This is a genomic window from Janthinobacterium sp. 75 (genome assembly GCF_004365495.1).
Taxonomy (GTDB): Bacteria; Pseudomonadota; Gammaproteobacteria; order Burkholderiales; family Burkholderiaceae_D; genus Janthinobacterium.
This window is the reverse complement of record NZ_SORD01000001.1, coordinates 3,248,716-3,364,058: the sequence shown is the minus strand read 5'-3', so window position 1 is coordinate 3,364,058 and position 115,343 is coordinate 3,248,716. Positions and strand designations below refer to the sequence as shown.

The window sequence follows — 115,343 nt, the reverse complement described above, 5'->3', positions numbered from 1 at the left end:
CGCGGCCGGCGTCTTCCTGGCCGACGCGATTGCCGCCAAGAAGCGCATGGTCATCGTCGCCGACTACGATTGCGACGGCGCCACCGCCTGCGCCGTGGCCATCCGCGGCTTGCGCGCCATGGGCGCCGACGTCGATTTCATCGTGCCCAACCGTTTTGAGTACGGCTACGGCCTGACGCCGGAAATCGTCGAACTGACGGCCCGCGAAAAGTCGCCCGACATCATCATCACCGTCGATAACGGCATCGCCAGCATCGACGGCGTGGCCGAGGCCAACCGGCGCGGCATCCAGGTCGTCGTTACCGACCACCATTTACCGGCCGACACCCTGCCCGACGCGGCCGTCATCGTCAACCCGAACCAGCCCGCCTGCGGCTTCCCCAGTAAACATCTGGCCGGCGTGGGCGTCGTGTTCTACGTCTTGCTGGCCCTGCGCGCAGAACTGCGCCGGCGCGGCATCTTTGATGCGCAGACGCAACCCAAGCTCGATAATCTGCTCGACCTGGTCGCGCTGGGCACAGTGGCCGACGTGGTGCGCCTCGATACGAACAACCGCATCCTCGTCGCGCAAGGCTTGAAACGCATGCGCAAGGGCAATATGCATGCGGGCGTGGCCGCCCTGTTCCGCGTGGCGGGCCGCGAAGCGCGCAGCGCCTCGCCATTCGACCTGGGCTTTGCCCTGGGACCGCGCCTGAATGCGGCCGGGCGCCTGCAAGACATGTCACTGGGCATCGAATGCCTGATCACGGATGACGAAGGCCGCGCCTGGGCGCTGGCGCAGCAACTCAACGATATCAACCTGAAGCGCCGCGAAATCGAGGCGGAAATGCAGGACACGGCCCTGCTGCACCTGGACGACTTCGAACCGGCCAACAGCAGCACCATCAGTGTGTTCGACGAGTCCTGGCACCAGGGCGTGATCGGCATTGTCGCCTCGCGCCTGAAGGAAAAGTTTTATCGCCCAACGATCACATTTGCGCCCGGCGCGGACGGCTGGATCAAGGGTTCGGGCCGCTCGATTCCCGGCTTCCACTTGCGCGATGCGCTCGACCTGGTGTCGAAACGGGCGCCCAGCCTGATCGACAAGTTCGGCGGCCACGCCATGGCCGCAGGCTTGACCATCCGCGCCGACGCCTTCGAGGCGTTTTCCAAGGCCTTCGAAGCCGTGGGCCAGGCCTGGCTCAGCCAGCAACAGCTGGAAAGAGTGGTGGAAACGGACGGCCCCCTGGAAGACGCGTATTACACGACGGCTTTCATCGAACTGATGGATGGGCAAGTGTGGGGCCAGGGTTTCGCCCCGCCCGTCTTCTGCGACGAATTCCGCGTCGTCAGCCAGCGCATATTAAAAGAGCGCCATTTGAAACTGCTGCTGGAAAAGAACGGCGTGCGCTTCGACGCCATCTGGTTCGGCCACACGGACGCCCTGGGCGAACGCACAAGGGTCGCCTTCCGCCTCGATGCGAATGAATACAATGGCACGACCAAGGTGCAACTGATGGTAGAGCACGCCGAACCTATCTGATGGCACCGGCCCAAACCTACTGCGCGTCGCGCTTTGCGGCCGGCGATGCTCACCGTGCCCTGGCACGGTTGCGCTTCTCGGCCACAAATCACTGCCGCTCGCTACGGTTTGGTCAGGTGCCGTGATGTTTGTGGTCTTGTTGCTGTATCTCAAACTTGTGTGGAACAAAGTCATATCAAATCATGGCGATGGCCGACACAGGCCTACCCCACCTAAAAGGTGCCAAGCACCATGTTGACCGGCCTGAACCACCTCACGCTGTCCGTGCGCGGCCTGCCGCGCAGCGCCGTATCCAGGCATGGTGTTCGAAGCTGATGATTAAAACAGTATATTTGATAAATTCATTAAAATAATTACTCTACCAATAAGATCAAGCGTCGTTGCTGTAAAAAAACACTGTCACACATCGATACCGCTCTGATAACCTTGTCTTTAAGGCTTAATCAGGCTGGCAAGATTGCCTCCTGTAATAGGCAAATCTGCCACGTTCCATTGCAAAAATAAAAATATTGATTGAAAATAGTTAACACTTATTTGGCAAATTCGCTAGAATCGATAGCGCATCAGGGTAAGTAGCGATGCATGATCAATTCTGAGGGCAAACCCGTCGAAAGACGGGGACGCAAAGCCACCGGCCTACCGCGCGCAAGCGCCACGGCAGCGGGGCTGCCAATGCAGGGCCGGGACCGCCAGCGCGGCACCATGCCAGGATGCATTGTCGAGATGTGGCCCTCGCCAACTCGGAGAGTTTCGCCATGAAAAAATTCAGCCCCCTGCATCCCCGTCACGGGCACCTGCTTCTGGGCGCCACTGCCGCCATCCTGCTGGGCGCTTGCGGCCCCGGCCAGGAGACATCGGCGCCGCCCGCCGTGATTGCCACGGCGGCAACCCAATTCACTGTCGAGGTACCCGTCATCCCCGCCGCCGTCGGCGCGCTGGTGGCGCAGCCGATGTTCCATGCGGCCCCCGCCCTGCTCGATGCGCCTGACGGGCGCGACAGCGCCAACAGCAGCGGCTCGGCCCACTGGCGCCCGCACATGCAGCGGGTGCCCGGCGCCATGGCGAACATCAGCACGCGCCGCCTGACGGCGCAAAAGATCGCCGCCGCGGAACAGACGGCACAGGACATCGCGCCGCTGCAAGCCGGCGGCGCGGCGGACACCGCCGCCCCCATGGCTGGCAGCAGCGCGGTGGCAACGTACTCTCCCGCGCAAATCCGCGCCGCCTACGACTTGCCCGCATTACCGGCAGCGGGCACGGCGCTGACGCCAAGCCAGGCAGCCCAGCTGGGCGCGGGGCAAACGATCTATATCGTCGACGCCATGCACAACCCGAACGCGGCCGCAGAACTGGCCATCTTCAACCAGAAGTTCGGTTTGCCCGGCTGCACCACCAAGGCCATCGCCACCAATGCCACCCTGCCCTTGCCACCAGCGCCGGCCAGCGGCTGCGAGTTTTCCGTCGTCTACAACACGCCATCGAGCACCATGACGGCCACGGCGCCCGCCTATAACTCGGGCTGGGCCATGGAAATCGCGCTCGATGTGCAGTGGGCGCATGCCACGGCGCCGCTGGCACGCATCGTGCTGATCGAGGCGCCAGACGCTTCCATCAACAGCCTGCTGGGCGCCGTGCGCCTGGCCAACCTGATGGGGCCTGGCGTCGTGTCAATGAGCTTTGGCGCCGCCGAAGGCAGCTGGACGGCTTCCGTCGACAGCGCCTTCACGGGCAAGAACATGAGCTATCTGGCCGCCACGGGCGACTCGGGCAGCGGCGTGTCCTGGCCGTCCGTGTCGCCCAACGTGCTGGCCGTGGGCGGCACCACGCTCAGCTACAGCGGCAGCGGCGTGCGCAGCGAAGCGGCCTGGTCCGGCACGGGCGGCGGCATCAGCGCCTATACGGCACTGCCCACTTACCAGACGGCCAACGTACCCGGCCTGACCAATCTGCTACGGCGCAACGTGGCCGACGTGGCCTTTAATGCCGACCCCGCCACTGGCCAGTACACGGCCGTGATGGCGCAGGGCAGCAGCACCGCCAGCTGGCTCAGCATCGGTGGCACCAGCCTGTCCACCCCACAGTGGGCCGGCCTGGTCGCCATCGCCAACGCCAGCCGCACGCTGCAGGCCAAAACGGCGCTCGGCTTGCCGCACAGCATGCTGTACAGCCAGATCGCCACCGTGCCCGGCACCTTTGCCAGCAGCTTTGCCGACATCACGCGGGGCAGCAACGGTAGCTGCAGCGTTTGCACGGCCAGGATCGGCTATGACCCGCTGGGCGGCCTGGGCACGCCGAACGTGAAAAACCTGCTGGCCAGCCTGTCGGGCACGCAGATCGCCCCCGCCGCCCCCGTGGTGGCGCCTGCCAGCATCAGCGGCGCAGCCGGCAAGCCTCTATCGTTTACCGTCTCGGCCAGCGCATCGAACCCCCTCAGCTACACCATGCTGGGCGCGCCGGCCGGCATGAGCATCGCCGCCACGGGCGTGGTCAGCTGGGCCGCCCCCATTGCGGGCAAGTATGCCGTGACCATGGTGGCGCGCGATACCGTCAGCGGCCTCAGTGGCCAGGGCGCCTACAGCATCGTCATCACCCCTGTCGCGCCGCCCGTCGTCGCCGCCGGAGCCATCACGGGCAAAGTTGGCACGGCCCTGGCATTCAATGTCAGCGTCACGGCCGCCAATCCCGTCAGCTACGCGCTGAGCGGCGCGCCGGCCGGCATGAGCATCAGCGGCACCGGACTGGTGAGCTGGGCCACCCCCGTTGCCGGCACCTATGCCGTCACCGTGACAGCCACCGACAGCAAGACTGGCCTGAGCGGCAAGGGCATCTATACGGTAGCCATCGCCGCCCCGCTGCCACCCGTGGTGTCAGTAGCCAGCGTCAGCGGCAAGCCCGGTGTTGCCCTGTCGTTCGCCACCACGGTAGTGGCGCCCAACCCCGTCACCTACAGCCTGTCGGGCGCGCCGTCCGGCATGAGCATCAATGCCGCCGGCGTCGTCAGCTGGGCCAAGCCCGTGCTGGGCAGCTACAACGTGACCATCATCGCTAAAGATAGCAAGACGGGCTTGAGCGGCCAGGCCGTGGCCACAGTGAAAATCGCCGCTGCCGGTCCCACGATCAGCGCCGCCGCCATGACGGGCGTGGCGGGCAAGGCCATGAGCGGCAGCATCGTGCTGACGGCACCTGGCGCGAACGCGCTGCAGGTCTCGATCAACGGCGCGCCGCTGGGCATGCAGTTTTCCATGAGCGGCCTGACCATCACGGCCTACTGGCCGCAGCCGGTGGCCGGCAGCTATACGCTGAAGCTGGTGGCGCTGGACAATAACGGCTTGACGGCGCAACTGACCGTGCCGGTCACCGTCACGGCAAAATAAGCCTGCACGGCCCGCCAACGGGGCGCACCGGGACACACGTCCTGGCGCGCCCCGTTTTTCATGCATGCGACCGTTGCAAAGAATCCGGAAAAGGAGTATATATAGTCCATAAACAGAGTTCCATTGGAGGAGTGCCATGAATCTCGCCTACGCCTATCCGAAAAGCCGCTTCGAGCCGGCCGTGCTTGTCGACTTGAACGCCAAAGCCGAACGCGAGCGCTTGTCGCAGGCGGCACTGAAGGGTTTTTTCAAGCTGGCCGCCGCCTGGAAGCTACGCGACGATGATGCGCGCGAATTGCTGGGCGGCCTGTCCAGCAGCGCCTATTACGAGTGGAAGAAGCACCCGGATCGCGTGCTGGAAGTGGACCGCATCACGCGCATTTCCTATTTGCTGGGCATCTACAAGGCCTTGCACATCCTGTACGGCGACAAGCTGGCCGACGAATGGGTGAGTTTGCCCAACAAGAACCCCATCTTCGGCGGCCGCACGCCCCTGTCGCAGATGCTGGCCGGCGGTTTGCTGGCCATGCAGACCGTGCGCAAGCTGCTCGACGCGCGCCGCGGAGGGCTGTAATCGTGCCTGCCGCCGCGAATGCACACCTGCCGCCGCTGGCCGCCCTGCGCCAGATCGACACTTGCCGTTTGATACCCTCGCGCTTCGCCGACATGGAAGACTCCGTGCTGGCGCCCCTGGCCGAGGACGACGAGCACCTGCGCGAGCTGTTCGAACTCGATAACGCGACCAACGCGCGCCTGGTGGCCGAGTATGGCGGCGCGCCAGGAATTGGCGTGGACGAGCTGGTTTTTGGCGTACCGAACTTTCGCATCATCAACGCCGCCTATACCTACGCCCGCCCGGAAGGGGCGCGTTTCAACGATGGCGAGCGGGGCGCCTGGTATTGCGCCTTCGACATGCAAACGGCGCTGGCCGAGATCATTTTTCATAAAACCGTGGAATACCAGGAAATCGACTATTTCGACGACAGCGTCAGTTACCAGTCGCTGCTGGCCGATTTTTCCGCCAGTTTCCACGACCTGCGCGGCCAGGAGCGCTACCAGGCTTGCCTGGACCCGGCCAGCTATATCGCCTCGCAAGACCTGGCCGCCATCCTGCTCGAAGCGGGCTCCATGGGCGTGATCTTCCCCAGTGTCCGGCACGCCAGCGGCACCAACCTGGCCTGCTTCCGCCCTGCCCTGGTGGGCAATGTTCGCAAAGGCGCCGCCTATCGGTTAACATGGCAGGGTACGCCGACGCCGCGCGTGGAAGCCCTGTAAGGCAAGCCTAGCGCGCGCAACGGCACCCGACTCACCGCAACTTGATATATCGCATGCAAACCAATCCTGAAAAAGACACCGAACTGCGCCTCAAAGTCAACAGCGAAACGGCCCGCCTGGCCTGGAGCGAACTGGAAAAGCACTTCGCCCAGGGCAATGTCGTCTGGGTCGCCAATGAACTCGATCTGGTCGAAGTGGCCGTGCGCATCTCGCACGACGACAAGACCAGCATCACGCAATGGATGGTCGATGGCAAAGTAGCCAAGGTGTCGGACCAGCAGGCGCTGGACTGGCAAGCGGCCGATGCGGCCCTGTGGGCTGTCGTCGTCAGCCCGTTTATTCTGGTGCAGCAGGACAAGCCGACGAAACACTAAAGACTGCGTTCGAGCATCAGGCGCAGCGATGTATGCCTGGAATGCGGTGTCGTTGTACGCATAACGCCCTGCCTACACTACGGAAAGTCGTATCGCGCAGCGTGGCAGGTTTGACAATGCGCAGCAAGCGCATTGTCTGCTCGTCAGTGCCCGCCGCCCAGGTAGGCCGCAATCACCTTCGGATCGTTTTTCAGGCTGTCGGCCGGGCCATGCACGGAGATGCTGCCGTTTTCCAGCACGTAGCCGTAATCGGCCACGTTCAGGGCGGCGGCGGCGAATTGCTCCACCAGCAGCATGGTCACGCCTTCCGCCTTTAATCTCGTGATGATGCGGAAAACCTCCTCGACCAGGATCGGTGCCAGGCCCATCGACGGCTCGTCCAGCAAGATCACTTCCGGATTCAGCATCACGGCGCGGGCCATGGCCAGCATCTGCTGCTCGCCGCCCGAGAGCGTGCCAGCCAGCTGGTCGCGCCGCTCCTTCAGGCGGGGGAACAGCTCCAGCGCCTTGTCCAGGTCGCCCTTGATGTCGCCTTTCGGGCGTGAGCGCGTAAAGCGGGGAAAGGCGCCCAGCAGCAGGTTGTCCGTCACCGACATGGAGGCGAACACGCGCCGGCCTTCCGGCGAATGGGCCAGGCCGGCGCGTGCGATGCGGTGCGAGTCGAGCCCTGTGACATCCTTGCCGCCCAGGGTGACAGTGCCCGATTTGGGTTTCAGCATGCCGGAAATGGCGCGCATGGTGGTGGTCTTGCCGGCCCCGTTCGAGCCGATCAGGGTCACCAGTTTGCCCTTCGGGACGTCGAGCGAAATGCCGTGCAAGACTTCGACTTTGCCGTAGGCGGCGTGCAGATTTTGAATGGTCAGCATGGTCTTCCTCTCAGTGCGCCGCAGGGCTTAGGGTGTCGGCGCTGCCGCCCAGGTAGGCTTCAATCACTTTTGGATCGCTCTGGACAAGCGCGGGTGCGCCTTCGGCGATCTTCTGGCCGAAGTCCAGCACCGTCACCACGTCCGACAAGGCCATTACCACGTCCATGTGGTGCTCAATCAGGATGATGGTGATGCCATGCTCGCGGATCTTGCGGATAATGGCCATCAGTTCCTTGATGTCGGGCGCCGTCAGGCCCGCCGCCGGTTCATCGAGCAGCAGCAGGCGCGGGTTGAGACCCAGCGCACGGCCGATTTCCAGCAGCCGCTGCTTGCCATATGGCAGATTGCGCGCTTCTTCGTTGGCCAGGTCGGCCAGGCCGACAAATTCCAGGATGCTGGCGGCCCGCTCGCGCGCCGCCTTCTCTTCGCGCTTGTAGCGGGGCGTGTGCAGCATCACGTCCAGCACGTTCGACTTGAAGGTGTTGTGCAAGCCCACCAGCACGTTCTCGGTCGCCGTCATCTCGCCGAACAGCTGCACGTTCTGGAAGGTGCGCGCCACGCCGCCCAGCGCGATCTCGGACGGCGTGCGGCCGGAAATCACGGCGCCGGCAAATTCCACCTTGCCCGCCGTCGGCTTGTAGATGCCCGTCAGCACATTCATCATCGTGCTCTTGCCCGAGCCGTTCGGTCCGATCAAGCCGTGCACGGAGCCCTGCGTGACGTTCAAGTCCACCTGGTTCAGCGCTTTCAGGCCGCCGAACTGCATCAGGGCCTGGTCCACGCGCAGCAGCGTTTCGCCGCGCTGGCCGCCCAGAGCGTGGTCAAAAGGCGCCACGCCGTGCGAAGCGACGGCCTGCACATGGCGCCGGCCCTTGCCGATAAAGCTCATCAGGAACCCGACGATGCCGTCCTGCAGGTAGTAGACGACAAATAAAGTCATCAGACCGAAGATGGTCAGGCGCCAGTCGATCATATTGTCCAGTTTATAGGAATATGCGGCCAGGCCGATGGTGGCGACCAGCGGCACGAGCACGCCGCGCACCGTGGAGCGCTTCTTGGCCAGCATGTAGATGGAACCGATCACCCCCAGCACGGCGGCAGCGACAGCGATCTTGCGGAACAGTTCGATGTCCGCCAGCAGGCTGGGCAGCATGACGACGATCAGGGCGCCGATCAGGGCGCCCGAGCGCGTCTTGCGCCCGCCCATGATGACGGCCAGCAGGAACAAGATCGTCAGCTCGAAGTTGTAGGTATTGGGCGAAATGTATTCTTCCGAATACGCGTACAGGCTGCCGGCCAGGCCGGCGAAACCGGCGCTGATGACGAAGGCATAGACTTTATAGCGATAGACGGAGACGCCCATGCAGTCCGAGGCGATGGGACTGTCGCGCAATGCTTCAAACGCCCGCCCCAGGTTCGACTTCAAGATACGGTGCACGACCACCAGCGAAATCACCATCAGCGCGGCGACCATGTAGTAGTACTCCACTTCCGACAGTTTGTGCCCGAACATGACGGGCTTGTGGATCTTGATGCCCATCGGGCCTTCCGTCAGGAAGCTCATTTCATTGATCAGGATTTGCACGATAGTGCCGAAGGCCAGGGTCACCATGGCCAGATAGGGACCCGTCACGCGCAGGGCCGGCAAGGCCAGGATGGCGCCAAACAGGGCCGCCCCCACGATGCTGGCGGGGATGGCCAGCCAGAACGGCAGGCCCAGCTTGAACACCAGCACGCCCGTGGCATACGATCCGATGCCGAACAGGCCCGCATGGCCCAGCGATACCTGCCCCGTGTAACCGACGACGATATCGAGGCCGAACAGCAGGATGGCGTAGATCAGGATGGTCTCGGCCAGGTGGATGTAATAGGGATTCGGGATGACGATGGGGAACAGCACGAGTGCGGCCAGGCCCGCCGCGCTCAACGCCAGCATGGTGATTTTCTTGTTCATGTGATCCTCAGACTTTCTTGATCGCGGCTTTGCCGAACAGGCCGGACGGCTTGATGGCCAGCACCAGCAGCAGCAATAGCAGGCCAGGCACTTCCTTGTAGCCGGTGGAAATGTAATAGCCGGTGGTCGTCTCGGCGATGCCCAGTATCAGGCCGCCGACGATGGCGCCCACGCCCGAGGTCAGGCCGCCGATGATGGCCACGGCAAAGGCCTTCAGGCCCAGCGAGGCGCCCATGGTGGCGCCCGTCAGCGTCAGGGGCGCCACCAGCACGCCTGCGAAGGCAGCCGTGGCCGATGACAGCGCGTAGGAAAAGGTGATGACCATGCCCGTGTTGATGCCCATCAAACCTGCCGCGTCGCGGTCGTTGGCTGTCGCTACCACGGCCTTGCCGTAGATCGATTTGCGGTTGAACACTTCGACAGCCAGCATGATGGCCAGCGCGCCAACGATGACGGCCACCTGCATCGGCTGTACGTTCGCGCCCAGCACCTTGAATGGCGCGGCTGATAGGGGCGACGGGAATGTCAGGTCATCCTTGCCCCAGATATTTTCCGCCACGTTCTTGAAGATGATGGCCAGCGCGATGGTCGACATGATCCAGCCGAATTCGGACTTGATCTTGATCGCGGGCCGCACGCCTATCCATTCGACGAACACGCCCTGCAAGGCGCCGAAGGCGATGACGACGGGGATCATCAGCAGATAGCTCATGTAGGGGCCGCCGTGGATGGTGCCCACCAGAGAGAGGCCCACGAGCGCGCCCAGCATCAGGGATTCGCCCTGGCCGAAGTTGAGGGTGCCGGACGTGGCAAAGGTCAGCTGGTAGCCGAAGGCGATGACGGCATAAATCATGCCCAGCGCGATGCCGCTGAAGACTAGCTGCAGGAAGATTTCCATGGTATTCCCCGAAGGACGGAAGATAAAAAAATGGCCAGTCCTGATTCCTCAAGGCTGGCCATGGCGTGGCAGGTGTCCGCCAGGCTTATTTCGCGAGGACGACCTTGCCGTCCTTGACTTCACCGAAAACGGTCAGGTCGGCCGTGATCGCCTCGTGGTTGGTCTTGCTGAACGGCTTGTTGTAGGTGGTGACGGCGCCTTCCACTTTTTCCGTCAGGTTTTCCAGCGCGGCGCGCACTTTCGGGCCATCGGTGCCGCCCGCCTGCTTGAAGGCCGCGGCCAGCAGGTAGATGGAATCGTAGCCTTGCGCAGCCGACACGGCCGACGGCATGCGGCCGCCCGATGGCTTGTAAGCGGCCACATAGGCGTCGATGAAGGCCTTGCGCTTCGGCGTGCTGGCATCCTGGATGAAGGTTTGCGGCATGCGCGTGCCGTCGCCGTTCTTGCCCGCGTTATCGATGAAATTGCCCATGGCTAGGGTCCAGCTGCCGATCAGCGGCACTTTCCAGCCCAGTTTTTCCATGCCGTTGGCAATCTGCGCCAGTTCCGGGCCGATGCCGTAGGTCAGCACGACTTCCGCCCCCGCCTGCTTGGCTTTCAGCAGCTGGGCCGTCATGTCGACGTCCTTGATGTTGTATTTTTCAACGACAACGGGCTTGATACCTTTCTTGTCCAGCGCCTTTTCCAGGTCTTCGCGGCCCAGCTGGCCATAGTTGGTGGAGTCAGCCAGGATCGCCACTTTCTTGAACTTGCGGTTTTCGATCGCCTCGTGCACGATCATGCCGGATTGGATGGTGTCATTGGCCGCATTGCGGAAGATGTAGTTTTCCGGCTGGTCGGCGAATTGCTTGGTGACGATGGAGCCCGTCGCCACATTGTTCATCACGGGAATTTTCGCTTCCTGGTAGAAGCGCTGCGAAGCCAGGGCCACGCCTGTGTTGATGTAGCCGACGGTGGCGGCGACCTTTTCCTTGTTGATGAGCTCCTGGGCGATCTGCACGCCCCGTTCGTTCTTGGCTTCGTCATCGCGTTCGATCAGCAGCAGGGAACGTCCCAGTACGCCGCCCTTGGCATTGATTTCAGCGACAGCCAGCTTGACGCCGTCGCGCATCGACACGCCCATCGGCGCGGAACCGCCCGTGAACGGACCGGACACGCCGATCTTGATGGGGTCGGCTGCGACTGCCGCCTGCGAGAATCCCAAAACCAAACTTGCCACGAGCAATTTCTGTTTCAAATTCATTGTCATCTCCTCTGATACAACGTTTTTAATGCCACTTATTTTTATAGTCGTACGCTGGATAACCGCCCCATCGATAAATCATTGTAGGTGAGTAAACATGCACCAGCAACAACTACATATGACGCATCGCAACATGCAGAAAAGACCGGTTTTCTGGCCCGATGTCAGTCTTTTGTAAGGAAAATATGACGCAAATTTTCGCAGCTGCGCCATTCGCCAACCTGACTGTGGCAAAACGCGACAGGCAAGCAGACGAGCTCTGCTATTCCCCCGGCCCCTGATCTGGCGCAATACGGGCACTGTCCAGCATGCTAACGTCGGCCATGCCAGCGCGTGCGCGCCGGTCCAGTCAACCGCACCTACCGCATGGAGGCCATATGCAGCGCCCGTCGAACACCTGCCTTTTTTTCCTGCTGCCTGGCGCCATCGCCAGCCTGCTGCTGGGCGGTTGCGCCACCGACCTGGCGCCCGTGCGCACCTTCGCCGAACAGACGCAGAAAATGTCGGTCCACTTCGAACCCATGCTGGCGGGCGGCGTCCATAGCTGCATGGACAAGGCCATGCGCAAGCGTCTGATCCTGGCAGAGCGTTTCGATGCGCAAGCCAGCGAGCAGGCGGCGCGCGCCGATTGCGCCACCATCGCGCAGGCCAGCGCGTCGGTCGCCAGCCTGAACGACGTCCTGCTGCGCTTTGCCCACACCCTGGCAGCGCTGGCCGGTGACAAGCTGCCTGTCTACAAGGAAGAGCTTGGCGAACTCGGCGATGCGCTGAGCGGCCTGGCACAGCCGGATGGCGGTGCGCCCCTACTCGATGCGGGCAGGCTGGACAAGGTGATGAAACTGAGCGAACACCTGAGCCGGCTGGCCACGCAGCGCCTGCAGAAATCGGCCTTGCGCGAACTGCTCGACGAGCAGGAAGCCATCGACATTGTCAGCAATGCGCTCAAGGAGTATGCCCAGCGCAGCTACCGTGCCGGCTTGCAGGATGAATTGCGCGACCTGGACCTGCTGCGCGGCGCCGTCGACAAGTCCGCGCCGCGCGAACCGCTGGCCGCCAACTACATCCGCACGCGTCTGTACCTGGAAGGACGGCAATTGAAAGAAAGGGAAAAGATCGTCGCCGCGTATGTCGCCGCCGTCGACGCGCTGCAAGCCAGCGTGGCCGCGCTGCGGAGCAATCTCGAACACCTGCAGGCGCCCGAACTGGAACGGCAACTGGCGCAGTTTTCACGCCACGTCGACACGCTGCAAAAACAGGCTGTTTTCTATGGCGCCGCCCGCTGGTAAGCGGCGCGCACACAGGAGTATCCCATGGCCCAACTGACCGAACTGACGAAGGACCAAAGCTACGCCATCGCCGACAGCCTGGCGCAAGCGTCAAACCTGGTGCTGGAATTGCGCATCCGCGAACGGGAGGCGCTGACGCCGGACGAGCGCGCGCTGCTGGAGCAATATGAAGACCACCTGGACCAGATGGTGGCCCTGTTTCGGGCCTATGGCATTTACCTGACCGCCGCAGGCGCCGAGCAGGCACGCGGCGATATCGAGGGTGCCATTGCCAAGGGCAAGCTGCAGCTCAAGCGCATCGCCGACATCAAGGCGGCCATAGTCGCCGCTGCCAGGCTGGTCGACCTGGGCGCAGCCATTCTGTCGCGCGACCCGTTCGCCATCGGCGAGGCTGCGGCCAGCCTGCGGGCCAAGCCAAAAAAAGATGTACCAGGCTAGCTCAGGGTTCCGGCGGGCGGTGTCCCATCGCGTGCGTGGCCATTTTCAGGTACAGGAAGGACTGCTCCTCGTTGTGCGCATAGCCCATGCGTCCCTCCGCCAGCGCCACGGATTTCTGCTGCAGCGCTTCCGGGTAGTTCAGGTCGCAGGCAGCGTCGAGCCAGAAACGCGCCCTGCCCTCGTCGCTATCCTGCAGCATGTTCGCCACGATAAACATGGCCGGCGCCACCTGGCGCTGCGCGGCCAGCTCCAGCCAGCGCAGCGCGGCGGCGCTGTCCTGCGCTCCGCCCATGCCGTTTTTCAGCATCAGGCCCAGGTAATACGCAGCGGGGCCGCTGCCCTGCCCCGCCGCCTGTTCGAACAGGGCGCGCGCCTGCGGCTGGGACGCTACTCCCGCGCGCATCAACACCTTGGCCCGGGCCGTGACATCGGGCGCCGCCAATGCCAGGGGTGACGCCAAGGCGGCTGCCAGCAGCCATGCCGCCCGCTTCATTTGGACAGGTCGAGCTGGTACAGCGCAAAGCCCTTGCCCGCGCCATCGTCGGCCTTCAGCTGCGTGACGTTATCGATACCGGCCGCTTTCGCCAGGTCGATCACGTTCGGCGCCGAATGGAAGACCACCGGGCCTTTCGTGGCGACTTTGGCAAAGCGCCAGCTGCGCGCCGAGCCGTTTTTCGCGCGCGTCAGGTTTTTCTGCTGCGTGACGTAGGCGATCAGCAGTTCGCGGTTGTTGTCGGGCGAGGCCACCACCGTCTTGCTGCCGTCGAGGCCGGGGAAATTGCCACCGCCGCTGGCGCGGTAGTTATTTGTCGCGATGAGGAATTCCTGGCCCGCGTCCATCGGCTTGCCCTTATAGGTAAGCGCCTTGATGCGCTGGCCCGGCGGTTGCGTGACATCGATTTGATAGCGCACGTCAGCACTGGTGATGGTATCGAAGTTGTAGCTCGGGTGGGCCGTGTTGACCAGTTCCTGCGGCTCCGTCTTGTGCGGGGCGATGGTATTGAAACGCTGCGCCGACTGTTCCAGCCAGGCTTTCAGCTCCGCGCCATTCATCTTCACACCATACAGCGCATTCGGATACAAATACAGGTCGGCCGCGTTGTTCAGCGCCACATTGCCTGCCTTGACGTCCGTGTAATCGGACACGCCGGCAGAGCCGCTCTTGAACGGCGATGACATCGACAGCACGGGCAGGTGCGCATACTGCGGCAAGTTCGCCTTGACATAGGCGGCCAGGTAGCCCGATTGCGCCTGGTTCACCACTTCAATGGCGCTGACGTCGCCCACGTCGGCGAAATACGTCGACATGCGGAAGTCCGTGGCACCAACCGGTGTCTGCACGTAGGCGATGGTGGCCGCGTGTTCCTCGGCCACCAGTTTGGCGATGGCCGCATCGGGCTGGACATAGCTTTTGTCCGCATTCTGGATGCCGCGCGCTTCCACCGTGGTGGCACTCTTGTCGATGAGCCACTGCTTGCCGTCATGGCGCAGGCGCAAACCGATCACGCCCAGGTGCTTGCCCCACAAATTGGCCATCACGGTAGGCACGCCATTGACCAGGCCACGGGCCTTGTCGACGCCGGGCAAATTAAACTGCGGCACCGTGCTGCTGGCGTTCGGAAACAGCTGGTGCGAGTGGCCGATCAGCATGGCGTCCACGCCCGGCACTTGCGACAGGTAGTAATTGCCGTTTTCCATGGTGGGCGAGTACGGGCTGTTATCCAGGCCGCCGTGCGAGATCGCCACCACCAGCTCGGCGCCCTTGGCGCGCATCTCGGGAATGAATTTTTCCGCCGTCTCGCGCACGCCCTGCGTGTAGACGCGGCCTTCGAGCCAGCGCTTGTCCCAGGCCATGATGGTGGGCGGCGCAAAACTGATGATGCCGACCTTCACGGTGCTCGTGATGGCCTTGCCATCGGGGCCGGTCGCCGTGATCTGCTTGTCTATGATGTGATACGGCGCAAACAGGGGCTTGCCCGTCTTGGCGCTGTAGACGTTGGCCAGCACTTGCGGGAACGCGGGGCCGGCGCAGCGCGGTTTGGCCGCGTCGACGCTGTCGACGTCAAAACGGTTGCCCGTCACCTGGCTCAAAAACGCCAGGCCGTAGTTGAATTCGTGGTTGCCGATGCCGCCGCCATCGACCTTCAGCAGATTCATGGCCTTGTAGATGGCCAGGGTCTGGTCGCAGGCCAGCGGTTTCACGAGGGCCTGGTAGTCGGCCAGCGCCGTGCCCTGGATGGTGTCGCCGTTGTCGAGCAGGAGATTGTTCGGGAACTCGGCACGTGCCTGCGCGATCAGTGCCGCCGTGCGTTCCAGGCCGATCGAGGGCTCCGCCTGCAGCTTGTAGTAATCATAACTGAGTACATTCGCGTGCAAGTCCGTCGTCTCCAGCAGGGCCAGGGTGGCGCTGCTGCCCGCCGGCGCCGCTGCCAGAGGCCGGGCCGGTTCGTGGGCGGCGGGCGGCAAGGCGCCGCAGCCAGCCAGCAGCAGCGGTAACAGGGCGAGACGGGGGAGTTGGCGCAAGGGTTGGCACATGAGTTATTCCTGTGGAAAGACAATATGGCCAGCATCATACGCAGCACGGCAGCCATCTTCAAGGCAAAAATATTGTCGCAAATATAGCAAAATCGTCATTTTATTGCCCGGTGCAGCAGCAATTGCGCCGCAGCGGCAGCGGAAACGCGCCGCGCTCGCGTATAATTCAAGGTTTGATTTCACCATAGAAGACCAGAACATTATGGAAGCCGAACGCATCAATATCATCTCCGCCCTGCTCAACGACCTGACGGTCCGCGAAGCCGAACTTCGGAGGTATCTTTGACTTCACTGTCAAGTCGGAGAAACTAGAGCAAGTCAACGAAGAACTGGAAGATCCGACCGTCTGGAACGATCCCAAGCGCGCCCAGGACCTCGGTAAAGAGAAGAAGGCGCTGGAAGCCATCGTCTTCACGCTGACTAAGGCGGATGCCGACCTGCGCGACACCCGCGACCTGTTCGACATGGCCCGCGAAGAAGGCGACGACGATACCCTGGAAGCGATCGAGCAGGACGTGCAGGAAATCCGCAAGGTCATCGAAAGCATGGAGTTCCGCCGGATGTTCAACAATCCGATGGACCCGAACAACTGCTTCATCGACATCCAGGCCGGCGCCGGCGGCACGGAGGCCCAGGACTGGGCTTCGATGCTGCTGCGCCAGTACCTGCGCTATTGCGAACGCAAGGGCTTCAAGGTCGAGATCCTGGAGCAGTCCGACGGCGAGGTTGCCGGCATCAAGACGGCCACCCTGAAGGTCGAGGGCGATCACGCCTACGGCTTCCTGCGCACGGAAACGGGCGTGCACCGCCTGGTACGCAAGTCGCCATTCGACTCGGCCAATGGCCGCCACACCTCGTTTACGTCGCTGTTCGTGTATCCGGAAGTCGACGATTCGATCGAGATCGACGTCAACCCGGCCGATATCCGCGTCGATACCTATCGCGCGTCGGGCGCCGGTGGTCAGCACATCAACAAGACCGACTCCGCCGTCCGCATGACCCATGCGCCGACCGGCATCGTGGTGCAGTGCCAGAACGACCGTTCGCAGCACCGCAACCGCGCCGAAGCGATGGAAATGCTGAAAGCCAAGCTGTACGAACATGAACTGCGCAAACGCATGAGCGAGCAGCAAAAGCTGGAAGACTCGAAAACGGACGTGGGCTGGGGCCACCAGATCCGTTCCTACGTGCTGGATCAGTCCCGCATCAAGGACTTGCGCACCGGTTTCGAGACGGGCAATACCAAGGGCGTGCTCGATGGCGACATCGACGAATTCATCTCCGCCTCGCTGAAACAAGGCGTGTAAGGATGAATGCATCCGTTCCAGTCCGGCGTGCCTTCCTGTTCGACATGGATGGCACGATCGTCGACAACATGGCCTTCCACACGACCTCGTGGCTGGCGTTCTTTGAACGACAGGGCCATGCGCTGGATGCGGACGCCTTTTTCCGCGACACGGCAGGACGGCAAGGACACGAAATTATCGCCAAGTACCTGGGCGAGGATGTCGACCATGTCACCCTGCTGGCTGAAAAGGAAGTCGTCTACCGCGAACTGTATGGCCCGCACCTGGCCACGGTGGCCGGTTTCGGCCAGCTGATCGCCAGCGCGCGCCAGCACGGCGTAGCGCTGGTGGTGGGCACCGCCGCACCAGACGAGAACATCGCGTTCACGCTCGACGGCCTGGACCTGCGGCACCGCTTCGACGCCATCGTCGGCGCCGCCGACGTGGAACGGGGCAAGCCGCACCCGGACGTGTTCCTGAAGGGCGCGCTACTGGCCGGCGCACTGCCGCAAGACTGCATCGTCTTTGAAGACGCGCCCTTGGGCGTGGAAGCGGCGCGCCGTGCCAGCATGCGCGTCGTGGTACTCACCACCACTCTGCCGGCCGAGGCGTTTGCTGCCTTCGACAACGTCATTGCCATCGTGCCGGATTTCTCCGCACTCGAGGTCGACGCACTGTTTGCCAGCGTGGCGCCAGCGCTGGCGCCACATCATCAATAATCACCAACGAAGAACACCATGACTACGGATATCCAAGAACAAGCCGCCGCCCCCGATGAAAACAAGATCATCGCCGAGCGCCGCGTCAAGCTGGCAGCACTGCGCGAACAAGGCGTCGCCTTCCCGAACGACTTCCGCCCCGAGCACAAGGCAGCCGACCTGCATGCGCAATACGGCGCCAAGACGCGCGAAGAGCTGGAAGAAAACCCCGTACACGTAGTGCTGGCCGGGCGCATGATGCTCAAGCGCGAAGCGGGCAAGAAAGCCGCCTTCGCCACCCTGCAAGACGCTTCCGGCCCGAAAGCCGACGGCCGCATCCAGATCTACGCCACGCTCGACCTGACGGGCGAAGCGGCCATGGCCGCCCTGCACCACTATGACCTGGGCGATATCCTGGGCGTGCAAGGCACACTGTTCAAGACCAAGACGGACGAACTGACCATCAAGGTCACCGAACTGCGTTTGATCACCAAGTCGCTGCGCCCGCTGCCGGACAAATTCCACGGCCTGGCCGACCAGGAAACGAAGTACCGCCAGCGCTACGTCGACCTGATCATGAACGAAGAGACGCGTCGCACCTTCAAGGCGCGTACCGCCGCCATCTCGTCGATCCGCCGCTTCATGGAAAAGAACGAGTTCATGGAAGTGGAAACGCCGATGCTGCACACGATCCCGGGCGGGGCCGCGGCCAAACCATTCATCACGCACCACAATGCGCTGGACATGCAAATGTTCCTGCGTATCGCGCCCGAGCTGTACCTGAAGCGCCTGGTCGTGGGCGGCTTCGACCGCGTGTTCGAAATCAACCGCAACTTCCGCAATGAAGGCGTGTCGATCCGTCACAACCCTGAATTCACGATGATGGAATTCTACGCGGCCTACACCGACTACAAATGGCTGATGGACTTCACGGAAGCCGTCATCCGCCAGGCCGCCATTGATGCGCACGGCACCGCCACCCTGACCTACGGCGGCCGCGAGCTGGACCTGGCCAAGCCGTTCCACCGCCTGACCATCGTCGAAGCGATCAACAAGTACGCTCCGGGCTACACTGCCGAGCAGTTGAACGATGCGGAATTCATCAAGGAAGAACTGAAGAAATTCGGCGTCAAGCCGTTCGCCACGGCCGGCCTGGGCGCGCTGCAACTGGCGCTGTTCGAAGAGACGGCTGAAGCGCAGCTGTGGGAACCGACCTACATCATCGACTACCCTGTCGAAGTGTCGCCACTGGCGCGCGCTTCCGACACGGTGGCCGGCATCACCGAGCGTTTTGAACTGTTCATGGTGGGCCGCGAAATCGCCAACGGCTTCTCCGAGTTGAACGACGCGGAAGACCAGTCAGCCCGCTTCCTGGCGCAAGTGGCCGCCAAGGACGCAGGCGATGAAGAGGCGATGTTCTACGACGCCGACTACATCCGTGCGCTGGAATACGGCATGCCGCCAGCCGGCGGCTGCGGCATCGGCATCGACCGCCTGATGATGATCATCACGGATTCGCCGAACATCCGCGACGTCTTGCTGTTCCCTCACCTGCGCCGCGAAGACTAATCACGGACGCAAGCCAGTAAAAAGCCGCCTGATCGCAAGATCAGGCGGCTTTTTTACTGATGCGGCCTGCTATCAGCCGGCCAGGGTCACGCGCTGGTGGCTGCGGCTGGCCTGCTGCGCCGCCAGCGCCGTGGCCAGCGCGCGCATGCCATCGTCGCCAGTGGCGGCCGGCTGCCCTTCGCCGCGCATGGCGCGCTGGAAGGCGCGCACCGAGCGCACATACAGGTTTTCATGTTCGACGGGGATGTCGACGCTGCCGCCATCACGGGTCAGGCAAATGGTGCCGACGGGGCGCTGCGTCATCACGCCGGTGGCGAAGATGGTGCCCTTGCTGCCGATGATTTCCACTCCCGACAGCGAATACGGCGCATTGAACGCGTCGTGCACCTGCACCAGGGCGCCGTTATCGAACTCGATGACGGCCATCAAACCCTCTTCCAGCCCGGCCACCGTCATGCCGCCGCTGGTGGCACAGGCGGTGACATGGCGCGGCTCCGAGTCCAGCAAAAAGCGCAAGGTGTCGACGTCGTGCACGAACATGTCGAGCGTGACGCCACCCGATTCCGGCGCGTCCAGGCGCCAGCCGCGCAGGTGCTGCGGGAGGTTGTTCGCGTGCAGCACGCGGCAATACAGGGGCTGGCCGATCTCGCCCGCGCGTATCAGCTCGCGCACCTTGCCGTGGCTGGCGGCGTTGCGCAGGTGGTGGTTAATCCCCAGCACCACGCCCGCTTCGGCGCAGCCGTCGACCATGCGGCGGGCGTCGTCCATGTTCAGCGCCAGCGGCTTTTCGCACAGCACGTGCTTGCCCGCGCGCGCCGCCTGCAAGGTCTGCGCCATGTGCCACTCATTGGTGGTGCTGATGTACACGGCCTCCGCGCCCGGATGGGCCAGCGCCGCATCCAGGTCGGTATAACTGGCGCCGATGCCGAACTGCTCGGCGAAGGCGGCGCCGCGCGCGGCATCCGTGCTGACCACGGCCAGCACTTCCGCGTCGCCCTGCTGGCGGATCGCGTCGACCATCCATTCGCGCGCCACGGTGCTGGCGCCGACCAAAATCCATCCGATCTTCTTCATTCGATTCTCCAGTTAAAAAGTGTGGCGCAGGCCGAGGTTCCAGGCCTGGTTGCCGCTGCCGTTGTCAGTGGCGTTGCCCACCACGTAGGCGGCGCCGTTGCGGTTGTCGATATGCGCATAGGCCGCGTACAACGTGCTGCGCTTCGACAGCGCATAGGTGTAGCCGATGCCGATCTGGGAAGCGTCGCCGTTGGCGGCGCGCCGGTCGTCGCGCCGCACGTACGAGAACAATACGCGGTGCGGGCCCACCGGCAAGGTGGCGCCCAGCATCAGGTCCGCGCTATCGACCGTGGTGGCGGCGCCCGCCGAGCTCTTGCTGACGGCAACGGCGCCGTGCGCCTTGACCACGCCGAAGTCCCAGGTGGCGCCAAGCACCGTGTTGCGCGCCCTTCCCCTCACCAGCGCGGCCGACAGGGTGTTGGCGTCCTGGTGTGCCATGCGCACATACAGTGGCCCGCTGGCATAGGTGGCCGCGGCGCCGGTGTAGCGCTTTGCCGCCGCGTCGCCAGGTACTTCGCCGTAGCCGTACGCCAGTTCGCCGGAAAGGCCGCAGCGCACGGGCGAGCTGTAGGTAATGCTGTTATCGACCCGGCTGATGTAGCCAGCCGTGAAGACATTGCTCATCCTGCCCGCAAAACCAAGGTAAAACGGATCCAGCGCGCCCAGGCTGCTATCGATAAAAGTGTACTGGCGGCCCAGCCGTAGTGTGCCCGCCTCGCCGGCGAGGCCGACGAAAGCCTGGCGCCCGAACAGCAGGCCGCCCTGAGCCGAAGCGCCCGTGTCAGCCAGGATGCCCGCATCCATCGTAAAGATCGCCGTCATGCCGCCGCCCAGGTCTTCGCTGCCCTTGAAACCCAGCCGCGAGCCGTTGGCGATGCCGCTGGTCAGCTTGAGCACCCTGCCGCCGGCACCGCCGCTTTCGGACACCACGCCCATGTCCGCTATGCCAAACACCGACACGTTCGACTGCGCGCAACACAGGCCGCCGCAAGCGCCGGCGCCGATGATCATTGCTCCTACAACCTTGTTCTTCATGTCTTGCCCTGTCTGTCTTTTTATCGATACTGTTCTTAGCTCACCAGGTAGCGCGGACGCTCGCCGCGCAAGCCGGCCAGCAGGTTGTCCACGGCCTGCTGCGCCATGGCGTAGCGCGTTTCATGCGTGGCCGAGCCGATGTGCGGCAGCGCCACCACATTGGCCATGGCCAGCAGCGGATTGTCCGGCGCCACCGGCTCGCGCTCGAACACGTCGAGGCCGGCACCATGGATCTGGCCCTGTTGCAGTGCCTCGATCAGCGCCGCCTCGTCGACGATGCGCCCGCGCGAACCATTGATAAAGATGGCGCCGCGGCGCATCAGGGCGAACTCGCGCCGGCCCATCATGCGTTCCGTCTGCGCCGTCAGCGGCAGGACCACGCAGACGAAGTCCGACCCGGCCAGCAGCTCGTCGAGCGCCACCTGGCGCGCGCCCAGCGCAGCCTCCACCTCCGGCACCGCTTCGCCGTTCACGTACAGCACCTGCATGCCGAAACCCAGCGCGGCGCGGCGGGCGACGGCGCGGCCGATGCGGCCCATGCCCAGCATGCCGATGGTTTTTCCATGCACGTTGACGCCGTACTGGCTTTCGCCCACGCTGCGCGTCCAGCCTCCAGCCTTGACGAATTCGGCCAGTTCGACGACGCGCCGCGCGCTGGCCAGGATCAGCGCAAAGATCGTGTCGGCCGTCGTTTCCGTCAGCACGTCCGGCGTATTGGCCAGCAAGATGCCCCGTTCGCGCAGGTAATCGACGTCGAACTGGTCGACGCCCACCGAAATGGTGGAAATGATGCGCAGCCCGGCAGCCGGGTCCAGCAGTTCTCGGTCCAGGCGCACGCTGGCACCCAGCAAGCCGTGCGCGCCACGGATGGCGGCAGCGAACGCGGCGCGGTTGCCCGCATCGATGGCCTCGAAATACGTCACATCGCATTCCGCGCGCAGGCGCGCCAGCAGCGGTTCGGCCAGCTTTTTATAGACAACGACATTTTTTTTCATGTATTTCCCCTGTTCGGTTCAAGATGGGACCAGCGCATCGAGCTGGGGGCGGGTCGGCAAACCTTCCATGTCGCCGGCCACCTGGATGGCGAAGGCGCCGACCCGGTTGCCGCGCCGTACCGCCTGCGCCAGCGGCAAGCCTTCCAGCAAGGCGCTGACCAGGCCGGCCGCGAAGCCGTCGCCGGCACCCACCGTGTCGACCACGTTGACCACGCGCTCGCCCGGCACCATGCCGCTGTCGCCATCGGCCGTGCGGTAATAGGCACCCTCGGCACCCAGCTTGATGACCACCAGCCGCGCGCCCTGTTGCAAATAAAAGCCGGCGACGTCGTGCGGCAGGTCGTGACCGGTGAGGATTTTCCCTTCCCCCAGGCCGGGCAGTACCCAGTCCGCCTTGGCGGCGAGGCGGTTGATCTGTTCGACCATGACGGCTTGCGAAGGCCACAGCGAGGGCCGCAGGTTCGGATCGAACGACACGCTCCGACCATGGTCGCGCATGAAGTCGAGCGCCTGGCCGGCGAACGCCAGGCTGGTCTCGGATAGAGCCGCCGCCACGCCCGTGGCGTGCAAATGGCGCGCGGAAAGGAAATAGGCGGGGTCGAAGTGCTCGGGCGCCAGCCGGCTGGCGGCGGAACCCTTGCGGAAGTATTCGACCAGCGGATCGGCGCCGTTCTCGGCCTTTTCCTTGAGCAGGAAGCCGCTGGACTGGCCGGCGACGGCGACGACCCGGCTGCAATCGACGCCTTCGGCCTGCACGCTGGCGCGGATGAAGCGGCCGAACGAGTCGTCGCCCACCCGGCTCAGCCAGCCGACTTTCAGCCCCAGGCGTGCCAGGCCGATGGCGACATTCGTCTCGGCGCCAGCCAGGCGGCGCGTAAAATGCGCCACGGCCGCCAGGTCCCCCGTTTCCTCGGCAACGAACATCGCCATCGCCTCGCCGTAGGTGACGACGTCGAGCGCATACGCAGCCTGCCCCTCTTCTGCCCGGCCCTCCTCATGCGGCATCATGCGGCCTCCAGCATCTGGATGTAGCGGCCCGTTTCGGCCACCAGGTCTGCCCCCTCCAGCGGGAATTCGATGGCCCGCTGCACGCCCGGTGCAAAGTACGCGAAGACGGTGCGCCAGGCCGGATCAGCCTCGGAGACAGCACAGGCGGACAGCCGGCCAGCGTCCTCCAGGACAGCCTTGCAATGCACGTAGCGCACATACGGCGCCAGCAGGCGTGCCGCCTGCTGCGCATCCTCGCCCACCCAGCGCCAGTTGCCGATGTCGAACGTCAGTCCCACCGGCAGCCCGCCTTCGCGCGCCGCCGCCAGGAAGCGCGCCATAGTTGACAGCTTGCCGCCATGGGCCGTCTGGTCGTTTTCAACCAGCAGCGCCACGGGCGCCGCCGCCAGCTGGGCGTTCAAGGCCTGCAGGTCCGGCGCGGCCGGGTAATGGCCCAGCGACACCTTCAGGTAGCGCGCCCCCAAGCGCGCCGCCTCGTCCAGCATCTGCTGCAGCAGCTCCTGCTGCAGCAGTCCGTCCGCGCCCCACAATTCGATGGGCGTGGAATACACGCAGTACAGGCCGCGCGCGGCCACTGCCGCGCCCATGCGCGCCAGGTCCGGCAAGTCGGAGGTGAACAGTTCGCGACGGATTTCGATGCCTGCGCCGCCCGCATCGGCCACCACGTCGATGAAATGGCTTTGACCCAGCTGCCTTACCCTGCTTGCGCCGTAGGCCGACGCTGCCACCAGAACGGGGCTCATTTGATCGCTCCCGCGCCGACGAACTGGCGCGCTTCGGGCGTTTGCGGATTGCTGAAGAAGGCTTCGGACGGCCCGCTCTCCCACACCGTCCCCTGGTGCATGAAGACGGTGACGTGGGCCATGCGCCGCGCGAACTCCATCTCGTGCGTCACCAGCAGCATCGTCATGCCCGCCTGCGCCAGCTCTTCCATCACCTTCAGCACTTCCTGCGTCAGTTCCGGGTCGAGCGCCGACGTCACTTCGTCGAACAGCATCACCTGCGGTTCCATCGCCAGCGAACGGGCGATTGCCACGCGCTGCTGCTGGCCGCCCGACAGCTGCTCGGGATAGGCGTCGCGCTTGTGGTCCAGGCCCACCTGCTTGAGCACGCGCAGCGCCGTGGCGCGGCCTTGCACGTCGGGCACCTTCTTGACGATGCGCGGCGCCAGCATGACGTTTTCTTCCACCGTCAGGTGGGGGAACAGGTTGTAGCTCTGGAAGACCATGCCGACATCCTTGCGCAAGTCGAGCAAATGCTCCTGGCGCGCCGTCAGCGTATGGCCTGCCACGACGATGCTGCCGCTGTCAATGGTTTCAAGGCCGTTGATACAGCGCAGCATGGTGCTCTTGCCGGAACCGCTGCGCCCGATCACGGCGATGACCTGACCACGCTCGACGGCGAACGAAACGCCCTTGAGCACGTGATTGGCGCCGAAGCTCTTGCTGATATTGTCAATTTCAACGATGGGCATGGAATTTCCTTTCCAGTGAATGGCTGTAGCGCGACAGTGGGTAGCACATCGCGAAGTAGATCAGGGCGACGACGGGGAAGACGATGAAAGGCAGGAAGGTCGCGTTGCTGACCAGTTGCCCTGCCCGCGTCAGTTCCACCACGCCGATGATCGAGGTGATCGAAGTGTTTTTGATGATCTGCACCATGAAGCCCACCGTCGGCGGCAACGAATGGCGCAGCGCCTGCGGCAGGATGACGTAGCGCAGCTGCTGGTAGCGGTTCAGCGCCAGCGCGGCCGATGCTTCCCACTGCTGCCGCTGTACGCCTTCGATGCAGCCGCGCCAGATCTCGCCCAGGTAGGCGCTGGCAAAGATCGTCATCGCCGCGCCGGCCGCGATGATCGGCGACAGCTTGTAGCCGAACAAGGCCAGGCCGTAATAGGTGAGGAACAGCACGATCAGCACGGGCGTGCCCTGGACCAGCTGGATGTACAGGGCGCTGATGAAGCGCAGGAACGGGCTGCGCGCCGTGCGCAGCAGCGCCACCGCGAAGCCGGCGATGCCACCCGTGATGAAAACGATCAGCGACAGGCCGATGGTCCAGCGCGTGGCCTCAAGCAGAAATTGCAGGTTATCCCAGGAAAAATCACTGATCATGTCATGCTCCCATGCGCACCGCGCCCAGACGGCGGCGGCGTTTGAAGACGATCTGGCCCAGTACCCAGAAGCTGAAGCGGAACAGCAGGGCCAGCAGGATGTACAGCACCATCACGACGATGTAGATCTCGAAACTGCGGAAGGTTTCCGCATCGAGCAGGTGGGCGGCGGCAGTCAGCTCTTCGGCGGAAATGGCCGACACCACGCTCGAGGCGAGCATCATCAGCGTGAACTGGCTGGCCAGCGCCGGATACACTTTTTCCAGCGCCGGCAGCAGCACTACATGGCGCATCACTTGCCAGCGCGTCATGCCCAGCGCCTGAGCCGCCTCCAGCTGGGACGGATGCACGGCGCCTATGCCGGCGCGCACGATTTCCGCCGCATAGGCGCCCAGATTGACCGTCATGGCGACGAGCGCGGCGCCATTCGCGTCCAGCTGCAGACCCAGCGACGGCAAGCCGAAGTAAATGATGAACAGCTGCACCAGGAACGGCGTGCTGCGGATCACCTCGACATACGCGCGCACCAAAGCGCGGGCATAGGCGGGACCGTTCTTCAGGATGACGGCGGCGCACACGCCCACCGCCAGTCCCAGCACCATCGCCAGGGCGCTCAGGCGTATCGTCAGCGCCGCGCCCCACAACAGACGGTCCAGCGATTGCATGACGAGCTCGAAATGAAATTCATACGGCATACTCAACTCCTTATCTACGTGCACATCCCCGGCGGCGCCACCATGGTGGCGCGCCGTACGGACCAACACTTTCCCTATGCGGCTTGCGGTATCAGAAGGTCGGCAATGGCGGCAGCGGCGCGCCGCTCCACTTGCGCGCGATGGCGTCGAGTTCGCCGTTCAGCTTGACGTAGTAGATGAAGTTGTTGAGCCACTGATGCAGCTCGAAGTCGCCGCGGCGCACCGCCATCGAATTCGGTTGCACGGAATACGTGAACCTGACCTCGATCTTGCCCGCGCCGCGGGTCTTGATGATGTCGAGCGCCATCGTGCTGGGGATCGACACGGCGTCGACCTGCTTGCTGAGCAAGGCCTGGGTGACGGTGGCATCATCCTCGAAACGCACGATGGCCGTGCCGGCCGGCGCCATGCGGCTCAGCGCCGTGTCATTCGTGGTGCCGCGCGTCACGCCCACCTTCTTGCCCTTCAGGTCGGCCAGGGCCTTGAATTTGCCGCCGACCGGCGCGACGATCGCCAGTTCGAACGCGCTGTAAGGCATGGTGAACATCAAGGTCTTGGCCCGTTCCGGCGTGGGCGCCAGGGTCGCCACAAGGAAATCGACCTTGCCCGACTCCAGCGACGGCACGCGTGAGGGCGCCGTCAGGGGCACCACTTCCACGGGCAGGTTCATGTATTTGCCGATCAGGTTGGCGACATCGACGTCATAGCCGACGGGCGCGCCCTTGGCGTCGATGCTGCCAAACGGCGGCGTGCCGCTGACCACGCCGATGGTCAGCTTGCCTTTCTTGATGAGGTCGCCAAGCGTCTGGGCGCCCGCGTCGGCGGCCGCGCCCAGGGTGCAGGTGGCGGCGAGCGCACAAGCCACGATCTTCGAGTAAAACAGTGTAGTCATCTTCATGCTTCAGTCTCCTGTGATCCCGGTACCGGCCTCGTCGAGGCACTTCCGGGAATATTGTCAAATGGACGATTTAGTTCGTCTCTTGCCATGTCGTTTCAACCTCATGCCAACCTCGTGCAACCATTGCCCTGCCTGCCTATCCATGCTCCTTTCCAGTGAGAACATCTTCTATGAAACCGGTTCCATACCTTCCCCAAAAAAAAGGGCAACGCCCTCTTCCCCGTCAATCGGCACTCTTGCCCGCAATTCCTCCCTGGGTGGAGTTGCGCACAATCAACTTACCCGGCAACAGCACCTCGCGCGGCGGGCACTGCTCGCCCTGCAGGCGCGACAGCATGCACGTCATCGCCGAAAAGCCGATCTCGTAAGTCTGCTGCTCGATCGTGCTCAGGCCAGCCAATGGTGACCACGGCAATTCGTCAAAGCCCAGCAGGCCCACGTCTTGCGGCATGCGCAGCGCGAGGCGCTGCAGCATCAGCGCCAGTTCCAGCGCCACCATGCCGTTCGACGCCAGCAGCGCCACGCGGCGGCCGCGCCACTGCGCCAGACATCGCCGCACATGCGCGTCGATGGAGGGCCGGTCGTCCAGGTCCACCGCCAGTACTTCGCCCACGCAGCCGGGATGCTCGGCCATCACGGACTGAAAACCCTCGGCGCGCATCAGCCGCGAACTGACGCCTGTCAATGGCGGCGCGACGAAGGCGATGGCGTCGAAACCCTGTTCGATCAGATGCGAGGTGGCCAACCCGCCAGCCTGTACATTGTCCAGGCCCACCAGGTCGAAATCGGCGCCCTCGATGCGGCGGTCGACCAGCACGATGGGCATGTCCGCCTGCTGCAAGTCAGACGATTGGATGTTGCGCCCCTGCGTGTTGACGATCAGCCCTTCCACGCTGTACGAGCGCAGCGCTGCCAGCGACTGCCGTTCGCGCAGTTCGTCATTGCCTGTATTACACAAGATCAAGGTATAGCCATGCTGCTGGCAAGCCGCTTCCACGCCTTGCAGCACTGCCACCGTGTAGGGGTTCAGCATGTCCGCCACGACCATGCCGATCAGGCGCGTGCGTCCACGCTTGAGGCCGCGCGCCATCTGGTTCGGCTGGTAGCCGAGGCGCGCGATGGTGCTGGTGATCTGCTGGCGGATATTCTGGGACAAAGCGTCCAGTTCGCCGCCGAGAAAGCGCGACACGCTGGTCTTCGACACGCCCGCCTCGCGCGCCACCTGGGCGATGGTCACGGGCCGGGCTGGCTCGCCGGAAACTGTTTTTTTATTGCCGCGCACTGAATCCAAGGTTGCTCTCCACTACCTGTTGACGTTCATATTTTTATTTTGGAACCGGTTCCAAAGATAGCACCCACGCATCGATGACGCAAGCGATTTGATTACTTGTGGTGGCGAAAGCACGCTGGGGGCAAATGTGAAAGGCGCCACCCTCCCCCGGCAAACGCAGGGAGAGAGCGGACGGTGACTTGCAACACCTGACAAAACCGTAGCGAGCGGAAGGAAGGCTGGGCGCCCCCGATGGCTCGAGAAGCGCATAGGTTTTGATAGGTGTTACTAAGTAGCTTACTGGATCACGGTATAGCAAGGTACGTATGCCGTACCCGCCAGCTTCATGCGGTGCTGCGCCACGAAGGAGGCCAGCAGCGCATCCATGGGACCCATGATGTCCTTGTCGCCATGGATTTCGAAGTTGCCGTGCTCTTCGATCGAACGGATGCCGTCGTCCTTGACGTTGCCCGCCACTACACCGGAAAACGCGCGGCGCAGCTGGGCTGCCAGCAAGTGCGTGGGCTGGTTCTTGTGCAGGCTCAGGTTACGCATGTTTTCATGCGTGGGGTGGAACGGCTTCTGGAACTCGTGGTCGATCTTCAGCAGCCAATTGAAATAATAGGCATCGCTGTGGGCCTTGCGAAATTCGCGCACCAGGCGGATGCCTTCGAGCATTTCGCGCGCCACCAGTTCCGGGTCGTCGATGATGATTTTATAGCGCTGCTGCGCTTCCGGACCCAAGGTGTCGCTGATGAACTGGTTGATCTGCACGAAGTACTCGCGCGAGGTTTCCGGGCCCGTGAAGATCAGCGGGAAGGGAATATCGGCGTTGTCCGGGTGCAGCAGGATGCCGAGGATATACAAAATCTCTTCGGCCGTGCCCGCGCCGCCGGGGAACACGACGATGCCGTGGCCCGCGCGCACGAACGCTTCCAGGCGCTTTTCGATGTCCGGCATGATGACCAGGTCATTGACGATGGGGTTCGGCGACTCGGCCGCGATGATGCCCGGCTCGGTGATGCCCAGGTAGCGGCCATTGTGCAGGCGCTGCTTGGCGTGGCCGATGGTGGCGCCCTTCATGGGCCCCTTCATGGCGCCCGGGCCGCAGCCGGTGCAGATGTCAAGGCCGCGCAAGCCCAGCTGGTAGCCCACTTCCTTCGAATAATTGTATTCGGCGCGGTTGATCGAATGGCCGCCCCAGCACACCACCAGGTTCGGGTTGAGCTGGGTTTGCAGCACGTTCGCGTTGCGCAGGATATGGAAGACGGCGTCCGTCACGCCTTCCGTGCTCTGCAGGTCGAATTTCGGATTGCCCGTGACTTCATCGCTGACGAAGATGATGTCGCGCAGCACGGCAAACAGGTGTTCGTGGATGCCCTTGATCATCTTGCCATCGACAAAGGCGATGGCTGGCGCGCCCTTGATGTCGAGCTTGATGCCGCGCTCGCGCTGAATGATGGAGATTTCAAACGATTGGTAGCGCTCCAGCAAGGCGCGGCCATCGTCGATGGTGCTGCCGCAATTCAAGACCGCCAGCGCGCAGCGGCGGAAAGTGTTGTACAGGCCGCCCTGGCTGGTGTCGAGCAGTTTGTTGACTTCAGTCTTGGAGAGCACGTCCAGGCGGCCTTCCGGTGAAACCAGAGTATCGATAACGTCGTGTTCCATAATGCGAAAAATCCCTTTAAAAATCGATGCTCGAAGGTCTTGCAGCCTTAATATACGACAAGTCAGGCAAGTTGTGCTGTACCGCCGCAAAATCGCCGGGGCCGCCCTTGCCTGCAAACCGGTTTGACTAATATGAAACAGTCATTCTTGCTAATGCAAATCGAAACTTACGCTCAGCGCAATTTGTAGATTAGAATGCCAGCCTATTGGAATTCCCGTGCGTGAGGTTCTTCATGAGAGTCCCCGCCGCCCGCAGGCTTCCATAAGTTTTTTTATCGATTGACTATAATAATTTTTCAGGAGGAACCGCATGAGCGGTGCGACTACGCCCAACAAGGAAGCCGTTATTCCCGAGTTCAAGCAGATTATGGGCCATCCAGGCCCATTATGGATGTTGTTCATGACTGAATTCTGGGAACGCTTCGCGTTCTACGGAGTTCGCTGGGCGCTGGTACTGTACATCGTTGCCCAGTTCCACGGCGGCGACGGTTCGGGACAGGCAGCGGCCAACCTTACCTACGGTTCCTTCCTCGCGCTGGTGTACGCCGGCGCTCTGTTCGGCGGTTACATCGCCGACCGCGTCATCGGTTACCAGCGCTCCATCCTGCTGGGCGCCGTCTTCATGGCCGCCGGCCTGTTCTGCATCTCGGTACCGAACCAGGACATCTTCAACCTGGGCCTGGCCACCATGATCGTCGGTAACGGCATGTTCAAGCCGAACATCTCGACCATGGTCGGCAAGCTGTACGCGACCGCCGATCCGCGCCGCGACAGTGGCTTCACGATCTTCTACATGGGCATCAACATGGGCGCCATGGCCGCGCCCGTCTTCACGCAATGGCTGGCAGGGTCGATCTTCGGCACCAGCGATATGCCTGCATACAAGATGGTCTTCATGGCTTCCGGTTTCGGCATGCTGATCAGCCTGGTATGGTTCTTCATCGGCCGCCGTGCCCTGAAGGGCATCGGCGCACCTGAAGCCGGTGCCGGCAGCCCGATGCGCGTCGTCTGGGTGGCCGTCGGCTCGCTGTGCGTGATCCCGCTGATGTACTTCCTGCTGACCGTTGGCGCTGAAAAGTTGCAAATCGTCCTGACCGTGTTGTTCGCCGGCCTGGCCGTCATGCTGATGATCGAAGGCATACGCAATGGCAAGGTGGCGCGCGACCGCGTCATCGCCATGCTGCTGATTTTCGTCTTCAACATCCTGTTCTGGATGTTCTTCGAACAGGCGGGCAGCTCATTCACCTTCCTGGCCGACAAGATCGTCAACCGCGACCTGGGCTTCGCGATCTTCCCGACCGCCTACTTCCAGACCGTCAATTCGGTGGCCATCATCGTCTTCGCGCCTATCATCGCCGCCGTCTGGGTCTACCTGGCGCGCCACAACGTCAATCCATCGATTCCGCGCAAATTCGGCCTGGGATTGCTGGGCAATGCATTGGCTTTCGGCTTGCTGATCTTCGCTCTGTCGAGCCTGGTTGGCGCCGACAACAAGATCCCGTTCTGGACGCTGGCGACCGTGTACATGCTGCAATCGATCGGCGAACTGTGCCTGTCGCCTATCGGCCTGTCGATGGTCACCAAACTGGCCCCTGTGCGCCTGGTTGGCCTGGGCATGGGCGGCTGGTTCCTGTCGACCGGTATCGGCAACAACCTCTCGGGTATCTTCGCCAGCTACGTCAGTGGCGAAAGCGGCATGTCGGTGCAGTCGGCCCTGTCCGGCTATACCTTCGGCTTCTGGTCCCTGCTGGGCGCCGGTGTCGTACTGTTCCTGATCGCACCGCTGATCAACAAACTGATGCACGGCGTGAAGTAAGCGTCTTGTACTAGCTCAAAACGGCGGCCTGCGGGTCGCCGTTTTTCATTCCGCCAGCCGTTTCACCCTGGCCTGGCGGTACAATACCGCCATGGCCAGCGGCCACCCGACCAACCCCGATAAAGAATCCCATGTCCAGCATCTCCACCACCACGCCCCTCTCCGACGACGAATACGCCGAACTCGACACCCTGCTGGCCGCGCCCGCCCTGGCCGACGCCGCCATGGACGTGTCGATGCTGGAAGGTTTCCTCACGGCCGTCGCCCTGAGCCCGAAACAAATTACCGTTGAGCAATGGTTGCCCTGGATCTGGGACAAGGCGGCGGGCAGCACCGCGCCCGCGCCGGACGAGGCCAGCGAACGGGCAGCCAGCCTGGCGCTGCGCCACCACGCCTACATGGTCGAATGGCTGACGAAGGACCCGGACAGCTTCGAGCCCATCTACGTCTGCGGCCCCGAATGGAGCGTGCCCGCCTGGTGCGCAGGCTTCCTGCTTGGCACCAGTCTGGACAAGCCCCAGTGGGCGGCCCTGGCCGTCAGCCACCCGCAATACCTGGCGCCCTTCCAGCACCTGGCCACGGCCAGCGAGCTCGACGACGAGGCGGCCGAAACGGCCATGGATGGCGTGATTCCCGCTGTCATTGCCATCAATGCCGCCTGGGCGCGCCAGCGCCACCTGAAAAGCCAGGTGCAAAGCCAGTCCGGCGCGACGGTCTTGCGCGACGTACCGAAAACGGGCCGCAACGACCCGTGCCACTGCGGCAGCGGTAAAAAATATAAAAAATGCTGTGCCGACGCCGATAGCGCGGCTGGCCAAGGCTAAAGCGACGCCTCCTTGCGCCAGCTGCTGACGGCCCTGTTGCGTTTCCTGCTGCGCCACGCGCTGCAGTTCGCGCTCTTTATCGTCATCCTGCTGGCCGGGCGCTTGCTGCTGGCCGAATGGCGCGCCTACAGCGCCGCCAGCGGGGCCGTCACCGCGCTCAGGCAGGCGGCCAGCGGCGCCGATCATCATGGCGCCGGCCTGGCGGATGCCGCTATGGCCAGGGTCAACGCCCTGCAAACAACCTCACAAACGGCCATCGACGCCCGCCTGGCGCAAGTACAAGCGCAATTGCGCCAGCTGCGCGCGCAACAGCAGCCGTCGCTGTTTACCCTTCCCCTGCCCGACACGAGCACCTTGGCCATGCACGCACGGGAAGAAGCCACGCGCCGCGTGGAAATCGAGGTGCTGGCGCAGGAAGAACACTATTTGACCGCGCTTCAGGCGGCCCTGAACGGCGAGGATGCGCGGCATACCCTGGCGCGCCTGCATGCGGAACATGTCGACGCGTATGCCGCGCTGCAAAATAATGTGCGCCAGCGCCGCGAACTGGAAGCGCAGCACCCCGTGGCCGCGCGCCTGCCCGGCAGCGACACCTACGCGCAGCTGGTACGCCTCGAAGCCGAGGGCCAGCGCTTGCGCGAGGTCAACCTGCAAGCGTATCGGGCCTGGCTGGCGCAGCGGGCGCGCACCAACGATGCGGCCCGCCCCGCGCCCTTCGCCATTGACGACAGCGCGCTGGCCGGCGCACTGGCGCCCGTGCGGGCGGCAATTACGGCAGGAGAAGCACAGCTGGCGCGCAACTGGATCGCCCGCTGGCGCGGCCCCGTCATGGACGTGGTGCCCACGGCCGCCCTGCTGGTGCTGTCGGCCATCCTGCTGCCGCTAGCGATCAAGGCCTTCTTTTACTTCGTGCTGGCGCCATTGGCTTCGCGCCTGAAACCATTGTCCATCGGGCACGCGCTGAACGTGACAGCCACTACTCTCCCCCTGCCGCCCGATGGCCAGTCCCGCATTTCCGCCGTCTCGCAGGCGCTGCAACTCAAACCTGGCCAGCAGATGCTGATCCACCCGGCATACCTGCAATCGTCGCCCGTCAGCAGCACCAAGCGCACGCAGTGGCTGCTGGACTGGCGCTTCCCGTTCACCAGCCTGGCCGCCGGCATGGTGGCGCTGACCCGTTTGCACAGCGACGCGCCAGCGTCCGTGACGATTTCCGCCAGCGACGACCCGCTGCTGGAAATCGCCATCGTCCACCTGCCTGCCGGCAGCGCGCTCGTATTTCAGCCGCGGGGCCTGGTGGGTTTGATCTGCGACACGGGCCAGCCGCTGGCGATATCGAGCCACTGGCGCCTGGGCAGCCTGCACGCCTGGCTCACCTTGCAGCTGCGCTTCATCGTCTTTCGCGGCCCCGTCACCCTGATCGTGCGAGGCTGCCGCGGCGTGCGGATGGAGCGGGCAGGCCAGGGCCGCAGTATCAGCCAGTCCGCCACCCTGGGTTTTAGCACCGACGTGCTGTACTCGACCCTGCGCAGCGAAACCTTCATCCCCTACCTGCGCGGCCAGCAGGCCCTGCTCAACGACCGCTTCGACGGCGACAACGGCGTCTACCTGTACGAAGAAACCCCGCGCCACGGCAAGCAGCCGGGCAAGGTGGGCAGCTGGTTCGAGGGTTTCACGGACGCCCTATTGAAAGTGTTCGGCATCTAGCCGAAGCAAGCAATATGAACGACTTCCTGTTTGCCGATTTTCTCGATGACCCGGCCGCGTATGCGGCGGCGCAAGCGTACTGGCAGGCACGCCTTGCCTTCCTCAACGGTCTATGCGCGCCGTATCTGCGCACCGCGTTTGCCAATGGCCAGCCGTTCAATGACGGCAATCCCATCGTCAACCTGGCGGACCGGGCCGCTGGCAAGGCGGCGCGCATCGTTCAGCATTGCCCGCGCGAATTCGGCCATGACTACACGAGCTTCGAGCAAGCCATCGAGCTGGCCTGCAGCGATGGACAGCGCCCGGCGCGGGAAAAAATCATCGTGCTGACCTTGACCGCAAACTCGGCGCAACGCGCCGAGGAAGAACTGCGGGCCTGGTTTGATCCAGCGTAAGGCCGCGCGCTACCAGAGGTAGGCCATGCGCACGCCGACATTGCGCTGCTCGCCATAATTACAGGCCCGCGCCGAGAAACACGAGGCGACATGGTATTTGTCGAACAGGTTCTTGACCGTCATGCTGACGCTCAGGCCGCGCCAGACGCTGCGGGCCTGCCCCAGGTTATAGCGCAGCGACAGGTCGGCCAGGGTGAACGCGGGCACCTGGAAGGTGTTCTCCGCATCGCCCCAGCTGGCACCGACATGGCGCACGCCAGCGCCGGCCGACAGGCCGCGCAAGCCGCCGGCAAAGGCGTAATCGGCCCAGGCCGAGGCCATCTGCCTGGGTACTTCAAATGGCGACTTGCCCTGCACGTTCGAGCCCCACCTGTCCGGAAACGCCTTAGTCACTTTCAGGGGATTGTAGGTCAGGGACGCCAGCAGTTTCAGCTGGCTGCTCGGCTGTGCCGCCACTTCCAGTTCGATGCCGCGCGAGCGCACTTCTCCCTGCTGGATCGAAAAGTTCGGGTCATCCGGGTCCGTCGTCAGCACATTCTGGCGGCGCAGTTCAAATGCAGCTGCGGTCACGGAAAGATGCGCGCCAGGCGCGTACTTCACGCCGACTTCCACTTGCCGGGCCGTTTCCGGCGCGAATGGACGGTACAGGCGGTCCGCGCCGGAGACGGGCGAGAACGATTCGCTGTAACTGGCGTAAGGCGCCAGGCCGTTCGCCGCCAGATAAGTGATGCCCGCGCGCCCAGTGAATGCCCTGGGCTTGCGCAAAGTCGTGGTCGATGGCGATACCAGCAGATTGAGCTGCTCCTGGCGCGTCCAGTCCTGGCGCCCGCCCACGGTGAAGACCCAGCTGCGGTACTGCATGCGGTCTTGCAAATACGCCCCCAACTGCCGGTTATGCTCGCGGCGCAGGGCATCGGGTGCCAGCGCCGCCAGGTCCAGCGGGCTGCCGTAGACGGGGCGGTAGATATCGATCTGCGGACCGTCGGCAATATACGAGCTGAACGAAGTATTGCTGCGGCTGTAATCGATGCCGGCAACCATCTCATGGCGCAGCGCACCTGTCGCCACATGGCCCGTCACGCTGGTATCGAGCGAGTACACGCTGCCCTTGCCGTCGCGCGTATCGATCTCGCGGTTGGTGATCACCTTGTCGATCAAATTGCCGTAACGAAACATGTACTGTTCATGGTTATCCGCGTGCAGGTAGCGAAAGTTCTGCCTGACTGTCCATCCGTTGTCGAAGGTGTGGCGCGCCGCGTAGCCCGCCGAAGCGACGCGCGTTTCCTCACGGTCGAAGCCGGGCTCCCCCAGGAAACGCGTCAGCGGCAAGCGGCCGTTGGGATTGCTGCCGTTCAGGGCCTCCCACTGCACGTTCGACGATTGCATGGCGCGATTCTTCTGGACAAAGCCCAGCAAGGTGATGCTGGTGCGGGCGCTCGGCGTCCACGTCAGGCTGGGCGCCAGATAGTAGCGGTCGTCCCTCATATCATCGATCTGCTGGTCCGCATTGCGCGCCAGCCCCACCAGGCGGTACTGCAGGCTGCCATCGTCCGCCAGCTTGCCGCCCACGTCGAGGGCCAGCTGCTTGCGCGCGTAGCTGCCGAGCGACAATTCGACCTGGTTCAGTTGGTCCGCCGCGGGGCGCTTGGCGACGAAATTGACGATGCCGCCCGGTGCGTTCTGGCCATATAACACGGACGAAGGCCCCTTCAGCACTTCCACCCGCTCGGCACCGTATGGTTCCACACCGAAGAAGCCCAGCGTCCCCATGGGCATCAGGCGCATGCCATCGAGGTAGAACGCGCCCGAGAACTGGCTGAAGCCGCGCACCGCCAGGCTGTCGTCGGCAGGATTGGCGCCTGCCGTGTTGCTGCGCAAGCCGGCCGTGTACTGAATCGCGTCGTTCAGGGTACGCACGCCCTGGTCATCCATGCGATCGCGCGTGATGACGGATACCGATTGCGGCACTTCCAGCAAGGAAGCGTCGGTCTTCGTGGCGGTACTGCCGCGCCGCGCCACATAGCCGCTGACCTTGCCCCAGGGGTTTTCCTCTTCCGCCTGCGCGCTGACGGTCACGGGCGCCATCGTCTGCACGCCATCGGCCGCTGCGCCAGTAGCGGACGCGGTGGCGGCGCGCAGCGCATAGCCGCCACCGTCCGTACGCACGGCATCCAGCCCGGTGCCGGCCAGCACGCGAGCGAGCGCATCGTCCACCGCATAGCTGCCGCTGACGCCACGGCTGCGCAATCCTTCCGTCGTGGCCGACCCAAAGGCGATCAGCAAGCCCGCTTCACGCCCCAGCCGGTTCAGCGTCGCTTCCAGCGGCCCGGCCGGGATGGCGTAGTGGCGCAGGGCCTCGGCCTGTCCGGCTGTCTGTGCCTGCGCCGGCGCGCCGGCCAGGCTGGCCACGGCGCCCAGGCACAAGGCATGCACCAGGTGGGCGAGCGGCTTCATTGCCAGCAGGCCCGGTAGCCGGCTGCGCGTGGATGGGAGGAATGTGCTGCGATCGTTCATGGCATACCTTCGTATCATGGGATGGGTGGAACGGGCCAAAACCTGTGCCCTCACTTCCCTTGACAAGGCAGCGTACAAAAACAGTCCATGTATTTTCAGTTTATTTTTTCGTGGCGCGCGGCCGCAGCGTGACCCAGAAGCGCGTCAGATAATGCAGCTCTACGGGCAAGGCCTCCACCAGCGCCAGTAGCGCCCTGTCGGTATCGGCCAGCGGATAGGCGCCCGACACCAGCAGATGCGCCAGCGCCGGGTCGCATGCCAGATGGCCGCGCCGATGGCGCGACAACTCCAGCAGGAAGGCGTCCAGGCGCATGTGCGCGGCGACCAGCATGCCGTCAACCCAGGCGCCCGCGCCGGCATCAAGCGCATGCGCCGCGCCCAAGCCATCGCGGGTAAAACTGCCCTCCTCGCCCGCCTGCAGCACGCGTGCCTGGCCATGGGCCGCCGCAGGCCGCAGCTCGACAGCCCCTTCCAGCACGCCGACCTGCACGAAACCGTCGCGCTGACGCACGATAAAACGCGTGCCCAGCGCCCGCGCCGTGCCATCGGCGGTGTGCACGAGGAAGGGCCGCCGCTGCGCGTCGGGCGCCGTCTGCAGCAGTACCTCGCCGCGCAGCAGCTGCACCGCGCGCGCGCTTGCGTCGTAGCGCAGTTTGATGGCGCTGTCCGTATTGAGCACCAGCGTGCCGCCGTCCGGCAGGCGCAAGCTGCGCCGCTCGCCCGTGGCCGTGCTGGCATCGGCATTCCACGACTGCCAGACGGGTGCCTGGCGCAACAGGGCGACGCTACCGCCTGCAACCACCAGCGCCGTCAGCAGGCGCACCGCGCGGCGCCGCTGTGCGCCTGCAGGCGCGGCCAGAGCGGCGCTGGCCAGCGGCGGCGGAATGCCCGCCAGCTGGCCGCTGACCGCCTCGATGCGCTGCCAGGCCCGTTCATGTTCGGCGTCCTCGGCGCGCCAGCGCTGCCAGGCATCGAGTTGTGCGGCAGTGGCGTCACCGCCCTGCAGCGCCAGCCACCACTGCACGGCCCGCCGTGCCACGGCGGGCGCCACGCGTGCGGCGGCAACCAAGCTGCCCAGCGGAAGCTGTAACTCTTCATCCATCGTGCTGCTCCGGGAAAAAGCAGCGCAGGGCCGCCCTGGCCAGATGGCGCTTGACGGTGGACAGGGAAATTCCCAGCTCGGCGGCGACCTCCTGCTGCCCCATGCCGTCGAGCTGCACCAGCAGGAAAGCTTGCCGGGCCTGCCCAGGCAGCGCGGCCAGGCGCCGGTCCAGCTCCACCAGCCGTTCCAGGAACATCAGGCGCACCTCGGGAGGCGGCGCCACCGGTTCCGGCATCAGGGCAAGAGCATCGAGGTAGGCCTGCTCGATGGCGCGCCGGCGCACATGGTTGATCAGCAGGTTGCGGGCGATCGTCGTCAGATACGCGCGCGGCTCCTGCACGCCTTGCATGCCTTGTGGCGCGAGCACGCGCAGGAAGGTGGCCTGTGCCAGGTCGGCCGCGTCGAAGGCGTTGCCCACCTTGCGCTGCAGCCAGCCACGCAGCCAGCCGTGATGCTGGCGATACAGAATGGCGATGTCATCGAAGTCATGCAGGGAGACGTGGTCGGCGGACATGGAGCGGCGGGTCTGGCGGATAGCACAAACTTAATGAGAATTATTCTCAATTATAGGCAGAAGTGAGCGACTCGGCAAGATCAGTGGCTGCCGCGGCCAGCGCAGGCGGCTCAATCCGGCCTGAAATCAGCCTGCAGCAAAGCGTGGACATGCAGGTCGACAAACACGCCGTTTAACCATTCCGCCTGCCACAACACGCCTTCGTGGGCAAATCCCAGCCGCCCGGCCAGCGCCATGCTGGCGTGATTGCCGGCCGCGCATTGCAACGCGATGCGATTCAATTGCAGCACGCCAAACGCATGCGCCAGGACGGCGCGTACCGCCGCACTGGCGATGCCCCTGCCCTGGAACTGCCGTCCGACGTAATAGCCAATGCTGGCCTTGCGGTCCGCTGTATCGATTTCTTTCAGGCGGATGCTGCCGCATAAGGCCGTGCCGGAAAAAATATGCCATTCCAGAATGTCACCGCTGGCGGCGCGCGCGGCAGCGGCGCACAGATACTCCCGAGCATCGTCGACGCACGCCAAATGCACCACGGCGGGCAGGAAGGCGTGCAGGTGCTCACGGTTATGCCCCACCAGTGCAGCAAGGGCTTCGGCGTGTTGCGCCAGGGTTGGAACAATAGAGATATCAGGAAATGCTGAAAGATTCACGCACAAAACCCTGGCGGGCCGAAAAAGTGAAAGTAGAAAAAACTGGCTTGACCGCTACGCCGCAATCGAATGCGACACCGTCAGCCACTCGCCCGGCTGCAGCTTGGCCGCTGCCTCGCGGGTGGCCAGCACGCTGTCGGGGTCCAGGTCGGACCGGTTCAGCTTGTAGGAATAGGCGAAATCGTCGGCATCGAATGCCTGCCCCGCCTTGACGTAATACTTGAAGCCGACAAAGGAGTCGGGATTGGTGACGACAGTGTATTCAAGCGTGACGCTGTTCATGGCGGGCCTCGTCGACGTTGGTAAAGTATTCATTATGCGTCAATTCCGTCGGCAGCGACGCAGCAACGGCGCATCGCCGTCATGCGCACCCATAAAAAAACCGCCCGGGTCGTTAATGACACCGGGCGGTTTTCATTGGATAGGCTACAGCATCACGCCTGCGGGCTGTCCGCCTTTTTCTCTCTAGCGACGACGTACAGCAGCACGATGATGAGCGCATACGGCAGCAGTGACAGCGCGTCCGAATGCAGGCCCGCATAAAACGGGTTGCCGTGCTCGGCCCAGTCGGCCATCATCTGGTCGAAGTGCGTCAGCACGCCGGCTGTAATCGCAATGATGATGCCGGCCAGCGCGCCGCCGGCGATGTAGCCGGACGCCAGCAGCACGCCCGAACTGCGGTCGCCCGCCAGCTGGCGCTCTTCCTCGTTCAGTTTCGCGTTGTGTTCCAGCTTGTTGTTGCGGCGGTCCGCCAGCCAGCGCACCAGGCCACCGACGAAGATCGGCAAGGTCGATGACAGCGGCAGGTACACGCCCACGGAAAATGCCAGCGACGGGATGCCGGCCATTTCCAGCACCACGGCGATCATCACGCCGAACAGCACCAGGGTCCACGGCAGTTGCTGGTCGAGGATGCCCTTGATGATGTAGGACATCAGCACGGCTTTCGGCGCATCATATTTTTTCACTTCCGAGCCATCCGGACGCTTGCTGTAATGGCCATTGATGCCCGGGTCGACCAGGTAAGCCAGCTGGCCATCTTCCTTGACAAAATATTTGCCGGCCGGGCCGCCCACGGTGTCCGTCTTTTGCCAGACTTTATACGTATTGTGGTCAGTGTCGGCTTGCGGGCCATGCAGCTCGCCCGTCACGGTCAGCTTCGACGCGTCCACCGTCAGGCCAGGCGCTACTTGCGCGGCCGGCACGTAGACGGTGCTCGCCTCGTTCAGTTTCAGCAAAATCGGACCGAGAATCAGGGCGGACGACAGCGCACCCGCCAGAATCGCATACTGCTGCAGGCGTGGCGTGGCGCCCACCAGGTAGCCGGTTTTCAAATCCTGCGACGTGGTGCCGGCATTGCTGGCAGCGATGCACACGATGGCGCCCACCGACAGGGCCGTCACATAGTAACGCCCGCCCGTCCAGCCCATGAGGAGGAAGATCAGACAGGTAAACAGCAAGGTGGCCACGGCCATGCCGGAGATCGGGTTCGACGAGGAGCCGATTTCGCCCGTCAGGCGCGAAGACACGGTGGCGAACAGGAAGCCGAAGACGAGGATCAGCAGCGCACCGAGGAAATTCATGTGCAGCGGCGTGGCGAAGGTGATCACGGCGATGATGGACAGACAGCCGATGATGACCCATTTCAGGGGGATGTCCTGGTCGGTGCGCAAGGTGGAATTGCTCTTGACGCCCTTGCCGATGCCTCTCAGGCCAGCCGACAGGCTGCGCCAGATCATGGGCATGGCGCGCACCAGGGAAATCAGGCCGCCGGCGGCCACGGCGCCCGCGCCGATATACAGCACATAGGCGCTGCGCACGTCGTCGGCGCCCATTTCGCTGATCAACTTGGTACCCGGCGAGAGCACGGTGGTCAGGCTGTCGCCAAAGAACTTGATCATCGGGATCAGGAGCAGGTAAGACAGCACGCCACCGGCCGCCATGGTGGCGGCGATGCGCGGGCCGATGATGTAGCCCACGCCCAGCAACTCAGGCGAAATCTCGGCGCCGATGGAGCCGCCCTTTAGCGGCGCGGCAAATTCCACGCCCGGCGTGTCCTTCCAGCCTTTGAACGAGATATTGAAGACCTTGTACAGCAAGCCGACAGCGAACCCGCCGAAGATGATCTTGGCGCGGCGCTTGGCGTCCAGCGCGGCAGCCGAATCCTTCTCGATGCTTTCGCCGGCGGCGATGCGCGATTCTTCCGTGGCGGCCGCCTTCAGTACTTCAGCGCAAGCCGTGCCTTCGGGGAATTTGAGTTCCTTGTGCTGGTCGACGATCATGGTGCGGCGCATGGGGATCATCATCAGGATACCCAGCAGGCCACCGAGGATACCGACCAGCATGACACGCGAGATTTCCAGGTCGAAGCCGAGGATCAGGATGGCGGGCATGGTCACGCCAAGGCCGAAGGCCAGCGATTCGCCGGCCGAACCGGCCGTTTGCGTGATGCTGTTTTCCAGGATTGACGAATCCTTGCCGCCCACCTTCTTGGCCAGGCCGAACAGGGTGATGGCGATCACGGCGACGGGGATCGAGGCGCTGACAGTCAGGCCCACTTTCAGCACCAGGTAGAGCGAGGAAGCGCCAAAGACCATCCCCAGGATGACGCCCATGAACAGCGCGCGGAAGGTCATCTCGGGCAGCTTCGCATCGGCCGGAATATACGGCTTCACGGCGCTCGGCATTGCATCTTTTGCCATAAATAAATCCTTAATTGTATAAAATAAACAGCCCGGATTGACGCCCGGGCTATTTGCTTGAAGCCGAGACTATCGCACAGCCACGTTTCGATGAAAAGGTTTTTTGCTCCCCGTCCCTGCGCCCCGGCCGCACAGGAAGCGCCGGCGCATTGGTCTATAATCGCTGCCACCGTGCCTTGCACGCTACTGTGAGACTGCCTTGACTGCCAAACGATCAGGATTCCCCTGGCCTTCCCGCCGCGCCACCATGCGCGGCTTCATCATCGCCGGCTGCGCCGCGCTGGCCGCCGCCGTGCTGCTGGCCGCCTACCTGTTCCTGTACGTGCGCCCCCGCCTGCCCGAGCTGGGCGTCATCACTGACTACCAGCCGAAGATACCGCTGCGCGTCTACACGGCCGACAATGTGCTGATCGGCGAATTCGGCGAAGAACACCGCGACTTCGTGCCGATTGCGCAAGTGCCGGAAATGATGAAAAAAGCCCTGCTGGCCATCGAGGACAGCCGCTTCTACGAACACCACGGCATCGACTTCGTGCGCGCCGGCGGCGCCGTGCTGTCGAACCTGCGCCACGGCTTCGGCCACGGCGGCGGCTCCACCATCACCATGCAGGTGGCGCGCAATTTCTTCCTGACGCGCGAAAAAGTCGCCTCGCGCAAGCTCAATGAAATCATGCTTGCCCTGAAGATCGAAGCGGCCCTGTCGAAAGAACAGATTCTCGAGCTGTACATGAACCAGATGTACCTGGGCCAGCGCTCGTTCGGCTTCGGCAGCGCGGCGCAGACGTATTTCGGCAAGCATTTGTCCGAACTGTCGATCGCCGAAATGGCCATGCTGGCCGGCTTGCCGCAAAACCCCTCGCGCCACAACCCGATCAGCAACCCGAAGAAGGCGCACGCGCGCCAGCAACTGGTGCTGAAACGCATGCGCGAACTCGATTACATCAGCGAGGGCCAGTACCAGCAGGCGCTGGCGCAGCCCCTGCATATCAACAGCCGCGGCAAGCAGGGTTTTGATACGCACGCCGAATACGTGGCCGAACTGGCGCGCCAGGCCGTGTACGCGCAGTTCAAGGAAGACAGCTATACCAAGGGCATCAGCGTCTACACGACCATCCTGAAAGCAGACCAGGACGCGGCTTACGCCTCGACGCGCCGCAACGTCATCGCCTACGACCAGCGCCACGGCTACCGCGGCCCGGAAACCTTCATCGACATGCCGGCTGACCCCGAGCAGCGCGACGACGCCATCGATGCTGCACTGCAAAAACGCCCGGACAGCGACGGTTTGATCGCCGCCGTCGTCACGGAAGTCGGCAGCGGCAAGGTGGTGGCCGACACGGGCGACGGCGACGCCAAGGCCATCACGGGCGAAGGCTTGCGCTTTGCCGCCCCCGCGCTGTCGGCCAAGGCGAGCGCAGGCATCAAGCTGCGCCCGGGCGCCATCATCCGCATCACCAGGGACGGCAAAGGCCATTGGTCCATCACGCAAGTGCCGCTGGTGGCCGCCGCCTTCGTCTCGCTGGACGCGGACACGGGCGCCTACCACGCCATGGTGGGCGGCTTCGACTACAACCTGCAGAAGTTCAACCACGTCACGCAGGCCTGGCGCCAGCCCGGTTCGGCCATGAAGCCCTTCGTGTATTCGGCGGCGCTGGAAAAAGGCTTTTCGCCGGCCACCCTGATCAACGACGTGCCCCTGGAAATGCAGGCGGGCGGCAAGGTGTGGGCGCCGCAGAACGACGACTTCAAGTTCGACGGCCCCATCACCATGCGCTACGCGCTGGCGCAATCGAAGAACGTGGCCTCGGTGCGCATCCTGCGCGCGCTGGGCGTGTCCTACACGCACGATTTCCTGGAAAAATTCGGCTTCGACCCGGCCCGCCAACCCAGCAATCTCACCATGGCGCTGGGCACGGGTTCCGTCACTCCCGTGCAGATGGCGGGCGCCTACGCCCTGTTCGCCAATGGCGGCCACCAGGTGGAGCCGTATCTGATTGACCGCATCGTCGACGCCAAGGGCACGGTATTGATGCAAACCAAACCGCCTGTCCCGAACGACGACAAGACCCTGGCGCTAGACCCGCGCAACGCCTTCGTCATGGACAGCATGCTGCGCGAAGTGGCCCGCACCGGGACGGGCGCGGCGGCGACGAAAAAACTGGGGCGCAGCGACATCGCCGGCAAGACGGGCACCACCAGCGACGCCGTCGACGGCTGGTTCGCCGGCTACGGCGGTGGCATCGTGGCCGTGGCGTGGATGGGCTATGACGAGCCGAAATCGCTGGGCGGACGCGAATTCGGCTCGACCCTGGCCATGCCGATCTGGATCGACTACATGCGCACCGCGCTCTCCACGCGTCCACAATTGACGCGCGCCGTGCCGGCAGGCCTGAGCCAGGTCGATGGCGAGTGGCTATACGACGAGTTCATCGACATGAATGGCGTCAAGACGCTGGATATGGATGTGGAGACGCCGACGGACCCGGCGGCAGTGCCGGAGACGCTACCCATAGAAACCACGAATTGATGAACCCGTAGGTCGGGTTAGCCGGCACGGCGTAACCCGACATGAGCCGCCGTCCGCGCGTGTCGGATTACGCGACGCTAATCCGACCTACCTCGCCTACGTCTTGACCATGCTCAGATACCCGCGCACCGTACTGACGACGCTATCGGCAAAATCGTCGACATTGACCTTCGCCGCGCGGTACTTCCAGCGCTTCACGTACCAGTCCTGGAACAGGGCCAGGCAGTGGGCGGCCAGCAAAGTGGGGTCGCCCTGCGGCTCCGGCTCGATTTCCCCGATGGTGGCGGCGATCAGCGTCTGCACATACAGTTCCGAATTCTTCGCCATGCTGCGCTGCTCTACCTGCAGCACGCGCGAATCCATGAAGACAAAATAAAACCACGGCTGCAGCACTTCGGACAGGTAGATCGACGAGCGTATCATCGCCTCGAGCCGGTCCAGCGGCGACTTCACGTCCGCAAACAGCAGCGGCAAGGCTTGCGTGGCGTGGCGCACCACGTCCTCGATCATTTCGGCCAGTTGATCCTTGCTGGTGATGTAGCCATACAGGCCGCCCATCGACAGCCCGGTCTCGCGGCACAGGTCGCGCAAGCTCATGGCGCGGAAGCCCACGTCATTGGCCAGACGGAAGGTGGCGACGAAGATGCGTTCGAGATTTTCCAGCGCCGGCTTGCGGCGCTTGACGCCGATACGTTCCGCGTGGCGGTCAAGAATATATTCCCAGATGTTTTCGCCATTTAAAGGCGTCATCTGCTGAAACTGTTCAAAATTAAAATGGGTCGACAAGTGCATTCCCAAGTAGCGGTGTAAGAGCGATATCTATGCAATGCCTGGACACGGCATTGCAAGACGGCGGGACGGCTGATGCCGGGCCGATTATAGCTCAGGAAAACAACTATTTTACTTTTCAACTATGCAATGGGTGCATAAGCAACGCCAAATTCCCACAGTTATTGCGCTGCATCATGCAATTTAAATCCAGCGGTGTTACATTCAAAAAACCGAGCGCTCGCTATATTTAATGCATCGATAGAATGTGAAGGAGCACACGGGTAATCGCTACAGCATCGACATTTCCACTATTAATCGAGTATTAATACATAACGGAGACAAAATGAAGACTCGCTTTTGGCAACTGCTATCCACCCTTCTGCTTTCCCTCGCCATCCTGCCCGGCAGCGCCAGCGCCGCCGGCTACACGCAAACGAAGTACCCGATCGTGCTGGTGCACGGCCTGTTCGGCTTCGACAAGCTCGGTCCCGTCGAATATTTTTATGGCGTCCCCGCCGCCCTGCGCAGCGGCGGTGCGCAAGTGTATGTGACCACCGTGTCGGCCGCCAACAGCACGGAAGTGCGCGGCGAGCAGCTACTGTCGCAGGTGCGGCAAATCCTCGCCGCCACGGGGGCAAGCAAAGTCAATTTGATCGGCCATAGCCACGGCGGCCCCACGGCCCGCTATGTCGCTTCCGTGCGGCCCGACCTGGTGGCATCCGTCACCAGCGTGGCCGGCGTCAACAAGGGTTCCAGGGTGGCAGATATCCTCAGCGGCGCCATTCCCAACACCAGCGGCGCGCTGGGCAATGCACTCGCCTCCCTGATCGGCATTTTGTCGGGCAACAAGGGACTGCCGCAAAACGCGGGCGCCTCGCTGACCTCCCTGTCCACGGCCGGCTCACTGGCCTTCAACAGCCGACACCCGCAAGGCATCCCGACCACCGCCTGCGGTGAAGGCACCTACCAGGTGCAAGGCGTGTACTACTTTTCGTGGAGCGGCGCGCAACCGTATACGAATCTGCTCGACGTGGGCGACCCTGCCCTGGCGGCCATCAGCCTGGCCTTAGGCGGCGTCAAGAACGATGGCCTGGTCAGCAGCTGCTCCAGCCACCTGGGCAAGGTGATCCGCGACGACTACGCCATGAACCACCTCGATGAAGTCAACCAGTTCGTCGGCATCGTCAACCTGTTCGAAACGAACCCCGTCACCGTCTTCCGCCAGCAAGCCAACCGCCTGCAAGGCCTGGGACTGTAAGGAGATGCGCATGCACGCGAAATGGATCATCGGCGGCAGCCTGGCAGCCCTGGCCCTGTACCTGGTGCTGCGCCCGGGCGAGCCGCCCGCCCCGCCGCAGGAAAAGCCGGAAGCGGACCTGTTCGCGTTCGTGCGCTCGATGCAAGGCACGCGGCCCGACGGCAACGTGACGGTGGCCGCCGGCGACAAGCTGGTGGTCGACGCGGAACTGGGCCATCTGTTCGACTACTACCTGGCGGGGCTCGGTGAAAAACCGCTGGCGGCCATCCGCAGCCAGATCGAGGCGGAACTGGACAAGCGCCTGGCGCCCGTCCCCGCCCGCGAAGCCAAGCGCCTGCTGGATGCCTGGCTGACCTACAAACAGGCGCTGGCTGGCGCGGAACAAGCCTTGCCGGCGCAAGCCGATGCGGCCCTGGCGGCGCGCGCACGCCTGCAGGCGATGCGCGCGCTGCGCGGCAATTATTTTACGCCCGAGGAAAGCGCGGGGCTGTTCGGCGCCAGCGATGCGTATGACGACGATGCCGTGGCACGCATGGCCATCCTGGGCGATGCGGGCCTGGACGAAGCACAGCGCCAGGCGCAATTGGCGGCGCTGGATCAAAAAATGTCGCCGGCCCAGCGCGCCGCGCGCGATGCCCCGCTGCAGGTGGCCCAGCTGGACGCCTCTGTGAAGACGCTGCGGGCACAGGGCGCCGGCGAGAATGAAGTCTATCGCCTGCGCGCCAGCACCTTCACGCCGGCAGCGGCGGCGCGCCTGGCGGAACTGGACCGCGAGGAATCACAGTGGCAACAGCGCATCATCGCCTATCAGGCACAGAAGGCGCAGCTGGCCAGCCAGCCCGGCGGCGCGCAGGATGCGGCAGCCATGCAGCAGCTGCGCGACGCCAGCTTCACGCCGGAAGAACAGCGCCGGCTGGGCGCCTACGAATAGCCATCAGGCCAGCTGCACCAGCAAAGCCGCAGCCGCCATCACGTCCGTGGTTTCGCGCCCCTGCCGGTAGCCGGCATGGACAGGGGCCAGAACGGCGTGCGCGGCGGCGCGGCGTCCTTGCACCAGCAGCACGGTCGCCAGGCTGGTGGCGCAGCGCAGTTCCCAGCCTGGCGCCTGCTGGCCCCTGGCCAGTTGCAATGCCTCTTCCAGCTGCACCCGTACGGTTTCCAGGCCGGCCGCATCGCCTTGCGCCAGCGCCCGCCAGCGGTGGTGCGCATCGCGGCGCAGCACTTCCGGCGCACTCCACGGCGCCACGCCCATGCGCGCGCGCCGCAACGCCTGGCTATCGGCGGCGGCGTCGTGCAGGGTGGCCATCAAATCGATTTGTATAGGCCAGCTGCGCACCGAGGGCCAGGGAAACTCCGTCATCGCCTCGCCCGCATCGAGCAGGCGCTGGTAGGCGGCACCCCAGGCGCTCCAGTACAGCAGGCCATATCGGGCAGCATGCTCGCACAGCAGGCAAGTCCAGGCATGCGCCTGTCCCCGCTGCCCGCACCACAGAGCGACAGGGATGGCATTGATGGCCAGCGCCACGCACAGTGTGACACGATTGTGCTCGAAACCCACCGTCACCGCCTCGCGCGCCAGCGCCAGCGCATCGTCGGGACGGCCCTGCATCCACAGGCAGCGCGCCAGCGTGCCGCGCAGGCAGACCTGGTGATCGGCCAGCAAGGCATTGTTGAAGCCAAGCTGGCCGGCGCCCTCGGGGTGCGCCAGCACCATGCGCGCCAGTGCCGCCGACTGCGCGTAGCGCCCCCTCAAATACTCGCCCGCCGAGCGCATGCGCGCCAGCACCAGCCGCATCGCCGTGTCGTCGCGCGCTGCGCACAGGGCGGCAAGCTGGACCACGTAATTGTCGGCGCCCAGGAAATCGGCCATCTTCAGGCTGCAGATCCACATACCGCAAATCGCCTCGGCGCGGCGGCTGTCGTCGTCCGTGCGCATGGCCAGCGCATAGCCGCGCTGGAACGAGCGCAGCATGGTGCCGGTGACGCCCTGCGTATGCAGCAGCAGGTGCGCCAGCGAGGCATGCAGCTGCATCTCGCTGCCGGGATCCTCCATCGCATGCGTGGCCATGCATTCTAGCGCCCGCTCGACGCGCACGCGGTATTCATCCATCAGCGACAGCTGATAGAACAGGGTTTGCGCCGCCAAGGTCAGGGCCACGCCCAGCGCCACGTCACCGTCCTCGCCGAAGGCCCAGTCGATGGCTGCGCGCAGGTCATCGACATGGCGGCCGTAGCGCGCGCTCCAGTGCGCCGGGGCCATGCTTTCCCAGTCGGCGGCGATGCGTCCGGCCAGGCCCAGGCAATGGCGTGCATGGCGCAGCAGCACGGCGCCCGCGCCCCCGCTCGCCGACAGCTGGGCCGCAGCGTAGGCGCGCGTGGTGTCGAGCAGCCGGTAATACACGTGCTGGCGGAAAAATTCGATGCTGACGAGGGACTTGGCCGCCAGGTCGGCCACCGTGTCGAAGACCTCGCAGCCCACCACGGCGCTGGCCGACTCCAGGCGGAACCGGCTCCTGAACACGCTCAGCGCCTGCAGCACCTGACGCTCCTGCGCATCGAGCAAGCCGTAGCTCCAGTCCAGGGTGGCGCGCAGGGTCTGGTGGCGCAAGGGCATGTTGCGCGCGCCGCGCGTCAGCAAGCGAAAGCGGTCATCGAGCTGGCGGCGCAATTCGTGCAAGCCGAAATGGCCGATGCGCCCGGCCGCGAGCTCCAGCGCCAGCGGGATGCCATCGAGCCGCCGGCAGATATCCACCACCACAGGCACATCGGCGTCGGCCAGCATGAAGGCATCGTCGACGGCCGCGCAGCGTTCGCAAAACAGCTGCACCGCCGCGAAATGGCGCGCCGCAGTCACATCGGGCACGGCATCGTCCGGCGGCAATTCCAGCGCGGGCAGGCGCAGCAACTGTTCGCTGGAGATGCGCAGCGGCTCGCGGCTGGTGGCCAGCACGTGCAGCAGCGGTGCGCCCTTGAGCAAGGCATCTGCCAGCGTGGCGGCCGCGCCGATCACGTGCTCGCAGTTATCGAGCACGATCAGCATGTGGCGCGGGCGCAGGTAGGCCAACAGGGCCGGCATGGCGTCGCCGGCCGGCACCGCCACTCCCAGCGCCGTGGCCAGCGCCAGCGGCACCAGGCGGCCTTCGTCCAGCGGAGACAGGTCGACGAAACACACGCCGTCGGCATAGCGGCGCAGCACGCGCATGGCCAGGACGACGGCCAAGGTGGTCTTGCCGATGCCACCGGGGCCGGCAATGCACAGCAGGCGCAATTGCAGCAACTGGTTGGACATCGTTTGCAGCGCCTCGGCGCGGCCCAGCATGCGCGTCAGCATGACGGGCAGGTTATGCCACGGCTCCACGCCAGCCGTACCGGACTCCGGCCGGCCCGTGTGCGTCAGCGGCGCCAGGAAGCCGTAGCCGCGCCCGGGGATGGTGGTGATGTAGCGCTGGCCATCACGGCCATCGCCGAGCGCCTTGCGCAGCGCCGCCAGGTGCACGCGCAAGGTCGCGTCATCCACCACGGCATGGGGCCAGACGATGTTCACCAGTTCATGCTTGTCGACGATGTCGCCGGCGCGCTCCAGCAAGGCCAGCAGCAAGTCCATGGCCCTGCTGCCCAGGCGCAGCGCGCGGTCGCCCTCGAACAGCAGGCGTTCTAGCGGCAAAAGGCGAAACGGACCGAATACATAGGCCGGGACGGGACTGTTTATCATTCTTGCGTGGGGGAGAAAGTGGTCAAGCATGCGGCTGGCAGTGACCATATTTTACTGAGCATCCGCGCCACGCCGCATGGCGCCATGTTGCGGCGCTGTTACACGGCAGGCCGGCGCGCCAGCGGCCAGCAGCGCGGCCACGTCGGCCGCAGGTGCCGGGCGGTGCAGGTAAAAGCCCTGAACCTGGGGGCAGCCCAGGCGCCGCAGCTGCGCCAGCTGTTCGCCGTTTTCCACGCCCTCGGCCAGCACCTGCAAGCCCAGGCCGCGCGCCATTGCAATCGTCGAGGCGACGATCACAGCATCGCAGCCACTGCTCCCCAGGTCGCGGATGAAGCAGCGGTCGATCTTGATGGTTTGAATCGGCAGCATCCTGACATGGCTCAATCCCGAATGACCGGTGCCATAGTCGTCGAGCGAAATGACCAGGCCCAGCGCGCGCAGGCGGCATAGCACCTGCGTTGCCTGCGCCATGTCGTCGATGCAGCAGCTTTCCGTCACTTCCAGCTCCAGCAGGGCGGGAGGAATGGCGTGCCGCTGCAGGCAGCGCAGTACAAAATCGGGCAAGTGCGGCTGGCACAGCTGGCGCGCAGAGACATTCACCGCGACAGGCACCAGAGGCAGGCCCGCCACGCGCCACTGCGCCAGCTGGCGGCAGGCGGCATCGATGCCCCAGTTGCCCAGTGCGGCGATGGCGTCGGTCTGCTCGGCCAGGCCGATGAAGGCGTTCGGGTAGATCAGGCCATGGTGCGGATGATCCCAGCGCAGCAGCGCTTCCAGGCCGACCAGGCGCAGTTGCGCCGTATCGAACTTGCCTTGGTAGTGGAAGCAGAATTCGCCGTCGACGATGGCGCTGTCCAGGCGCGCCTGCAGCTCGCTGTTGCGCGCCGATGCGGGGGCTGTGCCGCCTTGCCCCAGCAGCAGCCGGCGCCGCGCCCACCACAGCATGGCGCAGCCCAGCGCCAGCGACATCAACGCCACCTGCGCCACATGCCGCAATGGCGCGCCGTCCAGCAAGATGCCCAGCGGCAGGCAGGCGGCCAGCGCACAGCACAGCAGCGCCCGCGCGCGCGGGCCGCGCCTGAACCTTGCCAGGCGCGCCACTAGGCCAGCAGGCGCGGCACGGCCCGCGCAGGGCGACCCGCCAGAACCGCCGGCCCCTCCTGCAGGCGAAACACGCTGACCACCTGCAGCAGCTTTGCCGCCTCGCCTTCCAGCGATTGCGATGCCGCCGCCGCTTCCTCCACCAGGGTGGCGTTCTGCTGCGTCACTTCATCCATCTGCAGCACCGCCTGGCTGACCTGGCCGATGCCCGTGCTTTGCTCGGCGCTGGCAGCCGTGATGTCGGCCACCATCTGGCTGACCCGGCCCACGGCGGCCACCACGTCCTGCATGGTGGCGCCGGCCCGTGCGACCAGGGCGGCGCCTGCGTCAACCTGCTGGGTGGAATTGGCGATCAGGGCACGGATATCGCGCGCCGCCGCCGCGCTGCGCTGTGCCAGGTTGCGTACTTCCGTCGCCACGACGGCAAAGCCGCGCCCCTGCTCGCCCGCGCGCGCCGCTTCCACCGCCGCATTCAGGGCCAGGATATTCGTCTGGAAGGCTAGCATGTCGATTACGCCGATGATGTCGGCAATCTGCGCCGACGACGCGCTGATGGCGTCCATGGTATGGATCACCTGCCCCACGGCCTGCCCGCCGGCGCCGGCGATGTTCGCCGCCTCGATGGCCAGCACGCTGGCATGGCGCGCATTGTCCGCGTTCTGCTGCACGGTGGAGCTCAGTTCCTCCATGGCCGACGCCGTCTGTTCGAGCGCGCTGGCCTGCTCCTCGGTGCGCGACGACAAGTCGATATTGCCGGCCGCGATCTGCGACGATGCGGTGGCGATGGTGTCCGTGCCGCTGCGCACCTGCTGCACGATCTCGAGCAGGTTGCCGTTCATGATGCACAGCGCGTCGAGCAGCTTGCCCGTTTCATCGCCGCCGTGACTGCCGAAAGTCGATGTCAGGTCGCCTGCGGCCACGGTCTGCGCCACTGTCAATGCGTGCCGCAGCGGCTTGACGATGCTGCGCGTGACCAGCCAGGCGGTGACGAGCGAGAAGAGCACGGCCAGCGCGCTCAGCGCCAGCATCATCTTGCGCGCCGTGGCGTATTCCGCGTCCACCTGGGCGCCCGCCTCCTCCATCAGCTCATGCTGGAGCGTGATCAGGTTTTCCAGCGCCGCCATGTAGCGCAGCTGCTCGCCGCGCACCGCGCCGAGCAGCAAACTGGCCGCTTCGTCGCGCGCGCCCTCTTCCAGCAGGGCCAGCACCTTGTCGCGCCCGCCGTTGAAGGCGGCGCGCGCCTGGGTCACGGCCGCCATCAGTTGGCGGCCCTGTGGCGACAGCACCACCTTGTCCAGCTGCGCCAGTTCCTTTTCCGTTTCGGCGCCAGCCCGGGCGATGGTGGCGCGCTCCTGCGCCAGCTGCTGCGGCTCGCTCATCAAGAGCAGGTTGCGCGAGGAGCGCGCGATGATGTTGACATTCTTGATGATGTCGTTCGCCAGCACGGTTTTCGGATATTTATCATCGATCACGTCGCGCATGCGCTGTTCCAGGCTCGACAGACGCAGCATGCCCAGCGCGGCGGTCGCCAGCAGCAGCAAGGTCAACAACGCAAAGGAGCAGCGCAGGCGCGTGCCGATTTTCATATTTGCCATCTATTCGCATCCTTCAGTGTGGTGCATCGGCCATCGCGCCGGACTCGCATGCAAGGCTGACGGCAATGGCTGCCGCCTGCCACGAATGGCCGGACGCAACAGGCGAAGGGGGCAGCCGGGATGTGGCCGAGGCGGGAACAAGGGGTGGTACGGCAGGCAGTGTGAGTTATCTCACAAGCAATGTCGCGTTAAGTTTTGAAAAGATTTGCTTAGATAGCAAAACAGCTATTTATGTAACGCTGTTTTTTTAGTAAGTAGTAACCGCAGTGCACGCGTGGGCACGCAGGCAAAAACGGCCGCGCAGGGCGGCCGTCCGGAAGCGCATGCTGGCGCCGTCAATCCATCAGAACACTTCCCACTCGTCGTCGCGCGGCGCGCTGTGGCGCGAGGACGGTACGGCGTGCAGGGCCGGGCGGCCCGCGGCAGGTCGCGATGGCGGACGCGGTGCCGGCCGCTTCGGTACGGCGCTGGCCATCACGGCGCGCGGCGCGGGCGCCTTCGTGCGGGCGGCGGGCGCCTGTGCGCCATCGAGCTTGAAGACGCTGACCACACCAGCCAGCTGGCCCGACTGCTCCTGCAAGGATTCGGCTGCGGCAGCCGCCTCTTCCACCAGGGCCGCATTTTGCTGCGTCACCTGGTCCATCTGGCCGATGGCTTGGTTGATTTGGTCGATGCCCGAGCTTTGCTCCTGCGTCGCCAGGCTGATTTCCGCCATGATGTCTGTCACGCGCTGCACGCTGGAGACGATTTCGGCCATCGTGCTGCCCGCCTCGGCCACCAGCTTGCTGCCAGCGTCAACCGCCACCACGGAGTCGCCGATCAGGGTCTTGATTTCCTTGGCCGCCGCCGCCGAGCGTTGCGCCAGGTTGCGCACTTCTGTCGCCACCACGGCGAAACCGCGTCCCTGCTCGCCCGCGCGCGCCGCTTCCACGGCCGCATTCAGGGCCAGAATATTCGTCTGGAAGGCGATGCCGTCGATGACGGAAATGATGTCGACGATCTTGCGCGAGGAATCGTTGATGGCCTCCATGGTCTCGACCACCTTGCCCACCACCTCACCGCCCTTCACGGCGACGCCGGAAGCACTCAGCGCCAGCTGGTTGGCCTGCTGGGCATTGTCGGCGTTCTGCCGCACGGTGGAGGTCAGCTCCTCCATCGACGATGCCGTCTCTTCCAGCGAGCTGGCCTGCTCTTCCGTGCGCGAGGACAGGTCCAGGTTGCCGCTGGCAATTTCCGACGACGCCGTGGCGATGGTCTCCGTACCGCTGCGCACTTGGCCGACGATGTTGACCAGGCTGGAATTCATGTCTTTCAGCGCCTGCAGCAGCTGGCCCGTTTCTTCCGTCGTGTGCACCTCGATGTGGCTGGTCAGGTCGCCCGAGGCCACCGTTTGCGCCACTTTCACGGCCGAATTGATCGGCTGCGTGATGGCGCGCGTGATGTAGGCGGCGCAGCCGATGCCCAGTGCCGACGCCAGCAAGCCCAGAAGCAGCATCAGGCTTTCCGAACGCACCACGGCAGCGCTGCCATCCTTGACGCTGGCATCGGCCACGCCGTTATTGAGCTTGATGATCTCATTGAGCGTGGCTTCGGCCTTGCCGAACAGGCTGCGCGAATCCAGATACTGCTTGTAGAACGCCACGAACAGGGTCTTTTGCTGCTGCTCGTCGCGATTGTCGGCCAGCTGGCGCAGGATGGCGCGCACCCTGTCGTCGTCCGCCTTCCAGGCCGTCCACTCGCCCTGGAAGCGCTTCCACAGCACGGCTTCCTCCGGCGTCTGCGGCAACGGCTCGTACAGCTTGCGGCCCGCCTCGATATTGCTCCAGGCCTTGGTGCGCAGCTGCAGCGCTTCCGCGAACTTGTCTTGCGCCTGGTAATTGTTTTCATAGATGGCGGCCGTCAGGGTGGCGGCAGCGACGGCCGTCTGGCCTTCGCTGATCATCATCAAGCCCTGGATCGACGGCAAGCGCACCACGCCGATTTCATTGACTGCGGTGCCCACGGTGGCGATGCCTGTGTAACCGCAGATGCCCACCACCAGCAAGGCCGCCATCATCACGGCGACGAGGGTCGCCAGCTTCCATTTGATCAGTAAATTCTTAAACATGGCTAGGTCCTTTATAAAGTCACGACGACTGCTGGCGAGGTTCGGGCTGGCATGTTCGAGTAAAACAGCTGACACTTGTATAAAGGTGGCGGGGATGGGGCGTACGCTTCGTTACAATTGGCGAGAATTCATAAGTGGAAGCATAGAGGAAAAATATGTTTCTGGCTGATACATACTTGATACAAAACAAGATTTATTTCTTTACTGTGGCGCGTATTGCACAGCGGTCAGAAAAAATGGCCTAGCGCCCAGCTTTGGTGCAAAAAAATCCCCGTGCGCCACTACTGGCTGCGCAGTTCATAGTCGTATAAGATAGTCAACACGTACACCACAGGAACAGCATGGCTTATCCTATCGAACACAAACTGGTGATCGGGGTCGCTTCCAGCGCCCTGTTCGACCTGGCCGAATCGCACCAGGTCTACCTCGACAACGGCCCCGAGGAATACCGCAAGTACCAGGAAACGCATATCGACACGGTTTTGCCGCGCGGCGTGGCCTTTCCCTTCATCCGCCGCTTCCTGAACATCAACAAACACTATCCGCGCCAGTCGCCCGTGGAAGTGGTGCTGTTTTCGCGCAATTCGCCCGAAACGGGCTTGCGCGTCATGCACAGCATCGCCCACTACGGCCTGGACATTTCGCGCGCCGCCTTCATGACGGGCAAGTCGCCCTACCCCTACCTGCCCGCCTTCAACGCCTCGCTCTTCCTCAGCGCGAATGAAGACGACGTGCGCAGCGCGCTGGCCTGCAACTATCCGGCCGGGCTGGTGCTGCCGTCGCGCACGGAAGACGACGAAAACGACGAAGAACTGCGCGTGGCCTTCGATTTCGATGGCGTGATCGCCGACGACGAAGCGGAAACCGTGTTCAAGCGCAACAATGACGTCGATGAATTCCACGCCCATGAAACCCTGAACGTGGGCACGCCGCACCGCCCCGGCCCGCTGGCCGACCTGTTCCAGAAACTGGCCACCATGCAGCGCCTGGAAGAAAAGGCGCAGCGGCGCGACCCCGGCTACAAGAAGATACTGCGCATTGCCATCATCACGGCGCGCAACGCACCGTCGCACGAACGGGTCGTGACGACCCTGAAAAGCTGGGGTGTGGCGGCCGACGAGACATTTTTCCTCGGCGGTATGGACAAGTCGCGCGTGCTGGCCGTGTTCAAGCCGCATATTTTCTTTGACGACCAGCTGAGCCACCTGAAATCGGCGGGCGGCACCATCCCGATGGTGCACGTCCCCTTCGGCATTGCCAATGTCCGCGCATGATAAAACCTGCTGCGCGTCGCGCTTTGCGGCCTGCGATGCTCACTGTGCTCAAGCACAGTTGCGCTTCTCGGCCACAAATCACTGCCGCTCGCGACGGTTTTCTCAAGCGCGGAGATATAAGTGATGGTCTATAATCTCGCCTGTCGGCGCCGTCACTGGCGGCGCTGCGCGCACCACAGCTGTCCCACTCAACTGCCTCTGCCACTAGTGTCATCGCCTGCATGTCCTTAGACTTAAAAAAAGCTCTCCCCAAGCCTGGCAACCGCTACGCGCTGCCCGCCCTGTATGGTTCATCCGACGCCTATGCCCTGGCGCTGGCCGCTTTGGCCTTGAAAGCGCGGGGCCAGATGCTGGCCGTGGTGGTGGCGCAGGCCAGCGACGGACAGCGCCTGCTCGATGAAATCCCGTGGTTTGGCGGCACGGAACTGCGCTGCCATCTGCTGCCGGACTGGGAAACCCTGCCCTACGACGCCTTTTCGCCGCACCAGGACCTGGTCTCCGAGCGTCTGGCCACCCTGCACGAAATCCAGACGCGCCAGTGCGACGTGCTGATCGTGCCGGCCACCACGGCGCTGGTGCGCCTGGCGCCACCGTCCTTTTTGGCCGCCTACACCTTCTTCTTCAAGAAGGGCGAAAAGCTCGACGAAGCGCGATTGAAGTCGCAACTGACCCTGGCCGGCTACAGCCATGTCTCGCAAGTGATGTCGCCCGGCGAATACTCGGTGCGCGGCGGCCTGCTCGACCTGTTCCCCATGGGCTCGGCCCTGCCTTACCGGCTGGACCTGTTCGGCGACACCATCGAAACCATCCGCACCTTCGACGCCGACACCCAGCGCTCGCTCTACCCCGTGCACGAAGTGCGGCTGCTGCCGGGGCGTGAATTCCCCATGGACGAAGCGGCGCGCACGACCTTCCGCAACCGCTGGCGCGAGCAGTTCGAGGGCGATCCATCGCGCTCGGTCGTCTACAAGGACATCAGCAGCGGCATCGCCTCGGCCGGCATCGAATACTATCTGCCCTTGTTCTTCGAGCAGACGGCCACCCTGTTCGACTACCTGCCGCCTGACGCCTCGCTGGCCCTGGTAGGCGAGATCGATGCGGCCATCGGGCGCTTCTGGACCGATACCCAGTCGCGCTACCGTTTTTTGAAGGCGGACCGCGAGCGGCCGATCCTGCCGCCCGAAGCGCTATTCCTGTCCGACGAACAGTTCTTCGGCCTGGCCAAGCCGTATCCGCGCCTGGCCATCACGAAGTCGAACGACGCCCTGGCCTCCGAACTGTCGGCGCCCGTGCCGAACATCGCCGTCAACCGCCGCGCCGACGACCCGCTAGCCAACCTGCGCAGCTATCTGCTGCAATCGGGCCGCCGCGTGATGATCTGCGCCGAATCGAACGGCCGCCGCGAAACCCTGCAGCAGTACTTTACCGAATACGATCTGCACCTGACACCAGTGGAAGGCTGCGACGGCTTCCTGCAGTCCGACGCCAAGCTGATGCTGGGCGTGGCGCCGCTGCACGCGGGTTTCGAACTGTTTACGCCAGAAGGCAATCTGGCCTTCATCACCGAGACGGAGCTGTATGCCGGTTCCGGCCGCCGCGTCGGCACCAAGAAACAGGAAGGCGTGACGCAGGTCGAATCGATGGTGCGCGACCTGTCGGAGCTGAAAATCGGCGACCCCGTGGTGCACATCAACCATGGCATCGGGCGCTACATGGGCCTGACCAGCATGGACCTGGGTGAAGGCGAGACGGAATTTTTGCACCTGGAATACGCCAAGGACACGAAACTGTATGTGCCCGTGTCGCAGCTGCATGTGATCTCACGCTATTCGGGCGCCTCGCCGGAAGACGCGCCATTGCACTCGCTCGGCTCGGGCCAGTGGGAAAAGGCCAAAAAACGTGCAGCCGAACAGGTACGCGACACGGCCGCCGAGCTGCTCAACCTGTACGCGCGCCGCGCGCTGCGCCAGGGCCACTCCTTCGAATTCTCCGCGCACGACTACCAGCGCTTCGCCGACAGCTTCGGCTTCGACGAAACGCCGGACCAGGCCGAGGCCATCCACAACGTCATCAAGGACATGACTTCCGGCAAACCGATGGACCGCCTTGTCTGCGGCGACGTCGGCTTCGGCAAGACGGAAGTTGCCTTGCGCGCCGCCTTCATCGCCGTCATGGGCGGCAAGCAGGTAGCGATACTGGCGCCCACCACCCTGCTGGCGGAGCAGCACGCGCAAACCTTCGCCGACCGCTTTGCCGACTGGCCCGTGCGAATCGCGGAATTGTCGCGCTTCCGCAGCGGCAAGGAGATCACGCAGGCATTCAAGGGCATGGCCGACGGCACGATCGATATTGTCATCGGCACGCATAAACTGCTGTCGGACGACGTCAAATTTACCCGACTGGGCCTGGTCATCATCGACGAGGAACACAGGTTCGGCGTGCGCCAGAAGGAAGCCTTGAAGGCCTTGCGCGCGGAAGTGGACGTGCTGACCCTGACGGCCACGCCGATTCCCCGCACCCTGGGCATGGCGCTGGAAGGCTTGCGCGACTTTTCCATCATCGCCACGGCACCGCAAAAGCGCCTGGCCATCAAGACGTTCGTGCGCAGCGAGGGCGAAGCCATCATCCGCGAAGCGTGCCTGCGCGAGCTCAAACGGGGTGGCCAGATCTACTTCCTGCACAACGAGGTGGAAACCATCCAGAACCGCCTGGCCATGCTGACGGAACTGCTGCCCGAGGCGCGCATCGCCGTGGCGCACGGCCAGATGCACGAGCGCGACCTGGAAAAGGTCATGCGCGACTTCGTCGCCCAGCGTTTCAACATTTTGCTGTGCACGACGATCATTGAAACGGGCATCGACGTGCCGACGGCAAACACCATCATCATGCACCGCGCCGACAAGTTCGGCCTGGCGCAGCTGCACCAGCTGCGCGGCCGGGTCGGACGCTCGCATCACCAGGCCTACGCCTACCTGCTGGTGCACGACGTGCAGGGCCTCACGAAACTGGCGCAGCGCCGCCTGGACGCCATCCAGCAGATGGAAGAACTGGGCAGCGGCTTTTACCTGGCCATGCACGACCTGGAAATCCGCGGCGCAGGCGAGGTGCTGGGCGAGAGCCAGTCGGGCGAGATGACGGAAATCGGCTTCCAGCTGTATTCGGACATGCTCAACGAAGCCGTGCGCTCGCTGAAAGCGGGCAAGGAGCCGGACCTGGCAGCACCGCTGGCCTCGACGACGGAAATCAACCTGCACGTGCCGGCCCTGCTGCCGGCGGACTTCTGCGGTGACGTGCACGAGCGCCTGTCGATCTACAAGCGCCTGGCCAACTGCGCCACGCAGGAGAAGATCGACGATATCCAGGAAGAACTGATCGACCGCTTCGGCAAGCTGCCCGACCCCGTGAAAGCGCTGATCGAGACGCACCGCCTGCGCATTGCCGCGAAAACCGTGGGCATCGTCAAGATCGACGTGCATGGCGAGGCGGCCACCCTGCAATTCATGGCCAAGCCCCCCATCGACCCGATGCGCATCATCGACCTGATCCAGAAGAACCGCCATATCAAGCTGCATGGCCAGGACAAGCTGAAAATCACGGCCGCCATGCCCGACCTGGCCGCGCGCGTGACGCAGATCAAGACCACCATCAAGCAATTGACGGTGTAAACAATTTCGATAATCTATGCAGGACTGCCCCATGACCAACACGACTTCCATCACCATGAATCTGATCCTGCAGGGTCTCGACGGCGACATGGCCAGGCTCGATCGCATCGCCGCCCTGGCCGCGCCGACGTCCATCACGCGCCTGGGCCCAAACGCCGTGCGCTGCGAAAAGATCGCCTATTCGCCCGCGCTGCGCCCCACCATCGAGGTGGCGGCCCAGGCGGCCCAGCTGGACGCCACCTACATGATGGGCCAGCGCGAACTGAGTGAATTCAAGCTGGTGGCGATGGACATGGATTCGACCCTGATCACCATCGAGTGCATCGATGAAATCGCCGACATGCAGGGTCTCAAGCCGCAGGTGGCGGCCATCACGGAAGCGGCCATGCGCGGCGAGCTCGATTTCGCCGCCAGCTTGAAGCAGCGCGTGGCCCTGCTCGAAGGCCTCGACGCGTCGGCCTTGCAGCGCGTCTACGACGAGCGCCTGAAACTGTCGCCTGGCGCCGAAAAAATGCTGGCGGCCGTGCAGAAGGCCGGCCTGAAAACCCTGCTGGTATCGGGCGGCTTCACCTTCTTCACCGAGCGCCTGAAACAGCGCCTGGGCCTCGACTATACGCACGCGAACGAGCTGGAAATAGTCGATGGCAAGCTGACGGGGAAAGTGTTAGGGGGCATCGTCGATGCCGAGGAAAAGCAGCGCACGGTGGAGCGCGTATGCGCGGAGCTGGGCATTACGCCATCGCAGGCCATCGTCATGGGCGACGGCGCCAACGACTTGAAAATGATGGGCATCGCCGGCCTGTCGGTCGCCTTCCGCGCCAAGCCCGTGGTGCGCTCGCAGGCCGATGTGGCGCTGAACTTTGTGGGTCTCGATGGCTTGCTGAACGTATTGACCTGACTTGGCGCCTGGTGGTGCGCGCACGATCGCATATTTTTGCTATATTGCAAACTTGTGATTACCAAGCTTGCCCACCGTGAAAGAACACCGCATGCCGCCATCGCTGCCAGAAGAGGTACAACGCCATCTGGACTTGTTTGTCGCCGCCGCGCAAACGGCATTCGGGGATGACCTTGTCGCCGCCGTGCTGTTTGGCTCGGCCGCCGACGGCCAGCTACGCGCCACGTCCGACGTCAACCTGCTGTTGCTGCTCAAGCGCTTTGCGCCGCCAGCGGCCGATGCGCTGCGCGGGCCCTTGCGCATGGCGCACGCCGCCATCGATTTGCAAGTGATGTTCCTGCTTGAAAACGAATTGACGGATGCGGCCGACGCCTTCGCCGTCAAGTTTGCCGATATTATTGCGCGCCATCAAGTGCTGCTGGGCAATGATCCCTTCGCCAGCCTGCATACCAGCCGCGACGCCGTGCTGCGCCGGCTGCGGCAAGTGCTGCTGAACCAGCAAGTGCGCATGCGCGAACGCTATCTGCTGCTCAGCCTGAACGAAGAACAGCTGGCCGGCGCCATCGCCGACGCTGCCGGCCCGCTGCGCTCGGCCGCAGCGTCGCTGGCGCAGCTCGATGGCCGGGCGCCGCTATCTGGCAAGCAAGCGCTCGAAGCGTTTGTCGACCAGCTGGGCGAACCTGCCCTGTACTCTGCCTTGCAAGCCATGTCGACGGCGCGCGAAACGGCGCGCCTGGCGCCGGGCCAGGCCCTGCCCGCCTTTACTGGCCTGATGACCATTACCGAACGCTTGCGCGAGCACGCGGAGCACATGCAGTGAAGGGCGCGAATCCGTTTGACTGGAGCGGGCCGTGGTTCCTGCTGGCCTACCTGGTTTTCGGCCTGCTCGTGTACTACCTCGCGCGCGAATTGCTGATACGCCAGGAATTGCGCAATCCGCACGCCCGGCTCACGCTGGCCGATGACCCTTACCGCATCGCCTTCCTGCGCGGCGGCGCCCTCGAAGCGGTGAAAATTGCCGCGATCGTGCTGGTCGACCGCGGCTTGCTGCGCGCCCAAGGTCCGCTGCTGGAAACGGCCAGCGCCGACAGCCTGCGCTTCGCCAGCCATGACATCGAACGCGACGTGCTGCGGCTCTACCTGGGCCGCCAGGGCCACAGCAAGGAACTGGCTGTGCAGGCCGACACGCTGCCTTCGTGCCGCGCCTACCAGGACAGCTTGACGCAGCAGGAATTGCTGCTCGGCCCGCCGCTGCTGCGCCGGCGCGAACGCATCACCTGGGTCGCACACTACCTGCTGCTGACGGTGGCCGCCGTCAAGGCCGTCATCGCCATCGGCAACGGTCACTACAACCTGCTGTTCCTGGCACTGCTGCTGGCGATATTTTTGCTCAAGCTGCGCGGCTTGCGCAAGCGAACGGCCAGCTGGGGCGCGCAGCGGCTGCTGACCGACCTGCGCATGCTGTTTGGCCGCCTGAACATGCGCGCATCACGCCTGCAGGCGGGCAGCAGCAGTGGCGACATGGCACTGCTGGCCGCCATCTTCGGCATCGGCGCCCTGCCGCCGTCGGAGTACGCGTATGTCGCCGAGCTGTACCCCGTGCCCCGGCAAAGCACGGGCGGCGACGCGTCGTCCGGCGGCACGGGCGACTCGGGCGGCTCCTCCTCGGGCGGCGACGGCGGCGGCTCTTCGTGCGGCAGCGGCTGCGGAGGTTGCGGCGGTGGCGGCGGCTGTGGCAGCTAGCAAGGGGGCCGCACGCGACCGCGTCGGCCTGGGCTGGCGCGGCGAACTGGCTGCCGGCATCCTGTCCAACCTGGCGCAGATCGACATACTGGAAGTGATCGCCGACGATTATTACCACGCCCCGCGCGCAGGCATCGCCGCCCTGTGCAGCCTGGCGCGCCAGGTGCCGCTCAGCCTGCACGGCGTGGGCATGGGGCTGGCGTCAAGCATTCCCGCCGACCCGCGCCGCCTGCATGCGATGGCGCGCCTGATGAAGACGGTACAGGCGGAGTCATGGTCCGAGCATCTGAGTTTCGTGCGCGCGGGCGGCGTCGAAATCGGCCATCTGGCGGCGCCGCCGCGCACGCCGCACAACGCCGCCGGCGCCGTGGCCAATATCGCGCTGGCCACCCGCATCGTCGGCAGCGCGCCGCTGATGGAAAACATCGCCACCCTGGTCCAGCCTCCCGCCAGCACGATGGCCGAAGCCGCATGGCTGGCGCAGATTATCCACGGCGCGCAAGTGCCGCTGCTGCTGGACCTGCACAACCTGTATGCGAATGCCGTCAATTTTGGCGAGGCGCCGGAGGAACTGCTGCTGCGCCTGCCCCTGGCCAGGGTCGGCGCCGTGCACCTGAGTGGCGGCCACTGGATAGCCGCGCCGGGCGGCGCTGGCAAGCGCTTGCTGGACGACCATCTGCACGATGTACCGCCCGCCGTCTTCGCTTTATTGACCTTGCTGGCGCGCCATGCGCCGCAGCCCCTGACGGTGATCGTCGAACGCGACGGCAATTACCCGTCGTTCGACCATGTGCTGGGTCAGCTGGAACTGGCGCGCGCTGCCTTGCGCGCGGGGCGGTGCGCATGAGTTCCGCCGCACTGGAAACCTATTTGGCAAGGCTGTACACGGACGACGCCCTGCGTGCTGCCTTCCTGCTCGAACCCCGGATGCAAGCTTTGCTGCACGGCTTGTCTCAGCAGGAAGCCGAGGCGATGGTGGCGATGGACCTCATCGGCCTGCAAATGGCGGCGGCCAGCTATCGCGCCAAGCGCGCCGGGCGCGCCGAATGCGGCCCCAAGGCCACGCCGGCGCAACGCTGGTGGCGACGGCTGCTGCAAGTCTGGCGCTGACGGCCCGCGACAGCGACTACAACTGCCACAGTCGCAGCGGCAGCAAGCCCCACCAGGCCAGCACCAGCAGCAGTTGCAATGCCGCCAGCAAGCCTACCCAATCCCATTTCGCCCACGAGCCGGCCTCGGCCGCCGTGCCGCGGCTGCGCCAGCAGCGCGCCAGGCCAAACGCCATGGCCAGCGGCAGCGCACCCGTGACCAGCGCCAGCAGCACGCTGGCGACAGTGACATCGCCCAGGCGCAGGTAAGACTGAAAATAGAACAGCGGCAGAGGCAAGAGCAGCGACAACAGCGACAGCAGGGGCGCGAACAGATGGTCGCCCCGTCGCAGGCTGCGCAGTGCGGCGCGCCAGACGCCCACCACCAGCACATACAGCAAGCCCGCCATGCCCAGGGCCAGGCTGCCCCACAAGACCAGCATGCGCAGCATCGACACCCGCTCATAGCTGCGCAAGCCGTCGCTGAGGATATGCTTGCCATCCTCTTGCATCAGCACATGCGACGCGGTGCTGCGGTCGCTGGCGCGGAACAGCAAGCCGCCCACCGGTTCCAGTTCCTTCGGCTCGCCCTGGAACGGGATCAGGAACAGCGACTCGCCATCCCATTTCAGGCGCGTAAAGCCGAAGACGGCATCGACCCAGGCCATGCTGGCCATGGGGCTGGGCGACGGCACGTACACACCCTGCCAGTTTTCCACCGTGGGGGCGGGCGTGCCCTGCGGAGCCGGCGCGCGCAGCGGCAGCTCCAAGTCCCGCAGCAGCAGGCGGTTGAAGCGTTCATAGTCGGCCTGCTCGGCATCCGTATTGAAGGCCACGAAGAAGGCGCTGTCCTGCTCCGGGTAGATGCACAGCATGGCGCGGAAACCCACGGCCGTGCCGGGGTGGCAGGCGCCCACCACATTATGGCGGTCGCGTACGGCCAACGCCAGGCCGTGGCCCGTTGCCAGGCCCGCCTGCGCCGCATCCGTGCCGGCCGGTTCGGACAAGGCGCCCATCAGCGCCAGGTCGATGAAGCGCTTGCCCTGCAGCTTGCCTTCGCCCATCAGGAATTGCGCCAGCTTGCCCATGTCGGCCGCCGTGGTGGTAAATTGCGCGGCCGGACGCAAATACTGCGGCACGGCCGGTTGCGCCACGCCATGCTCGAAGTGGCCCATGGCCAGGCGCGGATCCGCATGCGCGCCTGTCTGCGTGACGAAGCCAAACGTGCTGTCCGCCATGCCCAGCGGCTGCAGCAGCTGCGCATCGAGATAGCGTTCGTAGGGCTGGCCCGTGACTTTTTCGATCACCATGCCCAGCAAGCCATAGCCCATATTGGAATACGCATAGCGGCTGCCGGGCCGGGCGCGCACGCGCAGCAGATTGCCGTCGCCGTCAAACGCCTCGGCCAGCGGCGTTTCCGGTGCCGGGTTCAGGCTGAACGCCTGCCAGAAGCGCACATTGTCCAGGCCGGACGTATGCGCCAACAGGTGACGGATGCGCACGGGGTCGCTGGTCTGCCACGGGTTTTTCAGCGCCAGTTCCGGCAGCACCTGCTGCAAGGGCGTGTCGAGCGTGAGCCTGTCTTCGCTGACCAGGCGCAAGACGCCTAGCGCCAGCGCCACCTTGCCCACGGAACCCACCTGCACGCGCGTGTCCGCCTGCATGGGCAATTTCTTGGCGACATCGCGCTGACCGGACGCGCCAACTTTGACTGTCCCATCTGGCAAGACTTCGCTCCAGACGGCGCCCGCCAGGCCCTCTTCCTTCAAACCAGAAACAAACTCCGCCTCCAGCGTAGGGCCGGCGGCATGGGCCACCGTGGCGCACAGCAGCAAGGCCGGCAAAGCGCAGCGCAGCCATGATCCGGCGCGTACGGCCAAGGTGGGATGTGGATCTGCTTTCAACAATGTATTCCGCCTTTTTCATGGATTGCGCTCCTGCGCAACAGAGCTTGTTACAATAAAAACCTGATTCAAACATCCAGCAGGAGCCTGCATGTCACAAAATATGATTCTCGATACCCCACTCCAGCAGACCAGGAACCTGGCCTGGTGGCTGTACCTGATACATGGCGCCAGCTTTGTTTTTTCGCTGGGCGCGTTTTCCTTCATTCCGCTCATCATCAATTATGTGAAACGGGACGAGGCGGCCGGGACCTTCGTGTACAGCCATCACAGCTGGATGATCCGTTCCTTCTGGTGGTATGTGGCCTGGATCGTCGTCGGCGCCATCCTGTGGATCACGCTGATTGGCATTCCGCTGGCGCTCGTCGTGTGGGGAGTGGCCTGGCTGTGGAAAGCCTACCGCTTGCTGCGCGGCTTCCTCGACCTGAACAACAACACCCCCGTCCCCATGTAAAAGGTGCTTCGCGGCAAGCCAACGGCTTGCCGCTTCCTACATCGCCGCGAACGCCCGTTCGATATCGGCAATCAAATCCTGCGGATCTTCCAGCCCCACGTTCAGGCGCACCAACTGACCCGGCAACTGCCAGCCCTTGCGCATGGCGGCGATACGGTAGGGCATCACCAGGCTGTTCGCGCCGCCCCAGCTGTAGCCTATCTTGAACAACTGCAAGGCATCGACGAAACGGTCAGTATGTGCCTCCGTGTAGCGGGCATCGAACAGCACGGAAAACAGGCCTCCCGCGCCCGTGAAATCGCGCTGCCAGATGGCGTGGCCCGGGCAATCGGCGAAAGCCGGATGCAACACGGTGGCGATCTCGCTGCGGTCCTTGAGCCAGCTTGCCACCGTGCGCGCGCCCGCATCATGGGCATCGAAGCGCAGCTTCATGGTCGGCAAGCCGCGCAGCACCAGGTAGGCATCGTCCGCCCCCACGCCCATGCCAAGGCGCATGTGCGCCTGCGCCAGGCGCTCATGCAGCGCCCTGTCCCGCGTGATCAAGGCGCCCATCAGCACATCCGAGCCGCCCGACTGGTATTTCGTCAGCGCCTGCATGATGATGTCCACGCCCAGGTCAAAGCCGCGCAGGGTCAGTCCGGCCGACCAGGTGTTGTCCAAAGCCACCAGCACGCGGCGCGCATGGGCGGCCGCGCAAATGGCGGGCAAGTCCGGCACTTCCATGGTCACGGAGCCTGGCGCTTCCGTCCAGATGAGCTTGGTATTCTCCTGAATCAGGGCGGCGATGCCGGCACCGATCAGCGGATCGTAATAGCGGGCCGTGATGCCAAAATCCTGCGCCAGCCAGCGTCCCAGTTCGCGGTTCGGGTTATAGATGTTTTCCGGCAGTAAAACGTCGTCGCCCGTTTTCAGCAGGGCAAAGTCCGCCATGGCGATGGCCGCCAGCCCCGACGGCGCCAGCAGGCAGTGCTTGCCCCCTTCGATTTCGGCCAGCCGCGCTTCCAGCGTGAACGTGGTGGGCGTGCCGTGCAAGCCGTAGGTGTAGGCGTTCTTTTCTTTCCAGTCGCCCGAACGCATGGCGGCCACGTCCTTGAACAGCACGGTCGATGCATGGTGGATGGCGTTGGGAAAGGCGGCAAAGCCTTGCGGCGCCTGGTAATCGCTGTGGATCAGCGCCGTCTGGGGAGATTTGGGTGTGGTCATGGCGTCGGCATCGAATCGTAGGCAAATAAAAAGGCGGGCCAGCAATTGCTGATCCGCCTTGATTGTAAGGGCTTATGCCCTTGCCTGCCGTACGTCTGACAGAGTGTTACACCTGCATAAAAAACGTTCAGGCCAAGGCGCGCTGCCGAAGACAGTACTTTACTGTACGGCAAGGCAGCGCAACGCAGGCATGGACGTTTTTTACTCGGCGGCGCCCCACAGGTCGTGCGCATCGGCCGACGTGATTGTCACGTCGACGAATTGACCGACCGCCAGCTTGCGGTGGGGTTCGAATGGCGGCTTCACGTACACGACGCCGTCGATTTCCGGCGCGTCGGCGGACGAGCGGCCCACGCCGCCGGAGCGGGTGACTTCATCGATGAGCACGCGCACGGTCTTGCCGACCTTGGCTTGCAGGCGTTTTTTCGAAATTTCTTCCTGCAGCAGCATCACGCGGCCGCGGCGCTCTTCGCGCAGCTCTTCCGGCACGGGATTGGCGATGGCGTTGGCGGTCGCGCCTTCGACAGGCGAGTAGGCGAAGCAGCCCAGGCGGTCGATCTGCGCTTCCTTGAGGAAATCGAGCAAATACTCGAATTCCTCTTCCGTTTCGCCAGGGAAACCGGCGATGAAGGTCGAGCGGATGGTCAGGTCCGGGTTGATGGCGCGCCAGGCCTGGATGCGATCGAGGTTTTTCTCGCCGCTGGCCGGGCGCTTCATGCGTTTCAACACGTCAGGATGCGCATGCTGCATCGGAATGTCCAGGTATGGCAGGATGTGGCCGCCGCTCATCATCGGGATGATCTGGTCCACGTGCGGGTAGGGATACACATAGTGCAAGCGCACCCAGGCGCCGTAGGACTTGGCCAGTTCGCCCAGCGCTTCCGTCAGCTGCGTCATGTGGGTCTTCACGGGACGGCCATTCCAGAAGCCGGAACGGAATTTCACGTCCACGCCATACGCCGAGGTGTCTTGCGAAATGACCAGCAATTCCTTGACGCCGGCCTTGAACAGGTTTTCCGCTTCGATCATCAGTTCGCCGATCGGACGCGACACCAGATCACCGCGCATCGACGGGATGATGCAGAAACTGCAACGGTGGTTACAGCCTTCGGAAATTTTCAGGTAGGCATAGTGCTTCGGCGTCAGCTTGACGCCTTGCGGCGGCACCAGGTCGAGGAATGGCGCATGCGGTTTCGGCAGGTGCAAGTGGACGGAATCCATCACTTCGGCCAGCGCGTGCGGACCCGTGACGGACAGCACTTTCGGGTGCACCTTCATGATGATGTCGTCGCCGGCAGCATCTTTCTTGGCGCCCAGGCAGCCGGTCACGATGACCTTGCCGTTTTCAGCCAGCGCTTCGCCGATGGCGTCGAGCGACTCTTGCACGGCAGCATCGATAAAACCGCAGGTATTGACGATCACCAGATCGGCGCCAGCGTAGGATTTCGCCGTTTCGTAGCCTTCGGCGCGCAGTTGGGTCAGGATTTGTTCGGAGTCAACCAGCGCTTTCGGGCAGCCGAGCGAGACAAAGCCCACTTTCGGCGCCGCACCTGGCATGGCCAGCATGGCCTCGGGCTGGGCGGAAGGAACAGGAATACGGTGAATTTCAGACATAGTTGGCAGCTAGTAAAATGGTGAGGCGAATCGGCTATTGTACCCCGAGCCGCCCCTTGCTGGCAGAACTATGCTGTTTTGATGACGCCAATACAACTCCCGGGCACTGAATGGCCCGTGAGTGCCTGGGTTTGACTACTTCTTGTCCGTTGGGGGAACAGGTGGAACGAAGGGGAAGGTGCCGAACAGATTCTTGCTCTGGCTCTGCATCTGCTCCTGCATCTGCACGAACAGACTCTTGCTCTGGTCGATGTAGTTGTTCATCATGCCTTGCATCATAGGACCCTGAACATTCATGAACTGGGTCCACATTTCCGGGCTGAATGGCTTGCCTTCGAAACTGCCGGCCGACGTGCCAGTGAACTTGTGCTGGATATCGGTGAACGCTTGCACGTTCTTTTCCAGGTAGGATCCCATCATGCCCTGCATGGCGTGGCCATAGTAGCGGATGATCTGCGACAACACGCTGCTCGAGAACATGGGCGCGCCGTTCGCTTCTTCTTCCAAAATGATTTGCAGCAAGATGCTGCGCGTCAAGTCTTCATTGGACTTGGCATCGACGACCGTAAACACTTCATTGTCCAGCACCAGCTGCTTGACGTCCGTCAAGGTGATGTAGGAACTGGTTTGCGTGTCATACAGACGGCGGTTGGGATATTTTTTAATCAGGCGGTCTATACTTTTTTTTGCACTACTCATCACAAGTTCCACTTATTGCGCCACAGCGCGTACAGAGTTAATCCGAAAAAAAAGCGAACGTGGGTCCGCTTTCGCACCTGCCTACTTTTTCCATTATAGAGTGGAAAACGGCTCCATTGCACATCAGGGTAGTAGATTCCCGCATTTATTGCAACGCAACTAAAAGTAGATTCCTGACAAGACCGGAGATTACGCCGGTCTTGCCTGGCGAGAAGCTTTTACACACTAATCTGCCCTGACTTTAACATACCGTCCTGGCGCCGCCTCGATTGCCGCGTGCCGCTTGTTGCCCGGCTTGCCTGGCGCCTTCACCTGCGCGCCGCCGTGCTCGGCCAGGAAGGCTGCCCATTCGGGCCACCAGCTGCCCACGTGCTCGGTCGCGCCTACCATCCATTGCTCGGCGCTCAATGGCTTGGCTTTCGCCGTGCGTGGCTGGTCATTGCTCCAGTAACTGCGCTTTTTCTTCGCGGCCGGGTTGATCACGCCGGCGATATGGCCCGAGGCACCGAGGATGAAACGGTTGGCTTTCGGCTTTTTCGGATTCAGCAAGGCCGTGCTGGCGTAGGCTGCGCCCCAGGGCACGATATGGTCTTCGCGCGAACCGTAGATGAAAGCGGGCGCGTCGATGCTGCTCAAGTCGACCTGTTCGCCGGCCACCGTCAGCTTGCCCGGCACTTTCAGGCTATTTTCCAGGTAAGTGTTGCGCAGATACCAGCAGAACATGGGGCCGGGCAAACCCGTGCCGTCGCCGTTCCAGTACAGCAAGTCGAACGCGGGCGGCTCCTTGCCTTTCAGGTAATTCGACTGCACGTAGTTCCATACCAGGTCGTTCGGCCGCAGGCTGGAGAAAGTGCTGCCCAGGTCGCGCCCCGTCATCAGGCCGCCCTTGGCCAGGCTTTGCTCGCGCAACGCCACTTGCGGCTCGTCAATGAAGACGTCGAGCGCGCCCGCGTCGCAGAAATCGAGGAAAGTGGTCAAGAGGGTCAGGCTGGCGGCTGGATTCTCACCCCGCGCCTTGAGCACGGCCAGCGCCGTCGAGACGATGGTGCCGCCCACGCAAAAGCCGAACATATTGAGCTTGTCCTGGCCGGAAATGTCCTGCGTCACCCGGATGGCTTCGATCACGCCTTGCTCGACGTAATCGTCCCACGTCAGGTGCTGCATGCTCAAGTCCGGATTGCGCCAGGACATCAAAAACACGGTATTGCCCTGCTCCACCGCATAGCGCACGAGCGAGTTTTCCGGCTGCAAGTCAAGGATATAGAATTTATTGATGCACGGCGGCACCATCAGCAGCGGCCGCTGGTGTACCGTGGCCGTCGTCGGCGTGTACTGGATCAGCTGGAACAAGGCGTTTTCAAACACCACCGTGCCCGGCGTGGTGGCCACGTTGCGGCCCACTTCGAAGGCCGATTCGTCGGACTGCGAAATGCGGCCCTTGCCCATATCGGACAGCATGTTGCTCAAGCCCTTGGCCAGGCTTTCACCCTTGGTCTCGATCAGGGTTTGCTGGGCGTCGGGATTGGTGGCAAGAAAATTGGCAGGCGACATGGCATCGACGATTTGCTGCACGGCAAACGCGATCTTTTGCTTCTGGTGCGGCGTCGCTTCCACGGCATCGGCCATGGCGCTGAGAAACTCCGCGTTCAGCAAATAGGCTGCCGCATTGAAGGCCGACAGGGGGCTGGCGTGCCAGGCGGGAGCGGCGAAACGGCGGTCTTTCAGCTCCGGCGCCTTGCCGGCCATAAAGTCAGTCCACAAGCCCGTCAGCTTGGCCACATAATCATTTTTCAGTTGCTCGATCGCTTCCGGCTTGATGCTGGCGCCCGCATCCTGCAAAATGCCGGCAATCGGATTGCCGGCCGGCTGCGGTACCATGTTGAACCACGTTTTCCACTGCTCAGGATTGCTGATCTGCGCCATCCATTCCTTGGTCATCATTTGAGGATCGGGCATATTCATAAAATGTAAGTCCATTCAAGAATTAATAAATAATCACTTCCGGGCCAACTGCATGCAAACTTTTACTGACTGCCACTACTCATGATGCTCATGACCGCTGTTGCCTGGATCTATGTCGTCGGCCTCATGGCGCTGACGGAACCGTCCATCGTCGCCGGGGTGATGACCTTCGTGCTGTACTGCGTCATCCCGCTGTCCATCCTATTCTATCTGACGGGCTCGCGGCGACGCAAACGCAAGGCTGAGCGCGTCGCTGCACTGAAGGCGCGCGCCCTCGCCTCAGCAGACGATAAAACAAAAACGGCAGACACATAAGTGTCTGCCGTGCAGATTACTTGCGCCAGATCAAGCTGGCCTGCCTTCCCGTGACGCCATCGCGCCGGTACGAATAAAACTGCGCCACATCGCTGACGGTGCAGTATTCCCCGCCCGCCACTTGCGCCACGCCATCACGCAGCAGCATGGTACGCGCCAGGACATAGATATCGGCCAGGTACTTGCCCGGCTTGCCGTCGATGGCAGCGAACGCGGCGCTCAACACTTGCCGCTCGGCAGCATCACGCGCGCCATCGCGAAACGCCTGCAGCACGTCCTGCCCTACCTCGAATTGCTGCGGACCGATAGCCGGCCCCAGCCAGGCGAGGATATCCGTCGCACCTTGCGCGCGCATGCTGTCCACCGTGCGCTGCAGGACGCCGTTGGCCAGGCCGCGCCAGCCAGCGTGGGCCGCGCCGACGACCAGACCATCGCTTGAGCTGAACAGCACCGGCAGGCAATCGGCTGTCATCACCACGCACACGGCGCCCGCCTGCGTGGCGATGCTGGCATCGGCATCGGGCACGCAACCGTGCAGTTTGGCTGCGTCCGCCACGGCCACGCCATGCACCTGCGACAGCCAGGCGGGTTCGGATGGCAGGATGGCCGCCAGCCGCGCGCGGTTGGCGGCCACGAGCGCGGGCTCGTCGCCCACGTGCGTGCCCAGGTTCAAGCCACCGCCGCCCTGCCCGTCCCCATATGGTTGCCGGCTGACGCCGCCCTCCCGCACGGTCGCCAGCGCGCCCACGTTGGCGGGCAGGCCGGGCCAATGGGGTATCAGGCCAGGCAACGGTGCCGTCATCAGACCTGTTCCGGCTCGGGAATGCCCGCTGTGGCGATCAGCTCGGCGAAATCATCGGCCAGCGGTACGATCCATTCGCACGCTTCCAGGGTGCCCGGATGCACCAGACCCAGGCGGCGCGCCTGCAATGCCTGGCGCGAGAAGACGGACACCAGGTGCTGCTTGCCGTACACGGAGTCACCGACCAGTGCAAACCCCAGATGCTGCATGTGCACGCGAATCTGGTGCGTACGGCCTGTTTCCAGGCGGCATTGCATCAAGCTGACGGGACGCCGGTCGAGTTCGCCGCTGCCGATCAATTCATAGTGCGTGATGGCGGGCTTGGCGGTGAAATTTTCCGAGACGGCCATCTTGACCCGGTCGCGCGGATGGCGTGCGATGGATGCGTCGATGGTGCCCGCCATTTTCGGCGTGCCCCACACCAGCGCAAAATACTCGCGCTTGACGGTGCGCGCCTGCAACTGGCGCACCAGGTCCGTTTGCGAGGCCAGGGTCTTGCCGACCACCATCAGGCCGCTGGTATCCTTGTCCAGGCGGTGCACGATACCGGCGCGTGGCACGCCAGCCAGTTGCGGACAGTGGTGCAGCAAGCCGTTGAGCAGGGTCCCCGACCAGTTGCCGGGGCCAGGATGCACGACCAGTCCGGCCGGTTTGTTGATCACGATGATATGCTCATCTTCGTGCACGATGTTCAATTCCATCGCTTCCGGCTTAAAAGCCTCGTCTTCCGGCGCGCTTTGCGGCAGAATGACGATCTTTTCGTCGCCATAGGCGGTCATGTTGCGTTTGGCAACTTTTCCATCGACGGTCACGAAACCGGCTTCCAGCCACAATTGCAAGCGGCTGCGCGAGTATTGCGGCACCAGCTTGGAGATGACTTTATCGAGGCGGTGGCCGCAGGCGTCCGGCGTCAGTTCCAATGTAATCGGGGCCATGATCTCGAAGGCGTCGTCGGCGGCAAAATCGCCGTCAAACGCATCTTCGGCGCCATGGTCAGAAAGGGAGTCAAACGCGGAGTCAGCCAAATTAGGCTTCGGAGTTAATATCACAGCATTCCCATCGGCTATAATCAGCCTATTGTAAAATCTTGGTTAAAACCTTCTTGCAAAACGTCATGCAAAAAAAATTATCGTTGGTAGTCGCTTCAGTCGTTCTGCTCGGCATGTCCGCTTGCAGCTTGTTGCCTGAAAAAGTGGATGAGACCAAAAACTGGTCCGTTACGAAATTATACTCGGAGGCGCGTGAAGAAATGGCCGGGCAGCACTATGAAGCTGCAATCGGCCTGTTCCAGAAGCTGGAGGCTAACTATCCTTTCGGCAACTATGCTCTGCAAGCGCAGATGGAGATCGCTTACGCGTATTATAAGGCGGGAGACCAGGCGCAGGCACTGGCTGCCGTCGAACGCTTCATCAAGTTGCATCCGAACCACGCCAATGTAGACTATATGTACTACTTGCGTGGCCTGATCAGCTTTAACGATCAGATCAGCTTCCTGAACTTCCTGTACGAGCAAGACCCGACCGAGCGCGACCCGAAAGCCACGCGCGAAGCGTTTGCGGCCTTCAAGCAACTGGTCGACAAGTTTCCAAATAGCAAGTACGCGCCCGATTCGCTGGCCCGCATGAACTATTTGATCGATGCAATGGCGAAATACGAAGTGCACGTGGCGCGTTATTACTACCGCCGCGGCGCCTACCTGGCCGCCGCCAACCGCGCGCAAACGACGGTCAGCGACTTTGCCGCTTCGCCCGCCATCGAAGAAGCGCTGTTCATCATGTACCGCTCGTATGACAAGCTGGGCCTGACCGACCTGCGCGACGACACTTTGCGCGTGCTGACCAAGAACTACCCGAACACGGCATTCCTCAGCCCGGAAGGGGTGAACAAGGAACGCAAGTGGTGGAAATTCTGGCAGTAAGCTGCAATAAAAAACCGGGCTAGCCCGGTTTTTTTACTTATTCAGCTACTTTACGCCGGAACACCCAGTTTTTATCGTTCGACGCTTCCGGCACATACGCATAGCCATCGACATCGAACTGTTTCAGCTGCTGGGGATCGCGGATCTGGTTGACGGCCGCATAGCGGGCCAGCATGCCGCGCGCGCGCTTGGCGTAAAACGAGATGATTTTATACTTGCCATTCTTCCAGTCCTCGAACACGGGCGCGATGACGGGCACGTCCAGCTGGCGCGGCTTGACGGATTTGAAATATTCTTCGGAAGCCAGATTGACCAGCACTTTCGCGCCCTGCTCTTTTGCCGTGCGGTTCAGGCCATTGGTGATGGTGTCGCCCCAGAACGCATACAAATCCTTGCCGCGCGCGGTCGACAGGCGCGTGCCCATTTCCAGGCGGTGCGGGTGGATCAGGTCCAGCGGGCGCAGCAAGCCGTACAGACCAGATAAAATACGCACGCGCGACTGGGCATAGTCGAGCTGGGCAGGCTGCAGGCTGCGCGCCTCGAAACCGGCATACACGTCGCCATTGAAGGCCATGATGGCCTGGCGCGCTTCCGCCAGCTTGGGCGTCCAGGAGGCGTAACGGGCCACGTTGAGAGCGGACAAGGCGTCGGAAATGCCCATCAGGCTACCCACTTCGGCGGGCGAGAACTGACGCATGCGCTCGATGAGCTGGGCGGAATGGTCGAGAAAATCGGGAGTGCTGTGCAACGAGGTTGTTGGCGGCGTCTCCAGGTCGAGACTCTTGGCGGGCGAAAGCACGATCAACATAAATTATCACTACAGAATAGAATTGCCGACATGATACCTGCTCCACAAAAACTCGTCCTCGACACCAACGTTTGCCTCGACCTCTTCGTCTTCAACGACCCCCGCTGGGCGGGCCTGCTGGCGGCCATGGAAAGCGGCGCCGTGCACGCCATCACGCGCGAAGATTGCCGCGCGGAATATCTTGTCGTATTGCATTACAAACACCTGCCGCTCGACGAAGCCAGCCGCGCGGTTGCCGCCGCCCGCTTCGACGCCCACATCACGGTGGTGGCGCCGCCCGCCTCCGGCGTGCGCCTGCCCGTCTGCACGGACAAGGATGACCAGAAATTCCTCGAACTGGCGCGCGACGCCAACGCCGACATCCTCATCACCAAGGACAAGGCCCTGCTGAAACTGGCCCGCAAGACGGCCAAGGCCGGCATGTTCAAGATCATGGTGCCGGAAGGCTGGGCCTTGCCAGGCTGAGCCATCGCGGCCTGCACGGATCGACACGCGCTGCGCTAGAATGGGACACGATTCCACTTTGCGCACCGCGACCCTACCGTTCATGAACAGCCAGTCCCTGCCCCACCTGACTCCCAGCCTGACCTCCCGCTTGCCTCTAGTGGGCACCACCGTATTTACCCGCATGTCCAGCCTGGCGGCCCAGCATGGCGCCGTCAACCTTGGCCAGGGCTTTCCCGACTTCGATTGCGACCCCGCCCTGGTCGATCTCGTCAGCAACGCCATGCGCGCCGGCCACAACCAGTATCCGATGATGACGGGCGCCGCACCCTTGCGCGAAGCGATTGCCGCGAAGATCGCCAGCCTGTACGGCCACAGCTATGATGCGGGCACGGAGATCACCGTCACGGCCGGCGCCACGCAGGCGCTCACCACGGCCATACTGTGCTGCGTGCACCCGGGCGACGAAGTCATCGTCATCGAACCGGCCTACGACAGCTACCTGCCCGCCATCGCGCTGGCCGGCGGCGTGCCAGTGCTGGTAGCCATGCAAGTGGGTGAGCAAGGCTACAGCGTGCCCTGGGACAAGCTGGCCGCGGCCGTCAGCCCCAGGACGCGCTTGATCATCATCAATACGCCCCACAACCCGACTGGCACCATACTGCGTCCTGCCGATGTGGCGGCGCTGGCCGACATCGTGCGCGGCACGCAAATATTGATCCTCTCCGACGAAGTGTACGAACACATGGTGTACGACGGCGTGCCGCACGCTTCGCTCTCACGCCATCCGGAACTGGCGGCGCGCAGCTTCATCGTCTCCAGCTTCGGCAAGACGTATCACGTGACGGGCTGGAAAGTGGGCTATGTGGCGGCACCGTTGGCCCTGACGGCGGAATTTCGCAAGGTGCACCAGTACAACGTATTTTCCGTCAACACACCGATGCAGCACGGCATTGCCGGCTACATGGCCAAGCCGCAGCCCTACCTGGACTTGCCCGCGTTTTACCAGCGCAAGCGCGATTTGTTCCGCGACGGCATGGCGGGCAGCCGCTTCACCCTGCTGCCGGCCGACGGCACGTATTTCCAGTGCGTGCGCTACGATGCCATTTCGCAAGAGACCGAAGCGCAGTTTGCCGAATGGCTGACGACCGAGATCAAGGTGGCCGCCATCCCTGTCTCCGCGTTTTACGCGCAAGGCAAGGAGTCAAGCATCGTGCGTTTCTGCTTTGCCAAGCAGGACGACACCTTGCGCCTGGCGCTGGAGCGCCTGCGCAGCATATAACTGGGTACCGCTCCGCCACGTCGGAGCAAAGGATGACAGCATGGTACAACGTCGCATCGGCCCGGCCGACCTGGTTCCCGGCGAACCCCTGCCCTGGGATCTGTATCTGGCTGACCATAGTGCCGGCCCGCAACTGCGCAAGGGGCAGATCATCACCGACGGCACGCAGTTGGGCCGTTTGCTGCAGCTGGGCCTGTATGTGGGCACGCCCGAGCAGCCGTCCGTCTTGCGCCTGGTCAACGAGGCGGCGCAGCGCCTGGAACGCCTGCTGCTGGACTTGCGCAGCGAAAGCAATGCCGAGCGCGACGTGCGCGACATCGCCCGCGACCTGCTGCGCGCACTCGAGCACGATGCCGACATCTCCCTGGCCAGCATCTTGCTCAACCAGATCGCCGGCACCTACGCCGTGCGCCACTGCATCGAAACGGCGCTGCTGGCCATGCTGGTGGGGCGCAGCATGCACAAGTCCCACGATGAACTCATACTGATCGGTGCAGCCGCGCTGACCATGAACGTGGGCATGTTGCGCCACCACGACAGCTTCCAGGACCGGCGCGGCCCCCTGAATGACGAAGAAATGCGCATCGTGCGCAAGCATCCGCAGGAAAGCACGGAACTGCTGCGCTGCGCCGGCGTCGACGACGAGGAATGGCTCAGTTGCGTGCTCTTGCACCATGAAAACGACGACGGCAGCGGCTACCCGCAAGGACGTACGGCCGATGAAATCCTGCAAAACGCCAAGCTGATCGGCCTGGCCGACCGCTATTGCGCCCGCGTCTCCGCGCGCAACTACCGCCGCTCCATCGTCCCCGACCAGGCGCTGCAGCATACCTTTCTCGACCAGGGCGTGCCCATCGACCCGTTGCTGGGAGAACAGTTTGTCAAGCTGCTGGGCAAATATCCGCCCGGCACATTGGTCCGCCTGCGCAGCGGCGAACTGGGCGTCGTCACGCAACGGGGCGCAGCACACGTGCATCCGCTGAGCGACCCGCTGGGCGCGCCGCTGGCCGCCGCGGAGCTGGCGCAACTGTCTCCCCGCGACACGGCCGACAGCCGCTTTGCCATCGTTTCGTCGCTGCATGAAGACGATGTCGGCTTGCATTTCAGCATGCGGAATGTGTGGGGCGATGAGGCGCGGCTGTAGCGCTGCTACAGGAACGCAAATTCAGAACTCTGGCGCATGTGTGGCCGTCGATTCCCGCAATCAGCCATCCAACGCCAGTGGAACACTGCTGGATCCTGCGTCTCAGTCCTGGCATGAGCGTGTGAATTGATACGTTTCCTTCCGCGCAGCAGCCCTCAGCGTATCAAACAGCGGATGTGATTTTTTCTTTCGCCATGTTCTACATCATGTTGCACATGGAAAACTTATGAGACCGCGCGGAATTCCCCGTGTACACTCGTTCAGGCACCTGCCATTCACATGGAGAGGTCAGCGATTAACCGCAGAGGTCATTCAATGAACATGCTCACTCATCTCATTTATGCAAGCACCTCTCCTCGCGAATTCGACAGGCAAGAACTCTTGATATTGCTAAAGAAGGCGCGTGCGACAAATGCCATGCTCGACATAACAGGCATGCTTCTGTACGAAAACAAAAACTTCTTTCAGGTGCTGGAAGGATCCGAGTCGGCAGTCATGCAGCTGTTCGAAGAAATCTGCGCAGACAAGCGCCATCAAGCCATCGTCCGTATCATCCAGGAGCCCATCGCCAAGCGTTCCTTTTGCGATTGGACAATGTCCTTTTCGAACGTTTCTCGTGAAGAACTTTGCAATATCGAGGGGTTGAACGACTTCTTCGAAGGGAATTCGGTATTTTTGCAATTGGACGGCGGGAGAGCGAAGAAACTCCTGGCGGCATTCCAGCGCGGACGTTGGCGGCACAAGTTGGCCCCGCATCCAACGATGGCATTGGAGCATGTTCCATGACCGCCATCTTTACACCTTGCAATTCAGAGAGCCATGCCGCATCGATTGAATTCGGACATGCTTTCCAGCCCATTATCGACGTGGCCGCTCACAGGATTGTCTCGTATGAAGCGCTCATACGTGGCGCTCACGGCGAAGCAGCATCGCAAGTGTTCAGCTCTGTGGCACCAGAGGATATGCATCGCTTCGATGCCGCCGGCCGCGTGGAGGCAATCCGGCTGGCTGCCCAGTTAGGCATCGGCTGCGATCTCAACCTGAATCTATTGCCACAAAGCCTGCTGCTTTCCTCGTCGTCAATCGACAGCATGCTCGATGCCGCCGCAGAGTGCGGGCTTCCTGTCAGGCGCCTCGTGATCGAGGTTACCGAAGGTGAAATGATACATGATCACGCACGCTTCTCTCAACTGATCAACGTGTATCGCAGGGCAGGTTTGAAGGTATCCATCGATGATTTTGGCTCCGGATATTCAAGCTTGAATTTGCTGGCGGAACTCCAGCCCGACCAGATCAAGATGGACATGGCTTTAATACGCGGCATAGAAAGCAATGGTCCCAGACAGGCCATCGTGCGGGCGATTGCCAGTGTATGTATCGATCTTGGCATTGATTTAATGGCCGAGGGCGTTGAAACACTGGATGAGTTCCAATGGCTGAGGGGTGAAGGCATACAGCTCTTTCAGGGTTATTTGTTTGCGAAACCCAGTTTCACGAGCCTTCCACCAGCGCAATTTCCAGACTGATTCCACGATTCATTGGCAACAATAAAATGCTCTTCGATCTGGCAAGCGACGCCAATCATAGCCTCAGCAACATTGAGCAACACTAGCGCCGGAGCATAAGTTCACTTGAGAGCACCAACGAAGTCTGGCGGTCAATGTCAATGCCATGACAGTCTCCACTTGCCTTCTTTAAAAGCCCCTAATACTGTCTTGGCCCTGCCCTTCGTAGTCATGACACATGCACGACGGGAGCAACGTTCACTACCTCCGTGGTCGTAAAGCACACAGTATTGGGGGCATCGGGGAATGTCCAGGCAGTGGTCATCTTGTTTGCGGGATCATCTGCTTCAGTCAGGTGGTACAAGTCCATCCCCCCATAGCTTGCGATGCTGCTTGCAGGGGGAGATGAAAGTGGTGCGCTAGGCCAGCGCTTATTTGGCGGTCGCCGCCGTCAACTGCACCAGCTTGCGCTCGACAAACGCCTGCAGCTGGGGCGACAGGGTTTGCAAGCCCTTGGCCCGTTCGTAGGCCTGGCGCGCCTGGGCCGGATGGTTGTCGGCTTGCAGGGCTATCCCCAGGCCCATCCACCAGACGCTGTTGTCGGGCGCCGCCTGCAGGGCCAACTGGTATTGCTCGGCTGCTTCGCGGTAGCGCTGTTCGCGCTGCAGCACGCCGGCCAGGAAGGCGCGGTAGTCGCCGTTATCGGAAGCATGTGGCAGGCTGCGCATCAGGGTATCGAGGGCGGCTGGGCCGTTGGCCTTGTCCAGCTGCAAACGGGCCAGCATCATCGCCTGCGCCGGCTGTTTCGGGTCCAATGCCAAACTCAGCTGCAATTGGCGGGCTGCGTCATCGGGGCGCTGCGCTTCGAGCAGCAGGCGCACCAGGGTTTCGCGTGCACCCTGGTGGCGCGGGTCCAGCTGCAGGGTCTGCTGCAAGGCCAGCATGGCGTCGGAGACGCGGCCATCCTGCAACTGGGCCAGCGCGCGCCGGTATTCATTTTCCACGCGCTGCTGGGGCGTAACTTGTTTTCCGTCCAGGATACGCTCGCTGGCGGCGGGCACTGCCGTCTTCACCACGGGCACAGGGACTGGGACAGGCCTGGCAGGTTTTCCCGTGATGCGGCGCAACTCCGCAGCACGCACCTCGGCGGACGCGGGGACGGCCTCCTCGGCAAGGAACACGGGCTCGGGTTTTGCTGCCACGACGGGCGCCGGCGGGGCGGCCACCACCGGTGTGGGCGCTGCGGCGACGGGCACAGGTACGGGCACAGGTACGGGCACCGGCGCAGGCGCCGGGGCCAAGGCCGGGATGTTGGCCACGCTGACCAGCACGGGCGGCACGGGCGGGCGTTTCAGGTAGACCCAGCCCAGGGCGATGGCGGCGGCCGTCAGGCCGGCCGCACCGCCGAAGACCAGCGCGCGAGAGACACCCCGCTCGCGTTCGGGCACGGAGCGGATGCCGGCCGCGTCGCCGCGTCCATCGGGGGTGCCGCGTGCATCGAGGTCTTGCAACATCTTGTTAATCAGGCTCATCTACAGGCTCATCTTCGTCATCGGTTCAATAAGGTCCAGCTCACGCCGCAAGCGGCGGCCAGCACACCGGCGCCGGCCAGCCACGGCCAAGGCTTCTGCCAAAAGCGGGCCTTGCTGGCCAGGGTATCGCTGGCGGCCAGCGCCACGTGGCGGCCGCTGACTTGCTGGCGGCCTTCGCCGTACGCCACCATCAGCGCCTTGTGCGCCATGATGTTGATCAGGCGCGGGATGCCTCCGGACGCCTTGTACAGCTTGCTCACGCCGCCACGGCTGAACAGGCGCGCGCCATCGAAACCGGCCACGCGCAGGCGGTGCGCCACATAAAAATCCACGTCGTCGCGGCACAAAGGCCCCAGGTGATAGTGAAAGGTGATGCGCTGCGCCAGCTGGCGGATTTCCGGCAGGGCCAGCTTGACGTCCAGCTCGGGCTGGCCGAACAGCACGATTTGCAGCAGCTTGCGCTTTTCCGTTTCCAGGTTCGTCAGCAGGCGCAAGGCCTCCAGGCTGTCGACGGGAATCGCCTGCGCTTCATCCAGGCACAGCAGCACGCGCTTGCCCTGCGCCGCCAGGTTGAGCAAGCGCAGGTTGAGCGACTTGAGGAGCTGATGCTGGTCAGCATCTTTCTCCAGCAGCACATCGAGGTCGTCGGCCAGCGCCAGGATCAGCGAACGGGGCGGCAAGTTCGGATTCGGGATGTAGGCCGTGACGAAATCCGGGCCCAGGGATTGCATGAACTTGCGGCACAGAAAAGTCTTGCCGGTACCCACTTCGCCAGTGATCTTGATGAAGCCCTCGCCATTGCGCGCCGCCACCAGCAAGGTGTTGAGCGCCTTTTGCGATTGCGGGCCGTTGAAGAAGAAACTGGTATCGGGCGTGAGGCCGAACGGCGCCTCACGCAAGCCGAAATGGGCCTGGTACATTTAGCGCCGCTCCGAAGGACGGCGCGGGTCGAGCGCCTCGATGCGCCGGCCCGAATCGAGCAAATCCTCGTTCCAGCTGTTGGCGCCCTCGACGATGGTGGGCTTGATCAGCACCACCAGTTCGCGCTTCTGGATCACTTGCCCCGTATTGCGGAACAAGGCACCCAGCACGGGAATATCGCCCGCGCCCGGCACTTGCGAGCGGTCCGAGGTGGTGGCTTGGCGCATCAGCCCGCCGATGGCGACGATACGTCCATCCTGGCTGCGCACCATGCTGTCCATCTCCGAGGTGCTGGAAGCGGCCAGTGGCAATTTCAGCGAACCGGCACTGCCCAGGTCGATTTGCTTGTTGACGGTCGTCACCTGGCTGACGGACGGATGCACGTGCAGGATGATGTTGCCCTGTTCGTCGATCTGCGGCGTCACGTCCAGCACCACACCGGAAAAGAATGGCTGCAAGGTGACGTTCGGGCTGGAGGTGGTGCCGCCCGTGGTGCCGGTCGACGTCACGGTGGTGCTCACGCCGGTGACGAAGAATTCGTCCGTGCCTATCTTCAGCACGGCCTTCTGGTTGTTCATGGTGGCGATGCGCGGACTCGACAGCACATGCACGGCGCCCTGCGACTCCAGGAAGGTAATCATGGCGGCAAAGTTGGCAGTCTGGAAGGCCAGGCCGAACATCGAACCGGCCGCTGTGGCCGCCGAGCTCAAGCCAAAACCGCTGCTGGCCGTCAGGCCGTTGCCATTCGTCATGTTCGGCGGCTGGCCGCCGTTGAACGGCAGCGGCGCCAGGGTGCCGCCCGGCTGGATGAAGCCCGTCGAAATGCGATTCGTGTGGCCGCTCTTGATGGAGGCAAACGAAGCCCAGTTGATGCCGGTCTGGAAATTATCGTTCAGTTCCACTTCGAGAATCTTGGCTTCCAGGATCACCTGGCGGTCCACCGACAGCTGCGTCGCCTTCAGGTACAGGTCGACGGCGCGCAATTCCTCTGGCATGCCGCGCACGACGACGACGCCTGACTGCGGGCTGATCACCACCTTGCGGCCGTCGGCAGTGCCGCCGATGATGGCGCCCAGCGACTCTTTCAGTTCGGCCCAAAAATTGCTGTCGGACGTGGTGCTCAGGTTGGAACTGTCCTGCACTACTTGCTCGCCCGGCTGGCCAGGCTGCTGCTGCTGGTTCTGCTGCGACTGCTGGCCGTTGTTGCCCCCGCTCTGGCCGCTGTTGCTGATGCCGGCATTCGACACCGACGTCGAGGACACGCGCAAATTCGACGTGCCCTTGCGGTTGCCCGTCAGGTAATTGACCTGGAACATGCGGGTTTGCATGGTGAGGGGCCGTATCGAAATGCGCGTGCCATCGACCTTGTAATCATAGCCATACATCTCGCGCATGGCGTCAAGCGCCTCGAACAGGGTCACATCTTTCAGGTTGGCGGAAATGCTGCCCTGCACATCCGGATGCACGAGCATGTTGTAGCGCGTGCCGTTGACGAGCGAGTGAAAGAACTGGCGTGCCGGAACGTTGTTGAACGCGACATTGAAACGCTCGTCCAGCACGCCGCGCGCCTTCGGCAACTGCGCGGCCAGCGCGGACGCCGGCGGCAACAGTGCGTTTTCCACCGCCGCCGATTGCGCCGCCGGGGTGGTGGTGGCCACTGCGCCTGCCACCTGCTCCTTGATTGCATTGTAGGTGTCGCGCTTCACAGGCGCGACGTTGCAGGCACACAAACCCGCTGCAAGTCCCAGGACGCTTGCCCGCTTGCTTATTTCAAATATCTTACGCATTCCCGCCTTGTGTTTATTGGGTGACATGAACCTGTTTCCTTCGTACATGCATTGCATCATTCGCATCGACCGTCTTCGGGTACAGCCGCAGCGTTTCCAGGGTCTTGCCGCGCCGCAGCGCCACGCTCGCCTCGTCTATGCTGACGACGACTGCGCCGCCCACCTTGTCGCCCGCGCGCACGCTGCGGCCATCGATCACGGCCAGGCGCCGTCCGCCAGGCTGATGGGAGATCAACACCGATTGCAGCTGCGGCCGCGCCGCGCGGGCGGACACGGCACTGCCCTCGACAGGCGCCGCATCGGGCGGTCTGGTCGGATCGACCAGACCCTGTCCAAAGGCCCATGGCGCCAAGGCCAGCAGCACAGTACCAACAGCGGCGTAGCGCCTGGCGCGCATCACAGCGCGATCCATTTCTCGTCCAGGCTGAGCGTGTACAGGGTCAGGCTCAGCGTGGCATTCGGGTACTGCTCGACTTGCATATTGACCTTGCCCCAGAACACATGGGCCGGCATGGCCTCCACGGCATCCATATAATTCACCATATCCAGATAATTCCCACGCAATACGATTTCCACACCATGACGGTATAGCAAGGCCGGCGCCTTCGCCGGTTCGGCATCCGCTGGCGACTGCCCGGCAGGCGCGGCCGCAGGTGCGGACGGCGCCGCCTTGGTGGCGACATGGCCGCCCTGCCCCATGGCGCCGGATGGCAATGTGGCCAGCGACACCAGGCGCAAGTTGGCCTGCTGTTTCAGCAATTGCTGCAGCATCGGCACGATGCGCTCGGGCGCCACCAGACCGTTTTGCGTCGCTTGCAGGGATTGCCGCATCTGCTGGACTTCCTGCCTGATCCGTTCGAGCCGGATGCGGTCCTGCTGGTTGGGGTCGCCCGCATGCGCTGCCATCCTTTGCGCCATCTCGACATCGATGGCCGCGACGGCCTGCTGGCGCTGGGCAATCGTGTCGGCCAGCGCCTTGCGCCTGGTCAACAGCGGATCGACGAACAGATAAACAACCATGAAAATCAGCAGCGCGGCACTGGCGCCAAAGACCATGATCCGTTCCCGCACGCTGAGCGCATCAAATTTCAGGGCAAATTGTTGCCATTGCTGTTTCATTGCTTGACCGCCCCTGCATCGCTGGCGGGTGCCGCCGACGATTGCAAACTGAATTCGATAAAGCGCGGCGCCGGTGCCGCCACGGCAGCGGCCGGCGCTGCGCCTGGCAATGCTGGCGCTGAGACGGCGGCCTGGGCAGGAAGCTGAGCGGTGGCCATGTCCAGGCGCGCGAACGATTTGCCTTGCAACGCCGATTCCCTGGACAGGGCGCTGATGTACTGGGGCAGCAAGTCCGGCTGCACGACGCGCCCCCGCAAGCCAATTTCCTTGCCGGCGCCGGCGATGCTCGCCCCCGTCAGCCACAAGCCATTGACTCTGGCGCGCGCGAAGGCGCGGAAATAATCGGCATAGCCCTGTGTATTGCCCAGTTCGCCACCCTGCAGAATTTGCCCGGCTTCCAGCAAGGCGCCGCGGTCAGCCTCTGCCTGGCCCAGCGCGCCCGCGATCAGCGGGTCCTTGCCGGGCACGGGAAACCGCGCGAACACATCCGCCCGCCGCGCCTCGCGTGCATCGAGCACGACCTTGGCGTCGGCCGCCGTCCGCTCCAGTGCGGCCACCTGGCGCGCGCCGAACCAGACCACTGCCACACTGGCGGCAAGGACCAGACCCAGGCCACGCAGCAAGCCCACCGCCGACAGCGCCTGCTTCTGTTTTTCAAACGCGGGGTTGAACAGATTGATTTGCTGGCTCACGCTGGCATCTCCTCCTGCCGCAGGGCCGCACCCAGGGCCAGGAAAAAGCGCGCCTGGCCGGCAGCGGCCAACAGGTCCGGCACCTTGGAAAAATCAAACAATGCCGTCAGATCCAGCGCCTCGACCGGCATGTACAAATTGTCCGCCAGGTAAGCATGCAGGCCGTCGCTGCCGGTCGGCGCCAGAACCAGCCTGGCAACGGAAATAAAATGGAATTGACGGTCGAAATGGTCAAAGGAACGCTGCAGTTCCAGCGTGATCCTGTCGTAATACTGCTGCCGCTGGGTGTCGCTGGTATCGGCCAGCTGCGCCACGGTCACGTCGATGCGGCGCGCCAGATACAGTTCCCCATCGAACGTCACGGTCAACAGCCCCCCTTCGCCATCGAAAGACAGCATGGCCAGGCCGCGTCCCGGCGTTTCCATCAAGCCTGCGATATTTCGCTGGGCCATTTCCGGGATATCGATGACCGACAGGGCGATCTTGCTTTCGCCATACAGCGCCTGGCGCTGGGCCACGGCAGTGTTGCGCGCCGCGACGGCGAACAGCGATTGCGCGCGTCCCGGCCCGTTCTTGTCGGCAGGAATATCGATGACGTCGACGGTGGCGTCCGCCGCAGGAAAGTCGATCATGTCCTTCAGGCGCCAGCGGACGGCGGTCTTGAGCTCGTCCGGCGGCACGTTCGGCGCGTCGAGCGTCAGTATCTGATACTCGCCCGCGCCGAGCAAAGTGGTGTTTCGATAAGACTGGGCATGCACATCCCGGTTCATTTTTTCCAGGGTCGCCGCCGCCAGCGGCTTGCGTCCGGGATACATGACCGCCGCCTGCACCAGCGGCTTGTCATCCGCGCGCCGCTTGACCACGGCAGCGCACACGCCTTCCGCTGACAATGATGTCGCCAGCCAACCCTCGTATTTTTTTGCTTTTGCGAATAAACCCATGCCACCGATCCAGATAATGAAATGCTACGACAGCGGTGCCGTCCGAATGATGCATTCAATCAATTTTAATTCATAGCAGGTATGAACAGGTTAAAAAAGAAAACATTGGCAACACATTTACAGGAAAACATCACGAATGTCACGACGCGCCGAAAAATCGCATGCCCTTCAATACATTTCGCGCATGTACAGCATGAACTCGCTCTTGAACGTGCCGATAGTTTGGCGCGCCTGTCCCGGCAGGTACGGTATCAGCGACTGTAGCGTAAGCGTGCCTTTTTTCGTCACGGGTGCGGCGGGCTTTGCCATCAGCACGCTGCCGGCGCCCTGCTGCAGCAAACCACTGTCGAGCGGCAAGGTGGTCGCGGCAGGCAACTGCGCATCCGTCAGGTTGAGATAATCCTTCAAGATGAAATTCTTGCGCAGCAGGGCCGTGCAATTGTCCAGCGTATTGGCGGCATATGCGCTGCCGTTCCAGTATTGCGCGACCAAGGGCACCAGCAGCGCGCGCTTTTCCGAGCCATACATACTGTTGATGCGCAAGCGGCCATGACGCAGGCGGGTATCGCCAATGGCAACGCTGGCGGCGGGCGCGACCGCCAAGCCATTCACGCTGGAAATGAGCGCGCCGTCGCTGTCGCTGATACCCACCACCAGCGAAAAATCGTCGTACGGGCCATCCTGGCCGCTGGCCACTCGGTCAAAGCTGTGCAGTACCGTGATGCCGGTCGTGCCGCTGGGAATCGCCTGCTGCAGACCAGGTGCGGCGAGCGTAATGCTACCCGCGCCGGCAGTGCCTGCCTGCACCGTGTAGATGGCGCCGTCGCCGCCAAACTTGATCAGTTCGCCCGCCGACAGGCCGCCGCTGCCTGCCACCACCACTTGCGTGCTGCCGGCGGCATAAGCAGCACCATCGGTCGTGTAGGAACGCCCGCTGCGCCCCTGGTTCCACGCAAAGGCGGGCAAGGCTGGCGCCAGGCGGCCGATGGACAGTGCCGCGCCGGCATTGCCCGCGCCCACGCTGACGCTGGCGATTCCGGGATAGGCGCTGCCATAGCGGGCCAGAATCTGGTTGCTCTTGCTTAATGCCGTCGCACCCAGCACGACGCCCAGTTCGCGCTGCCCCATGTAGGTGAAGTCGCCGCAGGCCGCCGTCAGTGCGCCCGTGAGCGCGTAGTGGTCAGGGAAAAAGCGGCCGAAGACGGGCGCCGGGGTTTGCGCCTGGTTGGCGATATTGCAGCCAAACTTGCCATTCACGGCCGTATTGCTGCTGCTGCCAATGACGCAATCGGCAGGCTGGTCGACGCTGGTGTAGGCATTGTCGAGCACGGCCTCGGGCAGCATGCGGAAGGTGCCGACATCGCCATAGGTCACGCCGCTGTTGCTGGCCAGGCCGCTGGCCAGCACGGCCTGCCCCAGCGGAAACGGGCTGGCATTGGATGTCGACGCGAGGCGGTTGGAGTAGTCGGTGACACTGAGGAAACCGGTGATTTTCTGGCCTGCCGCGGTATTGTCGACCAGCGGCGTGCCGTTATAGCCGGCGACAGCCGCTGCGCTCAAGGTAAACTGGGCGCCCGCCGCCAGGCTGGGCGTGCCGCTCAGGCCGCTGTTGCTCATGTTGGAACTGAGCGTGAACTGCTGTGGCCGCACCGCGAAATTGTCGGTTGAACATCCCACATTGGCCGTGCCGCACACGGCCGCGGTGCAAGTCACGCGCACACGCACATCGCGGTAAGCGCTGTACTTGGGCGCCACGGCGCTGATGGCGCTGGCCGGGATGATCACATTGGCACTCGAATAGCCGCCCGTGAATGCCACCAGGCCCAGCGGAATGACCGCCGTCTGGGTCAGCGGGCAGTTATTCGCCCCCAGCGCGACGCCGGTGGCGGTATTGACCAGCAAATCCACCGTGGCCGCGCCGGCGAAATTCGTTTCCAGGCTGGCATCGGTTTTCAGTTTCACCAGGTCGAGCTTGAAGGCCGTGTCGGCCAGCTTGGTATTGAGGCGCGCATAGCTGATACTGCTGGTGCTGGGCACGCAACGGGGCGAGGTCGCCTCGCAGGCGTTGAAGCGCGCCACCGCGCACGCCTTGATCACCAGCGACTGGTCTTCCTGCTCCGTGAACTGCCCATCCGTCACATTGACGCTAACGGTGGCTGCCGTGCCGCTGCTCAGGCCAAACACGGCCTGGTACTCGCCGTTGAACAGATAGGTCGCCACGCCGTCGTTCAGCGCGCCATTGGAAAGCACGCCATAGCCCGAGATCAGGGCCCAGTCGCCGATGCCGTTCGAGGTACTCAGCTGGATTTGCGTGGTGTTGTTGGGCATCACAATATTGTTGTGATTGACGTCATGCGCCGTGACCGTGAGCGTGCTTTGCTGGCAGGTCAGGCCGGTACCCGTATTCGTCACCGCGTAATGGTTCAGGCAGCCCGCCTGGCTCAGGTTCTGGTCGCGCTGCACCAGCGCCAGGCCGCCTTCATAGTTATAGGCACGCAATTCGTCGATCGCGCCATCGGTGGAATTGCCGCTGCCGTTCTGCCCCGTAAATGCGCTGCGGTTGTCGCCGACAAACAGGGACCCGATGCGCGGCGACACTACCGCCGCCGTGGTAAACGCCGACTCCTTTTGCAGCACGCCATCGACATAGATACGCAAGTGGTCGCTATTGGACGCCGCCAGCGCATTGAAGCTCCAGCTCACGGCGATATGCTTCCAGGTGCCGGCGGGCACGCTATTGGCAGCCGTTTCCACTATGCGCTGGTTGCCCAGGCTGTCCGTGACGACGAAGCGCAAGGCGCCCGTGCTGCGCCGCACGAGAAAAAACCATTCGTTGTTCAGCTGGGTGGCGTCGAGCAGTTGCGCATCGCGCGCGCCGCTGCCCGACCAGGCCGTGTTGGCCTTGTACCAGAACGTGATGGTGCCGGCACCGCCCATACTGCCGGGCACGGAAAGGCCGCTGTCGACCGCATCGATGGCGGAGGTGCTGGTGTTGAGGGGGAAACTGGCGGCACGGCAGACGCGACCGGCAGCTATCGTCTGCGCGCCACCCAGCACCGTGCCATCACGACCGTTGCCGCTGGTATCGCTGACTTGCGCCGGCGTATTGTTCCAGCTGGGCTGCTCCATGCGGTACTCGAGCACCGGACGGGGAATGTAGAACTTGATCGCCGAGTTCGTCACCGGAAACCCTGTTTGCGGTGTGTCGTAATCGTTGCTGTCCGCCTGCCAGCCTATCTGCCCCAGCTTGGCGGACGGCCCCGCCACGGCGGCGCCATACTGGTAAACGAATTCACCGTTTTCCTGCAAGATCAATTGCAGCGTGTAGGAACCCGTGGGATTGGCGCCCGTGGTCCATTCCGGCACATTATTCCAGGTCACAACGAAGCTGCGGTATGGCGCCGTGCCGATGGTGGCGTAACTGACATAGCAGGTGGTGCGGCTGGCGCAGGCGGTATTGTAGGTGGGCAGTTCCAGTTTCGAGGTGGGATCGAGATCGTTGCCATAGATGCGCATGGTGTAATTCAAGCTGCTGTCCGGATACGGCAGCGTCTGGACCGGGCTGCCATAGCCGCAGGTGACATTGTTATTGAATTGCACCCGGCCATTCGTCATCACGCGCAAGGTGGTGAAGGCCACGCCCGAATACATGAAGCTGAAACCGATAGGCAAGGCATCACTGAGCGTATCGTCGAGAATGGGCGGCGAGGTACCGCAGCCGGCAGAGCCGTTAAATCGGTAGGGCGTGGTGTTATAGCCGAGCTTGGCATGATTGCTGGCGTCGATCCAGCTGTAGGCAAAACTGGTGTTGGCGTAGGTTGCCGCCTGGGCTGGCGCGCAAGCAAGCAGCGCCACGACGGCTATCCATAAGGCGATGATTGCCTGCATATTACTCCTTTAACGTGCCGTGTTTAAAACTCCGCCTGCACGACGCGCTGCACATAATCGGGATTGTTGGTGGCGTTGGCAGTGGCGCAAACGCTGCCCACCGGCTGGTTGCAGGCGGTCGCAATCACTTGAAAACGGGGCAGTGCTCCCGCCGCCTGCGTGCAGCGCACGGTGACGCTGAAACCGCTCAGCGTGCCATTCGCGGGCAAGGCAAAACTGTTACTTGGCTCACAAATGCCATTGATGCGCTGCTGGTACACGCCCCACTCCATGCCGGCCCGTGCCGCCTGGTAGGCGCGCGCGCCCTGCACGTCCAGCGCCGACTCGGCGTGCTGCATGGTCGAGATGGAAACTAGCGCCACGCCCAAGGCGGACAGCACCACCAGCAGGAAGATGGCGGTGATGATGCTGAAGCCGCGCGCCGGGCGGCATGGGCGCCGTCCACGCGGCATGGGGGAAATGGCTATTCTCATGGCGAATTATTGACCTGTGCCTGTTGCACCAGCGTGATCTGGCCCGCGTTGCCGCCGGACGCGCCCAGGGTCAGGCTGACACTGACCAGGCCGCGCTGCTGGTTGGGCAGCGTATCGAAGGAAAAGACGCAAGCGGCCACCTGATTGGCCATCAGCGCCGCCGACGGCGCGCCAGTCAGCAGCGCCGCTGTGCTGACCGGCTGGGCCACCTGGATCGCATAGCCTGCATAGCGCGTCAGCGTGCCCGTGCCGTTCGTATTCGGCGCGCAGTGATAAGTCACTACCGTACTGACCACCTGGAAACGATAGCTGAGCGAAGGCATGGATGGTGTTTGCTCGACAAAGGGGTTCTTGGCCAGCGTGACATTGGTGCCGCTGATGGACGCGACCTGGGCGCGGTTACACTGCCCACTGCAGTCATAGGCATTCACGGGAGGCTGGCCGCCAAGATTGTTGACGACGATAAAGTCGCCGGGCACGATGGCTTGCATGCCGGACGGCGCGGCGCCAACGATGGTAAAGACGTTCGCATTGCTCACCGGCGTGAGGGGATCGAAGGCCAGCACATTGCCCGGCACTAAGTTAGGATTATCGTCTTCCGACAGATAGCGTCCACCCGCCTTGGTCAGCAGCAGCTCCAGATAACTGCCGCTGCTATTGCTCGTCACGCGCACGCTGTTGGGCAGCGCCAGGCGCACGTCGCGCGTGATGCGCCGCGATGCCGTATCGGCCGCGTCGGCCAGTTCGGCGCGGGCGGTCACATCCAGATAGCTTTGCACGGGGGCACGGATGAACACCGTCACCATGCCGGCGACGATGGCCGTGATGATGATGACCACGATCAGTTCGATCAAGGTAAAGCCACGCGCGCGGCGCAGAGGGAAATAAGTGTTCATGGAATACTGTTCGGCGCGTAGCGCGTGCGGTAGCCGTCCAGCACGATCTGCTGATTCGCACCGTATGACACAGTGACCGTGATGCGCAGCGCCGTGGGATCGGTGGCCGAGGGAGCGTGCTGCAAACCTTTGTCATTTACCAAAACAGGGCTGATGACCACGTCGGCGACATAGCCCTTCGGAAAGTCATTGCCAGCCACATCGGTGGTGGTATACGTATATGGCGGGTTGATCAGATTGTAATCGCTTACCCTGTAATAGGGGCGTATCGAATTTGCAGGCCCTTCCGCCAGCGTGCAATCGGCCACGCTGGTGGCCGTTTCCGCCGCGGGATCGTCCGCCGGACAATATGTAAACCGCGCCCCTTCGATCTCATCGAGCATGGCTTCCGCGATGGCCAGCGCCTGCTTGCGCAATTGCGGATCGGCGCTGCTGGCCGTGGTGCGGGCGAAAATTTGCAGCAGGCCAACGACGGCGATGCTGACCACCACGATGAAGATGACCAGTTCGATCAAGGTCACGCCCCGCTGCCCCGGCCCGCGCGCCGCGATGATGGCGCCCCTAGTAATGGACATAGCCGGTTTCCCCTTCGACCACGATAGTGCGCGGGATGCCGCCGCCGCTGATGCCGATGCTGACGCGCGCGGGAAAGCTGGAGACAGGTTCGGTGTCAGTGGACTTGTAAGGTCGGCCAAGGGCATTGAAATAAAAGGCTGCCGCTTCCTGCGGCACGCTGTAGCTGATCTTGTCGGGCGCGCCCTCGCACAGCCACGCCGTGGCATTCGCACAGGCGGCCAGGGTGGCCTTGCGGCCGCTGTTACCGCCGGCTGGCGGCAAGACGCGGTTGGACGCCTCGCAGGCGGCGCTAAAGCACAGGGCAATGCTGCTGCCGTTAAGCAGCACGAAGACGGGCCGGTTTTGCGCAATCGCCAATTTTTGCGCATAGCGCAGCATGCTCACGTTTTGATCGGCAAAACTGCGCGCATCAAAACTGTCCTTTTGAAAGAAACGGGGCATGGCGACGGCCGCCAGGATGCCACCCACCACCAGCACGGCGATCAGCTCGACCAGGGTGAAGCCGCGCTGCTGGCGTCCACGGCTGGTCGGTCCGGCAAACATCAAACCTGCTGGAGACAGCATTGTGTACACCTGTGGCAATGAGCGGCATGACGGCTGAAACATGCCGGGAAGAATAAAAACGCCTGGCGAGCCAGGCGGATTGCATGCAACGCGACCCGCCGCCGCATGCGGGACTCATACCATTAACAGCCAGTAGTAGGCGCGGGGCCCACCTGCGGTGCGGCATTGGCTGCGGCCGCCGTATAGCTGAACGAGCATGTGGCATGGGCGGCGTCAGCGGCGATCGTTAACGGCCCCGTGCCCGTCACGCTAAAATCCGTTATTGCGATGCCGGCTGCCGCGAGGATGCCGGCGGCGTCAGCAGTAGGATAGCCATTCGCCAGAGTAACAGTAGCCCCTTCCATTAGCACGGAGGGAGCCGCGGCGACCGCACCATCGACCATCCATCGCGCATGAGCCAGGGCTGCGCCTGCCTGGACCGATGCACGGGCGCCATTGATTTTCGCCAGACGGGCATCAGCCGACAAATTGATAAAACGGGGAATCGCGGTGGCCGCCAGGATGCCCAGGATAACGATGACGACGATTAACTCGATCAGCGTAAAGCCCGCTTGGGCACCTTGTTGAAAACGACGAATCGACTGCTTACTATTGCTGATCTTCATGCTGATCTCCAAAAAATCAAAAAAAACACCGCTGGCAAAATTTACCCTCAGAATACAAAAACTATTTCAGCCCGCCCGCCTCGCCCATCTGCATCAGGGCCAACTGCGGCGCATCCACCTGGCTTGAGGGCTTGGCCGAAGCAAGGGGCGCTTGCTGCAAGCTTACCTTGAATTGAAGCAACTCGGAACGGTATCCGCCAAAAATGTTGCCTCGATTTAATATATATATTAATTCTGCATTACTTTGATCAAAAAACCAATGACTTTGGGGAAGTTTTTCTATCGCCGGCGCCGTATATGTACCCAAATAATTGACCGGCTTTTCAAGCAGCCAATCGACGGGATTTTGCCCCGCCAGCGCAGGCAACTGGTTTTGCTGGCCAGCCACATATAGTTGCAGCACTTTCATGCGCAGGCCCGCGCGCAAAGCCGCGACCGTTTGCTGTACCGCGACCCGCTCCGCTTCCTGCTGCACCACTGTTAACCTGCTCAACAGCACGCCCGCCAGCACAGCGATGAGGGACGCCACGACGGCCAGCTCAAACAAGGTAAATCCCCGCTGCCTTGACGAGCCAGCCACAACGTTGTTTTTTGGCGAATGGCACTTTGTCATTTATGCAGGGCGACCTTGCCCAAGTCCCACACTGGCAAGAAGATGCCCAGCGCCAGCACCAATACCATGACACCAAGAAAGGCGATCAGGATGGGTTCGATTTGCGCGGACAGGGTCTTCAATTCGTAGTCCACTTCCCGCTCGTACATCTGGGCGATTTCATTCATCAGCTCGTCCAGCGAGCCGGACTCTTCGCCGACGGCGATCATTTGCAGCACCACCGGCGTGAAAACGCCCGCCGCCACGGAGGTGCGCAGGATGCTGTCGCCGCGCTCGACGCCGTCGCGCATCTGTTCGACCCGGGCGCACAGGTAGGCGTTATCTACCGTTTGCGACACCACCGTCAACGCCTGCACGATGGGCACGCCGCTGGTGCTGGACAGGGCAAAACTGCGCGCGAAGCGCGCCATCGTGCCTTTCAGGATTATCTTCCCGGCGATGGGGAAGCGCAACTTGTAGCGGTCCCACGTGTAGCGGCCAGGCACGGTGCGCAACCAGGCACGAAAAGCGGCTATCGCGGCTATCGTCACTACCAGCAGCACCGGCCAGTACGCCACCATGAAGCCCGATGTGCCAATCAGGATGCGCGTCATCAAAGGCAGTTCGGCATTAAAGCTGGCGAACACTTTCACGAACTGGGGAATCACGAACATGTTGACGATCACCATGGCGACGAGCATCGCCACGATCACGAAACTGGGGTAGCGCGTGGCCGTCTTCACGCGCGCGCGCATGTCGCGGTCGAATTCCAGATGGTCGAACAGGCGCAGGAACACCTCATCCAGCCGCCCCGTCATTTCGCCCACGCGCACCATCGACAGGTAAAACGGCGTGAACACGGTGGGGTGGCGCGCCATGGCGGCCGACAGTTCGCGGCCTGCGTCGAGCGACTCGCGCACATCCTTGATGACGCGGCCAAATGCGGGGCTGATGGCGGATTCCTGCAGGCCGGCCAGGCCGCGCATGATGGGCACGCCCGCCTTGAGCAGGGTGTACAGTTGGCGGCTGAACAATTGTACGTCCATCGAACTGACTTTTTTCTCGGTCAGTTTTTGCCACCAGCCGATATCGGTGCCGGTAGTGGCGGCTTTTTTGGTCGCCAGGATTTCCACCGGCGTGGCGCCGGTGGAAAACAACTGGTCGGCCACGGCGCCGCTGTCGGCGCCTTCCATCACACCTGTCAGCAGTTCGCCGCTGGCATTGCGCGCCTTGTAAGCAAAAAATGGCACCTCAATCCTCGCTCTGGTTGCTGATGCGCATTGCTTCCATCACCGTCGTGCGACCTTGCACCACCAGCTGCACGGCGTGGCGGCGCAGGGTTTCGCCCGCCATCTGCTCCATCGCCACCCTCATGAAGTGGGAAGGATCGGCATGGTTCGCGGCGTCGGCCACGGCGCGCGTAATTTCCAGCAATTCGTACACGCCCGTGCGGCCCCGGTAACCCATGCCGTTGCAATGCGAGCAGCCCTTGCCATGGAAATACTGGTTGCGCTCGACCAGCTCGCCCAGTTCCAGGCGCAGCCATTCGTATTCGTTGGGCGTGGGCTGGTACGGCGTGCTGCAGCTTTCGCAGATCACGCGCACCAGGCGCTGCGCCAGCACGGCTTGCAGCGAGCTGCCCACCATGTAGCGGGGCACGCCCATGTCCATCAGGCGCAGCGGCGTGCTGATGGCGTCATTCGTATGCAGGGTCGACAGCACCAAATGGCCCGTCATGGCGGCGCGCAGGCCGATTTGCGCCGTTTCCTGGTCGCGCATCTCGCCCACCAGCACGATATCGGGATCCTGCCGCAGGGCCGAGCGCAGCACGCGGGCAAAACTGAGCTCGATCTTGTCGTTCACTTGCACCTGGTTAATACCGGGCAAACGGTACTCGACGGGGTCTTCCACCGTGATGAGCTTTTTTTCCACGGAATTGAGCTCGGACAAGGCGCAATACAAGGTCGTCGTCTTGCCGCTGCCGGTCGGCCCCGTCACCAGCACCAGGCCATTCGGGCGGTTCACGATGGCGCGGAACTGTTGCACCAGCTTGGGCGGCATGCCGATGGCGTCCAGGCGCAAGGTCGTGCCGCCCTGGTTCAACAGCCGCATCACCACCGATTCGCCATATTGCGTCGGCATGGTGGAGATACGCACGTCGATGCGTTGATTTTTTACGCGGATGGCGAAGCGGCCATCCTGCGGCAGGCGCTTCTCGGAAATATCGAGGTCCGACATCAGTTTCAGGCGCAGCGCCAGCGAACTGGCGATCTTGCTGTCCGCCTCCGTCTGCAGGTGCAGCACGCCGTCGATGCGGAAACGGATCTGCAGCCGGCCTTCCTGCGGTTCAATGTGGATGTCCGAGGCGCGCACTTGCGTGGCGTCCTCGAACACCGATTGCAGCAACTTGACGATGGGCGCCTCTTCCAGGCCCGGATTGGCGGCCAGGGCGCCAAAGTCGACGGACACGTCGCCCAGGTCCTGCTCCAGCTCGCGCGTCAGGGTGGAGATATCTTCCGTCCGACGGTAGATGCGGTCGATCGCGGCCAGCACTTCCGTTTCATTGACCACGGCCAGCTCGATTTGGCGCTTGACCAGGCGCGCGATCTCATCGTACGCGAACAGGTCGGTGGGATCGGACATGCCAACCAGCAAGCCCTCGCGCCGGTCTTCCAGCACCAGCGCGCGAAAACGGCGCGCCTGGGTTTCCGGCAGCAGGCGCACCAGCTCGGAATTGATGTTGTAGAACTTCAGGTTGATGTAGGGAATGTCCAGCTGGCGCGCCAGCGCGCCCGAAATCTGCTCTTCCGTGACAAAGCCGTGTTCAACAAAAACGCGGCCCAGCTTGCGCCCCGAGCGCTTCTGTTCCGTCAAGGCCTGGCCCAACTGTTCTTCCGTCAGCAATTGCTGCTGCACTAAAATTTCACCGAGCCGGACTTTCTCTGGCCTTGCCATGCTTGCTCCTCGACAGATTCATCAGACGATGCACGCCAGCGGCGCGTGGGGGTATTTTATTCCAGAACCTGTTGTTTCTTAAAGAAAATACATTCCGTCACTTGATTTTCGTGCATTTCAACACTCTGCAAGGAAACACTTGCCGTCCACCTGCGCCCGTGCCAATAATGGTGACCGTACGCCGTCTTGCCTGCTGACCATTGCCCCTATGACCACCTGTTCCATCGAGTTTCACAACGTGCATCTGCAGTTGGCGGGCATCGCCGTGCTGCGCGGCGTCGACCTGCAGGTACGCGCGGGCGAACTGTTCGGCCTGGTCGGCGTGAATGGCGCGGGCAAGACCAGCCTGCTCAAATGCCTGCTGGACTTTTGCACGCCCGAGCGGGGCAACATCGCCATTTTCGGCCAGCCGCACCGGCACGGCGCGGCGCGCCAGCCCTTGTCCTTTCTGCCGGAACGTTTCCAGGCGCCCTACTACCTGACGGGTGGCGACTTCCTGCGCTATTTGTCGCGCCTGCACAATGTGCGCCCCGATGCGCAAGCGCTGCAGCAAGCGCTGGGCGCGCTGGACCTGGCGCCCGATGCCTTGCTGCGCCCCGCGCGCGACTACTCGAAAGGCATGATGCAAAAACTGGGGCTGGCCGCCTGCTTGCTGTCGGGCAAGCCGCAATTGCTACTGGACGAACCGATGAGCGGACTCGACCCGAAGGCGCGCGCCCAGTTCAAACAAGTGCTGCGGCAAGCGCGCGCCCAAGGCCGCGGCGCCCTGTTCACCTCGCATGCACTGGCCGACGTGGAAGAACTGTGCGACCGCATGGCCATCCTGCATGCGGGCCGCATCGTGTTTACGGGCACGCCCGCCGAATGCCGCGCACGCCACGGTGGCACGGCGGGCGCCAGCCTGGAACAGGCGTTCCTCAATTGCATCGCAGCATGAACGCCGACACGCACGCCCCTCTTCCTGCGCCGCCCGGGCGGCCTTACGCACCGTCCCCGCACGGCATGTATCTGCGCCATTTCGACTTGCGCACCGCGCCCTTCGGCATCACGCCGGACCCGGCCTTCTTCTACCCCGGCAATACACGGGGCGAACTGCTCGCGGCGCTGCAGTATGCCGTCACGCAAGGCGAAGGCATCATCAAGCTGACGGGCGAAGTGGGCAGCGGCAAGACCATGCTGTGCCGCATGCTGGCCGAACGCCTGCCGCCCCACGTCGATGTGGTGTACCTGCTCAATCCCCGCCTGGAACCGGACGAAGTCTTGCACGCCATCGCCGCCGAACTGGGCCTGGCGCTGGATGGCTGCCGCGCCGATGCCGTGCTGCGCGCCCTGCATGGCGAGCTGATCGCCAGGCATGCGGCCGGGCGCCAGGTGGTGCTGCTGGCAGAAGAAGCGCAAGCCATGCCGGGCGCCACCCTGGAAGCGCTGCGCCTGCTGACGAACCTGGAGACGGCCAGCCACAAGCTGCTGCAAATCGTCCTGTTTGGCCAGCCGGAATTGCAGCATACCCTGGACTTGCCCCAGTTCCGCCAGTTAAAGGAGCGCATCACCCACAGTTTCATCGTACCTTGCCTGCCGCAGGCCTTGCTGAACGACTATCTGACTTGTCGCCTGGCCGCCGCCGGCCGCACGGCGCCGCTCGTTTTCACGCCGGCCGCGCTGCGCCAGCTGGCGCGCTCCTCGCAGGGCATCGTGCGCAGGGTCAATGTCCTGGCCGACAAGGCCTTGCTGGCCGCGTATGCAGACGATGCTCAACAAGTGAGCGCGCGCCATGTGCGCCTGGCCATCGCCGACACTCCCTTTTACCGCGCACCCTGGCATGCGGGCAAGCTGCTGGCGGGCGCCTTGTGCGCGCTGATGCTGCTGCTGGCCGCTGCGCTGCTGTGGCAATGGCTGAGGCCGGGCCAGACAACGGGCATGGCGGCGCCAGCCACGCTGCAGGCAGCGGTCCAGCACCCCCGCTTGCCAGCGCCGTCAACGCTGCTCAACAGCAAGCTGGCCGAATCGCGCGGCTGGCTGGAACAGCAGGGGCCGCAGCAGCTGGTACTGCAGATTGCCAGCCTGCCTGCCAGCGAGACGGCCGCAGCAGAAACCTTTTTGCAGCAGGCGCAGCAAGCCATCGGCTTGCATGACGTCCACGTCTTTCGCCTGCCTGGCACAGCCCCCGCAAGCAGGCCAGCAGCTAAGTCGCAGCAGCAGGCGCCCGCCAGCGCCGCCGCGCGCCTGGCCATCGTCTACGGCAGCTTTGCCGACCGGGCCAGCGCCGAAGCCGTCTGGGCCAGGATAGCCCCCGCATCGCCGCAGAAAATATTGCTTAGCAGCATAGATAGTATCCGCACGGAAATTAATGCCGCGATCCCGGCACAAGCAGGGCGTGGCGCACCCTAACTTTATTTCTCCATATTGCGTCCCGGGCCTGCACAGCCGATTGCTTTTAGGCGATCATGCTGGTTAAAATTACAAAAGCACAACACGACTCAAAGGGCGAACTTTTCATGAATCAACACCCTATTCCTGTGCTGGCCTCTTGGGTCACCCTCGCATGCAGCGCCATGCTGGCCGGTTGTGCCGCGCATCAACCGCAGCTATCGCCTGGCCACATCAATGCCGCGCCCCCACCTGCTGGCGCCATTCCAGAACCGGTGCAGCAAAGCAGCGCGCTGGCCGCGCCCCTGCCCGCGCCCAAGGTGGAAACCTACAGCGTCACCGTGCACAAGGTGCCCGTGCAATCGCTGCTGTTTGCGCTGGCGCGCGATGCTGGCATGAACGTCGACATCCACCCGCAGATCGAGGGCAGCGTCACCCTGAATGCGCTGAACCAGACCCTGCCGCAACTGCTGTCGCGCATCGGCAAGCAAATCGACATGCGCTATGAAATCGATGGCAAGAACCTGACGGTGCTGCCCGACGCGCCCGTGTGGCGCAATTACAAAGTCGATTACGTCAACATGGCGCGCAGCACCAACAGCAGCGTGAATATCGCCACGCAAATCTCCACGGCGGGCGGCGGGTCGAACAACGCCAGCAATCCAGTGGGCAGTACGCAAGGCGGCAATGGCAACAACAATTCGACCACCCTGGTGGTGAATCGTTCGGAAAATAATTTCTGGTACAGCCTGGAAAAAAATATCCGCGACCTGCTGCGCGAGACCACGCTCAACGATGTGCAGGTGGACCCGCTGGCGCAGCTGAACCAGCAATTGACGAGCGTGCCCGGTCAGCAGGCGCAACAAGGACAGCCAGGCCAGCAGCAGAACCAGGCCGGCAATTTCCCCGCGCCGGGGCAGGCGGGCCAGTACGGCGCCCAGCCGCCGATGCAGAATACGGTGCCGAATGGCGGACAATATGCGCCGGGCCAGCAGGTGCCCGGCCAGAACGCGAACCCTGGCCAAGCGCTGGACGCGAACGGCATGCCGCTGCTGAAACTGGCCAACAAGGGCGGTCCCTCGTCCGTGGTCGTCAACGTCGAGGGCGGGCTGATCGCGGTGCGGGCCACGGGGCGCCAGCATGAAAAGATCGCTGAATTCCTCGATGCGGTCTTGCACAGCGCCAAGCGGCAAGTGCTGATCGAGGCGACCATCATCGAAGTGCGCCTGAGTAATGAATACCAGCAAGGCATCAACTGGGCGCGCCTGACGGGCAGCCTGCAGCTGCGGCAGGGGCAAGTGGGCACGTCGGTACTGTCCAGTGGCGTCACGCCCAATGTCACGCCGGGCATCTTCCTTCTCAATTATGTGAAAGACAGTTTTGCCACCACCATCCAGCTGCTCGAATCGTTTGGCAAGGTGAAAGTGCTGTCCAGCCCGAAGATCAGCGTGCTCAACAATCAGACGGCCATGCTGAAGGTGGTGGACAACAATGTCTTCTTTACCATCAAGGTGACGCCCGCCGTGATCAGCTCGACGGGCACCATCACCACGCCGGCCACCTATGAATCGAAGCTCGAGACGGTGCCCGTGGGCTTCGTCATGAGCGTCACGCCGCAGATTTCCGACAGCGATGAAGTTACCCTGAACGTACGCCCCACCATCACGCGCATCGTTGGCTACGTGCAAGACCCGAATCCGGCCCTGGCCACGGCGAATGTGCAAAGCCGCGTGCCCGTGATCCAGGCGCGCGAGCTGGAATCGATCATGAAAGTGAGCAATGGCCAGATCGCCGTGATGGGCGGCCTGATGCAGGATTCCGTCGACAATGCCAAGGATGGCGTACCGGGCCTGTCCAGCCTGCCTTTGGTGGGCAATTTATTTACTTATCGCAATGAGGCGAGCAGCAAGACGGAGCTGGTGATTTTCATGCGCCCCGTGGTGGTCAAGGATGCCAGCATCGACGGCGATTACCGCGACTACCGCTACCTGCTACCCGGCCAGGCGCCGCTCAACAGCCAGCCGTACACGGATGGCCCGCCAGCGCCCGCCGTCCAGCCGCAGGCACGCCTGCAGGGAGACTTCCCATGAGCTTGCTGATGCAGGCGCTCAAGAAGGCCGAGCGCGCCAAACAGAACAGCCTTTCCGACGAGGAGCTGGAAAAGCCGTCCGAAGCCTACGACCAGGTGCTGGAACTGGCGCCGGCCGACGCCGTGCAGCCCCTTGCCATGCCTGCCGCGCCGCCCGTGCAGGCGGCCAGCACCCTGAGCCTGGAACCGATGCCGGACGCCCCCGCGCCGCCGCCCGAGCCCAGTGCTGCCCAGCCGGGTTCACCGCCAGACCCGCAACCGGGTGCGCAGCAGTCCCCTCGCCCCGAAGCGCCGCCCGCCCGGCCACGCGCCAGCCGCAGCAATACGCCGCCAAAAGGCCCCACGGGGCCCATCAGCGTGGACCCGGCCACCATGCGCCTGGCCGTCCTGCTGGCGATTCTGCTGCTTGTGGCCGGTTCCATGGCGTACTGGTACTGGCGCGCCAGCACCAACCCAGGCGCGGGCGCCAACCTGCCCGGCGTGCCCATGCCGCTTACGGACGCCCCGGGCACGGCCGGTGTTGCCGGCCCTATCGTGGTGGTGCCGGGCGCAGGCACGCCAGGCGCGGCTACAGCCCCTGCGCCACAACAGCAAGCATTGCCGCCTGAATTACAGCAGGCGCCGCGCCAGCAAGCCGACGCGGCGGAACAGCAAGCCATGATACAGGCAGCGGCCGAGGCTGCCGTGGCCGCGCAACTGGCGCGCATGCCGCCGCCAGCACCGCCCAGCCTGCCGCCCGTGGCCGCGCCCGACAACAGCCAGATTCAGGTGCAACGCAGCGTCGCCGCGCCGCAAATCAACCCCGGCGTGCAGCAAGCCTATCAAGCCTTCAATGGCGGCCAACTGGGTCTTGCTCGTCAACAATACGAAACGGTGCTGCGGCAAGATGCCAACAACCGCGATGCGCTGCTGGGGCTGGCGGCCCTGGCCCTGCGCGAGAACCAGGGCGCGCAAGCGGCGTCGCTATACGTGCGTTTGCTGGAAATCAATCCCGACGATGGCGAGGCGCTAGCCGGCCTGATCGGGCTGCGCCAGGGCGACGTCGTGCAGAGCGAAGCAAAGCTGAAAGCCATACTGGCGCGTACCCCCGACAGCGCCCCCGTGCTGTTTGCACTGGGTAATGTGTACGCCAAGCAGCGCCGCTGGAACGAGGCGCAGCAGCAATTTTTCCGCGCCTATGGCGCCGCGCCAGGCAATCCCGACTATGCCTTCAACCTGGCCGTGGGCCTGGACCGGTTGAACCAGCCCCGGCTGGCCGCCACGTATTACCAGCGCGCATTGACCCTGGCGCAAGCCACGCCCGCCGCGTTCGACCGTGCCGTGGTACAGGCGCGCCTGCGCGACCTGGCAGCCCCCGCGCCGGCAGCAGCAGTGACAGTCCCGGCCCCGGCCGAGTCGGCCACTATTACCCCCCGTCAGGAATAAGTATTACATGGCAGAACAAGCAAAACTTCCGCTCGGCAAGTTGCTGATACAGAAAGGTGTGATCAGCGAAGACCAGCTGCGCATCGCCCTCATCGAGCAGCGGCGCAGCAGCGAACCGCTGGGCAAGCTGCTCATCACTTTGGGCTTCGTCACGGAAGCGACCGTGCGCGAGGCGCTCAGCGAAAACCTGAAACAGGTCAGCGCGGACCTCGCCAGCCTGGTGGTCGACGCCATCGCCCTGAAACTGATTCCGAAAGACGTGGCCAAGCGCTACCGTGTGTTTCCCATCGTCTACGAGCGGCAGGCGGACAATCTGATCCTGGCCATGGCTGATACCAGCAACATCGTTGCGCTCGATCAAATCAGCGCCATGCTGGTCAAGGGCATCACGATTTCCACCGTGCTCGTCAACGAATCCGATATTTCGCGCGCCATCGACCAGTACTATGGCTTCGAGCTGTCGATCGACGGCATCCTGCACGAAATCGAAACGGGCGAAGTCAGCTATCAAAGCATGGCTTCGCCGTCGGACGAGTACAGCCAGCCCATGGTGCGCCTGATCGACGCGCTGCTGGCCGACGCCGTGCAAAACGGCGCCTCGGACATCCATTTTGAGCCGGAACAGTCGTTCCTGCGCATCCGCTACCGCATCGACGGCATCCTGCGGCAAATCCGCAGCCTGCATAAATCGTACTGGCCGGCCATGGCCGTGCGCCTGAAGGTGATGTCGAACATGAATATCGCCGAGGCGCGCGCACCGCAGGATGGGCGCATCAGCATCAAGTTTTCCGGGCGGCAAATCGACTTCCGCGCCTCGGCCCAGCCCACCACGCATGGCGAAAACGTCGTGCTGCGCGTGCTGGACCGGCAAAAAGGCCTCGTGCCGCTGGGCGCCCTGGGCCTGGCCGAGTCGGAACTGAACTTGCTGAAACTGATGATAGCGCGCCCTGACGGCGTGATCCTGGTGACAGGCCCGACGGGCAGCGGCAAGACCACTACCCTGTATTCGATACTCAACCATATCAATACGGAAAGCGTCAACATCATGACGCTGGAAGACCCGGTCGAGTATCCCATGAACATGATACGCCAGACCTCCGTCAACGAATCGGTCAAGCTGGGCTTTGCCGACGGCATCCGCTCGATGATGCGGCAGGACCCGGACATCATCCTGGTGGGCGAGATCCGCGACCGCGAAACGGCGGAAATGGCCTTTGCCGCCGCCATGACGGGCCACCAGGTGTATTCCACCCTGCACACGAGCTCGGCCATCGGTTCCGTGGCGCGCCTGCTCGACATCGGCATCCTGCCCGACATCATGGCTGGCAACATCATCGGCATCGTGGCGCAGCGCCTGGTGCGCCGCTTGTGTCCGCATTGCAAGGAAACCGTGATCGCCGACGACGTCGAGCGCCGCCTGCTGGGCCTGGCGGCAAGTGATGCGCCCGTGTCCATCTGCCGCGCCGTGGGCTGCGAACGCTGCGCACACCAGGGCTACAAGGGCCGCCTGGCCATCATGGAAATCCTCAAGATGACAGCCGAACTCGATGAATTGACGGCGCGCCGCGCCAGTAGCCGCGAATTGAAGAACGCGGCGCGCGCGGCCGGTTTCAAGGGTATCGTCGACGACGGCATGCGCCGCGTGATGGAAGGCGTGACCACCCTGGAAGAAGTGGGCCGCGTGGTCGATCTGACGGAAAGGCTGGCCTGATGCCGCAATATGTCTACCGCGCCATGGATGCCGCCGGCGGCTTGATTCCCGGCAGCATGGAGGCGGCCAACGTGCCGGACCTGGAAGCGCGCCTGCACCGCATGCAGCTCGACTTGATCGACTGCAAGATCACGGGTCAGTATCTGGTACTGCTGGGCAAGCGGATCATCCACCGCCGCGACCTCATCAATTTCTGCTTCCACATGGAACAATTGACGGGGGCGGGCGTGCCCATCCTGGAAGGCTTGAACGACTTGCGCGAAAGCACAGACCACCCGCGCCTGCGCGAAGTCGTCACGGACTTGATTGAAAGCATCGAGGGCGGTTTGCCTCTGTCGGGGGCGCTGGCCCAGCATGGCGACATTTTCGACGCCACGTTCACCAGCCTGATACTTGCGGGAGAACAAAGCGGCAGGATCGCCGACGTGTTCAAGAACCTGTCGGAAAGTCTGAAATGGCAGGACGAGCTGGCGTCGCAGACGCGCAAGATCATCATGTACCCCATCATCGTGGCCGTGGTAGTGGCTGCCGTGACGTTTTTCCTGATGATTTATCTGGTGCCCCAGCTGACGGCCTTCATTCGCAACATGGGCGGCGAGCTGCCGCTGCATACGCGCGTCCTCATTTTTATATCGAATGTCTTCATCGCTTACTGGTATCTACTGCTGGCCTTGCCCGTGCTGCTGTTTTTCGGCCTGCGCGCACTCGTGCGCCGCAGCAGCGCGGCGCGCTACGCCTGGGATGGTCTGAAACTGCGGCTGTGGCTGGTCGGTCCCGTGCTGCACAAGATCATCCTGGCCCGCTTCGCCACTTTTTTTGCCTTGATGTATGCCTCCGGCATCACGATACTGGAATGCATCCGCCTGTCCGAAGGCATTGCCGGCAACCAGGTGGTGGCGGCCGGCCTTCGCCGCGCCGCGCAGCTGATCAGCGAGGGCTACGGCGTCACCGCCGCCTTCCAGCACACGGGCATCTTCCCACCGCTGGTGGTGCGCATGCTGAAGGTGGGCGAAGCGACAGGCTCGCTGGACACGGCCTTGCGCAATGTCAGCTATTTCTACAATCGCGAAGTGAAGGAATTGATCGAAAAAGTGCAGGCCATGATCGAGCCAACCATGACGGTCATTCTGGGCCTGCTGCTGGGCTGGATCATGCTGTCGGTGCTGGGGCCGATTTACGACACCATCAGCACACTCAAGACCTGAGGCCGCCGTGTTCCGCAAACTATTACTCTACATTACCAGCGACGCCCTGTGCGCCTACGACTGGGACCACGGCGTGCTGGGCCAGGGCCAGACCTTCCCTGCCAGTACGGCCGGGGTGGACGGATTCGCCGCATGGCTGGAAGAACCGCAGGGACAGCGGCTCGATGTGCCCGCCTACCTGCTGACGGACCTGATCGAGGAAGATTTCCAGCGCCAGCTGCTGCCCCACGTGCGCGGCAAGGCGGGCCGGGCGCTGCTGGAGCGGCGCAAGCAGCAATTGCACCGCGATACACCCTACCGTGGCAGCACCTTGCTGGGCCGCGAAGACTCTGGCCGCCACGACGACCAGGTGCTGTTCTTTGCGCTGACCAATCCCGCCTTGCTGCAGCCGTGGACAGAGACGCTCGAGCACTTGCGCGTGCCCGTGGCCGGCATTTATTCGACCAGCCTGCTCAGTATTGCGCTGGTAAAAAAGCTGTCGATCGCGCACGAACACCTGCTGCTGGTCACGCAGCAATCGGGCGGCTTGCGGCAAAGCTATTACGAAAAAGGCCAGCTGCGCTTTTCGCGCCAGACACTGGCCATCGCGCTCGATGGCGTGGCCGTGAATATTGCGCTGGAAACGGAAAAGACGCGGCAATTTCTCACCAGCACGCGCATGCTGGCGCGCGGCGACGTCTTGAACACCGTCATCCTCGCGCCGGCCGTGCAAATCGCCAAGCTCGAACTGCTGTGCGACAACGGCCTGGAAGTGGCTTACCACTTCATCGACCTGCAGCTGGCCGGCAAACGGGTAGGCTTGCGCCGGACGCCGGCGCTGGCCGACGAATTGCTGCTGACCTTGCTGGGCAAGCATCCGCCGTCCAGCCATTATCCGCCCGGCGCACTGGCCCGCTATTATCACTTCCAGCGCGCGCGCAACACGCTGTATGGCCTCAGCGCGCTGATCGGTGGATCGGCAGCCCTGTGGTGTGCCATTAACTTGCTCGGCGGCATTGCCGACGGTGCCGCCACGGAGCGCCTGGCGCAGGAAACGGCGTCCTACCAGCAGCGCTACCGCATAGTCATGTCGACACAGCCGCCGGCGCCGGCCAAGACGCAGAACATGAAAGTGGCAGTGACCCTGGGCCAGATGATCGCCAGCCAGGCGCCGGAACCGGGCCGGCTGCTGGGCATCCTGGGCGCCGCGCTGGACCAGGCGCCGCAGGTAGCGCTCAGCCAGTTGCACTGGCATGCGGGCCAGGCGCCCGCGCGCACGGCAGCCAGCCAGCCAGCGCAGCAGCCTGGTGCCAGCTTGCAGGGCGGCAGCGCCCTGGCCGGCATTCCTGTCGCGCCACCGCAGGCGCTGCGCCTGGAAGCGGACGTGGCGATGCCGAACAATGACTACCGCGCCGCGCTGGCCACCATCACGGCCTTCGCGCAAACCCTGGCGCGCCAGCCGGGCATGCAGGTGACAATCGAGGAAACGCCGCTGGACTTGCGCCCCACCGTGGCCCTGTCCGGCAAGAGCGCCGCTTCGTCGCCGGACAGCCAGGCCCGCTTTACCCTCTTGCTCGCGTGGCAGCCATGAGCGGCCCCGTCAAGCAGCCGCCCCTTCCCGGCATGCAGCGTGCCGGCAGGCCCGCGCGCGCCCTGCCCGCCTGGCTTGGCGAACTGCATCTGGTGCGTAACGCCCTGCTGTGCTTTGCGCTGACCCTGCTGGCCAGCATGGTGCTGCTCAGCCTGAGCGCCACCTACCGCGCGCGCGAAGCGCAGCAGCTGGACATGGCGCACCGCACACGCTCGGCGGCCACCACCCTGTTCAACCACGCGGAAGCGGAGAAGCAGGAAATCCGCGCCTACGAACCGCAATTTCTGGCCCTGCGCCAGCGCGGCCTGATCGGCGAGGAAAACCGCCTGGCCTGGATCGACGCCATACGCCGCAGCCAGGAACAACGCAAATTACTGCCGATCAGCTACGAAATCAGCCCGCAACAAGCGCTGCAAGTGCCATTGCCCATGGTGATGGGGCAATATCATCTGCGCGGCAGCCACATGCGCCTTCGGATGGACTTGCTGCACGAGATGGACTTGCTGAACCTGTTTGACGATTTGCGCCAGGCCGGCTATTTCGCCGTGCAGGATTGCACGCTCAAGCGCCAGGCAGCGGCCGGGGGCGCCAGTGGGGCGCCGCCTACCCTGGGCGCCGAATGCGAGCTGCTGTGGCTGACTCTGGGCAGCGTGGCCGTGCCCGAACTGGGGCGGCCATGAGACGCGCCCTTGTCCTGTGCGCACTGCTGGCTTGCACCGCGCTGACGGCCCGCGCCCAGTCTTCCCATCTGGGACGATTGTTCCTGTCGCCCGAGCAGCGCGCCCAGATCGACGCGCAACGCTACGGGCCGCCGCCCGCCGATCCGGCCCTGGCGCCGCCCCCGCCGCCGCCGCCGCCCGGCCCGCCCGTGGAATTAAATGGCGTGGTGGTGCGCAGCAGCGGCCGCTCCACCGTCTGGCTGAACCAGGAAACGCAGAACGAGCCACACAACCGTCTCGCGCGCGACAAGTCCGGCATGCCCGGCACATTGACCTTGCGCCTGTCGACGGGCCAGGTGGTGCGGCTCAAGCCCGGCCAGCGCTACGACCCGGCCAGCGGCACGGTCACCGAGGCGCAGGAGATGCAGCAATGACGCCAGGACAGAAGTATCGCCAGCGCGGCGCCGCCCTGTTGCTGCTGCTGGCCGTACTGGGCCTGGGCGCGGCCAGCCTCCTGATCGGCGCCTTCGGCCGCAATACGGGCGAGGCCGCACGCCAGCAGCGCACCCTGGCCACCCTGGCGCAGGCGCGCGAAGCCTTGCTGGGCTTTGCCGCCACGCAAGGCCGCCTGCCCCGTCCAGCCGCCTCCGCCCTCGACGGGCGCGAACGGGCCGGCGACTGCGCCGACGACGCCCAGTGCAGCGGCTTCCTGCCGTGGGTGGCGCTGGGCGTGGAGGGCAACGACGCCTGGGGCAAGCTGCTGCGCTACAGCGTCACTCCGGCAATGGCGCGCGCGCCCATCGTCTCATTTTCCGCCATCGCCGACCGCGTCGTCCTCACACGCGATGGCCGCGGCGACTTCGCCTTCGTGGCGGGCCAGGAGCAATGCGACATCAGCGCCCAGTGCCTGCCTGTCGTCGTGTTCTCGCAAGGCAAGGATCATTACGGCACGGCCGCCAGCGGCGTGACCCAGATCAATACGGCGCACGGCAATATCGATGAAGCCAGCAACGACAGCGCCAGCCGCAGTTTCATTGCCCGTCCCGCCAGCGACAATGCCGCGCTACCCGGTGGCGCCTTTGACGATATCCTGAGCTGGATCACCTTGCCCACCCTGTATCAACGCATGCGCGCCGCGCGCAACCTGCCATGAGCAACATCTACTGCTCCCGACGCCGCCAGGGTGGCTTTTCCCTGATCGAAATCGCCATCGTGCTCGTCATCGTTGGCCTGATGATAGGCGGCCTGGTCACGCCATTGACGGTGCAGCTGGAACAGCGCAAGGTGGCCGAGACGCAAAAGGCCCTGGACGAGGCGAAGGAAGCGCTGACGGGCTACGCACTGCGCTACGGCTACCTGCCGTGTCCGGCCATCTCCGCCGGCAATGGCCTGGAAGACCGGCGCGGCGCCCGCTGCACGGGCGAAAAACGCGCCGGCTTCCTGCCGTGGGCCACCCTGGGGCTGGCTCAAGGCGACAGCTGGAGCAATCTGTTCCGCTACAGCGTGACGCCCGCTTTCAGCGACAGCGACCAGCTCTTCAGCCTGTCCACGCCGCGCGACATCAGCATCGTGACGCGCAATGGCGGCGCGCTGCTGCAGGCGACGGCGCTGAACGACATCCCCGCCATGATCATGTCCCATGGCAAGAACGGATTTGGCGCCACGAGCGTGCAGGGCCAGCGCCGGGCTGTGCCTTTTGGCAACAATGTCGACGAACGCAACAACGCGTCGAACGCCACCACCGTCATCAGCCGCGCCGCCAGCGGCCCGCAGCAGCCCGGCGGCGAGTTCGACGACCTCGTCGCCTGGCTGTCGCCGAACATCCTGTTCAACCGCATGGTGGTGGCACAGAGGCTGCCACGCTGATGCCGATGCTCTTGCCCACCTTCACCATCGCCCGCTACACGCTGCTCGAAGCGCTGCGCAGCCGCCTGCTATGGCTATTCGTGCTGGCCGCCTGCGGCGCTGCCGGCCTGGCAGGCTTCCTGCAGCAACTGGCGCTGACGGAAAGCGGCGCCGTGCAGGCGGCGCTGCTGGCGGCCACCTTGCGCCTGGCCAGCGTCTTCCTGCTGGCCACGTTCATCATCACCAGCATGGCGCGCGAAGCGGCCGACCGGGGCCTCGAGTTGCTGCTGGCCCTGCCCATGCCGCGCGCCGCCTACCTGCTGGGCAAGCTGCTGGGCTATGGAGCGCTGGCGGCCGTGCCCGCCGTGCTGTTCGGGCTGCTGATGGCGCTGTTCGCCGCGCCCGCGCACAGCGCGCTGTGGGCGTTGTCCCTGCTGGGAGAACTGTGGATAATCGCCGCCTTCAGCCTGCTGTGCGCGGCCAGCCTGCAACAGGCCTTGCCCGCGCTGGCCGCCACCGGGGGCTTTTATGTGCTGGCGCGCATGCTGGGCAGCCTGCAACTGCTGGCGCACGGTCCGCAGGCGGGCGACTCCTGGCTGCAGCGGGCCACGGCCGGCACCATCGACGTGCTGGCCCTGCTCCTGCCCAGCCTCGACGCCTTTACGCGCACAGACTGGCTGCTGTACGCGACGGGCGATTGGCAAGCGCTGGGCCGCGTGGCGGCGCAAACCATCATCTATGTCGGCTTGCTGGGCAGCTGCGCGCTGTGCGACTTTTACCGGCGCAACATCTGATGGCCAAGACCACCCAGCGCCCCTGGTCCAGCGTGCCGCGCCCCCTGTACTGGCTGCTGGCGGCCTGTCTGCTGCTGCAGCTGGGCTGGCGCCTGGCGCAGCAGCACTCGCCGGCTCAGCTGCGGCCCCTGCCTGCCGCGCCGCCTGCAGCCGTGGCGCGCCTGGCCAGCCTGGGCGAGCCGCTGGCCATGGCTAAGGCCATGCTGCTGTACCTGCAATCGTTCGAGGACCAGCCCGGCGTCAGCCTGCCCTGGCGCCAGCTCGACTATAATCGCCTGGCCGGCTGGCTGGAGACGGCGCAAACGCTCGATCCGCGCAGCCAGTACGCGCTGGTGGCCGCCAGCGAAGTATATGCAGGCGTGGCCGATCCGCAGCGCGCGCGGCGCATGCTGGCCTTTGTCGCCGCCAGCTTTGCCGCCGACCCGGACCGCCGCTGGCCCGCCATGGCGCAGGCGGCGCTGGTGGCCAAGCACCAGCTGCACGACCTGCCGCTGGCGCTCAGCTACGCGCGCCAGCTGCGCCAGCTGGCGACAGGGCCGCAAGTACCATCCTGGGTGCGCGAGATGGAAGCGTTCATCCTGCAAGACATGGACCAGCTCGACAGCGCCCGCCTGGTAATCGGCGGCCTGATCGCCAGTGGCCAGATCAGCGACCCGCACGAACTGGCTTTCCTGGCGCGCCAGCTCGACGAACTTGCCAAGCAGATTGCCGCAAAGAAAGCAAAGATGCTGCCATGACCCGCAGCCTGAAATGCCATGCGCATCCGGCGCCAATTGCAGTAAACTGCGATATCAAGTCCCAGCACTTTTTTTCCAAGGAATCCCCATGCTCTCACGCCGCCAGCACGGCTTTACGCTCGTAGAAATCGCCATCGTCCTGGTCATCATCGGCCTGCTGCTCGGCGGCGTGCTCAAAGGGCAAGGCTTGATCGACAGCGCCAAGGTGAAAAACATCATCCAGCAGTCGAATGCGCTGACGGCCGCCGTCAACGCCTACCAGGACAAGTTCCGCGCCCTGCCCGGTGACGATATCCAGGGCACCACCCACGTGCCCAACTCGGCCGGCAACGGCAATGGCGACGGCCAGATCGGCGACGGCCAGCCGCGCGAATTCACGCTGGCGCCGCAGCACCTGGCGCTGGGCGGCTTCATTACCGGCTCCTACAACGGCACCTCGCAATTCATGACCAGTGCCCAGGGCGGCGCCGTCTACCTGTACAACGATGAAGTGGGCGGCCGGGCCGGCAACGGCATCCGTTTCGACAACCTGCCCGAAAGCTACGCCGAGCAGATCGACAGCAAACTCGACGATGGTGTGGCCAACACGGGCAGCGTGCGGGCGAACGCGCCCTATGGTAATACCGGTGCTATCATTCCCCGTACCGCCGTGTTTTTCTGACAAGGCAGTCACTATCAAAGGAGTACCATGTCATTGCACCATAAACTCATCGTCTCCCTGGCCGCCGCTTGCGCCTTGCTGGCCGGCAGCGCGCAAGCCCAGTACGTGGGACCGACGGCTGGCCCCACCGCGCCCAGCAGCGTGGCCGCCATCCTGAAAAATCCCGTCGACGACCAGGCCGTCGTGCTGCGCGGCCACCTGCTGCGTAAAGTGGGCAAGGAGAAATACACCTTCTCCGATGGCACGGCGGAAATCCGCGTGGACATCGACGACAAGGTCTTCATGAACCGCAAGATCGATGCCAAGACCCAGGTGGAAATCCGTGGTGAAGTGGAAAAAGACTTCATGGAAAGCCCGGAAATCGATGTCGACGTGCTGACCCTGGTCCCGTAAATTTGCTTGCCATCCCGCCGCCATGGCGGGATGGGCGTTACCCCTCCTCTGTATGCCTTGCACAAGCTTTTTTCCATCCCAGAAACTAGGCTTGTCAGAACAATCAATTTCGTCTAGCATCTTTTCATTCAAGGTCAGCCAGCGCCAGCGTGAGCCTGCCTGTCTACTCATCCATTCTGGGAGCTTTCCGGGTGCAAGATTTGCCTTCGATACGCTCAAGAATTTCGTGGCTGGTGCTCGCCTGGGTCATTCCGACGGCGCTCGTGTTTCTCCTGCTCGTCGCGCATAGTTACACGCGCGAACGCGAGCATGTCGTCAGGGAAACGGCGCAAGCGGCGCTGGCGGTCGCCGCCGCCGTCGAACGCGACTTGAACGGCGCCCAGATGGCTGGGCGCATCCTGGCCGCCTCGTCCGCCCTGCATACCGACGACGTCGGCGCCCTGCGCGCCCTGAGCGACAGCCTGTTGCAACCGGGTCTGGCCGTCAGTGCCTTCATCGTCTCCGACGCCAGGGAACGCCAGCTGATCAATACTGTCCTGCCCGCCAGCCAGGCGGCGCCTCCCCTGCCGCAAAAATGGGCCGCCAGCATCGAGCGCACGCGCGAGTATGGCAAGCCGCGGCTGACCAGCCTGCTCATGGCGCCGGACGACGTGCCGCGGCTGGCCCTGAACCTGCCCTTGCCTCGCGACAAGGGGCCCGCCTATGTGCTGACGGCGCTCTACCCGCCCGACTATCTGTCCGTACTGCTGCGCGAGTTGCACCTGCCTGCCTACCTGGGCGCGGCCATCATCAATGCCGACGGCATCAACGTGGCGCGCACCCTGGCGCCGCAGCGCTATGTGGGCCAGCGCAGCACGGCGCCCCTGCTGGAACAGATACGCCAGGCGCGCGAAGGCGTGCTGCGCCATGCCACCCTGGAAGGCCTGGACGTCTACACGGGCTTTCGCCGCGCTCCCGACGACAGCTGGACGGTGGCCGTCACCATGCGCACCAGCACGGTAGCTGAAGCCCTGATGCGCTCAGTAGTCACGGGTTCCGTCATCCTGGCCCTGCTGCTGGGCGCCGGCTTTGCCCTGGCCTGGCGCGTGGGCGGCCGCCTGGCCAGTACCCTGGAGGAACTGACCTTGCAGATCCACGCGCTGGCGCAGGGCAAACCGCTGCTCTCGAACAGGCACACGGACCGCGAATCGGCCGACATGGCCAATGCCCTGGGCGCGCTGGAACGCGACCTGCGGCGCCACCGCACGCAGCTCGAAAGCCTGGTGGCCGAACGCACGCTGGCCCTGGAAAAATCCACGCGCCTGCTGGAAACCGTGTATGCGACGGCGCCCATCGGCATGCTGTTCGTGGGCCTGGACTTGCGCATCGTCATGATCAACCACTACCTGGCCGCCATCAACGGCGCCAGCGTGACGCAGCACCTGGGCCGTCCCGTGGGCGCCATGCTGTTCGACGACGCCGTGCGCGCGGACGTGGAGCGCTGCGTGCGCCAGGTACTGGAAACGGGCATCCCCATCGTCGACATGGAGTTGAAAGGCCATAGCGGACAGCAGCGCGAACAGCTGAGCCACTGGATCGTCTCGTATCACCCGATTTTCGGCCCGGACCAGCAGTTGCTGGGCGTATCGGGCCTGTGGCTGGACGTCAGCGAGCGCAGGCGCAGCGAAGCGGAATTTCGCCGTTCGAAACATCTGTTCGGCACCATTATCGAAAACATCCCGGCCATGGTCTTCGTCAAGCGCGCCGATAAGCTGAGCTTTGAAATGGTCAACCGCCACGCCGAACTGACCCTGGGACGCTCGCGCGAGCAATTGCTGGGCAAGACGGACCACGACTTCTTCCCGCCACAGCAAGCCAGCGCATTCATCAGCGCCGACCGCAAGCTGCTGGCCACGGGGCAGATGGTGGAAATCGAACAGGAGGCGATCAATACGGCCGACGGCACCACGCGCCACTTCACCACGCGCAAGGTGGTCTTGCGCGACGATGCCGGGCGCGCCAGCCACGTGCTGGGGGTATCGATCGATATCACGGAACGCAAGCGCGCCACCGAGGTGCTGCACGCCACCACCTTGCGCCTGGAACAGAGCGAACGCTTCATCCGCACCGTCACCGACAACCTGCCCGGCATGGTGTCGTACTGGGGTGCCGATTTGCGTTGCCGCTTCGCAAATAATTTCTATAATGAATGGTTTGGCCGCAATAGCGCCGAGTTGGCCGGCATCCACATGAGCGAATTGCTGGGGCAGGAACTG

Annotated in this window: 101 protein-coding genes and 1 riboswitch (2 of these 102 only partly in view); of the genes, 49 read left to right on the top strand and 52 right to left on the bottom strand. The window is 63.6% G+C overall.

Annotated features, from left to right (window positions below; translation table 11 throughout):
- From recJ to C8C89_RS15375, 5 genes are all read left to right on the top strand, one after another.
- A protein-coding gene (gene recJ, locus C8C89_RS15395) for a single-stranded-DNA-specific exonuclease RecJ (protein ID WP_133990805.1) crosses the window boundary here: on the top strand, positions 1-1,522 show its 3' portion. 179 nt of this gene lie to the left of the window's left edge; only the last 1,522 of its 1,701 coding nucleotides appear in the window; the start codon falls outside the window, past its left edge; it ends in the stop codon at positions 1,520-1,522.
- A 587-nt stretch (positions 1,523-2,109) separates the two neighbouring features.
- Positions 2,110-2,196, top strand: a riboswitch (cyclic di-GMP riboswitch).
- 81 nt (positions 2,197-2,277) lie between these two features.
- Complete coding sequence (locus C8C89_RS15390; RefSeq protein ID WP_133990803.1) at positions 2,278-4,896, top strand: putative Ig domain-containing protein; 2,619 nt, start codon at positions 2,278-2,280, stop codon at positions 4,894-4,896.
- 136 nt (positions 4,897-5,032) lie between these two features.
- Positions 5,033-5,470 (top strand): MbcA/ParS/Xre antitoxin family protein, encoded by a 438-nt coding sequence (locus tag C8C89_RS15385; RefSeq protein WP_046682984.1) that lies wholly within the window; start codon positions 5,033-5,035, stop codon positions 5,468-5,470.
- A 2-nt stretch (positions 5,471-5,472) separates the two neighbouring features.
- Positions 5,473-6,171: an RES family NAD+ phosphorylase gene (locus C8C89_RS15380; protein ID WP_208327703.1), complete on the top strand. Its 699-nt coding sequence runs from the start codon at positions 5,473-5,475 to the stop codon at positions 6,169-6,171.
- Between the two features lie 53 nt (positions 6,172-6,224).
- On the top strand, positions 6,225-6,545 hold the full coding sequence (locus C8C89_RS15375; protein WP_133990801.1) for a DUF2288 domain-containing protein: 321 nt from the start codon (positions 6,225-6,227) through the stop codon (positions 6,543-6,545).
- Positions 6,546-6,688: 143 nt separating this feature from the next.
- On the opposite strand, the gene C8C89_RS15370 is transcribed toward C8C89_RS15375, so the two are convergent.
- The 4 genes from C8C89_RS15370 to C8C89_RS15355 form a co-directional block, all read right to left on the bottom strand.
- Positions 6,689-7,411: an ABC transporter ATP-binding protein gene (locus C8C89_RS15370; RefSeq protein WP_133990798.1), complete on the bottom strand. Its 723-nt coding sequence runs from the start codon at positions 7,409-7,411 to the stop codon at positions 6,689-6,691.
- A 10-nt stretch (positions 7,412-7,421) separates the two neighbouring features.
- Complete coding sequence (locus C8C89_RS15365; protein WP_101481682.1) at positions 7,422-9,365, bottom strand: branched-chain amino acid ABC transporter ATP-binding protein/permease; 1,944 nt, start codon at positions 9,363-9,365, stop codon at positions 7,422-7,424.
- Between the two features lie 7 nt (positions 9,366-9,372).
- The gene (locus C8C89_RS15360; protein ID WP_133990796.1) at positions 9,373-10,263 is read right to left on the bottom strand and encodes a branched-chain amino acid ABC transporter permease; all 891 of its coding nucleotides are present in this window, start codon (positions 10,261-10,263) and stop codon (positions 9,373-9,375) included.
- A gap of 85 nt (positions 10,264-10,348) precedes the next feature.
- On the bottom strand, positions 10,349-11,506 hold the full coding sequence (locus C8C89_RS15355) for an ABC transporter substrate-binding protein (RefSeq protein WP_101481684.1): 1,158 nt from the start codon (positions 11,504-11,506) through the stop codon (positions 10,349-10,351).
- A gap of 377 nt (positions 11,507-11,883) precedes the next feature.
- On the opposite strand from C8C89_RS15355, the gene C8C89_RS15350 reads away from it, so the two are divergent.
- Both C8C89_RS15350 and C8C89_RS15345 read left to right on the top strand, forming a co-directional pair.
- Positions 11,884-12,792, top strand: a complete 909-nt coding sequence (locus C8C89_RS15350) for a hypothetical protein (protein ID WP_133990794.1) — start codon at positions 11,884-11,886, stop codon at positions 12,790-12,792.
- A gap of 24 nt (positions 12,793-12,816) precedes the next feature.
- Positions 12,817-13,230 (top strand): hypothetical protein, encoded by a 414-nt coding sequence (locus C8C89_RS15345; RefSeq protein ID WP_133990792.1) that lies wholly within the window; start codon positions 12,817-12,819, stop codon positions 13,228-13,230.
- Position 13,231: 1 nt separating this feature from the next.
- Here C8C89_RS15345 and C8C89_RS15340 read toward each other — a convergent pair whose 3' ends face one another.
- Positions 13,232-13,690, bottom strand: a complete 459-nt coding sequence (locus tag C8C89_RS15340) for a sel1 repeat family protein (protein ID WP_133990790.1) — start codon at positions 13,688-13,690, stop codon at positions 13,232-13,234.
- 29 nt (positions 13,691-13,719) lie between these two features.
- The gene (locus tag C8C89_RS15335; RefSeq protein WP_133990788.1) at positions 13,720-15,765 is read right to left on the bottom strand and encodes a bifunctional 2',3'-cyclic-nucleotide 2'-phosphodiesterase/3'-nucleotidase; all 2,046 of its coding nucleotides are present in this window, start codon (positions 15,763-15,765) and stop codon (positions 13,720-13,722) included.
- On the opposite strand from C8C89_RS15335, the gene C8C89_RS27185 reads away from it, so the two are divergent.
- The 4 genes from C8C89_RS27185 to lysS all read left to right on the top strand — a co-directional run bounded on the left by C8C89_RS27185 (position 15,764) and on the right by lysS (position 19,318).
- On the top strand, positions 15,764-16,051 hold the full coding sequence (locus tag C8C89_RS27185; protein ID WP_180338394.1) for a hypothetical protein: 288 nt from the start codon (positions 15,764-15,766) through the stop codon (positions 16,049-16,051). The two genes, C8C89_RS15335 and C8C89_RS27185, sit on opposite strands and share 2 nt — an antisense overlap.
- Positions 15,968-17,072, top strand: a protein-coding gene (prfB, locus tag C8C89_RS15325) for a peptide chain release factor 2 (protein ID WP_133990783.1) whose coding sequence is annotated in 2 segments (ribosomal slippage) — positions 15,968-16,048 and positions 16,050-17,072 — 1,104 coding nt in all. Because the reading frame shifts where the segments join, the coding sequence is not laid out codon by codon here. The genes C8C89_RS27185 and prfB overlap by 84 nt, the downstream gene beginning before the upstream one ends.
- Before the next feature lie 2 nt (positions 17,073-17,074).
- Entirely contained in the window at positions 17,075-17,770 is a 696-nt protein-coding gene (locus tag C8C89_RS15320) for an HAD family phosphatase (RefSeq protein ID WP_133990781.1), read from the top strand.
- A gap of 18 nt (positions 17,771-17,788) precedes the next feature.
- Complete coding sequence (gene lysS, locus C8C89_RS15315; RefSeq protein ID WP_101481691.1) at positions 17,789-19,318, top strand: lysine--tRNA ligase; 1,530 nt, start codon at positions 17,789-17,791, stop codon at positions 19,316-19,318.
- A gap of 72 nt (positions 19,319-19,390) precedes the next feature.
- Here lysS and C8C89_RS15310 read toward each other — a convergent pair whose 3' ends face one another.
- The 11 genes from C8C89_RS15310 to ppnN all read right to left on the bottom strand — a co-directional run bounded on the left by C8C89_RS15310 (position 19,391) and on the right by ppnN (position 30,071).
- Positions 19,391-20,392, bottom strand: a complete 1,002-nt coding sequence (locus C8C89_RS15310; protein WP_133990779.1) for a Gfo/Idh/MocA family oxidoreductase — start codon at positions 20,390-20,392, stop codon at positions 19,391-19,393.
- A gap of 12 nt (positions 20,393-20,404) precedes the next feature.
- The gene (locus C8C89_RS15305) at positions 20,405-21,427 is read right to left on the bottom strand and encodes a porin (protein WP_133990777.1); all 1,023 of its coding nucleotides are present in this window, start codon (positions 21,425-21,427) and stop codon (positions 20,405-20,407) included.
- Positions 21,428-21,462: 35 nt separating this feature from the next.
- Positions 21,463-22,422 (bottom strand): D-glycerate dehydrogenase, encoded by a 960-nt coding sequence (locus C8C89_RS15300; protein ID WP_133990775.1) that lies wholly within the window; start codon positions 22,420-22,422, stop codon positions 21,463-21,465.
- A gap of 18 nt (positions 22,423-22,440) precedes the next feature.
- Complete coding sequence (locus C8C89_RS15295; RefSeq protein WP_279587393.1) at positions 22,441-23,430, bottom strand: sugar kinase; 990 nt, start codon at positions 23,428-23,430, stop codon at positions 22,441-22,443.
- Positions 23,427-24,173 (bottom strand): TIM barrel protein, encoded by a 747-nt coding sequence (locus C8C89_RS15290; protein ID WP_133990773.1) that lies wholly within the window; start codon positions 24,171-24,173, stop codon positions 23,427-23,429. Before C8C89_RS15290 ends, C8C89_RS15295 begins: the two co-directional genes overlap by 4 nt.
- On the bottom strand, positions 24,170-24,904 hold the full coding sequence (locus C8C89_RS15285; protein WP_133990771.1) for an amino acid ABC transporter ATP-binding protein: 735 nt from the start codon (positions 24,902-24,904) through the stop codon (positions 24,170-24,172). Before C8C89_RS15285 ends, C8C89_RS15290 begins: the two co-directional genes overlap by 4 nt.
- A complete protein-coding gene (locus C8C89_RS15280; RefSeq protein WP_101481697.1) occupies positions 24,891-25,541 on the bottom strand; it encodes an amino acid ABC transporter permease in 651 nt (216 codons plus the stop codon). The genes C8C89_RS15285 and C8C89_RS15280 overlap by 14 nt, the downstream gene beginning before the upstream one ends.
- Position 25,542: 1 nt before the next feature.
- On the bottom strand, positions 25,543-26,235 hold the full coding sequence (locus tag C8C89_RS15275) for an amino acid ABC transporter permease (RefSeq protein WP_101481698.1): 693 nt from the start codon (positions 26,233-26,235) through the stop codon (positions 25,543-25,545).
- Between the two features lie 91 nt (positions 26,236-26,326).
- Positions 26,327-27,133, bottom strand: a complete 807-nt coding sequence (locus C8C89_RS15270) for a transporter substrate-binding domain-containing protein (RefSeq protein WP_133990769.1) — start codon at positions 27,131-27,133, stop codon at positions 26,327-26,329.
- 223 nt (positions 27,134-27,356) lie between these two features.
- Entirely contained in the window at positions 27,357-28,424 is a 1,068-nt protein-coding gene (locus C8C89_RS15265) for a LacI family DNA-binding transcriptional regulator (RefSeq protein ID WP_133990767.1), read from the bottom strand.
- A gap of 276 nt (positions 28,425-28,700) precedes the next feature.
- Entirely contained in the window at positions 28,701-30,071 is a 1,371-nt protein-coding gene (gene ppnN / locus C8C89_RS15260; RefSeq protein WP_101481700.1) for a nucleotide 5'-monophosphate nucleosidase PpnN, read from the bottom strand.
- Positions 30,072-30,381: 310 nt separating this feature from the next.
- Between ppnN and C8C89_RS15255 the strand changes: the two genes are divergently transcribed.
- The 4 genes from C8C89_RS15255 (at position 30,382) to C8C89_RS15240 (ending at position 34,813) form a co-directional block, all read left to right on the top strand.
- A complete protein-coding gene (locus tag C8C89_RS15255; protein ID WP_101481701.1) occupies positions 30,382-31,887 on the top strand; it encodes an oligopeptide:H+ symporter in 1,506 nt (501 codons plus the stop codon).
- A 131-nt stretch (positions 31,888-32,018) separates the two neighbouring features.
- Positions 32,019-32,711 carry a UPF0149 family protein gene (locus tag C8C89_RS15250; RefSeq protein ID WP_133990765.1) on the top strand — a complete coding sequence of 231 codons (693 nt, stop codon included), beginning with the start codon at positions 32,019-32,021 and terminating at the stop codon, positions 32,709-32,711.
- A 12-nt stretch (positions 32,712-32,723) separates the two neighbouring features.
- Positions 32,724-34,418: a hypothetical protein gene (locus C8C89_RS15245; protein WP_133990763.1), complete on the top strand. Its 1,695-nt coding sequence runs from the start codon at positions 32,724-32,726 to the stop codon at positions 34,416-34,418.
- A 14-nt stretch (positions 34,419-34,432) separates the two neighbouring features.
- On the top strand, positions 34,433-34,813 hold the full coding sequence (locus C8C89_RS15240) for a hypothetical protein (protein WP_133990761.1): 381 nt from the start codon (positions 34,433-34,435) through the stop codon (positions 34,811-34,813).
- A 9-nt stretch (positions 34,814-34,822) separates the two neighbouring features.
- On the opposite strand, the gene C8C89_RS15235 is transcribed toward C8C89_RS15240, so the two are convergent.
- The 6 genes from C8C89_RS15235 to C8C89_RS15210 all read right to left on the bottom strand — a co-directional run bounded on the left by C8C89_RS15235 (position 34,823) and on the right by C8C89_RS15210 (position 42,298).
- The gene (locus C8C89_RS15235; protein ID WP_133990759.1) at positions 34,823-37,327 is read right to left on the bottom strand and encodes a TonB-dependent siderophore receptor; all 2,505 of its coding nucleotides are present in this window, start codon (positions 37,325-37,327) and stop codon (positions 34,823-34,825) included.
- A gap of 100 nt (positions 37,328-37,427) precedes the next feature.
- Complete coding sequence (locus C8C89_RS15230) at positions 37,428-38,429, bottom strand: FecR domain-containing protein (RefSeq protein ID WP_133990757.1); 1,002 nt, start codon at positions 38,427-38,429, stop codon at positions 37,428-37,430.
- A complete protein-coding gene (locus C8C89_RS15225) occupies positions 38,422-38,943 on the bottom strand; it encodes a sigma-70 family RNA polymerase sigma factor (protein WP_101481707.1) in 522 nt (173 codons plus the stop codon). The genes C8C89_RS15230 and C8C89_RS15225 overlap by 8 nt, the downstream gene beginning before the upstream one ends.
- A 110-nt stretch (positions 38,944-39,053) precedes the next feature.
- Positions 39,054-39,596 (bottom strand): GNAT family protein, encoded by a 543-nt coding sequence (locus C8C89_RS15220; protein WP_166674758.1) that lies wholly within the window; start codon positions 39,594-39,596, stop codon positions 39,054-39,056.
- 54 nt (positions 39,597-39,650) lie between these two features.
- A complete protein-coding gene (locus tag C8C89_RS15215) occupies positions 39,651-39,878 on the bottom strand; it encodes a hypothetical protein (RefSeq protein WP_096235832.1) in 228 nt (75 codons plus the stop codon).
- A 152-nt stretch (positions 39,879-40,030) separates the two neighbouring features.
- Entirely contained in the window at positions 40,031-42,298 is a 2,268-nt protein-coding gene (locus C8C89_RS15210) for an oligopeptide transporter, OPT family (protein WP_243858033.1), read from the bottom strand.
- Between the two features lie 247 nt (positions 42,299-42,545).
- Between C8C89_RS15210 and C8C89_RS15205 the strand changes: the two genes are divergently transcribed.
- Positions 42,546-44,825: a PBP1A family penicillin-binding protein gene (locus C8C89_RS15205; RefSeq protein ID WP_133993421.1), complete on the top strand. Its 2,280-nt coding sequence runs from the start codon at positions 42,546-42,548 to the stop codon at positions 44,823-44,825.
- 96 nt (positions 44,826-44,921) lie between these two features.
- Here the strand turns inward: C8C89_RS15205 and C8C89_RS15200 are convergent, their stop codons facing one another.
- Positions 44,922-45,575, bottom strand: coding sequence for a helix-turn-helix domain-containing protein (locus C8C89_RS15200; protein WP_243858032.1), 654 nt, complete (start codon positions 45,573-45,575; stop codon positions 44,922-44,924).
- Between the two features lie 364 nt (positions 45,576-45,939).
- Between C8C89_RS15200 and C8C89_RS15195 the strand changes: the two genes are divergently transcribed.
- Both C8C89_RS15195 and C8C89_RS15190 read left to right on the top strand, forming a co-directional pair.
- Complete coding sequence (locus C8C89_RS15195) at positions 45,940-46,854, top strand: triacylglycerol lipase (protein ID WP_133990753.1); 915 nt, start codon at positions 45,940-45,942, stop codon at positions 46,852-46,854.
- Positions 46,855-46,864: 10 nt separating this feature from the next.
- Positions 46,865-47,785, top strand: a complete 921-nt coding sequence (locus C8C89_RS15190) for a lipase secretion chaperone (RefSeq protein ID WP_133990751.1) — start codon at positions 46,865-46,867, stop codon at positions 47,783-47,785.
- Positions 47,786-47,788: 3 nt separating this feature from the next.
- Here the strand turns inward: C8C89_RS15190 and C8C89_RS15185 are convergent, their stop codons facing one another.
- The 4 genes from C8C89_RS15185 to C8C89_RS15170 form a co-directional block, all read right to left on the bottom strand.
- Positions 47,789-50,518 carry a winged helix-turn-helix domain-containing protein gene (locus C8C89_RS15185; protein WP_166674757.1) on the bottom strand — a complete coding sequence of 910 codons (2,730 nt, stop codon included), beginning with the start codon at positions 50,516-50,518 and terminating at the stop codon, positions 47,789-47,791.
- A 99-nt stretch (positions 50,519-50,617) separates the two neighbouring features.
- Entirely contained in the window at positions 50,618-51,667 is a 1,050-nt protein-coding gene (locus tag C8C89_RS15180) for an EAL domain-containing protein (protein ID WP_133990747.1), read from the bottom strand.
- Positions 51,667-53,262 carry a methyl-accepting chemotaxis protein gene (locus C8C89_RS27525; RefSeq protein ID WP_133990745.1) on the bottom strand — a complete coding sequence of 532 codons (1,596 nt, stop codon included), beginning with the start codon at positions 53,260-53,262 and terminating at the stop codon, positions 51,667-51,669. Before C8C89_RS27525 ends, C8C89_RS15180 begins: the two co-directional genes overlap by 1 nt.
- A gap of 343 nt (positions 53,263-53,605) precedes the next feature.
- Positions 53,606-55,369, bottom strand: a complete 1,764-nt coding sequence (locus tag C8C89_RS15170; protein ID WP_133990743.1) for a methyl-accepting chemotaxis protein — start codon at positions 55,367-55,369, stop codon at positions 53,606-53,608.
- A gap of 341 nt (positions 55,370-55,710) precedes the next feature.
- Between C8C89_RS15170 and C8C89_RS15165 the strand changes: the two genes are divergently transcribed.
- From C8C89_RS15165 to C8C89_RS15135, 7 genes are all read left to right on the top strand, one after another.
- The gene (locus tag C8C89_RS15165; protein ID WP_101481718.1) at positions 55,711-56,643 is read left to right on the top strand and encodes a 5'-nucleotidase; all 933 of its coding nucleotides are present in this window, start codon (positions 55,711-55,713) and stop codon (positions 56,641-56,643) included.
- A gap of 221 nt (positions 56,644-56,864) precedes the next feature.
- Entirely contained in the window at positions 56,865-60,308 is a 3,444-nt protein-coding gene (gene mfd / locus C8C89_RS15160; RefSeq protein WP_101481719.1) for a transcription-repair coupling factor, read from the top strand.
- Positions 60,309-60,363: 55 nt separating this feature from the next.
- On the top strand, positions 60,364-61,206 hold the full coding sequence (serB, locus tag C8C89_RS15155) for a phosphoserine phosphatase SerB (RefSeq protein ID WP_133993419.1): 843 nt from the start codon (positions 60,364-60,366) through the stop codon (positions 61,204-61,206).
- A gap of 91 nt (positions 61,207-61,297) precedes the next feature.
- Positions 61,298-62,026: a nucleotidyltransferase domain-containing protein gene (locus tag C8C89_RS15150; RefSeq protein ID WP_133990741.1), complete on the top strand. Its 729-nt coding sequence runs from the start codon at positions 61,298-61,300 to the stop codon at positions 62,024-62,026.
- Complete coding sequence (locus tag C8C89_RS15145; protein ID WP_133990739.1) at positions 62,023-62,949, top strand: TIGR04222 domain-containing membrane protein; 927 nt, start codon at positions 62,023-62,025, stop codon at positions 62,947-62,949. Before C8C89_RS15150 ends, C8C89_RS15145 begins: the two co-directional genes overlap by 4 nt.
- Entirely contained in the window at positions 62,939-63,796 is an 858-nt protein-coding gene (locus C8C89_RS15140) for a DUF692 family multinuclear iron-containing protein (protein ID WP_166674756.1), read from the top strand. The genes C8C89_RS15145 and C8C89_RS15140 overlap by 11 nt, the downstream gene beginning before the upstream one ends.
- A complete protein-coding gene (locus tag C8C89_RS15135; protein WP_133990735.1) occupies positions 63,793-64,059 on the top strand; it encodes a hypothetical protein in 267 nt (88 codons plus the stop codon). The genes C8C89_RS15140 and C8C89_RS15135 overlap by 4 nt, the downstream gene beginning before the upstream one ends.
- Positions 64,060-64,075: 16 nt before the next feature.
- On the opposite strand, the gene C8C89_RS15130 is transcribed toward C8C89_RS15135, so the two are convergent.
- Positions 64,076-65,941, bottom strand: coding sequence for a serine hydrolase domain-containing protein (locus C8C89_RS15130; RefSeq protein WP_166674755.1), 1,866 nt, complete (start codon positions 65,939-65,941; stop codon positions 64,076-64,078).
- Between the two features lie 91 nt (positions 65,942-66,032).
- Between C8C89_RS15130 and C8C89_RS15125 the strand changes: the two genes are divergently transcribed.
- A complete protein-coding gene (locus C8C89_RS15125) occupies positions 66,033-66,395 on the top strand; it encodes a hypothetical protein (protein WP_133990732.1) in 363 nt (120 codons plus the stop codon).
- Between the two features lie 36 nt (positions 66,396-66,431).
- On the opposite strand, the gene C8C89_RS15120 is transcribed toward C8C89_RS15125, so the two are convergent.
- From C8C89_RS15120 to phaC, 4 genes are all read right to left on the bottom strand, one after another.
- Positions 66,432-67,598 (bottom strand): cystathionine beta-lyase, encoded by a 1,167-nt coding sequence (locus C8C89_RS15120; RefSeq protein ID WP_133990730.1) that lies wholly within the window; start codon positions 67,596-67,598, stop codon positions 66,432-66,434.
- A 201-nt stretch (positions 67,599-67,799) separates the two neighbouring features.
- The gene (gene rimO, locus C8C89_RS15115) at positions 67,800-69,155 is read right to left on the bottom strand and encodes a 30S ribosomal protein S12 methylthiotransferase RimO (protein ID WP_133993417.1); all 1,356 of its coding nucleotides are present in this window, start codon (positions 69,153-69,155) and stop codon (positions 67,800-67,802) included.
- Positions 69,156-69,347: 192 nt separating this feature from the next.
- Positions 69,348-69,911 carry a polyhydroxyalkanoate synthesis repressor PhaR gene (gene phaR, locus C8C89_RS15110; protein WP_010399000.1) on the bottom strand — a complete coding sequence of 188 codons (564 nt, stop codon included), beginning with the start codon at positions 69,909-69,911 and terminating at the stop codon, positions 69,348-69,350.
- A 225-nt stretch (positions 69,912-70,136) separates the two neighbouring features.
- The gene (gene phaC / locus C8C89_RS15105; protein WP_166674754.1) at positions 70,137-71,873 is read right to left on the bottom strand and encodes a class I poly(R)-hydroxyalkanoic acid synthase; all 1,737 of its coding nucleotides are present in this window, start codon (positions 71,871-71,873) and stop codon (positions 70,137-70,139) included.
- An 81-nt stretch (positions 71,874-71,954) separates the two neighbouring features.
- Between phaC and C8C89_RS15100 the strand changes: the two genes are divergently transcribed.
- The gene (locus C8C89_RS15100; RefSeq protein WP_243858031.1) at positions 71,955-72,188 is read left to right on the top strand and encodes a hypothetical protein; all 234 of its coding nucleotides are present in this window, start codon (positions 71,955-71,957) and stop codon (positions 72,186-72,188) included.
- A 16-nt stretch (positions 72,189-72,204) separates the two neighbouring features.
- On the opposite strand, the gene pgeF is transcribed toward C8C89_RS15100, so the two are convergent.
- Complete coding sequence (pgeF, locus tag C8C89_RS15095) at positions 72,205-72,990, bottom strand: peptidoglycan editing factor PgeF (RefSeq protein ID WP_133990726.1); 786 nt, start codon at positions 72,988-72,990, stop codon at positions 72,205-72,207.
- Positions 72,990-74,015, bottom strand: a complete 1,026-nt coding sequence (locus C8C89_RS15090) for an RluA family pseudouridine synthase (RefSeq protein WP_101481730.1) — start codon at positions 74,013-74,015, stop codon at positions 72,990-72,992. The genes pgeF and C8C89_RS15090 overlap by 1 nt, the downstream gene beginning before the upstream one ends.
- 89 nt (positions 74,016-74,104) lie before the next feature.
- Here C8C89_RS15090 and C8C89_RS15085 point away from each other — a divergent pair, with 89 nt between their 5' ends.
- Positions 74,105-74,908 carry an outer membrane protein assembly factor BamD gene (locus C8C89_RS15085; protein WP_071076763.1) on the top strand — a complete coding sequence of 268 codons (804 nt, stop codon included), beginning with the start codon at positions 74,105-74,107 and terminating at the stop codon, positions 74,906-74,908.
- Positions 74,909-74,945: 37 nt separating this feature from the next.
- On the opposite strand, the gene yaaA is transcribed toward C8C89_RS15085, so the two are convergent.
- Positions 74,946-75,716 carry a peroxide stress protein YaaA gene (yaaA, locus tag C8C89_RS15080; protein ID WP_133990725.1) on the bottom strand — a complete coding sequence of 257 codons (771 nt, stop codon included), beginning with the start codon at positions 75,714-75,716 and terminating at the stop codon, positions 74,946-74,948.
- A gap of 30 nt (positions 75,717-75,746) precedes the next feature.
- Here yaaA and C8C89_RS15075 point away from each other — a divergent pair, with 30 nt between their 5' ends.
- From C8C89_RS15075 to C8C89_RS15055, 5 genes are all read left to right on the top strand, one after another.
- Positions 75,747-76,181 carry a putative toxin-antitoxin system toxin component, PIN family gene (locus C8C89_RS15075; RefSeq protein ID WP_133990723.1) on the top strand — a complete coding sequence of 145 codons (435 nt, stop codon included), beginning with the start codon at positions 75,747-75,749 and terminating at the stop codon, positions 76,179-76,181.
- 82 nt (positions 76,182-76,263) lie between these two features.
- A complete protein-coding gene (locus C8C89_RS15070) occupies positions 76,264-77,442 on the top strand; it encodes a pyridoxal phosphate-dependent aminotransferase (RefSeq protein ID WP_133993413.1) in 1,179 nt (392 codons plus the stop codon).
- Positions 77,443-77,482: 40 nt separating this feature from the next.
- Positions 77,483-78,586 carry an HD domain-containing phosphohydrolase gene (locus tag C8C89_RS15065; protein WP_133990721.1) on the top strand — a complete coding sequence of 368 codons (1,104 nt, stop codon included), beginning with the start codon at positions 77,483-77,485 and terminating at the stop codon, positions 78,584-78,586.
- A gap of 315 nt (positions 78,587-78,901) precedes the next feature.
- The gene (locus C8C89_RS15060) at positions 78,902-79,372 is read left to right on the top strand and encodes a BLUF domain-containing protein (protein WP_133990719.1); all 471 of its coding nucleotides are present in this window, start codon (positions 78,902-78,904) and stop codon (positions 79,370-79,372) included.
- Positions 79,369-80,112 (top strand): EAL domain-containing protein, encoded by a 744-nt coding sequence (locus C8C89_RS15055; RefSeq protein ID WP_133990717.1) that lies wholly within the window; start codon positions 79,369-79,371, stop codon positions 80,110-80,112. The genes C8C89_RS15060 and C8C89_RS15055 overlap by 4 nt, the downstream gene beginning before the upstream one ends.
- A 410-nt stretch (positions 80,113-80,522) precedes the next feature.
- Here C8C89_RS15055 and C8C89_RS15050 read toward each other — a convergent pair whose 3' ends face one another.
- From C8C89_RS15050 to C8C89_RS14975, 16 genes are all read right to left on the bottom strand, one after another.
- The gene (locus C8C89_RS15050; protein WP_133990715.1) at positions 80,523-81,623 is read right to left on the bottom strand and encodes a tetratricopeptide repeat protein; all 1,101 of its coding nucleotides are present in this window, start codon (positions 81,621-81,623) and stop codon (positions 80,523-80,525) included.
- Positions 81,624-81,640: 17 nt separating this feature from the next.
- Complete coding sequence (locus tag C8C89_RS15045) at positions 81,641-82,543, bottom strand: AAA family ATPase (protein WP_101481735.1); 903 nt, start codon at positions 82,541-82,543, stop codon at positions 81,641-81,643.
- Positions 82,544-84,331 carry a pilus (MSHA type) biogenesis protein MshL gene (mshL, locus tag C8C89_RS15040; RefSeq protein WP_133993411.1) on the bottom strand — a complete coding sequence of 596 codons (1,788 nt, stop codon included), beginning with the start codon at positions 84,329-84,331 and terminating at the stop codon, positions 82,544-82,546.
- A gap of 13 nt (positions 84,332-84,344) precedes the next feature.
- Positions 84,345-84,743, bottom strand: coding sequence for an MSHA biogenesis protein MshK (locus tag C8C89_RS15035; protein ID WP_243858030.1), 399 nt, complete (start codon positions 84,741-84,743; stop codon positions 84,345-84,347).
- Complete coding sequence (locus C8C89_RS15030; protein WP_133990713.1) at positions 84,728-85,450, bottom strand: type II secretion system protein M; 723 nt, start codon at positions 85,448-85,450, stop codon at positions 84,728-84,730. Before C8C89_RS15030 ends, C8C89_RS15035 begins: the two co-directional genes overlap by 16 nt.
- Positions 85,447-86,142: an MSHA biogenesis protein MshA gene (locus C8C89_RS15025; RefSeq protein WP_133990711.1), complete on the bottom strand. Its 696-nt coding sequence runs from the start codon at positions 86,140-86,142 to the stop codon at positions 85,447-85,449. Before C8C89_RS15025 ends, C8C89_RS15030 begins: the two co-directional genes overlap by 4 nt.
- On the bottom strand, positions 86,139-87,083 hold the full coding sequence (locus tag C8C89_RS15020; RefSeq protein WP_133990709.1) for an agglutinin biogenesis protein MshI: 945 nt from the start codon (positions 87,081-87,083) through the stop codon (positions 86,139-86,141). The genes C8C89_RS15025 and C8C89_RS15020 overlap by 4 nt, the downstream gene beginning before the upstream one ends.
- A gap of 168 nt (positions 87,084-87,251) precedes the next feature.
- Positions 87,252-90,971 (bottom strand): LamG domain-containing protein, encoded by a 3,720-nt coding sequence (locus C8C89_RS15015; RefSeq protein ID WP_133990707.1) that lies wholly within the window; start codon positions 90,969-90,971, stop codon positions 87,252-87,254.
- A gap of 23 nt (positions 90,972-90,994) precedes the next feature.
- Positions 90,995-91,444 carry an agglutinin biogenesis protein MshP gene (locus C8C89_RS15010; RefSeq protein ID WP_133990705.1) on the bottom strand — a complete coding sequence of 150 codons (450 nt, stop codon included), beginning with the start codon at positions 91,442-91,444 and terminating at the stop codon, positions 90,995-90,997.
- Positions 91,441-92,340, bottom strand: coding sequence for a prepilin-type N-terminal cleavage/methylation domain-containing protein (locus tag C8C89_RS15005; RefSeq protein WP_133990703.1), 900 nt, complete (start codon positions 92,338-92,340; stop codon positions 91,441-91,443). The genes C8C89_RS15010 and C8C89_RS15005 overlap by 4 nt, the downstream gene beginning before the upstream one ends.
- The gene (locus C8C89_RS15000) at positions 92,337-92,915 is read right to left on the bottom strand and encodes a prepilin-type N-terminal cleavage/methylation domain-containing protein (protein ID WP_101481744.1); all 579 of its coding nucleotides are present in this window, start codon (positions 92,913-92,915) and stop codon (positions 92,337-92,339) included. Before C8C89_RS15000 ends, C8C89_RS15005 begins: the two co-directional genes overlap by 4 nt.
- Positions 92,902-93,480, bottom strand: a complete 579-nt coding sequence (locus C8C89_RS14995; protein ID WP_133990701.1) for a prepilin-type N-terminal cleavage/methylation domain-containing protein — start codon at positions 93,478-93,480, stop codon at positions 92,902-92,904. Before C8C89_RS14995 ends, C8C89_RS15000 begins: the two co-directional genes overlap by 14 nt.
- 122 nt (positions 93,481-93,602) lie before the next feature.
- Entirely contained in the window at positions 93,603-94,085 is a 483-nt protein-coding gene (locus tag C8C89_RS27520; RefSeq protein ID WP_133990699.1) for a type II secretion system protein, read from the bottom strand.
- 61 nt (positions 94,086-94,146) lie between these two features.
- A complete protein-coding gene (locus C8C89_RS14985) occupies positions 94,147-94,698 on the bottom strand; it encodes a type II secretion system protein (RefSeq protein WP_133990697.1) in 552 nt (183 codons plus the stop codon).
- Entirely contained in the window at positions 94,695-95,927 is a 1,233-nt protein-coding gene (locus C8C89_RS14980) for a type II secretion system F family protein (RefSeq protein ID WP_133990695.1), read from the bottom strand. Before C8C89_RS14980 ends, C8C89_RS14985 begins: the two co-directional genes overlap by 4 nt.
- Position 95,928: 1 nt before the next feature.
- A complete protein-coding gene (locus C8C89_RS14975) occupies positions 95,929-97,632 on the bottom strand; it encodes a GspE/PulE family protein (protein WP_101481749.1) in 1,704 nt (567 codons plus the stop codon).
- A gap of 208 nt (positions 97,633-97,840) precedes the next feature.
- Here C8C89_RS14975 and C8C89_RS14970 point away from each other — a divergent pair, with 208 nt between their 5' ends.
- The 16 genes from C8C89_RS14970 to C8C89_RS14895 form a co-directional block, all read left to right on the top strand.
- Entirely contained in the window at positions 97,841-98,569 is a 729-nt protein-coding gene (locus C8C89_RS14970) for an ABC transporter ATP-binding protein (protein ID WP_133990693.1), read from the top strand.
- Positions 98,566-100,020 (top strand): AAA family ATPase, encoded by a 1,455-nt coding sequence (locus C8C89_RS14965; RefSeq protein ID WP_243858029.1) that lies wholly within the window; start codon positions 98,566-98,568, stop codon positions 100,018-100,020. The genes C8C89_RS14970 and C8C89_RS14965 overlap by 4 nt, the downstream gene beginning before the upstream one ends.
- A 107-nt stretch (positions 100,021-100,127) precedes the next feature.
- Positions 100,128-102,089 carry a secretin N-terminal domain-containing protein gene (locus C8C89_RS14960; protein WP_166674752.1) on the top strand — a complete coding sequence of 654 codons (1,962 nt, stop codon included), beginning with the start codon at positions 100,128-100,130 and terminating at the stop codon, positions 102,087-102,089.
- Positions 102,086-103,513 carry a tetratricopeptide repeat protein gene (locus tag C8C89_RS14955; RefSeq protein WP_101481752.1) on the top strand — a complete coding sequence of 476 codons (1,428 nt, stop codon included), beginning with the start codon at positions 102,086-102,088 and terminating at the stop codon, positions 103,511-103,513. Before C8C89_RS14960 ends, C8C89_RS14955 begins: the two co-directional genes overlap by 4 nt.
- 7 nt (positions 103,514-103,520) lie before the next feature.
- Positions 103,521-105,224: an ATPase, T2SS/T4P/T4SS family gene (locus C8C89_RS14950; protein ID WP_133990691.1), complete on the top strand. Its 1,704-nt coding sequence runs from the start codon at positions 103,521-103,523 to the stop codon at positions 105,222-105,224.
- Entirely contained in the window at positions 105,224-106,429 is a 1,206-nt protein-coding gene (locus C8C89_RS14945) for a type II secretion system F family protein (protein WP_101481754.1), read from the top strand. The genes C8C89_RS14950 and C8C89_RS14945 overlap by 1 nt, the downstream gene beginning before the upstream one ends.
- A 7-nt stretch (positions 106,430-106,436) precedes the next feature.
- Positions 106,437-107,999 (top strand): hypothetical protein, encoded by a 1,563-nt coding sequence (locus C8C89_RS14940; RefSeq protein WP_133990689.1) that lies wholly within the window; start codon positions 106,437-106,439, stop codon positions 107,997-107,999.
- Positions 107,996-108,679 (top strand): hypothetical protein, encoded by a 684-nt coding sequence (locus C8C89_RS14935; RefSeq protein ID WP_243858028.1) that lies wholly within the window; start codon positions 107,996-107,998, stop codon positions 108,677-108,679. The genes C8C89_RS14940 and C8C89_RS14935 overlap by 4 nt, the downstream gene beginning before the upstream one ends.
- Positions 108,676-109,092 (top strand): hypothetical protein, encoded by a 417-nt coding sequence (locus tag C8C89_RS14930; protein WP_133990687.1) that lies wholly within the window; start codon positions 108,676-108,678, stop codon positions 109,090-109,092. The genes C8C89_RS14935 and C8C89_RS14930 overlap by 4 nt, the downstream gene beginning before the upstream one ends.
- Positions 109,089-109,811, top strand: coding sequence for a hypothetical protein (locus C8C89_RS14925; protein ID WP_101481757.1), 723 nt, complete (start codon positions 109,089-109,091; stop codon positions 109,809-109,811). Before C8C89_RS14930 ends, C8C89_RS14925 begins: the two co-directional genes overlap by 4 nt.
- On the top strand, positions 109,808-110,524 hold the full coding sequence (locus C8C89_RS14920) for a type II secretion system protein (RefSeq protein ID WP_101481758.1): 717 nt from the start codon (positions 109,808-109,810) through the stop codon (positions 110,522-110,524). Before C8C89_RS14925 ends, C8C89_RS14920 begins: the two co-directional genes overlap by 4 nt.
- Complete coding sequence (locus tag C8C89_RS14915; RefSeq protein WP_243858027.1) at positions 110,524-111,297, top strand: ABC transporter permease subunit; 774 nt, start codon at positions 110,524-110,526, stop codon at positions 111,295-111,297. Before C8C89_RS14920 ends, C8C89_RS14915 begins: the two co-directional genes overlap by 1 nt.
- Positions 111,297-112,034: a hypothetical protein gene (locus C8C89_RS14910; protein WP_133990685.1), complete on the top strand. Its 738-nt coding sequence runs from the start codon at positions 111,297-111,299 to the stop codon at positions 112,032-112,034. Before C8C89_RS14915 ends, C8C89_RS14910 begins: the two co-directional genes overlap by 1 nt.
- Before the next feature lie 88 nt (positions 112,035-112,122).
- Complete coding sequence (locus tag C8C89_RS14905) at positions 112,123-112,695, top strand: prepilin-type N-terminal cleavage/methylation domain-containing protein (RefSeq protein ID WP_133990683.1); 573 nt, start codon at positions 112,123-112,125, stop codon at positions 112,693-112,695.
- A 27-nt stretch (positions 112,696-112,722) separates the two neighbouring features.
- Positions 112,723-113,088 carry a NirD/YgiW/YdeI family stress tolerance protein gene (locus C8C89_RS14900; RefSeq protein WP_133990681.1) on the top strand — a complete coding sequence of 122 codons (366 nt, stop codon included), beginning with the start codon at positions 112,723-112,725 and terminating at the stop codon, positions 113,086-113,088.
- A gap of 233 nt (positions 113,089-113,321) precedes the next feature.
- Positions 113,322-115,343 carry the 5' portion of a PAS domain-containing protein gene (locus C8C89_RS14895; protein WP_133990678.1) on the top strand. It continues 2,460 nt past the right edge of the window, so only the first 2,022 of its 4,482 coding nucleotides appear in the window; it begins with the start codon at positions 113,322-113,324; the stop codon falls past the right edge of the window.

Coding starts and splice junctions, on each gene's coding strand:
- C8C89_RS15390 (WP_133990803.1), top strand. CDS start 2,278: ATGAAAAAATTCAGCCCCCTGCATCCCCGTCACGGGCACCTGCTTCTG.
- C8C89_RS15385 (WP_046682984.1), top strand. CDS start 5,033: ATGAATCTCGCCTACGCCTATCCGAAAAGCCGCTTCGAGCCGGCCGTG.
- C8C89_RS15375 (WP_133990801.1), top strand. CDS start 6,225: ATGCAAACCAATCCTGAAAAAGACACCGAACTGCGCCTCAAAGTCAAC.
- C8C89_RS15370 (WP_133990798.1), bottom strand. CDS start 7,411: ATGCTGACCATTCAAAATCTGCACGCCGCCTACGGCAAAGTCGAAGTC.
- C8C89_RS15365 (WP_101481682.1), bottom strand. CDS start 9,365: ATGAACAAGAAAATCACCATGCTGGCGTTGAGCGCGGCGGGCCTGGCC.
- C8C89_RS15360 (WP_133990796.1), bottom strand. CDS start 10,263: ATGGAAATCTTCCTGCAGCTAGTCTTCAGCGGCATCGCGCTGGGCATG.
- C8C89_RS15355 (WP_101481684.1), bottom strand. CDS start 11,506: ATGAATTTGAAACAGAAATTGCTCGTGGCAAGTTTGGTTTTGGGATTC.
- C8C89_RS15350 (WP_133990794.1), top strand. CDS start 11,884: ATGCAGCGCCCGTCGAACACCTGCCTTTTTTTCCTGCTGCCTGGCGCC.
- C8C89_RS15345 (WP_133990792.1), top strand. CDS start 12,817: ATGGCCCAACTGACCGAACTGACGAAGGACCAAAGCTACGCCATCGCC.
- C8C89_RS27185 (WP_180338394.1), top strand. CDS start 15,764: ATGAGTTATTCCTGTGGAAAGACAATATGGCCAGCATCATACGCAGCA.
- C8C89_RS15335 (WP_133990788.1), bottom strand. CDS start 15,765: ATGTGCCAACCCTTGCGCCAACTCCCCCGTCTCGCCCTGTTACCGCTG.
- C8C89_RS15320 (WP_133990781.1), top strand. CDS start 17,075: ATGAATGCATCCGTTCCAGTCCGGCGTGCCTTCCTGTTCGACATGGAT.
- lysS (WP_101481691.1), top strand. CDS start 17,789: ATGACTACGGATATCCAAGAACAAGCCGCCGCCCCCGATGAAAACAAG.
- C8C89_RS15310 (WP_133990779.1), bottom strand. CDS start 20,392: ATGAAGAAGATCGGATGGATTTTGGTCGGCGCCAGCACCGTGGCGCGC.
- C8C89_RS15305 (WP_133990777.1), bottom strand. CDS start 21,427: ATGAAGAACAAGGTTGTAGGAGCAATGATCATCGGCGCCGGCGCTTGC.
- C8C89_RS15300 (WP_133990775.1), bottom strand. CDS start 22,422: ATGAAAAAAAATGTCGTTGTCTATAAAAAGCTGGCCGAACCGCTGCTG.
- C8C89_RS15295 (WP_279587393.1), bottom strand. CDS start 23,430: ATGATGCCGCATGAGGAGGGCCGGGCAGAAGAGGGGCAGGCTGCGTAT.
- C8C89_RS15290 (WP_133990773.1), bottom strand. CDS start 24,173: ATGAGCCCCGTTCTGGTGGCAGCGTCGGCCTACGGCGCAAGCAGGGTA.
- C8C89_RS15285 (WP_133990771.1), bottom strand. CDS start 24,904: ATGCCCATCGTTGAAATTGACAATATCAGCAAGAGCTTCGGCGCCAAT.
- C8C89_RS15280 (WP_101481697.1), bottom strand. CDS start 25,541: ATGATCAGTGATTTTTCCTGGGATAACCTGCAATTTCTGCTTGAGGCC.
- C8C89_RS15275 (WP_101481698.1), bottom strand. CDS start 26,235: ATGCCGTATGAATTTCATTTCGAGCTCGTCATGCAATCGCTGGACCGT.
- C8C89_RS15270 (WP_133990769.1), bottom strand. CDS start 27,133: ATGAAGATGACTACACTGTTTTACTCGAAGATCGTGGCTTGTGCGCTC.
- ppnN (WP_101481700.1), bottom strand. CDS start 30,071: ATGGAACACGACGTTATCGATACTCTGGTTTCACCGGAAGGCCGCCTG.
- C8C89_RS15255 (WP_101481701.1), top strand. CDS start 30,382: ATGAGCGGTGCGACTACGCCCAACAAGGAAGCCGTTATTCCCGAGTTC.
- C8C89_RS15250 (WP_133990765.1), top strand. CDS start 32,019: ATGTCCAGCATCTCCACCACCACGCCCCTCTCCGACGACGAATACGCC.
- C8C89_RS15240 (WP_133990761.1), top strand. CDS start 34,433: ATGAACGACTTCCTGTTTGCCGATTTTCTCGATGACCCGGCCGCGTAT.
- C8C89_RS15235 (WP_133990759.1), bottom strand. CDS start 37,327: ATGAACGATCGCAGCACATTCCTCCCATCCACGCGCAGCCGGCTACCG.
- C8C89_RS15230 (WP_133990757.1), bottom strand. CDS start 38,429: ATGGATGAAGAGTTACAGCTTCCGCTGGGCAGCTTGGTTGCCGCCGCA.
- C8C89_RS15225 (WP_101481707.1), bottom strand. CDS start 38,943: ATGTCCGCCGACCACGTCTCCCTGCATGACTTCGATGACATCGCCATT.
- C8C89_RS15215 (WP_096235832.1), bottom strand. CDS start 39,878: ATGAACAGCGTCACGCTTGAATACACTGTCGTCACCAATCCCGACTCC.
- C8C89_RS15210 (WP_243858033.1), bottom strand. CDS start 42,298: ATGGCAAAAGATGCAATGCCGAGCGCCGTGAAGCCGTATATTCCGGCC.
- C8C89_RS15205 (WP_133993421.1), top strand. CDS start 42,546: ATGCGCGGCTTCATCATCGCCGGCTGCGCCGCGCTGGCCGCCGCCGTG.
- C8C89_RS15200 (WP_243858032.1), bottom strand. CDS start 45,575: ATGACGCCTTTAAATGGCGAAAACATCTGGGAATATATTCTTGACCGC.
- C8C89_RS15195 (WP_133990753.1), top strand. CDS start 45,940: ATGAAGACTCGCTTTTGGCAACTGCTATCCACCCTTCTGCTTTCCCTC.
- C8C89_RS15190 (WP_133990751.1), top strand. CDS start 46,865: ATGCACGCGAAATGGATCATCGGCGGCAGCCTGGCAGCCCTGGCCCTG.
- C8C89_RS27525 (WP_133990745.1), bottom strand. CDS start 53,262: ATGGCAAATATGAAAATCGGCACGCGCCTGCGCTGCTCCTTTGCGTTG.
- C8C89_RS15170 (WP_133990743.1), bottom strand. CDS start 55,369: ATGTTTAAGAATTTACTGATCAAATGGAAGCTGGCGACCCTCGTCGCC.
- C8C89_RS15165 (WP_101481718.1), top strand. CDS start 55,711: ATGGCTTATCCTATCGAACACAAACTGGTGATCGGGGTCGCTTCCAGC.
- mfd (WP_101481719.1), top strand. CDS start 56,865: ATGTCCTTAGACTTAAAAAAAGCTCTCCCCAAGCCTGGCAACCGCTAC.
- serB (WP_133993419.1), top strand. CDS start 60,364: ATGAATCTGATCCTGCAGGGTCTCGACGGCGACATGGCCAGGCTCGAT.
- C8C89_RS15150 (WP_133990741.1), top strand. CDS start 61,298: ATGCCGCCATCGCTGCCAGAAGAGGTACAACGCCATCTGGACTTGTTT.
- C8C89_RS15135 (WP_133990735.1), top strand. CDS start 63,793: ATGAGTTCCGCCGCACTGGAAACCTATTTGGCAAGGCTGTACACGGAC.
- C8C89_RS15125 (WP_133990732.1), top strand. CDS start 66,033: ATGTCACAAAATATGATTCTCGATACCCCACTCCAGCAGACCAGGAAC.
- C8C89_RS15120 (WP_133990730.1), bottom strand. CDS start 67,598: ATGACCACACCCAAATCTCCCCAGACGGCGCTGATCCACAGCGATTAC.
- rimO (WP_133993417.1), bottom strand. CDS start 69,155: ATGCCAGGTGCGGCGCCGAAAGTGGGCTTTGTCTCGCTCGGCTGCCCG.
- phaR (WP_010399000.1), bottom strand. CDS start 69,911: ATGAGTAGTGCAAAAAAAAGTATAGACCGCCTGATTAAAAAATATCCC.
- phaC (WP_166674754.1), bottom strand. CDS start 71,873: ATGAATATGCCCGATCCTCAAATGATGACCAAGGAATGGATGGCGCAG.
- C8C89_RS15100 (WP_243858031.1), top strand. CDS start 71,955: ATGATGCTCATGACCGCTGTTGCCTGGATCTATGTCGTCGGCCTCATG.
- pgeF (WP_133990726.1), bottom strand. CDS start 72,990: ATGACGGCACCGTTGCCTGGCCTGATACCCCATTGGCCCGGCCTGCCC.
- C8C89_RS15085 (WP_071076763.1), top strand. CDS start 74,105: ATGCAAAAAAAATTATCGTTGGTAGTCGCTTCAGTCGTTCTGCTCGGC.
- yaaA (WP_133990725.1), bottom strand. CDS start 75,716: ATGTTGATCGTGCTTTCGCCCGCCAAGAGTCTCGACCTGGAGACGCCG.
- C8C89_RS15075 (WP_133990723.1), top strand. CDS start 75,747: ATGATACCTGCTCCACAAAAACTCGTCCTCGACACCAACGTTTGCCTC.
- C8C89_RS15070 (WP_133993413.1), top strand. CDS start 76,264: ATGAACAGCCAGTCCCTGCCCCACCTGACTCCCAGCCTGACCTCCCGC.
- C8C89_RS15065 (WP_133990721.1), top strand. CDS start 77,483: ATGGTACAACGTCGCATCGGCCCGGCCGACCTGGTTCCCGGCGAACCC.
- C8C89_RS15060 (WP_133990719.1), top strand. CDS start 78,902: ATGAACATGCTCACTCATCTCATTTATGCAAGCACCTCTCCTCGCGAA.
- C8C89_RS15055 (WP_133990717.1), top strand. CDS start 79,369: ATGACCGCCATCTTTACACCTTGCAATTCAGAGAGCCATGCCGCATCG.
- C8C89_RS15050 (WP_133990715.1), bottom strand. CDS start 81,623: ATGAGCCTGATTAACAAGATGTTGCAAGACCTCGATGCACGCGGCACC.
- C8C89_RS15045 (WP_101481735.1), bottom strand. CDS start 82,543: ATGTACCAGGCCCATTTCGGCTTGCGTGAGGCGCCGTTCGGCCTCACG.
- mshL (WP_133993411.1), bottom strand. CDS start 84,331: ATGCGTAAGATATTTGAAATAAGCAAGCGGGCAAGCGTCCTGGGACTT.
- C8C89_RS15035 (WP_243858030.1), bottom strand. CDS start 84,743: ATGGATCGCGCTGTGATGCGCGCCAGGCGCTACGCCGCTGTTGGTACT.
- C8C89_RS15030 (WP_133990713.1), bottom strand. CDS start 85,450: ATGAAACAGCAATGGCAACAATTTGCCCTGAAATTTGATGCGCTCAGC.
- C8C89_RS15020 (WP_133990709.1), bottom strand. CDS start 87,083: ATGGGTTTATTCGCAAAAGCAAAAAAATACGAGGGTTGGCTGGCGACA.
- C8C89_RS15015 (WP_133990707.1), bottom strand. CDS start 90,971: ATGCAGGCAATCATCGCCTTATGGATAGCCGTCGTGGCGCTGCTTGCT.
- C8C89_RS15010 (WP_133990705.1), bottom strand. CDS start 91,444: ATGAGAATAGCCATTTCCCCCATGCCGCGTGGACGGCGCCCATGCCGC.
- C8C89_RS15005 (WP_133990703.1), bottom strand. CDS start 92,340: ATGAACACTTATTTCCCTCTGCGCCGCGCGCGTGGCTTTACCTTGATC.
- C8C89_RS15000 (WP_101481744.1), bottom strand. CDS start 92,915: ATGTCCATTACTAGGGGCGCCATCATCGCGGCGCGCGGGCCGGGGCAG.
- C8C89_RS14995 (WP_133990701.1), bottom strand. CDS start 93,480: ATGCTGTCTCCAGCAGGTTTGATGTTTGCCGGACCGACCAGCCGTGGA.
- C8C89_RS27520 (WP_133990699.1), bottom strand. CDS start 94,085: ATGAAGATCAGCAATAGTAAGCAGTCGATTCGTCGTTTTCAACAAGGT.
- C8C89_RS14985 (WP_133990697.1), bottom strand. CDS start 94,698: ATGACAAAGTGCCATTCGCCAAAAAACAACGTTGTGGCTGGCTCGTCA.
- C8C89_RS14975 (WP_101481749.1), bottom strand. CDS start 97,632: ATGGCAAGGCCAGAGAAAGTCCGGCTCGGTGAAATTTTAGTGCAGCAG.
- C8C89_RS14970 (WP_133990693.1), top strand. CDS start 97,841: ATGACCACCTGTTCCATCGAGTTTCACAACGTGCATCTGCAGTTGGCG.
- C8C89_RS14965 (WP_243858029.1), top strand. CDS start 98,566: ATGAACGCCGACACGCACGCCCCTCTTCCTGCGCCGCCCGGGCGGCCT.
- C8C89_RS14960 (WP_166674752.1), top strand. CDS start 100,128: ATGAATCAACACCCTATTCCTGTGCTGGCCTCTTGGGTCACCCTCGCA.
- C8C89_RS14955 (WP_101481752.1), top strand. CDS start 102,086: ATGAGCTTGCTGATGCAGGCGCTCAAGAAGGCCGAGCGCGCCAAACAG.
- C8C89_RS14950 (WP_133990691.1), top strand. CDS start 103,521: ATGGCAGAACAAGCAAAACTTCCGCTCGGCAAGTTGCTGATACAGAAA.
- C8C89_RS14945 (WP_101481754.1), top strand. CDS start 105,224: ATGCCGCAATATGTCTACCGCGCCATGGATGCCGCCGGCGGCTTGATT.
- C8C89_RS14935 (WP_243858028.1), top strand. CDS start 107,996: ATGAGCGGCCCCGTCAAGCAGCCGCCCCTTCCCGGCATGCAGCGTGCC.
- C8C89_RS14930 (WP_133990687.1), top strand. CDS start 108,676: ATGAGACGCGCCCTTGTCCTGTGCGCACTGCTGGCTTGCACCGCGCTG.
- C8C89_RS14925 (WP_101481757.1), top strand. CDS start 109,089: ATGACGCCAGGACAGAAGTATCGCCAGCGCGGCGCCGCCCTGTTGCTG.
- C8C89_RS14920 (WP_101481758.1), top strand. CDS start 109,808: ATGAGCAACATCTACTGCTCCCGACGCCGCCAGGGTGGCTTTTCCCTG.
- C8C89_RS14915 (WP_243858027.1), top strand. CDS start 110,524: ATGCCGATGCTCTTGCCCACCTTCACCATCGCCCGCTACACGCTGCTC.
- C8C89_RS14910 (WP_133990685.1), top strand. CDS start 111,297: ATGGCCAAGACCACCCAGCGCCCCTGGTCCAGCGTGCCGCGCCCCCTG.
- C8C89_RS14905 (WP_133990683.1), top strand. CDS start 112,123: ATGCTCTCACGCCGCCAGCACGGCTTTACGCTCGTAGAAATCGCCATC.
- C8C89_RS14900 (WP_133990681.1), top strand. CDS start 112,723: ATGTCATTGCACCATAAACTCATCGTCTCCCTGGCCGCCGCTTGCGCC.